Below are 110,069 nucleotides of genomic sequence, written 5' to 3'. Positions count from 1 at the left end.
AGCCTGCGCAATGCCATGGCTCGAAGACGACTGCTCCGCCATGTCGTTGTAGTACCCCAGGTCCTTCTTCGCATTCGCCATCGAGAACTTCAGCGAATCGGTGCTGCCCGTCAGCAGCTTGGGCTTGAGGCGCTCCAGCGCCACGCCGTTGCCGCCACCCTTGGCGAGCACGTCCACGAACACCTCGGGCTTCACGCCGGCGCGTTGCGCGCAGGCCGCGGCCTCGCACAGCAGTGCCACGGTGCCCAGCGACACGAAGTTGTGCAGCAGCTTCATCGCATGGCCCGCGCCCACATCGCCGACGTGCGTGACGTTCTCGGCAAAGCAGCGCAGCAGCGGCAGGCACGAGGCCAGCACGTCGGCGTCGCCACCCACCAGCAGGTTCAGGCGGCCTTCGGCGGCCTCCTTGGCGGTGCGGGTCATCGGCGTGTCGAGGAAGCGGCCGCCCTTGGCGAGCACCGCCTGCGCCACCTTGGCGGTGGAGGCGGGCACGGCGGTGGAGCAGTCGATCACCACGGTGCCGGGGCGCAGCGTGCTCAGCGCGCCGTTGTCGCCCAGCATCACTGCCTCGACCTGCGGCGTGCCGGTGACGCACAGGATCAGCACATCGACCTGCGCGGCCAGCGTGGCCACGTCTTTGACCGACGTGGCGCCGGCCTTCAGCAGGTCGTCGATCGGCTGGTTGCCCGCATGCTCCAGCACGGTGAGCTGGTGGCCGTGCTTGACGATGTTGCTGGCGATGCCGTGGCCCATGAGGCCGACGCCGACGAGGCCGACTTTGCGCGGGGTTTGTTGTTCAGTGGTGGTCATGGGTTGTCTTCATCCGTGCTTGATGGCGATGGTCTTGAGGGTCGTGAAGCCGAGCAGGGCCTCGAAGCCCTTCTCGCGGCCGAAGCCACTCGATTTCACGCCGCCGAAAGGCAGTTCTACACCACCCGCCGCCCCGTAATTGTTCACGAACACCTGGCCGCAATGCAGCTTGTGCGCCATGCGCAGTTGGCGCCCGCCGTCGCGCGTCCACACGCCGGCCACCAGGCCGAAGTCCGTGCCGTTGGCCAGGCGCACCGCCTCGGCCTCGTCGGCGAAGGGCATCACGGCCAGCACCGGGCCGAAGACCTCGCGCTGGGCCAGGTCGCTGCCCGGCGGCACGTCGCGGAACAGCACGGCCTCCTGGTAGTAGCCGGTGGACGGCGCCTGCGGCGACACGGTGCCGCGCGCCGCCACCTTCATGCCGCTCGCCTCGGCGGTCGCGACCATGTCGCGAACCTGGCGGAACTGCTTCTCGTTGATGAGCGGGCCCATGTCCAGGTCTTCGGCGGGCGTGCCCGCGCGCACGGCCGTGAAGCGCTTGGCGAGGCGCTGCACGACTTCTTCATAGATCGACTGCTCGACCAGCACGCGGCTGCCCGCCGAGCAGGTCTGGCCGGCGTTCTGGATGATGGCGTTGAGCAGCACGGGCTCGGCCGCGTCGAGGTCGGCATCGGCGAACACGATCTGCGGCGACTTGCCGCCCAGCTCCAGCGTCACCGGGCAGTGGCGCTCGGCCGCGGCCAGGCCCACGCTGCGGCCGGTCATGGTCGAGCCGGTGAACGAGATGTGGTCGATGCCCGGGTGCGCGCACAGCGCGGCGCCGGCTTCCTTGCCGTAGCCCGTGACCACGTTGAGCGCGCCGGCCGGAAAGCCGACCTCGGTCGCGATCTCGGCCAGGCGCAGCAGCGACAGGCTCGCGTCTTCCGCCGGCTTCACCACGCAGGCGTTGCCCGCGGCGAGCGAGGCGCCCACGCTGCGGCCCGCGATCTGCATCGGGTAGTTCCAGGGAATGATGTGGCCCGTCACGCCGTGCGGGATGCGCACGGTCAGCACGGTGTAGCCGCGCTCGTAGGGCAGGGTGTCGCCGTGCAGCTTGTCGCAGGCACCGGCGTAGTACTCGAAGTAGCGCGCCAGCGCGGTCGCGTCGTTGCGCGCCACGCGCAGCGCCTTGCCGGTGTCGCGTGCCTCGAGCTGGGCGAGTTCTTCGTGGTGCTGCATGACAGCGGCGCCGAGCTTGGCGAGCAGCCGGCCGCGTTCGAGCGCGGTGGTGGCGCCCCAGGAGCCGTCGAAATGCTCGCCCATGGCCTGGCGCGCGGCGCGCACGGCGGCGTCGATGTCGGCAGCGGTGCCGCGTGCGATCTCGCCGAATTTCTGGCCGTCGCTCGGGTCGATCACGTCGATGGTGGCGTCGGCTTCGGACGCCACGCGGCGGCCGTCGATGTAGTGGGTGGCGTTCATGGAAGGTGTGTCTCCGTGTGGCGGATCAGGTCGGGTCAGATGGGTTCCGGCCAGGGTTTCTGGGCGTCGCGAATCTGTTCGAAGGCGCGGCTGAACTGCAGCACGCCCAGGTCGTCGAAGCGGCGGCCGGCCACCTGCAGGCCGATGGGCAGGCCCTCGGCCGAGTAGCCGCAGTTGACCGACGCCGCCGGCTGCTCCGACATGTTGTAGGGCACCGTGAAGCCGATGTGCTCCAGCGGCCGCATCGGGTCGTTGGTGGGCGAGGCATGGTCCGCGGGCGCAGGCATGTTCGGCGACACCGGCGAGATCACGAAGTCATAGGCCTTGGTGGCGGCGACCGTGGCCGCGCGCGTGGCGACGAACTGGCTGTAGCCGTCGAAGACGTGCGCGCCCGAGAAACCGGCCGCGCTCTCGGCCCATTCGCGGATGTACGGCAGGATCCTCGCGCGCTGCTCGGCGCTCATGGCCTGCATGTCCAGGCACGAGCGCATGCGCCAGAAGTGGTCCATGCCCTGCAGCATCTGCGGCGTCATGAAGGCGGGGATTTCCTCGACGTGCGCGCCGGCGGCCTCGATGCGTTTGGCGGCATCGCGGATGGCCTGTGCGATCTGCGGATCGAGCGGCAGGCCGCAGCCGGCGTCCATGTGCAGCGCCACGCGCTTGCCCTTGAGGAACGACGGATCGACCTCGAAGGCGTTCCAGTCGATCACGGGCGGCGGCAGCTCGGAATAGTCGCGGTCGTCGGGCTGCGCGACCGAGGCCATCATCAGCGCCGCATCGGCCACGGTGCGCGTCATCGGGCCGGCGCAGCGGCCCATGTAGGGCGAGCTCAGCGGAATGCGGCCGAAGCTGGGCTTGAGCGTGAAGATGCCGCACCAGCTGGCCGGCAGGCGCAGCGAGCCACCGATGTCGGTGCCCACGTGCAGCGGGCCGTAGCCTGCGGCGGCGGCCGCACCGGCGCCCGCGCTGGAACCGCCCGGCGTGCGCGAGGTGTCCCATGGGTTGCGCGAGAGGTCGTGAAAGCTCGACAGGCCCGACGACAGCATGCCCAGGTCGGGCATCGTGGTCTTGGCCACCATCACCGTGCCGTCGGCCTTCAGGCGCGCGGCGGGGGGCGAGTCGTACGTCACCGGCACGAGCTCGTAGGCGGCGGTGCCCAGCGGCATCGGGTCGCCCTCGGTCGCGAGGTTTTCCTTGATGGTCACGGGCACGCCGTCGAGCGCGCCGCGCGGCGTGCCGGCGAGCCAGCGTTGTTCGGAAGCGCGCGCCTGCTCGAGCGCGGCTTCGGGGCGGAACAGCCAGGTGGCGCGCAGCTGCGGCTCGCAGGCCGCGATGCGTTCGTTGACCGCGCGCGTCACCTCGACCGGCGAGAGTTCCTTGGTGGCGTAGGCGGCGTGCAGTTCCTGCACGCCCAGGGCATACAAAGGCTTCGTCATGGCCGCATCAACCCCACGAGATGGCAGCCAGGTCGTTCGCGACGATCGGCATGTTCGGCCACAGGCCCTTCACTTCCTTGCGCGCGACCGTGGGGAACACGGCCTGGAACAGGAAGCCGTTGACGGCATCGTTGGCGAGCATCTTCTGCGCTTCGCCGAGCAGTGCGTTGCGCTTCTTCTCGTCGGGCTCGCTCTGCACCGAGGCGTACAGGTCGCGGAACTTCTTCGAGTCGTAGCCCCAGTAGTAGTCGGGCTCGGTGTACTTCACGAGGTCGAAGGGCTCCACGTGCGCAACGATGCTCAGGTCGAAGTCGTGCCCGCCGCCGAAGGTGCCGCTGAGCCACTGGGCCCACTCGACGTTCTGGATCTTCACGTTGATGCCGATGGCCGCGAGCTGGGCCGCGATCACCTCGCCGCCCTGGCGCGCGTACGAAGGCGGTGGCAGCGTCATGCGCAGTTCGAGCGGCGTCTTCACGCCCGCGTCGGCCAGCAGCTTCTTCGCCTTGGCGATGTCGAAGGGGTTGATGCCGGTGGTGTCGACATAGCCCGGCGCGCCGATCGGGTAGTGGCTGCCGATGGCCTTGCCGAAGCCGTCGGCCGCGCCCTGGATCACCACGTTGCGGTCCACCGCAGCCAGGATGGCGCGGCGCACGCGCACGTCGTCCAGCGGCTTGCGCTTGTTGTTGATCGCCAGGATCACCTTGCTGCGCGTGCCCACTTCGAGCACGCGGAAGCGCGGGTTGGCGCGGAACTGGCCCACGCTGCGCGTGCCGGCGCGCGGGAAGATGTCGATGTCGCCGGCCATCAGCGCCGCGGTCTGCGCGGCCGAGTCGGACATGAACTTGAAGACGAACTTGTTGACCTTGGCCAGCGCCGGGTTGCGGTACGTCGGCGACTTCACCAGCGAACAGGCCGAGCCGCGCTGCCAGCTGTCGAGCTTGTAGGGGCCGGTGCCCACGGGCTTGGTGGCGTTGGTGTCGGCGCTCTTGGGCTCGACGATGCAGGCGGTGGCCTGGCCGAGCATGAAGAGCAGGTCGGGGTTGGGCTGCGCGGTGGTGATGACCACCGTGTCGGCGTCGGGCGTCTTCAGGCTGATCTCGCTGAAGAAGCGCTTGTCCTTGTTGGTGCTCTTCTCGCCGGCCGCGCGCTCGAAGCTGAACTTGACGGCGGCGGCGTCGAAGGCCTCGCCGTTCTCGAACTTCACGCCCTTGCGCAGCTTGAAGGTGTGGGTCTTCAGGTCGGGCGACACGGTCCAGCTCTCGGCCAGCAGCGGCGTCACGCTGCCGTCGGCGTTGATCTTGGTCAGCGTCTCGAAGATGTTGTAGTGCGCGATCTCGGCAATGGCCGAAGCGGCGGCGGTGGTCGGGTCCAGGCCCGGCGGTTCCAGCGGCATGCCGATGGTCAGCATGTTCTTGCCGGTCTGGGCCTGCGCGAACAGCGGGAAGGCGCCGGGGATCGCGGCGGCGATGGCGGTGCCCATGAGGGTGCGTCGCTTCAACATTCGGGGGTTCTCCTGGAAGAAAAAAGAGGCTGCCGGTTCGACCCGTTCGGGTCTACCGCGATGGCGTGTGCAGCACGGCCGACAGCAAGGTGCGTGTGTATGGGTGTTGCGCGTGGGCAAAAAGTTCGGCGGGCTGGCCGCGTTCCACGATCTGGCCCTTGAACACCACGCACACCTCGTCGCACAGGTGGTTGACCACCGCGAGGTCGTGGCTGATGAGCAGGTAGCTGATGCCGAACTGCTGCTGCAGGTCCTGCATGAGGTTGAGCACCTGGGCCTGCACCGAGACATCGAGCGCGCTCACGGGCTCGTCGGCCACGATGAGCTTGGGGCGCGTGATGAGTGCGCGCGCGATGGCAATGCGCTGGCGCTGGCCGCCGGAGAACTCGTGCGGGTACTTGTCGAGGTCGGTGGTGCGCAGGCCCACGGCGGCGAGCGCTTCGGCGGCGCGTTCGCGCTGCTCGGCGCGGCGCGTTTCGGCCAGCGCTTCGAGCGGCTCGGCGACGATGCGCGCGACGGTCTGGCGCGGGTCGAGCGAGCCGTACGGGTCCTGGAACACCATCTGGAAGTCGCGCCGCGCGGTGCGCAGCTCGGCCTTCGAGAGCGTGTGCAGGTTGCGGCCTTCGAGCGCGACGCTGCCCGAGGTCGGCGTGTCCAGTGCCATCACGAGGCGCGCGATGGTCGACTTGCCCGAGCCCGACTCGCCGACGATGCCCACGCTCTTGCCGGCTTGCACCTCGAAGCTCACGCCGTTGAGCGCCTTCACGGTGGGGGGCGGGCCGAAGAGCTTTTCGCGTGGCAGGGCGTAGTGCCGCACGAGGTCGGTCACCTGCAGCAGCGGGGTCGAAGAGGAAGACGTCGAAGTCATCGGGGTGCTCATGCGGCGGCCAGCGTGGCGTGCGCGGCGACGGCGTCGAGGTGCAGGCAGCTCACCGCATGGCCGTTGGGTTGGCGGGCCACCGGCGGTTTCGTGGTGTGGCAGGCGTCGGTCGTGAAGTCGCAGCGGCCCGCGAAGCCGCAGCCGCGCGGAATGTCGACCAGCTCGGGCACGCTGCCGCGGATGGTGGGCAGCCGGCCCGCGCGCACGGCGCCGAGCGCGGGGCGCGCGGCGAACAGGCCGCGTGTGTAGGGGTGGGCGCGGTCGGCAAAGACCGTCTCGGTCGGGCCGCTTTCCACCGCGCTGCCGCCGTACATCACGAGCATGCGCTGCACGCTGCTGGCGATCACGCCGAGGTCGTGCGAGATGAGGATCAGCGCCATGCCCATTTCGGCGACCAGGCCCTGGATCAGGTCGAGCACCTGCTTCTGGATCGTCACGTCGAGCGCGGTGGTGGGCTCGTCGGCGATCAGCAGGTCGGGGCCGCAGGCCAGTGCCATCGCGATGCCGATGCGCTGGCGTTGGCCGCCGGAGAACTGGTGCGGGTAGGCGTCGAGGCGAGAGGCAGCATCGGGAATGCCGACGCGGTCGAGCAGGTCGAGGGCCTCTTTGCGTGCCTGCGCCTTGGTGAGGCCGCGGTGCAGCATCAGCGGTTCGCCGACCTGGCGCGCGATGGTGTGCACCGGGTTCAGCGCCGTCATCGGCTCCTGGAAGATCATGCCGATGCGGTTGCCGCGCAGCTGGCACATCTGCTTTTCGGGCAGGCCGACGAGTTCCTGGCCGTCGAGCTTGATGCTGCCCGTGACCTTCGCGGTCGCGGGCAGCAGGCCCATGAGCGACATGACGGTGATCGACTTGCCACAGCCCGACTCGCCGACGATGCCCAGCGTTTCGCCGCGCTCCAGCGAGAAGGAAATGCCGCGCACGGCTTCAGCCGGCCCGCGTTGCGTCTGCAAGCCGATGTGGAGGTCGTTGACTTCGAGAAGGGGCATGGCGGTCTACCTTGCGCGGGCCAGGCGCGGATCGAGCAGGTCGCGCAGACCGTCGCCCAGCAGGTTCAGGCCGAGCACCGCGAAGGCGATGGCCATGCCGGGGAAGACGGCCAGCAGCGGCTGCTGGAACATGAGGGTCTGGGCTTCGCTGAGCATGCGGCCCCATGAAGGCTGGGGCGGCTGCGTGCCGAGGCCGAGGTACGACAGCGCAGCTTCGGCCAGGATCGCGATGGCGAAGCGGATCGTGATCTGCACGATCAGCACGGCGGAGATGTTGGGCAGCACGTGCTGCATCGTGATCGCGAAGCTTCCCTTGCCGCAGGCGCGTGCCGCGGCTACGTATTCGCGCGACCAGACGGCGTTGGCCGAGGCGCGCGTGATGCGTGCGAAGGTCGGGATGTTGTATATACCGATGGCGATGATCGCGTTGACGATGCCGGCGCCGAACACGGCCGTCATCATGATGGCCGAGAGGATGGCGGGGAAGGCGAGCGTGAAGTCCGACAGGCGCATCACGGCCTCCTCGACCCAGCCGCGCCTCGCAGCAGCGAGCAGTCCCAGCGCCGTGCCGACCACGAGGCCGATGCCCACGGCGATCACGCCCACGAGGATGGACGCGCGTGCGCCCACGAGCAGCAGCGAAGCCACGTCGCGCCCGAAGGCATCCGTGCCGAGCCAGTGCGTGGCCGAGGGCCCCTGCATCTTGTTCGCCATGTCCATCGCGTAGGGCGACCAGGGCGTCCAGACGAAGGAGAGCAAGGCAGCCAGCAACAGCAGCAGCGCGAACACGCCGCCGATGACGAAGCTGCGGTGCTTGACCGCGCGGCGCCAGAAGCCGGGCGCGAGGGGCGCGGCGGAAGCGGGCACGGAAGGGGAGAGGATGGCGCTCATATGTCGCTCGCCTTGATGCGCGGGTCGATGACGGCGTAGAGCACGTCGACCACGAAGTTCACGATGACGACCATGGCCGCGAGCAGCATCACGCAGTTGCGCACCACGATCAGGTCGCGGTTGCTGATGGCCTGGAAGATCAGGCGGCCGAGGCCGGGCAGGTAGAACACGTTCTCCACCACGATGGTGCCGGCCAGCAGCTCGGAGAACTGCATGCCCATGACGGTGATGACCGGAATCATCGCGTTGCGCAGCACGTGGGTCCACAGCACCATGCGCTGCGACACGCCCTTGGCGCGCGCCGTGCGCACGAAGTCTTCACGCATCACCTCGAGCACGGCCGAGCGTGTGATGCGCGCGAGGATGGCTGCCTGCACCACGGCCAGCGAGAGCGCCGGCAGCAGCAGCGATTTCAATCCCGCGAAGATGCCTTCGCCCCAGCCCTCGAAGCCGCCGGCGGAGAACCACTGCAGCTGCACCGAGAACACGAGGATCAGCAGGATCGCGAACCAGAAGTTGGGAATGGCGATGCCGACCTGGGCCATGCCCATGAGGCCGACGTCGCCGAGCTTGTTGTGGCGCGCCGCGGCGGTCACGCCCACGAGCAATGCGATGACGACGGTCAGGGCCATCGCCATCACGGCCAGTGGCACGGTGAGGGCCAAACGTTCCAGGATCAGGTCGATCACGGGCGAGCTGTAGGCGTAGCTGTCACCGAGGTTGCCGGTGAGCAGACCACCGATCCAGTGCCAGTAGCGGGTCCACGCGGGCTGGTCGAGGCCGAGCTTGGTGGCCAGGGCCGCGACGGCGTCGGGCGAGGCGTCGGGGCCCATGAGCATCTGCGCGGCATTGCCGGGGAGAATTTCGAGCACCAGGAACACGATGACGGACGCGCCGATCAGCGTGCCGATGAGCGTCAAGGTGCGCTTGAGCAGGAACAGGCCCATGGTTCAGTGGCTCCGTTGTTTGTCGCTGTTCAGGGCGCGTGCACAGGACACCGGGTACTTCCCTCCGCGAATGTCCCCCGGCCTGCGGCCTCCTCCTTGATTTCGCTGCGGGAAGCACCCAGTGCCCTGAGCACGGGGGCACGCTGCGGGTGTGCGCCGCGCGTTTCGCTTCCTGCGAAAAAGAGGGTCGGGAGGCGTCATGCCGAAGCGATGCACTCGGCAATCGCGCGGCCCACGTCCACCGTGTTGGCGGTGCCGCCCATGTCGCGTGTGCGCGGGCCTTCGCTGAGCACGGTCTCGATCGCCGAGAGCACGGCCGCCGAGGCCTGTGCGTACACGGGGTCGTTGTCGCCCAGGTGGTCGAGCATGAGCGCGGCCGACCAGATCTGGCCGATGGGGTTGGCGATGCCCTTGCCCGCGATGTCGGGTGCCGAGCCGTGCACGGGCTCGAACAGCGAGGGGAACTTGCGCTCCGGGTTCAGGTTGGCGCTGGGCGCGATGCCGATGGTGCCGGTGCAGGCCGGGCCCAGGTCGGAGAGGATGTCGCCGAACAGGTTGGAGGCCACGACCACGTCGAACCAGTCGGGGTGCTGCACGAAGTGCGCGCACAGGATGTCGATGTGGTACTTGCTCGTGGCCACGTCGGGGTAGCGCGTGGCGATCTCGGCCAGGCGCTCGTCCCAGTAGGGCATGGTGATCGAGATGCCGTTCGACTTGGTGGCGGCCACCAGGTTCTTGCGCTTGCGGCGGTTGGCGAGCTGGAACGCGTAGTCGATGATGCGGTCGACACCCACGCGGGTGAACACGGCTTCCTGGATCGCCATCTCGCGCGGCGTGCCTTCGAACAGGCGTCCGCCCACCGAGGTGTATTCGCCTTCGGTGTTCTCGCGCACGACGAGGAAGTCGATGTCGCCGGGCTTGCGGTGCGCCAGCGGGCCGGGCACGCCGGGCATCAGGCGCACGGGACGCAGGTTGACGTACTGGTCGAAGTCGCGGCGGATCTTGATGAGCAGGCCCCACACGGCGATGTGGTCGGGCACCTTGGCCGGGTCGCCCACGGCACCGAAGTAGATCGCGTCGTGGCCCTGGATCTTGTCGGCCCAGTCGGCCGGCATCATCAGGCCGGTGCGCACGTAGTGGTCGGAGCCCCAGTCGAAATGGTCGTACGCGAAATCGATGCCGAAGCGCCGACTGACCGCGTCGAGCACGCGAAGGCCCTCGGGCATGACTTCGACGCCGATGCCGTCTCCGGGAATGACGGCAATCCTGTGCTTTTGCTTCTGCTGCATTGACTCAACCTGTTCCTGAACCGTTTCGATAAGAGCGCCGACGCTTGTGACATCAGGCCGTCAAAAAATTCTAGGAGCGGGTGGGGCGCGCGCGATGGGGGTTGGCACCCACCAGGCATTGACAAAAAGAGAAGGCCAAAACGCCAGAACACGGCGGAAGATAAGAAATTGATGGTCATCGAACTGACTTGCGCTTCGAAAAATTAGAAGGCGCCGGGGGCGGAAAACCCGCACCCGGGCACCCGCCCAAAGGGCCTGCGTACCATCGTGCCCATGCGAACACTTCCACTCCCCACCGGCGGCGAGATGCCGGTTCTTGGTCTCGGTACCTGGCGCATGGGCGAGGACGCCACCCGCCACGCGGCCGAGGTGGCCGCGGTGCGCGAGGCCATCGGGCTGGGCTACCGCCTGATCGACACGGCCGAGATGTACGGCGAGGGCGGCGCCGAGACCGTGGTCGGCCAGGCCGTGGCGGAGGCGCTGCGCGCGGGCGACGTGCAGCGCGAAGACCTCTTCATCGTCAGCAAGGTCTACCCGCACAACGCCAGCCGCCGTGGCACGGGCCAGGCCTGCGAACGCAGCCTGGCGCGGCTGGGGCTGGAGCACATCGACCTGTACCTGCTGCACTGGCGCGGCAACCACCCGCTGGCGCACACGGTCGAGGCGATGCACGAACTGGTCGCGGTCGGCCGTATCGCCCACTGGGGCGTGAGCAACTTCGACACCGACGACATGCAGGAGCTGGCGGAGCTCATCGGCCAAGGCCCGGCCTGCGCGGCCAACCAGGTGTACCTGTCGCTCGGCGAGCGCGGCCCCGAGTTCGACCTGCTGCCCTGGCAGCGCGAACGCGGCATGCCGCTGATGGCCTACAGCCCGATCGACCAGGGCGCGCTGGCGGGCGACGAGGCGTTGGGCCGGCTGGCGGCGGACCTCGGCGTGAGCGCCGCGCAACTGGCGCTGGCCGCGGTCATCGCGCGCCCGGGCGTGGCGGCGATCCCGAAGGCGGTGCGCAGCGCGCACCTGAAAGAAAACAGGGCCGCCGCCGAGCTGCAGCTCGATGCGACGACCCTGGCGGCGCTGGACCGGATCTATCCGGTGCCCAAGCGCAAGACGCCGTTGGCGATGATCTAGTTCATCAGTGCGCGTCGGCGTGCTTGGCCGCCGCGATCACCGCTTCTTCGTCGTGCTTCGCACCGTTCAGGAACAGGTTCAGCAGCACCGCCGTGATCGACGCCAGCAAAATGCCCGACTCGATCAGCGAGTGGATCGAGTGCGGCATCCACTGCTTGAAGTTGGGGGCGATGAGCGGAATCATGCCGACGCCGATGGCCACGGCGACGATCATCGCGTTGTGGCGGTTGGTCTTGAAGTCCACGCCCGACAGGATGCGGATGCCGGTGGCGGCCACCATGCCGAACATCACGAGGCCCGCGCCGCCGAGCACCACGGTGGGCAGCGACTCGACCAGCGCGGCCATCTTCGGCAGCAGGCCCAGCACGATCAGGATCACGCCGCCGGCCACGCAGACATAGCGGCTCTTGATGCCGGTAACGGCCACCAAGCCCACGTTCTGCGAGAAGCTGGTGTACGGGAAGGTGTTGAAGATGCCGCCGATGAGCGTGCCCAGGCCGTCGGTGCGCAGGCCCTTGGCCAGGTCTTGCTGGCTGATCTTGCGGTCGGTCATTTCGCCCAGCGCGAGGAACATGCCGGTCGATTCGATCATCACGACGATCATGATGAGCGTCATCGTGAGGATCAGGATGGGGTCGAACAGCGGCATGCCGAAGTGGAAGGGCAGCACGATGTCGACCCAGGCGGCCTTGCCGACTTTCTCGTAGGTCATGAGGCCGGTGAGCGAGGCCACCACCGCGCCGATCACGATGCCCAGCAGCACCGAGATGTTGGCGATGAAGCCCTTGGCGTACTTCACGATCAGGAGGATCGACACCAGCACCAGCGCGGCCACGCCGAAGCCCGACAGATCGGCGTACTTGGGGTTGGGCACGGTGGGCATGATCGCGAAGCCCTTGGGCACCGCGGGGATCGAGCTGCCCGGCGAGGTGACCTCGGCCAGCCACTTGGCGTACACCGGGTCGACCAGCGCGGGCGCCGTCGGGCCCACGGGGTTGCCGAAGATCCAGTTGATGCCCACGCGCATCAGGCTGATGCCGATGACCGCGATGATCGTGCCCGTCACCACCGGCGGAAAGAACCGCAGCATGCGGCTCACCAGCGGCGCGATCAGTATCGATATCACCCCCGCGCCGATGATGGCGCCGAACAGCAGCTGCGCCCCGTTCTGCCCGGGGTTGGCGTTGGCGATGGCGACCATGGGCGCCACCGAGGCGAAGGTCACGCCCATCATCACGGGCAGCTTGATGCCGAACCACTGCGTGGCGCCCAGCGCCTGGATCAGTGTGGCGATGCCGCAGCAGAACAGGTCGGCCGAGATCAGCAGCGCGACCTCGTCGGGCGAGAGCTTGAGCGCGCGGCCCACGATGAGCGGCACCGCGACGGCGCCTGCGTACATCACGAGCACGTGCTGCAGGCCGAGGGCCGCGAGCTTGCCCGAAGGCAGGCGCTGGTCCACGGGATGGACATTGCTGGAAAGGGAATCTGCCGTCATCGTTGTCTCCTGGCGCGGCGAGGGGAACGGGAGCAGTGATGCGCGTCGGAGGGCCGTCGCGCACACCAGTTGTGTACGCGAAACTGTATACAATTTATGCGGCAATCCAGATTCAGGTAAACCCGAACCCGGCGAAGAAGCGCTGTGGGAGGCGCGCGCCGAGGCATCCGGCGTTTCGGCCGGCGCTCAGGTGTTGGGAGTGGGGTGCGTCAGCGACGCAGGTTCAGGCCAGCAGCGCCTTCACCAGATCGAGCTGGCGGTCGGGCTTCTCGGTGCCCAGTTCGAGACTGGCCTCGATGCGTTCGAGGTGCTCGATCATGCAGGTCACGGCCGCTTCCACGTCGCCCTTGCGGCACAGGCGCAGGAAGTCGGAATGCTCGTCGGACGAGCAGTGCGGGTCGTTCGACGAGTGATAAAGCATCGCGATCAGCGAGCTGCGCGCCACGAGTTCGCGCACCATCTCGGCCAGCGTGTGGTTGCCGGTGGCCTCGGCCAGCGCCACATGGAAGTCGCCCAGCAGTTTCTCGCGCACCGTGCCCATGGTGCTCTGGCGCAGCGCGGTGCGTTCGAACTTGATGTGCTGCTCGAGCGTCTGGTAGTCGCGCGGCCGGGCGTTGGCGATGAACAGGCGCACCACCTCGCGCTCCAGGATGCGGCGCACCGCGAACACCTCGCGTGCCTCGTCCACCGTGGGTTGGCAGACGAAGGCGCCCTTGTCGGGAATCATCTCGATGAGCTTGTCCTTCGACAGCATCAGCAGCGCCGCGCGCACCTTGGTGCGGCTCACCGAGTAGACGCGGCCCAGCGCCTCTTCGCGCAGCCAGGTGCCGGGCGGCAGGCGCTTCTCGACGATCGCGGTGGCGATGTCGTTGGCGATGCTCTCGATGGAACTGCTCTTGTCGGCCGGCGCCGTGCCGTTCTCGGCCGTTTCGGCAACGGGGGCGGCGGAAGGGACGGAGGTTTTGGAACTGGCGCGGGGCATCCGTCGATTGTGGCTCAGCGCGTGAGGGTGAAGCCTTCGAGCGCGCCAATGATGGGCTTGGGCAAAGGCTTTGCGAGTTCGCCGCGCTTGCTGGTGCGCAGCTTCAGCGCCACCAGCGATTCGATGAGCTTGGTGCCGGCGGCCACGCCGTCGATCACCGGCACGCCGAGCACCTGCTCGATGTGCGCGCACAGGTCGGTCATGCCGGCGCAGCCGAGCACGATGCAGTCGGCGCCGTCTTCTTCGAGCGCGCGCCGGCATTCGTCGACGATGCGCTCGCGGGCGTTGGAGCCCGGTTCTTCCAGTTCCAGCACCGGCAGCTCGCAGGCGCGCACGTTGGCGCAAAAGCGCTCCATGCCGTAGATCTCGGCCAGGTGCCAGGCCTGGCCCATGGTGCGGCCCAGTGTGGTCACCACGCTGAAGCGGCTGCCGATCATGCTGGCCAGGTGCATCGCCGCCTCGGCGATGCCGACCACCGGGCCGCGCGCCAGCTCGCGTGCGGCCTTCAGGCCCGGGTCGCCGAAGCAGGCGATCACGTAGCCGTCGATGCCGTCGCGCTCGCCCGCGGCGATCTCCTGCAGCAACCCCGGCACGGCCAGCGCCTCGTCGTAGTGGCTCTCGATGGAGACCGGCCCCATGGCCGGGCTCACAGCCACGATCTCGGTGCCGGCGTGCGCCACCGCGCGGGCGCAGGCACCGATCTTCTCGGTCATGCTCCAGGTGGTGTTGGGGTTGATGATCTTGATGCGCACGGCGCGGTCCCTTTCTTACTCTCTACAGTTTCAGGTCTTGTTGTTGCGGTTCAGCAGCACGTACAGGATGAAGCCCAGGCCCATGCCGATGAACCACGCATAGTTGGCGGCACCGCGCAGCGTCGGCACCATCACGCACAGGATGGGCACGAGGGCCGAGGGCACCAGCGCCTGGATCGCCTTCGGGTTGTAGCCGCCGCTGTACCAGTACTGGCCCTTGGGGCTCATCGTGTAGAGCGCGTCGACGTCGATGCGCTGCTTGCGCACGATGTAGTAGTCGGCAATCAGGATGCCGAACAGCGGCCCGATGAACGAGCCCAGCACGTCCAGCGTGTAGTGGATGACCTCGGGGCTGTTGTAAAGGTTCCAGGGCGTGAGAAACACCGAGCCCACCGCGGCGATCATGCCGCCCGTGCGCCAGCTGATGTGCTGCGGCGCCACGTTCGAGAAGTCGAAGGCCGGCGACACGAAGTTGGCCACGATGTTGATGCCGATGGTGGCGATCATGAAGGTCAGCGCGCCCAGCACGACGGCCGTGGTGCTGTCGATCTTGCCCACGGTGTGCACCGGGTCGGTGATCAGTTCACCAAAAACGGGCAGCGTGGCGGCTGTGGTGATCACCGTGAGCAGCGAGAAGAACACGAAGTTGATCGGCAGGCCCCAGAAGTTGCCCTTCTTCACCGCGTCGAAGCTCTTGCCGTAGCGCGAGAAGTCGCCGAAGTTGAGCATCGGGCCGCTGAAGTAGCTCACCACCAGCGCGATGGCCGAGAGCATCACCGGCAGCGCGTCCCAGCCCTGGAACTTGATGCCGCCCAGGTTCAGGTCGATGTTGCTCCAGCCGGCCTTCCACACCAACCAGCCGCACAGCACCGCCATCACCACGTACACCGCCGGGCCGGCCCAGTCGATGAACTTGCGGATGGCTTCCATGCCGTGCCAGAACACGAAGGCCTGCAGCACCCACATGACCATGAACGCCACCCAGCCCAGGGCCGAGAGGCCGACGAAGCCGTACTGCGCCACGTCGGCATACGGCGCCAGGCCGGGGGCCATGTGCAGCGCCAGCACCATGAAGGCCGCCGACGCGAGGTAGGTCTGCACGCCGTACCAGGCCACCGCGATCAGCCCGCGGATGATGGCCGGAATGTTGGCGCCCAGCACCCCGAACGAGGCGCGGCACACCACGGGGTAGGGCACGCCGGTCACCTGGCTGGGCTTGGCCACCAGGTTGCAGAAGACCTGCACGATCACGATGCCCACCAGCAGCGCCACCAGCACCTGCCAGCTCGACAGGCCCAGCGCGAACAGGCTGCCGGCCGTGATGTAGCCGCCCACGCTGTGCACGTCGGACATCCAGAACGCAAAGATGTTGTATTGCCCCCAGGTCTGCTTCTTCAGCGGGGCGAGGTCCTCGTTGGTCAGGCGCGGGTCGTAGCCCGGCTTGATGAGGGCGTTCGATTCCGCGTGCGGCGCGATGCCGGCTTCGCTGGCCCCCGCGGGGGCATGGCTGGCGACTGTGCTCATGGTCTTTCCTCGTACTTGGTTGGGATGAGGGACTTTTTGACGCAAATTTCGCGCCGTCTTTATGGGTGCGTTATTTGTATACAAAAATTGAACCCAATCAAGAACGAAATAAGGAGTTGCGCTACGGGTTTTCCCGGGCGGACCATGTCGCGAAGTCATCGCGGCGTGCGCGATTACGATGCCGCAGCCGACGCTGGGCCACTAGACTCGGCGCGGGCGGGCACGTAAACCGGCCCTTGCATTGCCACCAACAGCAGTCAGGAGACCTCATGAATCGACGACATGCGTGCTGGGTGCTCGCACCCATCGCTCTCTCGCTCAGCCTGTGGAGCTGCGGCGGCGGCTCCGGCAACAGCGCGCAGGACAGTGCCGCGCTGATGGCCGCCGTGGCGGCCATCAACAATGCGAACCGGCCGCCCGCGCCGCCCACACCCGACAACGGCTGCCTGATCGAAGCCGGCGGCGCGCCGGTGGTGGTCGGTTCCAGTGAGCCCGGCGACCCGGCCGCGCCCGAGCCCTCGTCCGGCTATGTGCTGGGCCACAAGCTGGTCTATGCGAAGCAGTACATGGTGGTGGCCAACCACCCGCTGGCCACGCGCGCCGGCTGCGACGTGCTCAAGGCTGGCGGCAGCGCGGTCGATGCCGCGGTGGCGGTGCAGGCGGTGCTGGGCCTTGTGGAGCCGCAGTCCAGCGGCCTGGGTGGCGGCGCCTTCATGCTGCACTACGACGCGGCGACGAGGAGGGTGCAGGCCTACGACGGGCGCGAGACCGCGCCGGCCGCGGCGACCCAGAACTACCTGCGCTGGATCGACGACGCGAGCGACCAGACCGCGCCCAAGCCGACCGACGTGCTGCGCGCCAGTGGCCGGTCGATCGGCACGCCCGGCGTGATGCGCATGCTGGAGCTGGCCTACCAGGACCAAGGCAAGCTGCCATGGAAGGGCTTGTTCGACTACGGCATCCAGCTCGCCAGCGACGGCTTCCCCATCGGCGGGCGCATGGCCCAGGCGATTGTCGACAACACCAAGAACCTGCAGCGCGATGCCGAGGCCACGGCCTATTTCTTCAACGCGGACGGAACGCCCAAGGCCCTCGGCACCCGGTTGAAAAACCCGGCGTACGCCAAGACCCTGCAGGCGCTGGCGGCCGGCGGTGCGGATGCGCTCTACACCGGTGAAATCGGCCAGGCGATCGTCGCCAAGATTGCCGTTGCCGCGGCCGTCGACGGCTCAGCCATCACCCCCGGCAAGACCACCGTGGCCGACCTGGCCGGCTACCAGGCCAAGCGGCGTGATCCGATGTGTGCGAGCTACCGCGCCTACTGGATCTGCGGCATGCCGCCGCCATCGTCGGGCGGCATCACGGTGCTGTCGGCGCTGGGCGTCCTGGAGAACTTCGACCTCGCACCCTACAAGCCCACGGCGATCGACTTGGAGGGAGGCAAGCCGACGGTGATGGGCGTGCACCTGGTGAGCGAGGCCGAGCGCCTGGCCTATGCCGATCGCGACAAGTACATCGCCGACACCGACTTCGTGCCGCTGCCGGGCCCCAATTACTTGCCGCGGCCCGGCAGTCCGATCGCGCTGCTGGACAAGGCCTACCTGCGGAACCGCGCCGGCCTGATCAGCCTGAGCAAAAGCATGGGCACCGCGCAGGCGGGCAACTTCGGGCCTGTACCACAGGGCATCGACAAGACCGAGGAGCACGGCACTACCCACTTTACCGTGGTCGACAAGCAGGGCAACGTGGTGACGATGACCACCACGATCGAAAGCTCGATGGGCTCTTTCCACATGACCAAGGGCTTCCTGCTGAACAACCAACTGACCGACTTCTCGGCCCAGCCGGTTGACAGCAATAACCTCCAGATCGCCAACCGCGTCGCGCCCGGCAAGCGCCCGCGCAGCTCGATGGCGCCCACGCTGGTGTTCCACAATCACCCCGATGGTGGCATCGGCGAGTTCATGATGGGCACCGGCTCGCCGGGCGGCGGCGCGATCATCCAGTACGTCACCAAGACGTTGGTGGGCGTGCTCGACTGGGGACTGGATGCGCAGCAGGCCACCTCGCTGGTGGACTTCGGTGCATCGAACAGCAAGACCACCAGTGTCGGTGGTGAACATCCGGCGATCAATGCGGCGAACGACGGCGCCAACGATCCGCTGGTGCAGGGGCTGAAGGCGCTGGGCCACACGGTGTCCGTCACGCCGCAGTCCAGCGGCATCAGCACCATCATCCGCACGCGGGCCGGCGGCCAGCCCTGGCTCACCGGCGGCGTGGATCCGCGGCGCGAGGGCATCGTGCTGGGCGACGGCCTGAAGCCCTGAAGCCTGCGCGTGCCACGTCCTGGGGGCATGGCACGTGGCGCAATTGCTGTGGCCGCGGGCGCGGAAACGTGCACGCTGGCGCGACCGTTCGCAACAACCAGGGCCTGCAGCTTTGGCCGGGCGGCGGTGAAATGGGGGCTTTCTTCACCGGCGCCCATGCCCAACTGTCTGCGGCGTGCGCGTGCACGGCGGCGGCAGCCAGGATGGCCGACGGGAGAGCGCGCAGGAATGGAGGCATGGCGTACGGGGTGAAGGAGGGTGCCTTCCAGATGGGCAATCCGGCGCCAGCCCTTACGGGACAAGGCCTCGCGGAGTTGTTCCGCGAGTTTTCCATAAGCTTGTCCCCGGTTGCCGGGGACAAATCACGAGGGTCAGGCCAGCAGGTCGCTGAGCGTGCGCGCCACCACCTTGGTCGCGCGGCGCAGGTCTTCGAGCACCACGCGCTCGTCGCTGCGCTTGGCGTGCGACTCGAGCACGGTGCGCGGGCCGGCGCCGTAGATCACGCCGGGAATGCCGGCTTCGACGTACAGGCGCACGTCGGTGTACAGCGGCGTGCCCATGGCCTTGATGGGCTCGCCGAACAGCTCGCCGCCGTGCTTCTGGATCGCGTCGACCAGCGGTTGGTTGCCGGCCAGCGGCTTCATGGAGTTGGCGAGCAGCATGCGCTTGATCTCGACCGTGATGCCCGCGCTTTCGGCGGCGGCATCGGCGATCACCTGGCGGATGTTGGCCTCGACCTCGACCGGGTTCTCTTCGGGGATCATGCGGCGGTCGAGCTTGAACACGACCTTGCCGGGCACGACGTTGGTGTTGGTGCCGCCCTCGATGCGGCCCACGTTCAGGTACGGGTGCGTGATGCCCTCGACCTTCGACGTGACTTGCTGGTAGAGCGTGTTCTGCGCATACAGCGCGTTCAGGATCTTGGTGGCGCCCTGCAGCGCGTCGATGCCGGTGGTGGGCACGGCGGCGTGGGCCATCTTGCCGTGCACGGTGACTTCCATCTGCAGGCAGCCGTTGTGGGCGGTGACCACTTCGTAGCTGAAGCCGGCCGCGATCATGAGGTCGGGCTTGGTCAGGCCCTTCTCGAGCAGCCAGCCCGGGCCGAGGATGCCGCCGAACTCTTCGTCGTAGGTGAAGTGCAGCTCGATGCTGCCCTTTGTGGGCTTGGCCACGGCCTCGAGCGCGCGCAGCGCGAAGGTGAAGCTGGCGAAGTCGCTCTTGCTGACGGCGGCGGCGCGGCCGTACAGGCTGCCATCGACGATCTCGCCGCCGTAGGGGTCGTGCGTCCAGCCTTCACCGGGCGGCACCACGTCGCCGTGGGCGTTGAGCGCGACGGTACGGCCACCGTTGCCGTATTTGCGGCGCACGATCAGGTTGGTGATCGATTCGAGGCCGTAGTCCTTCACCTCTTGCGCGGGCACGGCGTGCTTCTCGGCGTCGAGGCCGAAGTCCTTCAGCAGCTCGGCGGTGCGCTCGGCGTGCGGCGCGTTGTTGCCGGGCGGCGTGTCGGTGGGCACCTGCACCAGTTGCTGCAGGAATTGCACTTCCTCGTCGAAGTGGGCGTCGATCCAGGCGTCGAGTTTGGCGTAGTCGGTCATGGTGGTTGTTCTTGTGGGGGCGGTCAGTGGGCTTGTTCGGCGGCGAGGTTGTCCAGCAGCAGTTGGAATGCTTGCACGGCCAATTGGATGTCGTCGTTGGTGCTCGACTCGAGCGGGTTGTGGCTGATGCCCGAGTTGATGCCGCGCACGAAGAGCATGGCCTGCGGCATCACCTCGTGCAGCTTCATCGCGTCGTGGCCGGCGCCGCTGGGCATGCGGAAGAGCGGAATGCCCAGCGCGTCGACGGCCTGTTCCCAGCGCTGCTGCCAGGCGGGTGCGCTCGGCGCGGCGGCGGCGCGCATGGTTTCCTCGAGCTCGTAGCGCACGCCGCGGCGTTCGCAGATGTCCTTCAGTGCAGCGACCACGTCGTTCGCCAGCGCGTCGCGCTGCGCGTTGTTGGGCGCGCGCAGGTCGAGGCTGAACTTGCAGCGGCCGGGCACGACGTTGATCGAGCCGCTGGGCACTTCGAGCATGCCCACGGTGCCGACCGAGTCGCCGTCTTTGGCGGCGCGCTGCTCGGTGTAGAGGATGAGTTCGGCCACGGCGGCGGCGGCGTCGCGGCGGCGGTCCATGGGCGTGGTGCCGGCGTGGCTGGCCATGCCGATGACTTCGCCCACGTAGCGCACGCTGCCGTTGATGGAGGTGACGATGCCCAGCGGCAGGTCGAGCTCGGTGAGCACGGGCCCCTGCTCGATGTGCACCTCGACGAAGCCGAGGTAGCGCGCGGGGTCGCGCTGGATCTTCGGAATGTCTTCTTCCTTCAGGCCGGCGTGCTGCATGGCCTCGCGCATGGTGATGCCGTCGGCGTCCTTCTGGTCGAGCCAGCGCTGGTCGAAGTGGCCGATGAGCGCGCCCGAGCCGAGGAAGGTGGCCTTGTAGCGCTGGCCTTCTTCTTCGGCGAAGCCGACGACTTCGAAGGCGAAGGGCAGGCGGCGGTTCTGGCGCTTGAGTTCGCGCACGCAGGCCATGGGCACGAAGATGCCCAGGCGGCCGTCGTACTTGCCGCCGTTGCGCACGGTGTCGTAGTGCGAGCCGGTGAGCAGGGTCTTGGCGTCAGGCTTGGCGCCTTCGTAGCGGCCGACCACGTTGCCCACGGCATCGATGTGCACGGAGTCGAAGCCGCAGTCACGCATCCAGCCCGAGATGTCCGCGGCGCAGGCGCGGTGCGCGTCGGTCAGGTAGGTGACGGTGAGCTGGCCCTTCTCGGCATAGCCGGGGTCGGTGTGCACCGACAGCTGCTCCTGCCAGTCCCACACGTCGTTGCCGAGCGTGATGTCGGCGCCGAACTTGTCGTTCAGGCGGATTTCGGCGATGCGGTGGATGTTGCGCAGCGCCTCGCCGAGCTCGAAGCTCGGGTGGTTGTGCAGCCGTCGCGCGAAGGTCTCGATGATCTCGCGCTTGGCCAGGCCCGTGCCGCGCGGGCCGCGCACGGCCAGGATGAACGGGAAGCCGAACTTCGCGTTGTAGTCGGCGTTGAGCTTCTGGATCTGCGCGAACTCTTCAGGCGTGCAGTCGGTCAGGCCGGCCTTGTTCTGCTCGTTGGTCGACTCGGCGGTGAGCGTCTTGCTGACCATGGCCTTGCCGGCGAGCTCGGGGTGGGCGCGGATCAGGCCGATCTGCTCATCGGCCGACGACGCGGCCAACGCCTGTACCAGCGCGTGCTTCAGATGCGCGAGCGAGCGGAAGGGGCGCTGCACCAGCGCGCGCTGCGCGATCCAGGGCGAGTGTTCGTACACGCCGTCGAGCATGGCGACGGCAGCGGCCGGCCCCGCGGCGTTGAGTTGGGCGAGGGTGAGGAGAGGGGTGCTCATGATGCGGCTCCGGCTTCGAAGGGGTGCGCCTGCTTCCAGTGGCGTGCGATGTCGACGCGGCGGCAGACCCAGACCTTGTCGTGCGTGGCGATGTGGTCGAGGAAGCGCTGCAGCGCCGTGATGCGGCCGGGGCGGCCGAGCAGGCGGCAGTGCATGCCGATGCTCATCATCTTGGGGCTGTCGTCGCCGTTCGGGTCGCCTTCGGCGTACAGCGCGTCGAAGGTGTCCTTCATGTACTGGAAGAACGGGTCGGCGTGCGAGTAGCCCTGCGGCAGCGCAAAGCGCATGTCGTTGCAGTCGAGCGTGTAGGGCACGATGAGCTGCGGCACGACGCTGCCGTCGGTCTTTTGCACCTTCATCCAGAAGGGCAGGTCGTCGCCGTAGTAGTCGCTGTCGTACTCGAAGCCGCCGTAGTCGGCCACGAGGCGGCGCGTGCGCGGGCTGTCGCGGCCGGTGTACCAGCCGAGCGCGCGCTCGCCGGTGAGCTTTTCGATGGCTTCCATGCCCAGGCGCATGTGCTCGCGCTCGGTGGCTTCATCGAGGTTCTGGTAGTGAATCCAGCGCCAGCCGTGGCAGGCGATCTCGTGGCCGAGTTCCTTGAAGGCGGCGGTGAGCTCGGGGTAGCGCTGCAGTGCCATGCCCACGCCGAAGACGGTGAGCGGCAGGCCGCGCTTTTCGAACTCGCGCAGGATGCGCCACACGCCGGCGCGCGAGCCGTACTCGTAGATGCCTTCCATGCTGATGTGCCGGTCGGGGAAGCTCGCCGGGTTGAACATCTCGGACAGGAACTGCTCGGAGCCCGCGTCGCCGTGCAACGTGGCGTTCTCGCCGCCTTCTTCGTAGTTGAGGACGAACTGCACCGCCACGCGCGCGCCGCCGGGCCAGCGGGCGTGGGGCGGGTTGCGGCCGTAGCCGATCAGGTCGCGCGGGTAGGGCAGGGTGGTGTCGTAGACGGTCATGGTGTGGATCAGGACAGCGCGAGGGAGATGTCGTTGGTCGGGACCTTGCGGTCGAAGGTGAGGTTGGCCTCGACGTGTTCCAGGTGCTCGGTCATGAGGCGCACAGCGAGTTCCTCGTCGCGCGCGGCCAGCGCCTTCACGATGTCGGCGTGCTCGTCGTTGGAGTGCTCGGCGGCGCTGGTGCTCTGGTACATGAGCGTGATGAGGGCGCAGCGCGAGATCAGCTCGCCCAGAATTTGCGCCAGCACCTGGTTGCCCATGAGCTCGGCCATGCGCACGTGGAAGTCGCCCAGCAGTTCGGTGCGGCCCGACACGTCTTCGCCGCCGACGGCCGATTTCTCGAGCGCCACGTGCTCCTTGAGCGCCTTGATCTTGGCGGGCGTGACGCTGCGCACGAAGGCGCGGGTCATTTCGGCCTCGAGCATGCGGCGCACGGCGAACACCTGCTTGGCCTCGTCGACGGCGGGCGCGGCCACGAAGGCGCCGCGCGCCGGCTCGAGCCGGATCAGCTTGTTCTGCGAGAGCTGGAACAGCGCCTGGCGCACCAAGGTGCGCGACACGCCGAAGTGATCGGCCAGCTTCTGCTCGGCGAGCTTGGTGCCGGGCTGAAGGCGGTGCTCGACGATGGCCTTCGTGAGGGCATCGACGATCGAACGGGTGGTGGAGGACTCCATGTTTTTCATGATAGACCCAAAGCCGGTAACTGTATACACTTTTGTCCACCGGAATTTCCCGCACCCCGATCTCACCGATTCGACACCCCTTTGAAGGAGGCCCCATGGGCTTGAGCACTCACGTACTGGACACGATGCACGGCGGCCCCGCGGCCGGCATGGAGGTGGCGCTGTACACCACCGACGGCGACGCCGCGACGCTGGTGAAGCGCTTCACGCTGAATTCGGACGGCCGCAGCGACGGCCCGCTCTACGACAACAACTCGATCAAGGTCGGCACCTATCGGCTGGTGTTCGACGTGGCGGGTTATTTCAAGGCCCGCGGCGTGACGCTGCCGGAGCCGAATTTCCTGAACAAGGTGGCGCTGGACTTCGGCGTGGCGCACACCGACCAGCACTACCACGTGCCCTTGCTCGTGAGCCCGTGGAGCTACTCCACCTATCGGGGCTCCTGAGGTCAGTCCCCTTGTTGCTGTCCTTCGGTCAGGGTGTCGAGCTGGAAGCGCCCGCTCTTGTCCCACAGCCAGGTGTCGGTCCACGTGACTGCGCCCAGGCGCTGGGCGGGCGGGAAGGGCGCGGCCTGCAGCACGGCGCGCTCGATCTCGGCGATCACCTCGGGCGCGTGCTTGGGCGCGCGCAGCCAGTGCATCGAGACCACCTTGCCGCCGGTGTCCAGGTTCACCTGCAGCGTGCCGACCGCGTACAGCAGCGGCGGCATCTGGCCCTTGTAGATGCGCGAGGGGTTGGCGTTGTAGATGTGGCGTGCGGCGTCGCGGCGGTAGTCGCGCGCGGTGGCCGCACTGGAGGCGCGCGGCGCGGGCCCGCTGCCCTGTGCGTTGCTGGCGCCGCTCAGCTGGCCGGGCACCGAGCCCGTCGAGCCGCAGCCGGCGAGCCACAAGGCGGAAAGAACAGTGGCGGCCCAGGCGAGGCGGCGCGGCGTAAGCTGGCGGTTCGTCATCATCGCCGGGGTTATACCGTGAGTCGTTGCGGGCCAGGCAACCGAAGGTTTCGGGCATGAATGGTGCGGTTGATCAATTGCTGGCGCGTCTTCGCACCGAAGACGCGGTTCTGGTGCGCGTCGAATCGACGCAGGGCTCGGCCCCGCGCGAGGCCGGCACCTGGATGGCCGTGTGGGCCGACGGGCTCACGGCCACCATCGGCGGCGGCCAGCTCGAGTTCCAGGCCACGCAGGAAGCGCGCGAGATCCTGGCCGGCACGCGCAGCCTCGACGGCGTGCAGCGCTACCCGCTGGGCCCGAGCCTGGGCCAGTGCTGCGGCGGCGTGATGTTCCTGACCTACCGTCGCATCGGCGCGGCCGACGCGCCCGCGCTGCAAAAAGAACTGGTCGCGCAGCTCGAACCCGTGGCGCTGTTCGGCGGCGGCCATGTGGGCGCCGCGCTGGCGCGCCTGCTGGCCGTGCTGCCGTTCTCGGTGCGCTGGATCGACAGCCGCGACGGCGTGTTCCCCGACGCACTGCCCGCGCAGATCGACACCGAGCACTCCGAGCCCGTGCAGGACGCGGTGGCCGCGCTCGCGCCCGGCAGCCGCGTGCTGATCGTGAGCTTCAGCCATGCCGAAGACCTGGACATCGTCATCGCCTGCCTGAAGCGCCTGCGCGCGCGCAACGACCTGCCCTACATCGGCCTCATCGGCAGCAAGACCAAATGGGCCACCTTCCGCCACCGGCTGGAGGCGCGCGGCTTCACGGCTGACGAGCTGGCGCGCGTCACCTGCCCGATCGGCGTGCCCGGCATCACGGGCAAGGAACCCGAGGTGATCGCGGTGGCCGTGGCGGCACAGTTGTTGCAATCGCTGGGCTGAACAGGGTTTTCCCTTGGCGACGACGCCGCAAATAGCATCCCGCCTCGTGCCAAAACTGTATACACTTTCGGTCCACAACAAGCCGCAGCGGAGCGAGGTCCATTTCAACGGACCTGCGTTCGCGGCACTTTCTCTGCTTACAGCGCCCGCGGTGGTGAGCAGGCTGAAACCCCTCCTTGGCGCCCCCACGCGCCGACAGGGTTGAGAGAGAGCACATGGAAAGCTATTACCTCGACTGGGCCAACCTGCTGCTGCGCTGGGTCCACGTCATCACCGCCATCGCATGGATCGGCGCCTCCTTCTACTTCGTGATGCTGGACAACAGCCTCGAGAAGCCGCAGGACCAGGAGTCGCTCGACAAGGGCGTGGGCGGCGAGCAATGGGCCGTGCACGGCGGCGGCTTCTACAACAGCCAGAAGTACGCGCTGGCGCCCAAGAAGCTGCCCGACCACCTGCACTGGTCGTACTGGGAAAGCTACTCGACCTGGCTCACGGGCTTTGCGCTGTTCACGATGTCGTACCTGTGGAACGCGAGCACGTACCTCATCGACAAGAGCAAGATGGACTGGCAGCCCGGCGCCGCCATTGCCGTGGCGCTGGCCTTCTTCGTCGTGTTCTGGATGGTCTACGACGGCATCTGCCAGATCTTCGGGCGCCGCAAGCACGGCGACACCATCGTGGGCGTGCTGATCGCGATCTTCATCGCCTTCGCGACCTGGCTGGCCTGCCAGTGGTTCGCGGGCCGCGCGGCCTTCCTGCTGGTGGGCGCCATGATGGCCACCACCATGAGCGGCAACGTGTTCTTCTGGATCATCCCCGGCCAGCGCAAGAACGTGAAGGCGCTGCGCGAAGGCCGCCCGGTCGACCCGGTGCACGGCCAGCGCGGCAAGCAGCGCAGCGTGCACAACACCTACTTCACGCTGCCGGTGCTGTTCGCGATGCTGAGCAACCACTACAGCTTCACCTACACGCACAAGTACAACTGGATCGTGCTGCTGCTGATCATGCTCGGCGGCGCGGCCATCCGGCAGTTCTTCGTGGTGCGCCACCGCTTCAAGCTGGGCAACGCGGGCAACCCGCTGCCCTACGCCATGGTCGGCATCGCGGTGCTGGGCCTGACCATCGTGTGGATGAAGCCCGAGCCGGCCGCGCCCGTGGCTGCCACCACCCAGGCCGCGCCCGCCGTGGCTTTCCAGGACGTGCAGAAGGTGCTCGAGCAGCGCTGCTTCATGTGCCACGGCGCGGCCGTGCAGATGAAGAACGTGCGCGTCGACACGCCCGACCAGGTGGCGGCGCACGCCCAGGCGATCTACCAGCAGGTCGTGGTGACCAAGATCATGCCGATGAACAACGCGACCCACATCACCGACGAAGAGCGGGCGTTGATCAGCCGCTGGTTCCAGGCCGGCGCCAAGACGAACTAGAGGCGCAGCGGCCTGCCAGGGCGGGCCGCCGGTCGTCGCACAATCGCCAACCGAGACAACACGCAAGCCATGACCGCATCGACCTCGCCCTCCGCAACCGCCGTTTCCGACCCGCGCGAAGCCCCGCGGGCCTTCCTCGAACACCTGTACCGCGTGGCGGTGGACCGCGCGCTGCCGCTGTCCACGCTGGGCGCGCACCTGCCCCAGCCGCCCAAGGGCCGCACCGTGGTGCTGGGCGCCGGCAAGGCCGGCGGCTCGATGGTGCAGGCGCTCGAAGCGCTGTGGCCGGCCGACGCGCCGCTGTCGGGCCTGGTCGTCACGCGCTATGACCACATTCCGCCGCGCCCCGCAGGCGTGCCGCAGCGCATCGAGCTCGTCGAGGCCGCGCACCCCGTGCCCGACGCGGCCGGCCAGCAGGCGGCCGAGCGTATCCTGGCGCTCACGCAGGGCCTCACGGCCGACGACCTCGTGCTGTGCCTCATCTCCGGCGGCGGCTCGTCGCTGCTGGTGCTGCCGGCCGAGGGCCTCACGCTGGCCGACAAGCAGCGCATCAACAAGCAGTTGCTCGACAGCGGCGCCCACATCGGCGAGATGAACTGCGTGCGCAAGCACCTGTCGCGCATCAAGGGCGGCCGGCTCGCGGCGGCCTGCGCGCCGGCGCGCGTGGTCACGCTCACCATCAGCGACGTGCCCGGCGACGACCCGGCCGTGATCGCCAGCGGCCCCACCGTGCCCGACGCCACCACCTGCGCCGACGCGCTGGCCATCCTCGACCGCTACGGCATCGAGGTGCCGGCGCCCGTGCGCGCGCAGCTCGCCAGCGGCGCGCTCGAAACCCCCAAGCCCGACGACGCCGCGTTCGCCGGCCACAGCACCCACCTCATCGCCACGCCGCAGCAGTCGCTCGAAGCCGCCGCCGCGGCCGCGCGCGCCGCCGGCATCGGCGTGCACGTGCTGAGCGACGAAATGGAAGGCGAATCGCGCGAAGTGGGCAAGGTGCATGCGGCGCTCGCCCGCGCCGTGGCCCTGCGCGGCGAGCCCTTCGCCCGGCCCTGCGTCATCCTGTCGGGCGGCGAGACCACGGTCACCATCCGTCCGCGCCAGCCCGGCCAGGCCAAGGGCCGCGGCGGGCGGGCCGGCGAGTTCTGCATGGGCCTGGCCGGCGCGCTCATGGGCCAGCCGCAGGTGTGGGCGCTGGCCGCCGACACCGACGGCATCGACGGCGTGGAAGACAACGCCGGCGCCTTCGTCACGCCCGACACCCTGGCGCGCGCCACGGCGCAGGGCAAGAAGCTGTCCGACCACCTCGACCGCAACGACGCCTACGGCTATTTCGACGCCATCGGCGACCTGTTCGTGACCGGTCCGACGAACACCAACGTCAACGACTTCCGCGCGATCCTCGTGCTGTAGGCGCGCCCCGGCCCCTGGCGGGGGCCGCCGGCAAGCTTTGTGAACTCAGGTTAATCTACGGCCCCGGCGGCGCTTGGCCGCCGTTGTCGCATGCGCACCCCCACGGGGTGCCGCGCCGCGCGCCCGATTTCCCGTTTCGTTTTCACCATCCAGTCCTCGAAGGAAAGAGTTCGCCATGACCGCCACCTACACCGACACCCGCCTGCTGATCGACGGCCAATGGGTCGACGCCGCCGACGGCAAGACGCTCGACGTGCTGAACCCCGCCACCGGCAAGGCCATCGGCAAGGTGGCGCACGCCAGCATCGTCGACCTCGACCGTGCCCTGGCCGCTGCCCAGCGCGGCTTCGAAGCCTGGCGCGACACGCCCGCCAACGAGCGCGCCGCCGTGATGCGCCGCGCCGCCGGCCTGATCCGCGAACGCGCCCTGGACATCGCCAAGCTGCTGACGCAGGAACAAGGCAAGCCGCTGGGCGAGGCCAAGGTCGAAATGATGGCCGCCGCCGACATCATCGAATGGTTCGCCGACGAAGGCCGCCGCGTGTACGGCCGCATCGTGCCCTCGCGCAACCTGGCCGCGCAGCAGCTGGTCATCAAGGAGCCGGTCGGCCCGGTCGCGGCCTTCACGCCGTGGAACTTCCCCGTCAACCAGATCGTGCGCAAGCTCGGCGCCGCACTGGCCACCGGCTGCTCCTTCCTGGTGAAGGCGCCCGAGGAAACCCCGGCCTCGCCGGCCGCGCTGCTCAAGGCCTTCGTCGACGCCGGCATTCCGGGCGGCGTGGTGGGCCTGGTGTTCGGCAACCCGGGCGAGATCTCGAGCTACCTCATCGCGCACCCGATCATCCGCAAGGTCACCTTCACCGGCTCGACCCCGGTGGGCAAGCAACTGGCCGCGCTGGCCGGCTCGCACATGAAGCGCGTCACGATGGAACTGGGCGGCCACGCCCCGGTGATCGTGGCCGAAGACGCCGACGTGGCGCTGGCCGTCAAGGCCGCCGGTGCCGCCAAGTTCCGCAACGCGGGCCAGGTCTGCATCTCGCCGACCCGCTTCCTGGTGCACAACAGCCTGCGCCATGAGTTCGCGAGCCTGCTGGTCAAGCATGCCGAAGGCCTGAAGATGGGCGACGGCCTGGTCGAAGGCACCAACCTCGGCCCGCTGGCCAACGCTCGCCGCCTCACGGCCATGGCCCATGTGCTGGAAGACGCGCGCAAGAAGGGCGCCACGGTCGCCACCGGCGGCGAACGCGTCGGCGACACCGGCAACTTCTTCGCGCCCACCGTCATCACCGACGTGCCGCTGGACGCCGACGTGTTCAACAACGAGCCCTTCGGCCCCATCGCCGCCATCCGCGGTTTCGACACGCTCGAAGAAGCCATCACCGAAGCCAACCGCCTGCCCTTCGGCCTGGCCGGTTATGCCTTCACCAAGTCGATCAAGAGCGCGCACCTGCTGAGCCAGAAGCTCGAGCTGGGCATGCTGTGGATCAACCAGCCCGCCACGCCCTCGCCGGAAATGCCGTTCGGCGGCGTGAAGGATTCGGGCTACGGTTCGGAAGGCGGCCCCGAGGCAATCGAGGCGTACCTGAACACCAAGGCGGTGTCGATCCTCGGCGTCTGAGCACGCCGACTCTCGCTTCGCCTCACCGACAGGGGCGGCTTCGCTGAAAGGCGAAGCCGCCCTTTTTCTTGGGCCGACGCAGGAGATGATTCAGCGAAACATGACGTCGGAGCGCAAGGCGTACTTGATGCCTTGCGTGACTTCCGCGCCTTCGTGCAACAGGCCGTGCTTGAAGACCAACGCCATGCCCGCCTGTCCGCTCACTTTGATGCTTTCGAAACGGGTTGCGCCGCCGAGGTAGCCATCGTTGAGGTAGATCATGTACGTGAGCAGACTGATCTCCCCGGTGTCACGGCGAAAGGGGGTATCCGCGTGCCAGCGAAAGCGTTGCCCGGGACGGTAGCGATACAAGCGGAATCGCTCGTTCAAACCGACCGCGCGTCGCTCGCCCAACGCGGAGGGCAGCGAGTGCCGTGAACGTTCAAAGAGATCCGAGGCCAGTGAAAGATCGTCGAAGACATGGCGGTCATTGTTTCGAGTCTCTTCCGATACCCGTGGGCCGCCGGGCGCCTGAATGGGCGCGGCTTCAAACCCCCCATTCTCGGCGCCTCGGATCAGTGTGTTGCACTCGGCGTGGGTCAACAGCGATTCGATGACGAAGATGCCTGGCGCGAGCTCGGTGGACTTCGCCGCGGGCATTCGCGCGGCAGGAGATTCAGGCGCTTCCACTGTGCGGTGCTCCTTGATGAGGTGAATCCGGTGTCGGCAGCGCGCCATGGGTGGCATCGGACGCGAGACCTTCCCTCCATCTGCGTTTCTCGACCGACCGTACGTTGGGGACGTCTGCGAGAGTCGCCAGATACCGAGCGAGCAACGGCAGCTCTGCGTCGTCGCGTTCGCCGAGAAATTCGCGCACCGTCACGAGGTTGCCGTAGCTGCGCGCGTACTTCGCAGGCGTGTCGTCCACTGCGATGATCGATGCCAGCGAATAGCCCCGCGACTTGAGCTTTTGCAGATTCTTGACGGTCTGGTAGCCACCCGTGACCCAATCGCGTGTCGTGGTGCACCGTGCACTCGACCAGACGAAGGCGAGCTTGTCTTGCGGAAAGATCCTGCTGACGATTTCTCCGGCGTAGGTCTCGCCGGAGGCTGTCCACACGCCGACTTCAAAGTGCGCGAAGACCTGCTGGAGAAAGTCGGCCAGATGAGGACGCAGATAGACGTGATAGGGGCCGACCCGGAAATCTTCCGGGTGCGCCAATGGCGTCTCCGTCGCGTGAACCAAGGTTTCATCCAGGTCCAGTACCAGGAGCTTGGGTGTTTTCGGCGTCACGGATGCGCGCGTGTCGGTGCGTTGAATGGTCTTGTCCGGCCTACCGTTTGAGCAGACCGTGCGCTGCGAGGCGCGGGAACGACACGAGAGGCGGCGAGGCTGTCCATGGCGGTTCGAAAAAGAGGTGGCTCGAACGCGAAGGATAGTCTGTCGGCTTCGGCGGGCGCCTAATCCTCCGCGCTGGCGTTCCAGAAGGCTTGCTGGACGCCTTCCAGCGTCTCCAGCTCCGCGATCACCTGGTCGAGTTCTTCGGGCTCGACCGCGGTGGCATACAGCGTTGCCGCAATCTCCGTGTCGGCCTGCCCGAAGGCGTGCTGGTCGATGTCGCGCACCGGGTAGTTCGCGGCTTCCAGCTGCACCAGCAGCTGGTCCATCACCTCGGGCCGCGCCGCGCGCGAACAGATCACGCGCACCGTGTAGGTCGCCTCGCTCGATTCCTCGTGCACCGGGCGGCGGTTGATGCGGTTCACCACCGGCCGCAGCAGCGTGTTGCTCGCCAGCACGAAGAGCGCGGCGATCAGTGCTTCGCCCAGCAGGTCGGCGCCTGCGCAGGCGCCCACCGCGGCCGACCCCCACAGCGTGGCGGCCGTGTTCAGGCCCGTGATGTTGGCGCCTTCCTTCATGATCGCGCCGGCGCCCAGAAAACCGATGCCCGAGACCACGTAGGCGACCACGCGCACCGCGCCGTCGGGGCCGCCCAGGCGGGCCGCCATGTCGACGAACACGGCGGCGCCCACGGCCACCAGCGTGTTGGTGCGCAGCCCCGCGGTGCGCTGGCGCACCTGGCGCTCGAAGCCGATCAGCGAGCCCAGCAGAAAGGCCGCGCCCACGCTGACCAGGGTGTCCAGCAGCGAGGGCAGGTTGATGTGGCGAATGGCTTCCATGCGTGATCCTCCTGATCCTCTGTGTGCGAAGCAGGGTAGCGGCCTTGTGTGACAGCCGCGACCCTGCGTCCGCCGGGTGGTTCTTGTCTTACTGCCAGCCGTACTTGCGCGCGTACCAGCCCTTCACGGCCTGCGTCAGCGTCGCGTAGCCGACCAGCATCAGCACCAGCCACGGGAAGTACGCGAGCGGCAGCGCCTGCAGCTTGAAGTAGTGCGCCAGTGGCCCCATCGGCAGCCAGATGCCCACGGCCGCAATGGCCGCGCCCATGGCCAGCAGCGGCCAGGCCGCGCGGCTTTGCAGGAACGGGATCTTGCGGGTGCGGATCAGGTGCACGATCAGCGTCTGCGACAGCAGGCCCTCGATGAACCAGCCCGACTGGAACAGCGTCTGGTGCTCCACCGAGTTGGCCGCGAACACGAACCACATCACGGTGTAGGTCAGGATGTCGAACACCGAGCTCAGCGGCCCGAAGAACACCATGAAGCGGCCCAGGTCGGCCGGGTTCCAGCGCTGCGGCGTCTTCAGGAATTCCTCGTCCACGTTGTCGAACGGGATCGCGATCTGCGACACGTCGTACAGCAGGTTCTGCACCAGCAGGTGCAGCGGCAGCATCGGCAAAAAGGGCAGGAAGGCACTGGCCACCAGCACCGAGAACACGTTGCCGAAGTTCGAGCTGGCCGTGATCTTGATGTACTTGAGCATGTTGGCGAAGGTGCGGCGGCCTTCGACCACGCCTTGCTCCAGCACCATGAGGCTCTTCTCGAGCAGGATGATGTCGGCCGATTCCTTGGCCACGTCCACCGCGCCGTCCACCGAGATGCCGATGTCGGCGGCGCGCAGCGCGGGCGCGTCGTTGATGCCGTCGCCCATGAAGCCGACCACGTGGCCGTTGGCATGCAGCGCCTGCACGATGCGTTCCTTGTGCGCGGGCGTGAGCTTGGCGAACACATGGCGCATTTCCACCACCTGCCGCAGCTCGGCCTCGTTCATGCGCTCGACCTCGTGGCCCAGCACCATGCGCCCGGCGTCGATGCCGACGTCGCCGCAGACCTTGCGCGTGACCAGTTCGTTGTCGCCGGTCAGCACCTTCACCGCCACGCCGTGTGCGGCCAGCGCCTGCAGCGCGGGCGCGGTCGATTCCTTCGGCGGATCGAGAAAGGCCACGTAGCCCAGCAGCGTGAGCCCCGCCTCGTCGGCCACGCTGTAGGCCGGCTTGCGTGCGTCGGCGTGCAGCGTGCGGCTGGCCACGGCCACCACGCGCAGGCCCTGGGCATTGAGCTCCGAGGCCACGCGGTGGATGCGCGCCATCACGTCGGCGTCGAGCGCGAGCACTTCGGCGCCGCGTTCGACCGAGGTGCACACCGACAGGATCTCTTCGAGCGCGCCCTTGCAGATCAGCAGGTGCTCGTCCTCGCCGTGCGCCACCACCACCGACATGCGGCGGCGCGAGAAGTCGAAGGGCACTTCGTCGACCTTGCGCCAGCCGGTCTGCAGCTGCGTGTCGAGCTGCACTTCGGCGTGGCTGAGCACGGCCTTGTCGAGCAGGTTCTTCAGCCCGGTCTGGTGAAAGCTGTTGAGGTAGGCCTGCTGCAGCACGTGGTCGGAGTCTTCGCCCCAGGCATTGGTGTGGCGTTCGAGCACGATGCGGTCCTGCGTGAGCGTGCCGGTCTTGTCGGTGCACAGCACGTCCATCGCGCCGAAGTTGTGGATGGCCTCGAGCCGCTTCACGATCACCTTCTGGCGCGACATCACGACCGCGCCCTTGGCCAGCGTGGCGGTCACGATCATCGGCAGCATCTCGGGCGTGAGGCCGACCGCGATCGACAGCGCGAACAGCGCGGCCTCCCACCAGTCGCCCTTGGTCACGCCGTTGATCACCAGCACCAGCGGCGCCATCACCAGCATGAAGCGGATCAGCAGCCAGCTCACGCGGTTGATGCCGGCCTGGAAGGCGGTGGTGCCGCGGTCGGTCGCGCTCACGCGCTGGGCCAGCGCGCCGAAGAAGGTGCGCTCGCCGGTGTGCACGATCACCGCGGTGGCGGTGCCGCTGATCACGTTGGTGCCCATGAACAGCAGGTTGTCGCGCTCCAGCACGCCGGCCTGGTGGTCGGCGGCGATGGCTGCGAACTTCTCCACCGGCATCGATTCGCCGGTGAGCGCCGACTGGCTGATGAACAGGTCTTTCGCCGAGAGCAGGCGCGCGTCGGCCGGGATCATGTCGCCCGCCGACAGCGCGATCACGTCGCCGGGCACGAGGTCGCGCATCGGCACTTCGATGCGTTGCGTGCCGGCGTGCGCGAGGTCGAAGCCCTCGTCACCGGCGCGGCCGGCCTTCTCGCCGGGCGCGGGGCGCAGCACCGTCGAGGTGTTGCTGACCATCGCCTTGAGCCGGTCGGCGGCCTTGTTGGAGCGCGACTCCTGCAGGAAGCGCAGCACGGTCGACAGCAGCACCATGCTGCCGATCACCACCGTGGCCTTCGTGTCCTCGGTGACGTAGGAGACCAGCGCCAGCACCGTCAGCAGCAGGTTGAAGGGGTTGCGGTAGCACTGCCACAGGTGGTTCCACCACGGCAGGGGCTGCTCGTGGCGCACCTCGTTGCTGCCCAGCCGCTTGCGCAGCGCCAGTGCGTGGGCTTCGGTGAGGCCCTGCGACGAGCTGTTCAGGCGCACCAGCACCTCGCCCGCGTCGGTGTGCGAGGCGGCGGCCAGCGCCTTGGCGATCTCGGGCGGCATCGCGGCCGAGCCGCGGTTGCTGGGCTTGGCGCTCAGCAGCGTCTGCCAGCGCTCGAAGTGATGCCGCATGTGGCGGCTGTGCAGGAAGCTCTCGAAAAAGGACTTCAGGACGTTCTTCATTGTTCTTCTCCTGTGTGGGGGCGCTCAGCGAGCGAACGCCCAGGTGAGGCCCAGCGTCCAGCCGCGCGGGCCGTCGTGGCGCAGGTCGCGGGCGTGGCTGAGATCGACGTTCAGGGCCGGCGTGGCCGCCCAGCGCAGGCCGGCGCGCCAGGCGTTGCGCCCGCCTTCGCGGAAGCGCTCGGCCACGAACGACAGCGCGGGCAGGGCGGCCCATTCGAGCGCCGCACCCGAGTGGCTGGTGCTCGGCTGCGCGCGATGGAAGTCGCGGCCCAGGTTCAGGTGGGCGCGCCAGGCGTCGTCGAACTGCCAGGTGACGGGGATCACCACGCTGCTGTCGGTAAAGCGCAGTGAGGCGTGGCCGGCATCGCTGCGTTGCCAGGTGGCCGAGGCCAGCACGCCGGTGCTCAGCGTGTCGGTGAGCGCGAAGGCCCATTTGATCTGCGGGCCGGCGCGCAGCGTGCGGCTGTCGGCGCCGCGCTCGCGTTCGAGGTTCAGGCCCAGCTCGACGGGGCCGACACGGCAGGCCGGACCGAGGTGCACGAGGCGCTGGCCACCCCAGGCCTCGATCTGGCACTGGCCCGGATCGAGGATGGCGGCGTCGTCCACCGAATGGTGTCCGCCGGCGGCGTGGGTCTGCGTGGCGGCCAGGCCGCACAAGGTGGCGAGCCACGCGCGGCTTGGCGCGGGGCGGCGGGAGGCAAAGGGGCGGGCGGTGGCGCGGGCGGCCGTGGCCGTCCATACGACACGCCGCAGGCGTTCGCGGGTCATGGGAGTTTCTCCTTCGGGTGCGGCGCGCCGCGAAGGAAGGAAACGCCCGTGGAGACTGCTTACTTACTCAGCAGCAGTCAGCCGGCGGGGCTCCTCCGCAGCGCGGCAGGCTGCGAGGTGAATGGGGGATCGATCGGGCAAGGAAGGCGGCGCGCAGCGGCGCAAGCAAGGGTCCGGGTCCATGAGGGCCTCCTGTTCTGTGGTGTGGCAGGGGCGGGCTTCAGCGGCGCGTGGTGCCGTGGCCGGGTGGGTCGAGCAGCAGGAAGAAGCTGCGGATGCGGCGCGTGGTCCACAGCGCGGCGGCGCGGTCCAGGGCCTGCTCGTCGTCGACGTGCGGCGCCGGGTTCACGCGCGCGGGCGCACCGGCGTGCGCCGACGGGCGACCGTGCGACGGTCGCACCTGCGGATGCAACGGACGAATCTGAAACTGGCGCATGACAAGGCTCCTTCACGCTGAAGGGCCTCGCGCACGGACGCACGCAAGCTGACTGACAAAGTCAGCGACGAAGAACAACGGGAATCGGTAGGGGGAGCCGCTTGCCCGAGGGGCAAGGGGTTCGCGCTGCGGACACGGCGGCCGCCAGCGCGGGAGCTGCCTGCGCTAGAGGGCCGGGGGTGTCACGCCTGCCGAGGCACGCGTCTTGTCACTGATCCAACTGGCACTGTCCACGCACGGGGCTCCGAAATGATGATTTCCGGATTGTTGCACCGCATCATTGTCAGCGTCAACCCTTGGCATGAAGCAACAGGCTGCGCCGGGGTGGCGCGAGGTGGAGGCGGGCGTCGTTCGCGCTGCGCTCGATGGGGCTCGGAAACCAGCGAAAGACGTTCGAGTCGCCGCGCCAGCCGTCGCTGAAGCGCACGAACAGAAAGCCCGACATCGCATTGCCCAGGTCGTCCACCGGAATGCCCGCGGCGCGCAGGGCCTCGACCTCTTGCGCGGCGCTCATGTCGAAGGGAAGTTTCAGTGTGATGCTCGCGCTGTGAAGACTGGGTCGGGGCATGGTGACCTCCTTTGCACTGACCAAGGGCCGTAGTGAAGCGCAAGGAGTTGTGTCAGGCGATACCGAAGATATGGGAGCTGTCCATTGGACAGAGAGGGTGCGATTCGCCCTCGCTCCCTCGTGGCATCCCCCGACCGGGGGATGCGGTGGGTAGGGTGGCCTATGCCGAATGCCTGCCCTCGTGCCTATAGTCGACGCGCATGAAACCAAGCACCCCCGCCATCCTGTTCGTGTGCACAGGGAACATCTGCCGCTCGCCGACCGCGCACGCGTTGCTGCTCCACAAGGCGCAGCGCGCAGGCTTCGCGGTGGAGGTCGACAGCGCCGCCATCTCCGACGAGGAGCGCGGCAATCCGCCCGATCCGCGCTCGGTGGCCGAGACCCTGCGGCGCGGCATCGAGATGCCCGCGCACCGTGCGCGCCAAGTGCATGCGGCCGACTTCGAGCGTTTCGACTGGCTCATCGGCATGACGCAGCAGCACTGCGCCGCGCTGCGCAGGCGTGCGCCCGCGGATGCGGCGCGCAAGGTGCGCCTGCTCTCGGAGTTCGCCGATGCCATCGGCGGTGACGTGCCCGACCCGTGGTACGGCGGCCACCAGGCCTTCATCGAGGCCTTCGACCTGATCGACCTCGGCGTGGAAGGCCTGCTCGCGCAGCTGCGTCGCGACGCGGCCTGAGCGGGCAGGCCGCGTGGTTCAACCCGTGCAGAGCGCCCGGATCGTCGGCGGAATCGGTACCGCGCGGATGCCGCCGCCTTCGCGCTTCGCCGCAAAGATCCGCACCTCTTCGCATTCGAGGATCAGGTCGTCGCCGCGCGTCACGCGGTAGGTCTGCACGAAGCTCTTGTCGCGCCATTCGGTGATGCGCACCGCGATCTGCAGCGTGTCGCCGTAGCTGGCCGCCTTGACGAAGCGCGTGTGCGTGTCGACCAGCGGCGTGCCGATCACGCCCAGGGTCTGGGCCGTTTCCTCCCAGCGCGGCACGCCGCACTCGGCGAAGAAGTGGCGCGAGGCCGCGTCGATCCAGCGGAAGAAATTGGGAAACCAGACGATGCCGGCCGGGTCGCAATCGCCGAACTCGACGCGTGCGGTGTAGGCGACTTCCTTGCCGGAAGCGTCGTGGAGAGAGGGAGTGCTGCTCATCCGTCGATTGTCCCGGCTGCTCAGTCCGCCTTGATGCCGCGCTCGCGGATCAGCGCGCCGAAGCGTTGCGAGTCTGCGGCGGCGCGGCGCTGGAAGTCGGCCGGCGTGCCCGGTGCCGGCTCGCCGCCGATGGCCGCGATGCGCTCCTTCACCGCCGGCAGCGCGAGCGCGCGGTTGATCTGCGTGTTGAGCTGCGCCACCACCTCGGGCGGCGTGCCGGCCGGCGCGTAGAAGCCGAACACCGTGTCGGCGTCGAAGCCGCGCAGGCCGGCCTCATCGAGCGTGGGCACGTCGGGGAACTGCGACGAGCGGTGCGGGCTGCCCACGGCCAGCAGCTTGAGCTTGCCGGCGCGCACCTGGTTCAGGGCAATGCCGGGGTCGAAGGCGTAGTCGATCTGGCCGGCCAGCAGGTCCTGCAATGCGGGCGCCGCGCCGCGGTAGGGCACGTGCAACGCGAACAGGCCGGCCTGGCTCTTGAACATCTCGCCCGCCAGGTGCGGCGAACTGCCGTTGCCCGGCGAGCCGTACGAGAGCTTGCCGGGGTTGGCCTTGAGGTAGGCCATGAACGACTTCACGTCGGTCGGCGGCAGCGAAGGCCGCGTGACCAGGAACACCAGCACGCGCGCGGCGGCGGCCACGGGCACCAGGTCCTTGGCGGGGTCGAAGCTCATGCGCGCATACAGGTGCGGGTTCACCGACACCATGCCGCCCGAGCTCATGAGCAGCGTGTAGCCGTCGGCCGCCGCACGCGCCACGGCCTCGCCGCCGACGTTGCCGTTGGCACCGCCGCGGTTCTCGATCACCACGGGCTGCTTCAGCGCTTCCTGCAGCGGCTGCGAGACGGCGCGCGCGAGCTGGTCGGCCGCGCCGCCGGCCGGGAAGTTGACGATCACCTTGATGGGCTTGGAAGGCCAGGTGTCGGCGTGCACGGCAGGCGCGCACAGGGCGGTGCTGGCCAACGCGAGCGCCAGCAGCAGGCGGCGCGATGAAGCGGGGGCGGAACGTGGGGTCATGGTTCTTTGTCTCCTCAGATCGTGGTCGTTGTCTTGGGCCGCTTCATCCAGCGGATGGGTTGCGCCTGCACCGGGCGCGGGGCGGCGCCGTGGCGCGTGAGCGCGGCGTCCAGCGCCTTGCCGCCTTCGTCGGCGAGCGCGGCCTCGCGTGCCGCGGCGATCGCCTCGGCACGCGCGGCGGGCTGCAGCGTGGCGCGGCCCGCGAGCTCGTCGATCACGTGCAGCAGGTTGTGCTTGCCGCGTTCGTTGGTGCTGCCGTAGCCCTTGATGAGCCGGCCGCACAGCGCCAGCTCGCGGCCCAGCGCCCAGTGCGTGCGCGTGCCGGTCTCGACGGCAGCGAGCCAGCGCTCGATCAGCGCTTGCTCTTCGGCAAAGCGGCTGCCGCGCCGGCGCAGCCAGGTGAGCGAGGCCAGCAGCCGCAGCGAGGCCATGCCCAGCACCGAGTGGCTGCCCACCTGCAGCGGCAGCGCCCAGGGCGCAAGCCCGCGCGACTGGCGGGCGCGGTCCCAAGCGGTGACGCGGCGCGCGAGCGACGGCGGCAGCAGCGCCGCGAACTCGGGCGCGCCGGGCTTGAAGTGGTCGAAGACCTTCACGAGGTCGTCGTCGCCCGCGCGCACTTCCTGGCGCACGCGCTGCGCGCGGCTGGCGCGGCCCTTCAGCGCGGCCACGCGCACGATGTCGTCGAAGGCCATCCACAGCGCCAGCCAGCGCGCCGTTTCGCGCGTGACCGCGAAGCCCTGCGCGCCCGACGGGTCGGCGGCGCGCTCGGCCTCGAGCACCCGCGCGAGGCGATCGGCGTACAGCGCGGCGTAGGCGCCGTCCTGGTAGTCGCGCACCCGTGCATGGCCCAGCGTGAGCATGTCGTGCACGGCCGGCGGAAAGCGGCGCGCCACGTCGTCGGGCAGGGGCTGCGGCGGCGGGGGCGCGTCGCGCGTGTCGTCGCCGGCCAGAACGCCCTGCACGAACGCGGCCTGGGCGCGCGGCGCGCGCACGGCCTCGAAGGCGGCGGCAAAGCCGCGCAGGCTGGCGGCGGCCATCTTGCCGAGCTTGTCGGGCGCGGCCTCGTCGCCGCCGCGCACCGCGCGCTCGTAGGCCTCGCGCGGAAACGGGAACAGGCCGCTGCCCGCGATCGCGCCCAGCATCACGGCACTGACCACCGTGCCGGCCTCGCGCGCCATGGCGCCCATGTCGAGCACGTGGTGCTCGCGGCTGAAGGCCTTGACCACGTCCAGCAGGCGCTGCGCGTCGGCGCGACCGTCGCCGGGCACCATGCGTTCGGCCGTGGTGAGCACGCGCGCCGACGAGCTGATGACCAGCGTGCGCAGCGGCGCGCTCATGCCGTTGCCGATCTGGCGCGTGGTCTCCAGCAGCTCCGACGAGACGATCGCGTCAAGCACGCCCGGCACCGGGCCCAGGCTGAACACCGGGCGCCGGCCGCCCAGCTGCACCATCGGCACCGGGAACACTTCGAGGTAGTAGGTGGTGGCGCCGGTGCGCTGCGCCACGCCGGGGATCGACGTGCTCTGCGCCGCGTAGCCCGCATGCCGCGCGGCGTCGACCAGCCATTCGGTGAGCACGCCGCCGCCTTCGCCGCCGAGGGCGCACACGAGCAGGGTGGTGGGACGGTTCTGTTCCATGTCTCTGTTCTTTCTTCTCAGGCCGGGCGCAGGGCGCCGACGATCGCGCTGCGCAGGCCGTGCAGCAGGCGTTCGTGCCACTTCGGGTTCTGCACCACCTCGGCGCGGTAAAAGCTCGGGCACAGCGTGGCCGCGTGCGCGTTGGCGCCGCACAGGCCGCAGCCCACGCAGCCGTCGATGACCACGGCCACCGGGTCGACCTTCAGCGGATCGGGGTTGTCCTTGAGCGTGAGCGTGGGGCAGCCCGACAGGCGGATGCAGGCGTGGTCGCCGTTGCACACGTCCTCGTCGACGCCGTACTTCACGCGCACCACCCGTTTGCCCTTCTTGAGCAGGCCGGCGATCCAGGGCTTGATGCGGCGCTGCCGCTCGAGCTGGCACTCGCCCTCGGCGATCACCACCTTCAGGCCGTTGAAGTCGCTCGTGAGCGCCTCGGTGAGCGTCTTGCGCATGCGCTCCACGTCGTAGGTGGTGACGGTGCGCATCCATTGCACGCCCAGGCCCTTCAGCGTGGCCTCGATGGTCTGGTTCTTGTCGACCAGGCTCTGCTGCTTGTCGACGGCGCGTTCCTTGATCTCGTCGTCGGGCGTGGAAATGATGTCCTGCGTGCCAGTGGCCGAGGTGTAGCCGTTCTTGAAGATCAGCAGCACCGCGTCGTCGTCGTTGAACAGCGCGCTCTGCACGCCCGTGAGCAGGCCGTTGTGCCAGAAGCCGCCGTCGCCCATGATCGACAGCGTGCGCCGGTTCATCATCGGTGCCACGCCCGCGCGGCTGGCCAGGCTCATGCCGTAGCCGAGGATCGAGTGGCCCATCGAAAACGGCTCGAAGGTGCCGAAGGCATGGCAACCGATGTCGGCCGCGATGTGCACCGGCCCGGTCTCCTGCTGCGCGAGCTTGAGCGCCGAGAACACCGGCCGCTCGGGGCAGCCGACGCAGAAGCTTGGCGGACGGTTGGGCAGCGGCGCATCGAGCCGGCGCGCCACCGCCTCACGGCGTTCGCGGTTGCCGGCCAGCCAGGCCTGCGCCGAGGCTGCCGCCTCGCTCGCGCCGAGGTAGCGTTCGGCAAAGGCCGCGAGGCCGCCCGACAGCACCTCCACGCCGTACTCGCCGGCCTGCGGCAGCAGGTCCTTGCCGTGCAGCGGCGTCTGGATGTCGCGCCGGCGCAGCAGGGTGGCGATGTCCTGCTCGATGTACTCGGGCTGGCCTTCTTCCACCACCAGCACCGCGCGCTTGCCCACGCAGAAGTCGGCCACCTGCTCGGGCACCAGCGGGTAGGTCACGTTGAGCACCAGGATCGGGATGTCGGTGTCGCCGAAGGCATCGGCCAGGCCCTGCTGCTGCAGGCTGCGGATCAGCGCGTTGTACAGCCCGCCCTGCACCACGATGCCCAGGTCGGGGTGGCGCCGGCCGGGCATCAGCTCGTTGAGGCCGTTGGCCACGATGTGGCGGCGCGCGGCCGGCATGCGCTCGTCGCCCTTGAGTTTTTCGTGGCGGAAGGTGACGGGCGGGTGCGCCAGGCGCATGTAGTCGAAGCCCGCGGGCTCGTCCATCAGCGCGCGCGTGGACACGGCGGGCGCGATGTTGTCCTTGCAGTCGAAGCTGCCGCGCACGTGGCAGGTGCGGATGCGCAGCTCCATCAGGCAGGGCATGTTCGAGGCCTCCGACAGCTGGAAGCCCTGCTCGACCATGCGCACCATCACGCCCAGGTCGGGCCGCGGATCGAGCAGGCACATGCTCGACTTGAGCGCGTAGGCGTGCGTGCGCTCCTGGATCACGCTGGCGCCTTCGCCGTAGTCTTCGCCCACCACGATCAGCACGCCACCGGTCACGCCGGGCGACGACAGGTTGGACAGCGCATCGGCCGCCACGTTGGTGCCGACGATCGACTTCCAGGTCACGGCGCCGCGCAGCGGGTAGTGGATGGACGCGCCGAGCATCGCCGCCGCCGAGGCCTCGTTGGAGCAGGCCTCGACGTGCACGCCCAGCTCGTCCATGTAGGCCTTGCCCTGCACCATGACGTCCAGCAGGTGCGACACCGGCGCGCCCTGGTAGCCGCCGACGTAGGCCACGCCCGACTGCAGCAGGCCCTTGGTGATCGCGAGGATGCCCTCGCCGTGGAAGGTGTCGCCCGCGCCCAGGCGCAGCATTTCCACTTCCTTGCTGAATGAAACTTCCATCGTGTCTCGTGCTTCTTGTCGTGGGGAGAACGCGGGAGTGTGGGCGGACCTGCGTCATACTTCAATGCAATGAGCCAGCTATCGAATATGAATGGTGTGCATATCGACGCGGTCGATCTCAACCTGCTGCGGTTGTTCGACGCCGTCTACCGCACCCGCAACGTGAGCCGCGCCGCCGAGGCCCTGGGCCTCACGCAACCGGCGGCCAGCCACGGCCTCACGCGGCTGCGCCTGCTGCTGGGCGACGCGCTGTTCACGCGCAGCCTGGGCGGCGTGGCGCCCACGCCGCGCGCCGAGCGGCTGGCGGTGCCCGTGCAGTCGGCGCTGGCCATGCTGCAGCAGGCGCTGGCCGAGCCCGAGCGCTTCGACCCGGCCGCGTCGCGCAAGCTCTTTCGCATCCACATGAGCGACATCGGCGAGGGGCGCTTTTTGCCCGCGCTGATGGCGCGGCTGCGCGAGCTGGCGCCGGGCGTGCGCGTGGAGACCATGCCGCTCGCGCCGGGCGAGATCGCCACCGCGCTGGACAGCGGCAGGGTCGACTTCGCCTTCGGCTTCCTGCCGCACGTGGAGGACACCCAGCGCACCCAGCTGCTGAAAGACCGCTACATCGTGCTGCTGCGCCACGACCACCCCTTCGTGAAGCGCCGGCGCAGCGGCCAGGCGCTGCTCGCGGCGCTGCACGAGCTCGACTACGTGGCCGTGCGCACCCACGCCGACACGCTGCGCATCCTGCAGCTGCTGAACCTCGAAGACCGCCTGCGCCTGACGACCGAGCACTTCATGGTGCTGCCGGCCATCGTGCGCGCCACCGACCTGGCGGTGGTGATGCCGCGCAACATCGCGCGCGGCTTCGCGGCCGAGGGCGGCTACGCCATCGTCGAGCCGCCGTTTCCGCTGCGCGACTTCACCGTGTCACTGCACTGGAGCAAGCGCTTCGAGGCCGACCCGGGCAATCGCTGGTTGCGGCAGGTGATCGTGGCGTTGTTCTCGGAAAAGGCCTGAAGCGGCGGCGTCCGATTCATGTGGTGGTCAGGTTGGGCGTGCAACCATCGACGGGCTCATTGCCAGAGCGTTGGTTGACTGGCAGCGTGCCCCGGTGTCCTGTGCATGCGCCCCGAGCCGCAGCGCCCCCAAAGCCAGCAGAACCACATGAAGAAACGCATCCCCTCCTTCCTGCGCCACGTCGGCCCCGGCGTCGTCACCGGCGCGGCCGACGACGACCCGTCGGGCATCGCGACCTACACCCAGGCCGGGGCGCAGTTCGGCACCGGCCTGCTGTGGACCGTGTTCCTGTCGCTGCCGTTCATGGTGGCCATCCAGCTCGTGTCGGCCCGCATCGGCCGCGTCACCGGCAAGGGCGTCGCGGCCAACCTGCGCGAGCACATGCCGCGCGGCTTCCTCGTCACCCTGGTGGCGCTGCTCGTGGTGGCCAACACCATCAACATCGCGGCCGACATCGCCGCCATGGGCGAGGCCCTGCAGCTGGTGGTGGGCGGTGGCGCGCACTTCCATTCGCTGATCTTCGGCGTGGTCACCGTGCTGCTGCAGGTGTTCGTGCCGTACCGCAAGCTGGCCCACATCCTCAAGTGGCTCACGCTCACCCTGTTCGCCTACGTGGCGGCCGTGTTCGTGGTGCAGGTGGAGTGGGGGCGCGTGCTGCACGACCTCGTCGTGCCGAAACTGCAGTGGCGCGGCGACTACTGGATGATGCTCGTGGCGCTGCTGGGCACCACCATCTCGCCCTACCTGTTCTTCTGGCAGGCCTCGCAGGAAGTCGAGGAACGGCGCCTGAAGGGCGGGCGGCGCGGCACCGACAAGCAGGTGCGCCACGACCTGCGGCGCGTGCGCATCGACACCTGGATGGGCATGACCTTCTCCAACCTCATCGCGTTCTTCGTGATGGTGGTCGGCGCCGCCGTGCTGTACGCGGGCGGCGTGCACGACGTGACCTCCGCCGCGCAGGCCGCCGAGGCGCTGCGCCCGCTGGCCGGCGACTTCGCGTTCTGGCTGTTCGCCGGCGGCATCATCGCCACCGGGCTGCTGGCCGTGCCCGTGCTGGCCTCGTCGGCGGCCTACGCCGTGGCCGAGGCCTTCGGCTGGGAAGAGGGCCTGGAGCGGCACTGGCGCGAGGCCAAGGAGTTCTACGCCATCATCGCCGTGGCCACGCTGGTGGGCACGGGGCTCGACTTCACGCCCGTCGACCCCATGAAGGCGCTCTACTGGAGCGCGGTCATCAACGGCGTGGTGGCGGTGCCGATCATGGCGGCCATGATGGTCCTGGTGACCCGCGAGAAGGTGATGGGGGCGTTCACCTCCGGGCGGCGAATCCGCTGGCTCGGCTGGGGCGGCACCGCGCTGATGGGCTTCGCCGCGCTGATGATGGGCTGGGACATGGTGCACTGAGAAGGCGTGAACGCGCTCGCGGCGGGCGCGGTATTCTCGGGTGGCCGCCCCGCGGCGTTTCCGTTGCCCTGATTTCCCCCGCATGTCCGTTTCTTCCTTCCCCTCCCACGCCTTTTTCCACCGCCTCGCGCGCCGTCGCGCGTGCTGACGGCGTCCGCGGTGCAGGCGGTGCTTTCCGGCGCCGTCCCGGTCCTGATCTTCATGGCCTGCGTCGGGCTGGCCACCTACGCGCAGAACCTCACGGGCTTTGCGTTCAGCCTCATCCTGCTGGGCCTCGTGTCGGTGCTCGACATCGCCAGCGTGAACGACGCGGCCAATGCCGCGACCGTGCTGAGCCTCATCAACGCCTGGACCTACTTCCGCGCGCGCCCCGGCCCCGTGCCCTGGCAGCTGATGAAGCCCGCGCTCAACGGCAGCACCGTCGGCGTCATCGTCGGGCTCATGCTGCTCGTGTGGCTCAGCGGCAGCGCCGTGTCGTGGCTGCGGGGGCTGCTGGGCGTGTCGATCCTGGTCTGCGCCGTGCTGCTGTTGCTGCAGGGCAAACCGCTGCCGGCCGTGTCGGGCCGCACCAGCTTCGCCCTCATCGGCGGGCTCTCGGGCGTGCTGGGCGGGCTGTTCTCGGCCTCGGGCCCGCCCATCGTCTTCCACATGTACCGCCAGCCGCTGGACCGCGAACTGGTGCGCCGCGCGCTGCTGCTGATGTTCGCCTTCAACTCGCTCGTGCGGCTCGTCATCGTGGTGCCGACGGGCCACTTCTCGTGGCACTCGGCGCTGCTGGCCGGTTGCGCCATGCCCGTGGTCTACGCCGCGACGCGGCTGCACCATCGCCTGCCCAACAAGCTGCAGCCGCGCACCTTGCAATGGCTGGTCGCCGGGCTGCTGTTCGTGGCCGGCGTGACGCTGCTGGCCACCGCCTGGACCGCGATCGCACACGCCTGAAAGAAGGCCGGAAACCCCCGGTTTCCGGCGTGGCCCGGGAATTGCAGCGTCAATCCAAGGGTTTCCCCGGACGTGGCATACCGACCCTCACATACGCGTTATGGGCGTGCCCGTATGCAAGACCCCACGCAAGCCGCTAACGTCCATGACTGGCCCATGACGGGCCGCCCACGAGCCAGAAAAAGCATGAGCACCGAGAGCAGCAGTACACCGATTCAACCGATCCGCTTCTTCCATCGCGGAAAGATCGTCGACGTCAGCGGGGTCCATCCGACCCGCTCCGTGCTCGATTGGCTGCGCGAAGACGCGCGCTGCACCGGCACCAAGGAAGGCTGCAACGAAGGCGACTGCGGCGCCTGCACCGTCGTCATCGGCGAGCTGGCCACCGACGCCCACGCGCCCGGTGCGGTCGACGGCCTGCAGCTGCAGACCGTCAACGCCTGCATCCAGTTCCTGCCCACGCTGCACGGCAAGGCGCTGTTCACGGTCGAAGACCTCAAGGGCCAGTGCGCGTCGCAGTGCAAGCCCAAGGCCGATGCGCCGGCCAAGCACGCCGTTCACCCGCTGCACCCTGTGCAGCAGGCCATGGTCGACTGCCACGGCTCGCAGTGCGGTTTCTGCACGCCGGGCTTCGTGATGTCGCTGTGGGCCACCTACGAACACCACCAGGCCGAGGGCACGCAGCCCACGCGTCAGCAGCTGGCCGACGACCTGTCGGGCAACCTGTGCCGCTGCACCGGCTACCGCCCCATCCTCGACGCCGGCCAGCGCATGTTCGACCTGCCGGCCGTGCGCCTGGACACCGCCCCCGTGGTGGCCGCGCTCACCGCGCTGAAGAACGACGGCCTGGACTACGCGGCCCCGCTCGGCGCCCGCATCGACCACTTCCACGCCCCCAAGACCATCGCCCAGCTCGCCGCGCTGCGCGTGCAGAAGCCGCGCGCCCAGCTGCTGGCCGGCTCGACCGACGTCGGCCTGTGGGTCAACAAGCAGTTCCGCGACCTCGGCGACATCATCTATGTCGGCGACGTGGCCGAGATGAAGACCGTGGAAGAGCGCGCCGACGAGCTCTACATCGGCGCCGGCGCCTCGCTCGAAGCCGCTTTCGGCGCGCTGGTCGAGCGCGTGCCCAGCCTGGCCGACGTGTGGCTGCGCTTTGCCTCGCCGCCGATCCGCCACGCCGGCACCATGGGCGGCAACGTCGCCAACGGCTCGCCCATCGGCGACTCGCCGCCGGTGCTGATGTCGCTCGACGCACAGATCGAACTGCGTCGCGGTGATGTGGTTCGCCGCATGCCGCTGCCCGCGTTCTACCTCGACTACATGAAGAACGAGCTGCAGCCCGGCGAGTTCGTGCAGGGCCTGGCCGTGCCGCTGGCCGCCATGCGTCGTCAGGTGCGCGCCTACAAGATCAGCAAGCGCTTCGACTGCGACATCTCCGCGCTGTGCGCGGGCTTCGCCATCGAACTGGAAGCCGGCAGCGACACGGTGAAGGCTGTGCGCCTGGCCTTCGGCGGCATGGCCGCCACCGTCAAGCGCGCCGCCAACGCCGAAGCCGCGCTCGTGGGCAAGCCCTGGACGCAGGCCAGCGTGGCGACCGCCAAGCTGGCGCTGGCGCAGGATTTCAAGCCGCTCTCCGACATGCGGGCCTCGGCCGATTACCGCCTGCAGGTGGCGCAGAACCTGATCCAGCGCCTGTGGCTCGAAACCCGCACGCAGGACGCGCTGTCCCTCGAGGAAACCAGCGTCTGGAGCGTGATGCCTCATGTCGTTGCCAAGGTGGCGGCGGAAGGACTCTGACCATGAACAAACCCATCGACGCCCGCCTGCTGCAGCCCGCCGAGGCCTTTGCCGACTACCTGAAGAACACCGCCGCCCGCATTGACGTGGGCGCCGAAGCGCTGGCGCACGACCGCGGCATGCGCGTGGGCATCAGCCGCCCGCACGAGTCGGCGCACCTGCACGTGGCCGGCGAAGCCACCTACATCGACGACATTCCCGAACTCGCCGGCACGCTGCACTGCGCGCTGGGCCTGTCGCCGGTGGCCAACGGCCGCGTGACGGCGCTGTCGCTCGACGCCATCCGCGCCATGCCCGGCGTGGTCGCGGTGCTCACCGCCGACGACATCCCCGGCACCAACGACTGCGGTTCGATCATTCACGATGACCCGATCCTGCTGCCCGTGAACGATGGCGGCCAGATCCGCTACCTCGGCCAGCCCGTGTTCGCCGTGATCGCCGAAACCCGCGATGCCGCGCGCCGCGCCGCCGCCAAGGCCAAGGACGCGATCACCCTTGAGGCGCAGCCGCCCGTCATCACGCCGCAGGACGCGCATGCGCGCGGCCAGTACGTGGTGCCGCCGATGCACATCGTGCGCAGCGGCGGGGCCGCCAACGGAGGCGACGAAGCCGCCGTGCGCGCCGCCATCGCGAAGGCGCCGCACCGCCACCAGGCCACGCTCGACGTGGGCGGGCAGGAGCAGTTCTACCTCGAAGGCCAGATCAGCTACGCCATCCCGAAGGAGGGCGGCACGCTGCACATCCACTGCTCGACGCAGCACCCGAGCGAGATGCAGCACCTGGTGGCGCATGCGCTGCACCTGTCCTCGAACGAAGTGCATGTCGAATGCCGGCGCATGGGCGGTGGTTTCGGCGGCAAGGAATCGCAGTCGGCGATCTTTGCCTGCGTGGCGGCCATTGCGGCGCGCCAGCTGCAGCGCCCCGTGAAGCTGCGCCTGGACCGCGACGACGACTTCATGATCACCGGTCGTCGCCACTGCTTCTGGTACGAGTACGACGTGGGCTACGACGACGAGGGCCGCATCCTCGGCGCCGAGATCACCATGGTCTCGCGCGCCGGCCACTCGGCCGACCTGTCGGGCCCGGTGATGACGCGCGCGCTGTGCCACTTCGACAACGCCTACTGGCTGCCCAACGTGAGCATGCACGGCTTCTCGGGCAAGACCAACACGCAGAGCAACACGGCCTTCCGCGGCTTCGGCGGCCCGCAAGGCGCCATCGCCATCGAGAACATCATGGACTCGGTGGCGCGCGAACTGAAGCGCGACCCGCTCGACGTGCGGCGCGTCAACTTCTACGGCAAGGGCGAGAACAACGTCACGCCGTACCGCCAGACCGTGACCGACAACATCGTCCACGAACTCGTGGCCGAGCTCGAAGAAACCAGCGACTACCGCCTGCGCCGCGAAGAGATCGCCGCCTTCAACGCCAAGAGCCCGGTGCTCAAGCGCGGGCTGGCGCTGGCGCCGCTGAAGTTCGGCATCTCGTTCAACGTGAAGCACTTCAACCAGGCCGGCGCGCTGGTGCACGTGTACACCGACGGCTCGATCCTCGTGAACCACGGCGGCACCGAGATGGGCCAGGGCCTGAACACCAAGGTGGCGCAGGTGGTGGCGCACGAGCTGGGCGTGAGCTTCGAGCGCGTGCGCGTCACCGCGACCGACACGACCAAGGTGGCCAACACCTCGGCCACGGCCGCCTCGACCGGCGCCGACCTGAACGGCAAGGCCGCACAGGACGCCGCCCGCCAGATCCGCGAACGCCTGGCCGCCTGTGCCGCCGAGCGCCATGGCGGCAACGCCGCCGACGTGCGCTTTGCCAACGACCAGGTCGAGGTGAACGGCCGCACGCTGGCCTTCAGCACCGTGGTGGGCGAGGCCTACCTCGACCGCAAGCAGCTGTGGTCCGACGGCTTCTACGCCACGCCCGGCCTGAGCTGGGACAAGGACAAGATGCAGGGCCGCCCGTTCTACTACTACGCCTACGGCGCGGCGGTGAGCGAGGTGGTGGTGGACACGCTCACCGGCGAATGGAAGTTGCTGCGTGCCGACATCCTGCACGACGCGGGCAAGTCGCTGAACCCGGCCGTGGACATCGGCCAGGTCGAGGGCGCCTTCATCCAGGGCATGGGCTGGCTCACGACCGAAGAACTCGTGTGGCACCCGGCGAGCGGCAAGCTCACCACGCACGCGCCGAGCACCTACAAGATCCCGACGGCCAACGACTGCCCGCCGGTGTTCAACGTGCGCCTGTTCGAGGGCCAGAACTTCGAAGACTCCATTCACCGCAGCAAGGCCGTGGGCGAACCGCCGCTGTTGCTGCCGTTCTCTGTGTTCTTCGCGATCCGCGATGCCGTGTCGGCCGCGGGCGGGCACCGGGTCGATCCGCCGCTGAAGGCGCCGGCCACGAGCGAATCCATCCTCCGCGCCCTGACCGCGGTGCAGGCAGCCTCTGGCGAATGAGCACCGGCCGTGCTCGCACGGTCCGAGCGTCCTTCCGTTCTCCAAATGTTGCGCTGTATAACTGTTCGCACAGACAAGAAAGGTGTGAACAGCCATGAGAGACCAGGCGCTTTTCGACAAGATCGACCTTCATCTGATTCGGGTGCTTCACACCGTGTTGACCGACCGCAGCGTCTCGCGCGCCGCCATCCGCCTGGGCATGTACCAGCCGGCCGTCTCGGCCGCGCTGAAGCGCCTGCGCGAGCTGTCGGGCGACCCGCTCCTGGTGCGCTCGGGCTCGGGCATGGTGCCCACCGACGCGGGGCTGCGCATGATCGAGCCCGCGGCCAGCATTCTTCGGGCGGCCGAGATGCTGTTCTCGGATGCGCGCGGTTTCGAGCCGCAGTCGGCGGCCACCACCTTCCGCATCGCGGCCAGCGACTACATGGACCCGCTGTTCCTGCCGCTGCTGGTGGCGCAGGTCAAGCGCGAGGCGCCGCTGTGCCAGATCGAGATCCATGCGCTCTCGCCCGATTCGGACTACCACGGGCACCTGGCGCTCGGGCAGGTCGACCTGGTGATCGGCAACTGGCTCAAGCCGCCGGAAGACCTGCACATGGCGCGCCTGTTCGGCGACGAGGTGGTGTCGCTGGTCAACCAGGACCATCCGGCCGTGCGGCGCGGGTGGGACCTGGAAACCTGGCTGGCGGCCGAGCACATCGCGCCTACGCCCATGCACCCGGGCGGGCGCGGCATCATCGACCAGATGCTCGACGAGCTGGGCCGGCAGCGCAACATCACGGCGCGCTGCGCGCACTTCAGCCTCATCCCGGACATGGTGGCCTCGAGCCTGCTGGTGCTGACCACCGGGCGCCAGTACTGCGAGCGTTTTGCCGCACGGCTGCCCGTGAAGATCCTCGAGTGCCCGGCTGCCTTGCCGCGCCTCATGTACTACCAGCTCTGGCACGAACGCACGCATTCGTCGAGCTCCGCGCGCTGGCTGCGGGAATGCATCAAGGGCGTGGCGGCGTCGCTGCGGCCCGGCTTCGACGCCGCACCTGCCGCCACCGCCCGAGCCCTGCCGGCTGAGCCGCTTTCCGATCCTCCCTGAGCCCTCCGTCGCGCCGGCGTCGCGACCGAGGCAACGATGAACGAACCGCCACATACAACAGCTGGAGACAAGCGAAATGAACAGGTATGAAGAGGTGCCCAAGGCCACCACTCCCCGGGCCGCCGGGGCCACCGAGGCGGCGCCGTTGCGTGCGGCCACCGCACCGGCCAACGCCGGTCTGCTGGAACGCTTTTTCAAGCTGACCGAGCACAACACCACCGTGCGCACCGAAGTCATCGCAGGGCTGACGACCTTCCTGACGATGGCCTACATCATCTTCGTGAACCCGTCGATCCTCGGGGACGCGGGCATGCCCAAGGGCGCTGTCTTCGTCGCCACCTGCCTGATCGCAGCCATCGGCACGCTGATCATGGGCCTGTACGCCAACTACCCGATCGCCATGGCGCCGGGCATGGGCCTGAACGCCTACTTCGCCTACGTGGTCGTGCTCGGCATGGGCTACACGTGGCAGGTCGCGCTGGGCGCGGTGTTCATCTCCGGGTGCCTCTTCCTGATCGTGACGGTCACCGGGTTGCGGGAGCTGTTCATCGCGGGCATACCGCAGTCCTTGCGAACGGCGATCACCGTGGGCATCGGCATGTTCCTGGCGCTCATCGCGCTGAAGAGCGCGGGCATCGTCGCCGCCTCGCCGGCCACCTTCGTCACGCTGGGCGACCTGCACTCGGCGCCGGTGGTGCTGGCCACGCTGGGCTTTCTCGTCATCGTGGCGCTCGACCGATTGAAGGTGCGCGGGGCGATCCTGATCGGGATCATGCTGGTGACGGTGCTGTCGTTCTTCTTCGGCGGCAACAAGTTCCACGGCGTGTTCGACGCACCGCCGTCCATCGCACCGACCTTCATGCAACTGGACATCCTCGGGGCGCTCAAGGGCGGCATCCTGAACGTGGTGCTGGTGTTCTTCCTGGTCGAGATGTTCGACGCCACCGGCACGCTGATGGGCGTGGCCAAGCGCGCGGGCCTGCTGGTGCCGGGCAAGATGGAGCGCATGAACAAGGCGCTGCTGGCCGACAGCGGCGCGATCTTCGCGGGCTCGCTGCTGGGCACCTCGAGCACCACGGCCTACGTGGAAAGCGCGGCCGGCGTGCAAGCCGGTGGTCGCACCGGCCTCACGGCCGTGGTCGTGGCGCTGCTGTTCCTGGCCTGCCTGATGATCTCGCCGCTGGCGGGCTCGGTGCCGGCCTACGCCACCGCACCGGCGCTGCTCTTCGTGGGCTGCCTGATGCTGCGCGACCTGGTCGAGCTCGACTGGGAAGACACCACCGAGGTGATCCCGGCCGCCGTCACGGCGCTGGCCATGCCCTTCACCTACTCGATCGCCAACGGCCTGGCCTTCGGCTTCATCACCTATGCGGTGCTCAAGCTGTGCACCGGCCGGGCACGGGAAGTGCATGCGATGGTCTGGGTGATCGCGGCAATCTTCCTGTTCAAGTTCGCCTACATCGGCGGGCACTGAGAGGCTGAGTAGAGCGCCGTCGGGCGCCGATGGTCGCGGGGACGCCCGGGCCTGTAAACACTGTGTTTTGGTGCCGCGTTGGCCGGCAAAGGGGCTGGATGCAAGGCGCCCGCGCGCAGCAAGGCTTCTGCCTTGCAAGCGCGGGCAACGCCGCAGGCAGCCCCTTTGCCGGCCAACCCGGAGGGAAGGCCTGCCAGGGCGGGCCACTCGGCGTTGCGCTCCTTGCGTGTGCGCATGCACACGCGGCGTCGCGCGCCTTGATTGGCCCGCCCTGGCAGGCCTTCGCGGCACCAAAACACAGTGTTTACAGGCCCTAAACTTATAGCTGTCCCCGCTTGTTGATGTTGAACGAGACAAACCCACGAAACCCGGCATGACAACCCCCAGACTCCAGCTGGCGCACATCACCAAGCGGTACCCCGCGGTGGTGGCCAACAGCGACATCTCCCTGGCCGTGCAGCCCGGCGAAATCCATGCCGTGCTCGGAGAGAACGGCGCGGGCAAATCGACCCTGATGAAGATCATCTACGGCTCGGTCAAGCCCGACGAAGGCACCGTCACCTTCGACGGCCAGGCGGTGAACCTGCGCAATCCGCAGCAGGCGCGCGCGCTGGGCATCAGCATGGTGTTCCAGCACTTCAGCCTGTTCGACACGCTCACCGTGGCCGAGAACGTCTGGCTGGGCCTGGACAAGTCGCTCGCGCTGGCCGAAGTGGCCCGCAGCATCACGGCCAAGGCCAGCGAGTACGGCCTGGACATCGACCCCGCGCGCCCCGTGCACACGCTGTCGGTGGGCGAGATGCAGCGGGTGGAGATCATCCGCGCGCTGCTCACCAACCCCAAGCTGCTGATCCTGGACGAGCCGACCTCGGTGCTCACGCCGCAGGCCGTCATCCGCCTGTTCGGCGTGCTGAACAAGCTGGCCTCGGAAGGCTGCAGCATCCTGTACATCAGCCACAAGCTGCACGAGATCCAGGAGCTGTGCACCGCCTGCACCGTGCTGCGCGGCGGCAAGGTCACAGGTGTGTGCAACCCGCGCAACGAGAGCACCGAATCGCTCTCGCGCCTGATGATCGGCAGCGAGCCGCCGCCGCTGCAGCACCGCCCGCTGCATGCCGGCGCGGTGGCGCTGCGCGTGCAGGGCCTGAAGCTGGCGCGCGAGGACCAGTTCGGCGTCGACCTGGACGGCATCTCGTTCGACGTGCGTGCGGGCGAGGTCGTCGGCATCGCCGGCGTCTCGGGCAACGGCCAGAAGGAACTGCTGTACACGCTCTCGGGCGAGGACGTGCGCGCCGAGCCCGCCATGGTGCGCGTGTTCGACCAGCCGGCCGGCCGGCTGCGCCCGCGTGCGCGGCGCGCGCTGGGCCTGCATTTCGTGCCCGAGGAACGGCTGGGGCGCGGCGCCGTGCCCACGCTGGGCCTGGCGCACAACCTGCTGCTCACGCGCAGCAACGCGGTGGGCAAGGGCGGCTGGATCCGCACCGCCGAGCTCGACAAGCAGGCGCGTTCCATCATCGATCGCTTCAAGGTGAAGGCCGGCGGCCCGGGCGCGGCGGCGCGCTCGCTCTCGGGCGGCAACCTGCAGAAATTCATCGTCGGCCGCGAGATCGACGCCAACCCCAAGCTCTTCATCGTCTCGCAGCCGACCTGGGGCGTGGACGTGGGCGCAGCGGCGCTCATCCATGCCGAGATCCTCGCGCTGCGCGATGCCGGCTGCGCCGTGCTCGTGATCAGCGAGGAGCTGGACGAGCTGTTCAACATCTGCGACCGGCTGCACGTGATCGCCAAGGGGCGGCTGTCGCCCTCGATCGACCGCGCGGCGGCCACGCTGCCGCAGATCGGCGAGTGGATGAGCGGCCTGTGGCCGCAGGCGCAGCCCCACCAGAACAACAAGAAGGAGGGCGCGCATGCTCAAGCTTGAACCCCGCCCGGAGCTGTCGCGCTTCTGGAGCTATGGCTCGCCGATCCTGGCGCTGCTGATCACCGTGCTCATCGGCGTGGCGCTGTTCGCCGCGCTGGGCAAGGACCCGGTCAAGGGCCTGCAGGTGTTCTTCTACGAGCCGATCAAGAGCGGCTACGCCATCGGCGAGCTGATGGTGAAGGCCACGCCGCTGCTCATCATTGCGCTCGGCCTGGCCGTGTGCTTTCGCTCCAACGTCTGGAACATCGGCGCCGAAGGGCAGTTCGTCTGCGGCGCCATCGCCGCGGGCGGCGTGGCGCTGCTGGCCGACAAGAGCACCGGCAGCTGGATCGTCGTGGCCATTTTGCTGGCGGGCATCCTGGGCGGCATGGTGTGGGCGGGCATCGTCGCGTTCCTGCGCGACAAGTTCAACGCCAACGAAATCCTCGTGAGCCTGATGCTGGTCTACGTGGCCACGCTGATGCTGAGCTACCTGGTCTTCGGCCCCTGGAAAGACCCGCAGGGCTACAACTTCCCGCAGACCAAGACCTTCGAGGCGGTGACGCAGATCCCGCGGCTCATGAAGGGTTCGCGCGTGTCGATCGGGCTGATCATCGCGCTGGTCGGCGCGGGCGCGCTGTGGGTGTTCCTGTTCCGCACGCGCGCGGGCTTCGCGCAGCAGGTCGGCGGGCTGGCGCCCGCGGCGGCGCGCTATGCGGGTTTTTCGGCACGCCGCGCCGTGTGGATTGCGCTGCTCACCTCGGGTGGCGCGGCCGGCCTGGCGGGCGCGCTCGAAGTGGCGGGCCCCATCGGCCAGCTCACGCCGTACGTGCCCGCGGGCTACGGCTTCGCGGCCATCATCGTGGCCTTCGTCGGGCGGCTGCATCCGGTGGGCATGATCTTCTCGGCGATCCTGATGAGCATGTTCTACATCGGCGGCGAACTCGCGCAGTCGCGCCTGGGCCTGCCCAAGTCGCTCACCGGCGTGTTCCAGGGCCTGCTGCTGTTCACGCTCCTGGCCTGCGACACGCTCATCGCCTACCGCATCCGCCGCAAGGCCGGCGCCAAGGCCGCGACGCTGACCACGACTTCGCTGCAGGTCAGCACGCCGATCACCGCGCCGACCGCGCCCGTTGCGCCGACCGCGCGTGCCACCGAAGGGGGTCTCTGAACCATGGAAAGCTACGCACTCCTGCTGGGCTCGACCCTGAGCGCGGGCACCGTGCTCGCCATCGCGGCGCTGGGCCTGTTGATCAACGAGAAGGCCGGCATCGTCAACCTCGGCGCCGAGGGCATGATGCTGTGCGCCGCCATCGCGGGCTTCGCGACGGTGGTCATCACGCACAACCCCTGGCTCGGCTTCCTGGCCGGCATGGCGGCGGGTGCGCTGCTCGCGGCGTTCTTCGGCGTGCTCGTGATCTGGCTCAACACCAACCAGTACGCGACGGGGCTGGCGCTGAGCCTGTTCGGCGTCGGCTTCTCGGCCTTCGCGGGCATCAGCTTCGTGCAGGCCAAGCTGCCCGAGAGCACGCCCTTCGCCATTCCCGTGCTGGCCGACATTCCGCTGGCCGGCCCGGCGCTGTTCCGTCACCACCCGATGGTGTACGTGGCCGTGCTGCTGACCATCGGGCTCATCTGGTTTTTGTACCGCACCCGCGCCGGCCTCGTGCTGCGCTCGGTGGGCGAGTCGCCCGAGTCGGCGCATGCGCTGGGCTACCCCGTGCGGCGCATCCGCTTCCTGGCGGTGATCGCGGGCGGTGCGCTGTGCGGCCTGGCGGGCGCGTACCTGTCGACCGTGTACACGCCGCTGTGGGTCGAGGGCATGGTCGCCGGCCGCGGCTGGATCGCGCTGGCGCTGACCACCTTCGCCACCTGGCGCCCGATCCGCGTGCTGCTCGGCGCCTACCTGTTCGGCGGCGTCTCGATGCTCGGTTTCCACCTGCAAAGCAGCGGCGTCGACGTGCCCTCGCAGTTCCTCAGCATGGCCCAGTACATCGCGCCGATCGTGGTGCTGGCGCTGATCTCGCGCAACCCCGCCTTCATCCGCATCAACATGCCGGCCTCGATGGGGAAACCGTTCTACCCCGGCTCATAATCGCGTTCTCGTTTTTTTGCCAACCCGTCCTTTTCTTCTGAGGATTTCGACAATGAATGATCTGAACAAGCGTTCCCTGCTCAAGCTCGCGGCACTCACCGCAGTGGCTTCGGCGGCCCTCATCGGCTGCGGCAAGAAGGAAGAGGCGGCCGCCCCCGCTGCACCGCCGGCACCGGCCCCCGCCGCTGCTCCGGCCCCCGCGCCAGCAGCCCCGCTGAACATCGCATTCGCCTATGTCGGTCCCGTGGGCGACGGCGGCTGGTCCTTCGCGCACGACAACGCCCGCAAGGCGCTCGAGAAGGAATTCGGCGACAAGATCAAGACCACTTTTGTCGAAAGCGTGCCCGAGTCGGCCGACGCCGAGCGCGTGTTCCGCGACTTCGTGGGCCAGGGCAACAAGCTGATCTTCGGCACCACCTTCGGCTACATGGAACCCATGCTCAAGGTCGCCAACGACAGCAAGGACGTGAAGTTCGAGCATGCCACCGGCTACAAGACCGCCGAGAACATGCGCACCTATGACAGCCGCACCTACGAAGGCGCGTACATGGCCGGCGTGATCGCCGGCTCCATGACCAAGAGCAACACGCTGGGCGTGGTCGGCTCGGTGCCGATTCCTGAAGTGCTGCGCAACATCAACAGCTTCACGCTGGGCGCGCAGTCGGTCAACCCGAAGATCACCACCAAGGTCGTGTGGGTGAACGAGTGGTTCAGCCCGCCCAAGGAAACCGAAGCCGCCACCGCGCTGATCAACGGCGGCGCCGACGTGCTGTTCCAGAACACCGACTCGCCGGCCGTGCTGAAGACCGCGCAAGAAAAGGGCAAGCGCGCCTTCGGCTGGGACTCCGACATGACCGCCTACGGCCCGAAGGCCCACCTGGGCTCGGCCATCATCAACTGGGCGCCGTACTACATCAAGACCACGCAGGACGCGCTGGACGGCAAGTGGACCACCGGCCAGACCTGGTGGGGCGTGAAGGAAGGCGCGATCGACATCGTCTCGATCGCCGAAGACGTGCCGGCCGAAGCCAAGGCCAAGGTCGAGGAAGTGAAGAAGGGCCTGAAGGACGGCAGCTTCTCGATCTGGAAGGGCCCGATCGTCGGCCAGGACGGCAAGGAGCTGATCGCCAAGGACGCGGTCGCCGACGACAAGTTCCTGTCGGGCGTGAACTTCTACGTCAAGGGCGTCGAAGGCAAGGTGCCGGGCGGCGACAAGAAGTAATCATTGATCGATCGCTTCGGCGATTGCCACGAGAAGGGTCGTCTGCGGACGGCCCTTTTTTCATTCAGGAAAGGGATTCACACCATGAAGCTGCAGAGGGTCATGGCGGCAGGTGCGGCACTGTTGGCCGTGTCGATGTCGTTCGCCGCACCGCTGACGTTCTCGAAAGAAGAGCAGCGCCTGCGCCAGGCCGTGGACGACGCGGAAATGTGCTTTCACTTCGCCGGCGAATTCAACGGCGACGGCTCGGCGCACGACAAGGACGTGGCGCGCCAGCAGCGCCGGCACTGCGGCAAGGAAAGCCAGCAACTGGTGCTGCGCGCCTACCGCAAGAACCCGCAGGACACGCGCCTCTACCCGGCGGTGCTGCGGCTGGACGGGCTGATGCCGGGGCTCACGTTGCCTGCGGCCGAGAAGGCCCGGCTGTGCGCCGTGGCCAGGACGGAACTGGCCTGCCCCTGAGTCCGCTTACTGCGTCGCCGCCTGCAGCTGCGCCGCCATCTTCTGATGGATCAGGTTCACCGCCTTCAACGGCCGCAGCATCACCTTGAACTCGGTGATCCGGCCTTCGGCGTTCCACTTCATCATGTCCACGCCGTTGATGGCGATGCCGTCCAGCTCGAGTTCGAACTCGAGCACGGCGTCGGTCGGGCCCTGGAGTTCGCGCACGTAGCGGAAGCTCTCGTTGAAGAAGACCTGGAAGGCCGCGGCGAGGTACTGCTTCGTGATGGCCTTGCCGACCTGCGGCCGGTGCACCACGGGCGAGAGGAAGACGGCGTCGTCGGCCAGCAGGGCATCGAGGCCCGCCACGTCGCGTGTCTTGACGAGCCGGTGCCAGGTGGAAAGGGTGTCGATCGCCATGGGTCTCCTCGCGCGGTGGATGGGGAAACCCAGTCTAGCGAAGCGCCCGCAGGCCCATCGTCGCGGGCGCGACGGGGCCGGCAGGCGTTCTTACGCGCCTTGCCAGCGCTTGAGCACCAGCGTGGCGTTGGTGCCGCCGAAGCCGAAGCTGTTGCTCATCACGGTGTCGACGGTGACGTTCTCGCGCGTCGCGGTGAGGATGGGCATGTCGGCCACTTCCGGGTCGAGCGCCTCGATGTTGGCCGAGCCGGCCATGAAGCTGCCTTCCATCATCAGCAGGCAGTAGATCGCCTCGTGCACGCCGGCGGCGCCCAGCGAGTGGCCTGACAGGCTCTTGGTGGAGCTGATGGCCGGCGCCTTGTCGCCGAAGACTTCGCGCACGCCCTTCATTTCCATGACGTCGCCGACGGGCGTCGAGGTGCCGTGGGTGTTCAGGTAGTCGATGGGCGTGTCGACGGTGGACATGGCCATCTGCATGCAGCGCACGGCGCCTTCGCCGCTGGGCGCGACCATGTCGTAGCCGTCGGAGGTGGCGCCGTAGCCGACGATCTCGGCGTAGATCTTGGCGCCGCGTGCCAGTGCGTGATCGAGCGACTCGACCACGACCATGCCGCCGCCGCCGGCGATGACGAAGCCGTCGCGCTGGGCGTCGTACGCACGCGAGGCCTTTTCAGGCGTGTCGTTGTACTTGGTGGACAGCGCGCCCATGGCGTCGAACAGGAACGACTGGGTCCAGTGCTCTTCTTCACCGCCGCCGGCGAACACGATGTCCTGCTTGCCCATCTGGATCTGCTCCATGGCGTTGCCGATGCAGTGCGCGCTGGTGGCGCAGGCCGAGGCGATGGAGTAGTTCAGGCCCTTGATCTTGAAGGGCGTGGCCAGGCAGGCGGACACGGTGCTGCTCATGGTCCGCGTCACGCGGTAGGGGCCCACGCGCTTGACGCCCTTTTCGCGCAGCAGGTCGAGCGCTTCCATCTGGTTCAGCGTGGAGGCGCCGCCCGAGCCGGCGATGAGGCCGGTGCGCGGGTTGGACACCTGCTCCTCGGTCAGGCCGGCATCGGCGATGGCGTCCTTCATGGCCAGGTAGGCATAGGCCGCCGCGTGGCCGACAAAGCGATAGAGCTTGCGGTCGATGAGGTCTTCGAGGGGAAGGTCAATGGAGCCGGCCACCTGGCTGCGCAGGCCCATTTCGGCGTAGGCCGGCTGGAACCGGATGCCGGGGCGGCTGGCGCGCAGGTTGGCGGAGACGGTCTCCTTGTCGTTGCCCAGGCACGAAACGATGCCCAGACCGGTGATGACGACGCGTCGCATGGCGAAACCCTCAGAAGTTGTCGGTGGAAGTGAACACGCCGACCCGCAGGCCTTCGGCGGTGTAGATCTGGCGGCCGTCGACGCTCACCGAGCCGTCGGCGATGGCCAGGTTCAGCTTGCCCTTGAGCACGCGCTTGATCTGGATGCTGTAGGTGACGAGCTTGGCGGTCGGCAGGACCTGGCCCGTGAACTTCACTTCGCCCGAGCCCAGGGCCCGGCCGCGGCCCGGCAGGCCCTGCCAGCCGAGGAAGAAGCCCACCAGCTGCCACATGGCGTCCAGGCCCAGGCAGCCCGGCATCACCGGGTCGCCTTCGAAGTGGCAGGCGAAAAACCACAGGTCGGGCGTGATGTCGAGCTCGGCCGTGAGTTCGCCCTTGCCGTAGGTACCGCCCTCGGCGCTGATGTGGGTGATGCGGTCCACCATCAGCATGTTCGGGGCGGGCAGCTGTGCGTTGCCGGGGCCGAACAGTTCGCCGCGGCTGCAGCGCAGCAGGTCTTCGCGGGTGAAGGCGTTTTGTAGGGTCATGCGAGTCGATCAAGGACGGCGCCAGGGCACGAATGCACGCTGGGCGCGGATTGGAGGGAACACACCCGATGCCGGGCCTGCCGGGGTCCAAGCCTAGCGCATCCGCCGTGGCCCGATTTGACCCAGATCAGTTTGGGGGAAAAGCGGGTGGCAGCGTATACGTTTTCGGGGATGCCGCGCAGGGTGTCTGCCCTTATGCTGTGCGCGATCACAACGTCGATTTTCCACGCCCCATGACCGATTCCAGCCGCCCCCTGTTCGACCCGAGCTTCGCGCAGCGCATTCCCGCCGAACGCCTGCCCGAGCTGCTGCGCGCCATGCCCAAGGCCGAGCTGCACATGCACATCGAAGGCTCGCTCGAGCCCGAGCTGATCTTCGCGCTCGCGCAGCGAAACGGTGTCTCGATTCCGTATGCCAGCGTCGAAGAGCTGCGCAAGGCCTACGCCTTCACCAACCTGCAGACTTTTCTCGACATCTACTACGCCGGCGCCAGTGTGCTGCTGAAAGAGCAGGACTTCTACGACATGGCCTGGGCCTACCTGGAGCGTGCCGCGGCCGACCACGTGGTGCACACCGAGATGTTCTTCGACCCGCAGACGCACACGGCGCGCGGCGTGTCGATGGAGACGGTGGTCAACGGCCTGCACCGCGCCTGCGTCGATGCGCTGCCCAAGCTGGGCGTGAGCGCCTCGCTCATCCTGTGCTTCCTGCGCCACCTGAGCGAGGAAGAAGCCTTCGAGACGCTGGAGCAGGCGCTGCCGTACCGCGACAAATTCATCGGCGTGGGGCTCGACTCGAGCGAGGTCGGCCACCCGCCCGAGAAGTTCGCGCGCGTGTTCGCGCGCTGCCGCGCGCTGGGCTTCCACCTCGTCGCGCACGCGGGCGAAGAGGGCCCGCCGGCCTACGTGTGGAGCGCGCTCGACGTGCTGAAGGTCGAGCGCGTCGACCACGGCGTGCAGAGCGCCAAGGACCCGGCGCTGATGAAGCGGCTGGCGCAGGACCGCATTCCGCTCACCGTGTGCCCGCTGTCGAACCTCAAGCTGTGCGTGTTCCCCGACCTGTCGCAGCACAACCTGGGCGCGCTGCTCGAGGCGGGGCTGGTCGCCACCGTCAACTCGGACGACCCGGCCTACTTCGGCGGCTACATGAACCAGAACTTCACGCAGACCTTTGGAGCGACCGGGCTCGGCGTGCAGCAGGCCTGGCAGCTCGCGGCGAACAGCTTCGAGGGCAGCTTCATCGACGCGGCGGCCAAGCGCGCCTACGTCGACCGGCTCAACGCCGTCTTCGCGACCTTCTGAGCGAGCTCGGCCGTGCAGGCGCCGGGATCGGCCTTGCGCGGCACGAGCAGCGGAACGGCCACCAGCGCACACGCACTGGCCGCCAGCCACACGACCGGCCAGCCCTGCAGTGCCAGCAGGTGCGGAATCGAGAAGGGCGTGACGAAGCACACGAGGAACACGCTGGTGTTCGCCATGCCCAGCGCGGTGCCGGCGCGCGCCGCGCCGGCCAGCGTGGCCAGCTCGGTGTACGCCACGCCGTGCCAGGCCGACACGCACACGCCGCTCACGGCCAGCAGCGCGATCAGCGCCCCGCGCAGCCCGGGTGAAGGCGCCTCGGTGCCCGCCGCGATCACCAGCGCGGCCAGGCCCGCGAACAGCACCACGCTGAGCGTGCTGCAGGCCCGCAGGTAGGCCGGGCGGTTGCGGCGGCGGTCGGTCCAGCGCCCGCTCCACACGCGCATCACCATCGCGCCGACCTGCACGAAGACCATGGCGGCCGTGATCGTGCCCAGGCCCACATGACCGAAGTCGTGCAGGAACACCGTGCCGAAGGACAGCACCGCGAACTGCGGCGCGCACAGGATGCCGATGCCGGCCACGATGCGCCACACGCGCACGTCGCGCAGCGGGCCGGTCTTCGGTGCTGACGCTTCCACGTTCGTGTGACGAGGCGCAATCGGCGGCTCGTGCACCCAGGCCCAGCTCATCGCCGCGCTCAGCGCGCACAGCAGCGCGAGCAGGCCGTACAGCGCGGCAAAGCCGAAGTGCAGCGCCACGAAGGGCAGCACCAGCGCGCCGATGCCGCCGCCCATCGGCACGGCGGTCTGGCGGATGCTCATGGCCAGGCCGCGCTCGCCGGCGTCGAACCAGGTCATCACCGCGCGCCCGCTGGCGCCGTTCACGCTGCCGCCGAGCAGGCCGACCAGCAGCAGCCCCGCGCCGAGCACGCCGAGGCCCGGCACATGGCCGGCGCCCGGCGCGGCCCACAGTGCCATCGCGACCAGCGCGATCGCCGTGCTGCCCAGGCCGGCCAGCAGCACGGGGCGGTCGCCCCAGCGGTCGGTCAGCAGGCCCCAGGGCAGCTCGCTCACGGCGATGCCCAGGCCCATGAGGCCGAGCACCAGGCCGAGCGCGGCGTTGTCCAGCTGGTAGCCGGTGCGCATGAGCACGGCGGTCATGGGGATGCCGCTGAAGGCGACCGAGAAGGCCGCGTTGGCGGCCACGCCGGCGGCGAGCACCTTCCAGCGGTGGCGGGGCGACAGCGGGGTGGGGGAGGGCGAATGGGTCATGTTGCAGCGCAGTGTCCGCCGCTGCAAAGGTTTTGAAAATCAGAAAATAATGAGCGGATCGTCCTGAAATTCAGGATGATCCAGAAGCTCATGCAAGGACCCGCGATGACCCAGGTGATGTTCGATCTCGACGTGCTGCGCACCTTCTCCACCGGCATGGCCCTCGGCAGCTACGCGCGCGCGGCCGACAAGCTGGGCCGCTCGACCTCGGCCGTGAGCGCGCAGCTCAAGAAGCTGGAGGCGCAGGCCGGCACCGTGCTGTTCCGCAAGGAGGGCCGCGGCCTGGCGCTCACCGATGCCGGCGAGACGCTGCTGGCCTATGCGCACCGCATGCTCGAACTCAACGACGAGGCCAGCGCCGCGCTGCGCGGCGTCGACCTGCAAGGATGGGTGCGGCTGGGCCTGCAGGAAGACTTCGGCGAGACGCTGCTGCCGGCCGTGCTCGGCCGCTTCGCGCGCGCGCACCCCAAGGTGCGCATCGAGGCCTGCGTGGCGCGCAGCGGCGAGCTGCGCGAGCGGCTCGAGCTGGGCCAGCTCGACCTGGCGTTGGCATGGGACGCGGGCGACCAGCCGCTGTCGCCGTATGCCGAGCGCGTGGCGCGGCTGCCGCTGCTGTGGATCGGCCCCACGGCGCCCGAGCGCGTCGATGCGCCCTGGTGGACCGAGCGCGAGCACCGCGCGGGCGTTCGCGCCGTGAAGAGCAAGGAGCCGCTGCCGCTCATCATGCTCGACGCCCCGTGCCCGCTGCGCGAGATCGTCATCACCGCGCTCGACCGCGCCGGCCTGCCGTGGCGCCGCGCCTTCGGCAGCGCCAGCCTGGCGGCGCTGTGGGCCGCGACCTCGGCCGGCCTGGGCCTCACGGTGCGCACGCCGTTTGGGCTGCCCCCGCATGTGCGCACGCTCGATCGCTCGGTGCTCTCGCTGCCGGCGCTGCCGCAGATCTCGCTCGTGCTGTACCGCGCGCAGGCCCGCGCCGAGGCGCCGGCGAGCCGGCTGGCCACGCTGCTGCTGGAGGCGGTGCGCCAGCACGCGCAGCTGCAGGCCGTGCCACCGCGCTGACCCCGCCGAGCGCAGGCCCTTGCCGGGGCCGGGGGCGCAATGCGTGAGAATCCGCCGCTGGAGACAAGACAAGACAAGACAAGCGCAAGAGACAAGACCCAAGCGAGGCGGCATGACCATTACGCGGCACAACTCCCTGCATCTGTGGGACGACAGGTTCCTCTACATCACACCGGCGATCCAGTCGGGGCTCACGGCGCGTTCGTCGGCCACGCTGCTGGCCTCGGTGAGCGGCCATCCCTTCACGCTGGAGGCGGTCGACGGCACGCGCGTGCGTTGCACCGCCGCGCTGGTGGGGCCGCATGTGCCGCGCCGCCTGGACGTTGACGGCTGCGGGCTGCTGTCGCTCAACCTCGACCCGGCCTCCAGCGCCTACCGCATGCTCGCGCGGCACATGGGCGGCCACGGCATCCAGCCGATCGACGCGCGCCGCTTCGGCCGCACGCGCGACGACTTCGAACCGGCGCAGCACGGCGCGCTGTCCGACCGGCGCCTGCAGATGCTGAGTGCGAAGCTGGTCACGTCGATCACCGAGAGCCCCGAGCTGCAGGCCGCCATCGACCCGCGCGTCGACCGCGTGCTGCAGGCCATCCGCACGCATGCGGGGCAGATCCCGCTGCGCGAGCTGTCGGCACTGGCCTTTCTCTCGCCCGACCGGCTCACGCATTTGTTCGCGCAGCAGGTGGGCGTGTCGATCAAGCGCTATGCGCTGTGGACCAAGGTGCGCCGCACGGTGCAGCAGTTCACCGCGCGCCGCCCGCTGACCGACGTGGCGCTGGTCAGCGGCTTCACCGACGCGGCGCACATGAGCCGCACCTTCCAGCGCTACTTCGGCCTGTCGCCGTCCTTCCTGTCGAACCAGGTGCGCGTGACGGCCGACGAGCAGGCCTCGCACGCGTGGGGGCGCGGGATGGCGCACTGAGGCGTCTTCGAAGGTCTCTAGGCGCGGTGCAGGACAGCAACGCCGATTGCGCCAGGGCCTGAAGCGCGGTCGTCAGCGCGCGGCAGTCGACGACGCGGCTCGCTGCGCGAGCCAGTTCCACCCGGCGCCTGCGGCCATGAGCACGCAGGTGCCGAGGAACACGGCGCGCATGCCGATGTGCCCGCCCGCGAAGCCGCCCAGCAGCGGGCCCGCCACCTGGCCCGCGTACTGCGCCGAGGTCGAGTAGCCCAGCATGTTGCCGGCCACGCGCTCGGGTACGTTGTGGCGGATCACGCTCGCAATGCACGGCAGCAGCCCGCCGAGCGACAGCCCCATGAGAAAGCGCAGCACCACCAACTGCCAGCCCGACGTGACGAAGGCCTGCGGAATCAGCAGCAGCGCCGACACCGCCAGGCAGCCGACGATCACGTTCCAGTGCCCCACGCGGTCGGCCAGCTTGCCCAGCCGCGAGGCCGAGAGGATGCTGCCGAGCGCGGCGGCCGACATCACGAGGCCGGCCATCATCGTCACGCGCTGCGGGTCGTCGAGCAGCGTGGCGACGTAGACCGTGATGATCGGCTCGATCGACATGTTCGCGAGCATCAGCAGCATGCCGGTGAAGAGCATCGCGACCAGCGGGCGCTTGTCGGGCACGGCGGCCCAGCCAGTGTCGGGCGTGTCGCTTTGCCTTGCGGCCGAGGGTGCTTTCTTCTCTTCGCGAATCAGGAAGGCCGTGGCGAGAAAGGCCACGAAGATCATCGCGCCCGCCGCGAAGAAGGTCGTGCGGATGCCGACCAGCGGCGGCAGCACCCCGCCCACCAGCGGCCCCACGAGGTTGCCCGCCATGATGGCCGACGACATCGTGCCCAGCGCCCAGCCCGTGCGGTCCTTGGGCGTCTGCGTGGCGACCAGCACCATCGAGCCCGAGGCGTACCCACCGAGCAGCCCCGCCAGCAGCCGCAGGCCCACGAGCTGCCACACGTTGGCCGCCAGGCCGATCAGCGCCATCGCCACCGCCATGCCGAGGCTTGCGCGGATCAGCATCGGCTTGCGCCCGTAGCGGTCGGCCAGCCGGCCCCACAGCGGCGCGACCAGCGCCGCGCTCAGGAAGGTGGCGCCGTAGGCCGCGCCCGACCACTGCACGATGGCCGCGTGGTCCTTCACGCCGAGCTGCTCGACGTACAGCGGCAGGAAGGGCAGCAGCAGCGTCATCGCGATGATGGTCGTGAAGGAGCCGAACATGCAGACGGCGAGGTTGCGCTGCCAGTGCGCGTGGCTGGCGTGGGTGATCGGGTTCGTCATGGGGGAATCGATTGTGTGGCGTGGGGAGCGAAAGCCGCACTGCCGATTCGCGGCGGGTCCCATCGCCGCACCCGACGGATCGCCGCGCACTAAAATCTTCCCCCCGCAGCCGGGCGTCCCGGCCGGCTGCGGGTTTCTTGTTCGACCGGGGCCATGTAGAGGACCACCATGTACAAAAACCTCGCGGGCCGCGCCGTTCTGGCGTGGGTGACCGCCTGTTTTTTATCCCCCGCCTTTTCACAGACCGCGCCGCCGAAGCCGCCCCTGGCGAAGGACGCGCTGAAGATCGGCTTTGTCTATGTCACGCCGGTCACCGATGCCGGCTGGGTGCGCCAGCATGAAGAAGGCCGCAAGGCCGTCGAGGCCGCGCTGGGCCCCCGCGTGAACACCGTCTTCGTCGAGAACGTGCCCGAGGGCGCCGATGCCGAGCGCGTGATCCGCGACCTCGCGCAGCAGGGCAGCCAGCTGATCTTCACGCCCAGCTTCGGCTACATGGAGCCCACGCTGAAGGTCGCGAAGGACTTCCCCGGCGTGAAGTTCGAATCGATCACCGGCTACAAGACCGCGCCCAATGTGGCGACTGCCAACGCCCGCTACTACGAAGGCCGCTACCTCGCGGGCATCGCGGCCGGGCGCATGACGAAGACCGGCATCGCGGGCTACGTCGCGGGCTTCCCGATTCCCGAGGTGCTGCAGGGCATCAACGCCTTCACGCTCGGCATGCGCTCGGTGAACCCGAAGGCCAAGGTGATCGTGGTGTGGCTCAACGAGTGGTTCGATCCGCCGAAGGAGCGCGACGCGGCGATGGCGCTGTTCAACCAGAACGCCGACGTGCTCGCCTTCCACACCGGCTCCACCGCCGTGATGGCCGCCGCGCAGGAGCGCGGCAAGATGGCCGTGGCCTACCACTCCGACATGCGCAAGATCGCGCCCGACGCGCAGATCGTCGCGGTCACGCACCAGTGGGGCGGCTACTACACGCAACGCGCGAAGGCCGTGCTCGACGGCACCTGGAAGAGCGGCAACCTCTGGGGCGGCGTGAAGGAAGGAATGATCCGCGTCGGCGACTTCGGCACCAAGGTGCCCAAGGCCGTGCAGGACGAGGTGCAGGCGCGGCAGCAGGACATCGCGGCGGGCAAGCTGCAGCCGTTCCGCGCGGTGGCGGCCGACGTGCGCGACAACGAAGGCCGCGTCGCGATCGCCAAGGGCGCGCAGCTGAGCGACGAGCAGATCCTGCAGATGAACTGGCTGGCCGAGGGCGTGCAGGGGCGGGTGACGCGCTGAGCGCGGCCTTTTGCCCCGCCTGAAGAGAGCGTTGCGCGTATAGCACTCATACGCGCAGGGCAATTCCCGCCGTCCGGGGCTGGATTACCCTCCGAATCCACGATGAAAAAAGCCTACCGCGCCTCCCTCCTGCGATTCGACGCCGCCGGCCTGCCTGTCTTCGACGAGGACGGCCTGCTGGTCGTCGCCCCCGACAGCACCGGCTGCCAGCGCGTGCTCGACGCCGGCAGCCATGCCGACGTGTCGCAGCGCCATGCCGGCGCCCACACCACCCACCTGCCGGGCCGCATCCTGGCGCCGGGCTTCGTGGACATGCACGTGCATTACCCGCAGACCGACATCATCGGCGCGCCCGCCGCTGGCCTGCTGCCCTGGCTCGAGAACTACACCTTCCCGGCCGAAAGCAAGTTCGCGGACCCCGCCCATTCGCGCGTGGTGGCCGACGTGTTCTTCGACGAGCTGCTGCGCAACGGCGTGACCACCTCGCTGACCTTCGCGACCTCGCACGTGGCCTCGGTCGACGCCTTCTTCGAGAGCGCGCAGCGCCGCCAGCTGCGCATGATCACCGGCAAGGTGCTGCAGGACCGCAACTCGCCCGACGGCGTGCGCGACGACACCGAGCAGAGCCTGGTCGACACCGAGGCGCTGATCCGCAAGTGGCACAACGTCGACCGCCTGGGCTACGCCATCACGCCGCGCTTCGCGCCCACCAGCACCGACGTGCAGATGCGCGGCGCCGGCGAGCTGGCCGCGAAGTACGGCGACACCTGGATCCAGTCGCACGTGGCCGAGAACCGCGACGAGGTGAAGTGGGCGCGCGAGCTGTACCCGAAGTCGCGCTCCTACCTGGACGTGTACGCCGACTTCGGCCTGCTGCGTGAGCGCGCCGTGTACGCCCACTGCATCTACCTGGACGACACCGACCGCGCGCTCATGCACGAGACCAAGACGGCCGCCGCCGTGAGCCCCACGAGCAACCTGTTCCTGGGCAGCGGCTTCTTCGACTTCGGCGCGGCCGACCGCCTCGAGCAACCCTACGGCCTGGCCAGCGACGTGGGCGGCGGCACCAGCTTCAGCCCCTTCCACACCATGCTGGCCGCGTACTACGTGGGCCGTGAGGGCCAGACCAAGACCGGCCTGAGCATCGCGCCCTCGCGGCTGTGGTGGCACCACACCGGCGGCGCGGCGCGTTCGCTGGGGCTCGACGGTGTGGTCGGCAACCTGCAGCCGGGCTGCGAGGCCGACTTCCTGGTACTGAACCCGTCCGCCACGTCGCTCCTGGCGCGCAAGACATCGCTGGCCAACAACCTCGAAGAGCTGCTGTTCGCGATGATCGTGCTGGGCGACGACCGGCTGGTCGAGCGCACGGTGATTTCGCAGGCGGGCTGAGCGGCGCCTGCGAGGGGAGGGCGCGCAGGGCGCCCGTGCCACAATTCGGCCCCGATTTCCCCCGCAGCAGCATCAGCGAGCGCATATGAGCATCAAGAGCGACAAATGGATCCGGCGCATGGCCGAGAACGAAGGAATGATCGATCCCTTCGAACCGGGCCAGGTGCGCGAGAACAACGGCCACAAGATCATCAGCTACGGCACCTCCAGCTACGGCTACGACATCCGGTGCGCGCCCGAGTTCAAGGTCTTCACCAACATCCACAGCACGGTGGTCGACCCGAAGAACTTCGACGAGAAGAGCTTCGTCGACATGCACGGCGACTACTGCATCATTCCGCCGAACAGCTTCGCGCTGGCGCGCACGGTGGAGTACTTCCGCATCCCGCGCAACGTGCTGACCATCTGCCTGGGCAAGAGCACCTACGCGCGCTGCGGCATCATCGTCAACGTGACCCCGTTCGAGCCCGAGTGGGAAGGCTACGTGACGCTGGAGTTCAGCAACACCACGCCGCTGCCCGCCAAGATCTACGCGGGCGAAGGCTGCGCGCAGGTGCTGTTCTTCGAGAGCGACGAGGTCTGCGAGACCAGCTACAAGGACCGCGGCGGCAAGTACCAGGGCCAGCGCGGCGTCACGCTGCCCAAGACCTGACAGCCTGATACAGGCATCCTGACCGCCGGTTACGTTCCGGGCGGCCGGGCCAAGTACCATCCTGCGACGTTCCGGCAAATACGCCGTTCAGCAAGCCGGCAAGGAGACTGCGATGAGATGGGAAGGCAACGAACAATCCGACAACGTCGAAGACCGCCGTGACGGCGGGGGTGGTGGCGGAGGCGGCGGTTTCATCGGTGGGCGCGGCATTGGCATCGGCACCATCGCGGTCGCGCTCATCGCGGGCTGGATCTTCGGCATCAATCCGCTCACCGTGCTGGGCCTGCTCAGCGGTGGCGGCGATCCGGTCCAGGTGCAGCAACAGCAGGGGCCGGCCCCCAAGCCGCCGTCGAACGACCGCGAAGCGGCCTTCGTTTCCACGGTGCTGAAGAACACCGAGGTGGTCTGGACCGACCTCTTCCGCAAGAGCGGCGGCAACTACCAGGCGCCTCGGCTCGTGCTGTTCCGCGGCGCCACGCCCACGGCCTGCGGCACCGGGCAATCGGCCATGGGGCCGTTCTACTGCCCGGGCGACAAGAAGGTCTACATCGACCTGGCGTTCTACGACACCCTCAAGAACCAGCTCGGCGCGCCGGGCGAGTTTGCGCAGGCCTACGTCATCGCGCACGAGGTGGGCCATCACGTGCAGGACGAACTCGGCATCACCGCCAAGGTCGACGGCATGCGCGGGCGCCTGAGCGAGTCGCAGAACAACGCGATGAGCGTGCGTGTCGAGCTGCAGGCCGACTGCTTCGCGGGCGTGTGGGCGCACCACTCGCAGGAGTCGAAGAAGTGGCTCGACCCGGGTGACATCGAGGCCGCCATGAACGCCGCCCAGAAGATCGGCGACGACGCTTTGCAGCGTTCCGCAGGCCGCGCCGTGGTGCCCGACAGCTTCACCCACGGCTCCAGTGCACAGCGCCAACGCTGGTTCGGCACGGGCTACCAGACGGGTGAAATGAAGTCCTGCGACACCTTCAACACGCGCAATCTGTAAAGATTGTCCCCGGAGAGCCTCGGATTCATTGGGGCTTTTGCTATTGAATAAATAGCAATTCGGCCTGCGCGGATGTTGTCGTTTCGTTGTCACTGCCGTTTTTTGCGGCAGTGCGACAATAGAAGGCTCAATGACAATGTCCTTCTCCAATCTTTCGCTGGCAGAACCGCTGGCCCGCGCCGTGGCCGAAATGGGCTACGAGACCATGACGCCCATCCAGGCAGAGGCCATTCCGGTCGTGCTTTCAGGCCAGGACGTGATGGGCGCCGCGCAGACCGGCACCGGCAAGACGGCGGCGTTTTCGCTGCCCTTGCTGCAGCGCATGCTCAAGCACGAAAACGCCTCCACCTCGCCCGCGCGGCATCCGGTGCGTGCGCTGGTGCTGCTGCCCACGCGCGAACTGGCCGACCAGGTCGCGCAGCAGGTCAAGCTGTACGCCAAGTACACCAACCTGCGCAGCACGGTCGTGTTCGGCGGCATCGACATGAAGCCCCAGACGCTGGAGCTGAAGAAGGGCGTCGAAGTGCTCGTGGCCACGCCGGGCCGGCTGCTCGACCACATCGAAGCCAAGAACGCGGTGCTCAACCAGGTCGAATACGTCGTGCTCGACGAGGCCGACCGCATGCTCGACATCGGCTTCCTGCCCGACCTGCAGCGCATCCTGAGCTACCTGCCCAAGCAGCGCACCACGCTGCTGTTCTCGGCCACCTTCTCGCCCGAGATCAAGCGGCTGGCCAGCAGCTACCTGCAGAACCCGGTCACCATCGAAGTGGCGCGGCCGAACGAAACGGCCTCCACCGTCGAACAGCATTTCTACAGCGTCTCTGACGACGACAAGCGCCGTGCGCTCAAGCAGATCGTCAAGCAGCGCGGCATTACGCAGGCCTTCGTGTTCGTCAACAGCAAGCTCGGCTGCGCGCGCCTCGCACGCTCGCTGGAGCGCGACGGTCTGCGTACCACCGCACTGCACGGCGACAAGAGCCAGGACGAACGCCTGAAGGCGCTCGCCTCGTTCAAGGCCGGCGAAGTCGACCTGCTCGTGTGCACCGACGTCGCGGCCCGCGGCCTGGACATCAAGGACGTGCCCGCCGTCTTCAACTTCGACATCCCGTTCAACGCCGAAGACTACGTGCACCGCATCGGCCGCACGGGCCGTGCCGGCGCCTCGGGCCTGGCCGTGAGCTTCGCCAGCGGCGGCAACGATGCGCGCCTCGTGGCGGACATCGAGAAGCTGATCAAGAAGAAGATCGAGCTCGAGCCTGTCGAGTTCGAAGAAGACCGCCCGCGCGGTCGCATCAACGACGGACGCCGCCATTGGCGTGAAGAAGGCGAAGCCGGCGACGCACGCGACGTGCTCGACCAGCCGCGCGAACGCCGCGAAGCCGACACCCGCCGCAGCATGAGCGGTGGCGGACGCCCGCACCGCGCACCGTCCGCGCCGCGCGATCCGTTCTTCGACAAGCCCTACGAATCCGGCGAGCGCGAAGCCGCCCCGGCCTGGGAAGCATCGGCGAAGGCCGCGCCCGCGCGCGGCATCTCGAGCAACATCAAGAGCAAGCGCAAGGTCGCGGCACTGTTCAAGGCGGCCGAACCGGGTTGAGCCGGGGGGCTCGCACAGTGAAAGAAGAAGCCGGGCAATGCCCGGCTTTTTGCTTTCTGGTCACCCCCTGCGGATGACCCGGCTTACTTGTTTTCGGGGATTGCGAGATGCGGGGGGCTCCCTATCCTTGCCACTGATTTCCGGGGGTGTTCGTCGGCCACGAACCCGGATCGGTGAGATGCATGCGCTTCCTTGCCAGTGCCAGCGCACGCCCGTTTCGCCGCCATCGCACCGGCCGATTGCACGCAGGAGGAGGGGCATCCCATGACAGGCATCAGTTCGGCGCACCACGCGATTCCCGACATCGTTTCGAGTGCGCAATTGCTACCCAGGGCCGTGGCTGTCGACAGCGGCGAGATCAAGATCACCTTCATCAACTACTCGAAGTACGAGTTCAGACGCGACGTCACCGGCTACACCAAGGACTTCGCACTGGGGAGCATCACGTCCTCGCCGGGGACGATTCTCAAGGCGCACTCGGGCATGGAGTCGCTCGACATCTGCCAGATTGCGTTCTCGTGGATCGCGGAGGGCGCAAACAACGCCTACGTGACCTGGTACAGCCCGGAGATTCCGGTGCGATTCGGCGCCCGAATCGTCGCGCCGGTGCAGGTCTTCGGCATGGGGCCACGCCCGCACTGGGAAGTGTGCTGGGACAACAACCCCGGGGCCGATCCGCACTGGGCCAAGTCCGGGTCCGAGCCGTCGGACCCGCGGGTGTTCTTCGCCGACGGCCATATCGCAGGCCTGACCGCGACCGGCCGCGCGCGATCGTGGCACACCGCACTCGACCTGACCGTCACCATCAGCAACTACACGCCAGGCAAGCCATGAACGATCTGCTGATGGTCTACACCAGCGAGGGGCGATGGGTGGCCAGGGTGGCGAACGCCGGCATCGAGTATGCGTTCCGCTACCTTGCAGAAGAGCCTGACTTCAGCGGACTCTGCGTGCGGTCGCTGGCGCTCGCCATGCGGGTGAGCCGTGAACAGGTGATCCAGAGCATCGCAGGCAACGGCATTTTCGACCTCCCCGATGGCATCCCGGCCGAAAGGGTGGTCGGCGAGCTGTTTGACGCGACCCAGGTCTTGCGCGTCGGGGGGGTCCCCGTCTTCACCACCGAAGCTGCTCTGGCCCAGGATCTGGACGGTGCCGGGGAGGCCCTGCTGGTGGCGCTTGGCTGAACTCAGACCACGCGGAAGTGATGCGTGCCGTCGCGCCCCAGCTGCTCCACCAACCCGTACTCCCAGTCCAGGTAGCCCTGCATGGCCTCGGCGGGCGCGTCGGTGCCTTCGTAAGGCCGGCGGTAGCGGTCGGTGCGGGCGGTGGCCAGGCGGGTCTCGCCGGTCTCGGCCTGCAGCCCGGCGGCGAACCAGGCAGTGTTGCCGCCCGTGAGCACCTGCACTTCCACGTCGCGCTGGCCGCGTGCGTCGAGCAGGGCGCGCAGGTCCGCGGCGGCGTAGCGTGCGAGCAGGCTGCTGCCGCAGGTGAGCACGTAGCGCGGCGCGGACGGGATGGCTTTAGTGTCGATCGCCTGCGCCAGCTGCGCGCGGATCGCGTACCAGGCGCCGGGAATGTGGCGCTTCACGTAGTTGGCGCTCGTGGTCACGTCGATCACGGCGGTGGCGGGCTGCTGCTTCAGCAACTCGGCCAAGGCTTGGGGCGCGATCTCGGCGACCGTGGCCGCGACGGGCGGGTAGGCCGACGTCGGCGTGCCGGTTTCGCTGAGCGCGGCGGCTGGCGGCACCGCATCGGGCACGTACACCTCCCAGCCCATCTGCGCGAGCCATGAGGCGCTCATCGATGCGCGCACGCCGTCGTCGTCGGCCAGCACGATGCGAGCACCGCGCACCGGCACTTGGTGATCGGTTTCCTGCACGAGCTGCCCGCCGGGCGCGCTCGCGAAGCCGGGCAGGTGGCCGGCGGTGTATTCCTCGGGCGTGCGCACGTCGAAGCGGTACACGGTGCGGCCCGGGGCTTCGAGCGTGTGGAGCGCGTCGAGGGTGATGCGGCGCACGCCCGCGGCGTCGGCCACGCGGTGCGCGTCGGCCTGCGCCTGTGCGCGGTTCGCCTCAGACACTGCAGCCGGTGCCTGCCGGCCCGCGCCGTGGTCGAGCACCTGGCCTGCGAGCTTCCAGCCGATGGTGCCGTTGCGCAGCGCGGAGACTGGGTTCGGGATGCCCGCGTTCACGAGCGACTGCGTGCCGATGATGCTGCGCGTGCGGCCCGCGCAGTTCACGATCACGCGCGTGGCCGGGTCGGGTGCGAGCTCGCGCACGCGCAGCACCAGCTCCGCGCCGGGCACGCTGGTGGCCGAGGGGATGCTCATGGTCTGGTATTCGTCGAAGCGGCGCGCGTCGAGCACGACCACGTCGGCGCGGCTGTCGATGAGCGCCTTCACCTCGGGCGCCGACAGCGACGGCGTGTGGCGCTCGTGCTCGACCAGCTCGCCGAAGGACTTGCTCGGCACGTTCACGTCGCGGAACAGCTCGCCGCCCGCCGCGCGCCAGCCTTCGAGGCCGCCGTCGAGCAGGTGCACGTTGGTGTAGCCCAGCGCGGCGAAGGTGCGTGCCGCCAGCGGCGCGAGGTCGACACCGTCATGGGCGCCGTACAGCACGATGAAGGTGTCGCGCCGCGGAATGCGCCGCCACGCTTCGATCTCGATGCGCGACAGCGGCAGGTTGGCAGCCCACAGCGGGTGTTCTTGTGCAAACGGGTCTTCCTCGCGCAGGTCGAGCAGCGCGGTCTCCTCGCGCGCGATCAGCCGTTCGCGCAGCGCAGCGAAGGGCAGCAGGGGAAAGGAGGCGGTCGTTGTCGTCGTCATGCGGCAGTGTTTCGGAGTTCGGCGGAGCGGTCCCACAGGTTGGGCCGCAGCGTGTTGGAGTAGCCGGAGACGAAGGGCTTGCGCCCGCCTTCGACCGGATAGGTGTGGCGGCGTACGGCGCCGATGTTGGCGCCGTACACGTGGATGCTGATCGACACGCGGTCGGCGTGCGCGTTGTGCACGCGGTGCAGGTCGCCCACGGTGGGCGACACGGCCTCGACATGGCCCGCGTCGAGCCGCACCGGCTCGCCCTGGGGCCGCGCGGTGCCGTCGGCATCGAGCGCGTAGGGCTGGCTGTACTCGGCGCCGCGCAGCATGCCGATGAGGCCCCACACCGTGTGGTCGTGGATCGGCGTGGCCTGGCCCGGTCCCCAGACGAAGCTCACGACCGAGAAGCGCTCGGTGCTGTCGGCGTGCAGCAAGAACTGCTGGTAGTAGGTCGGGTCGGCCACGGCGAAGGCGTCGGGCAGCCAGTCGTCGCGCGCCACCAGCGTGCGCAGCAGCGCACCGCCTTCGGACAGGATGCGCGGCTCGTCGGGCCGGCTGTCGAGCAGCCGGCCGAAGGCGCCGACGAAATCGCGCAGCGGAGCAATCATGCGGGGCGTTTCCAGAGTTGGGTGTCGGTGATCGCGCGCACATCCACGCGTGTGGGAAGGATACCGTCACGCGCCGAGCGGTCGGCCACAGTTTGTAGCGCGACGATGTCGGCCTCGCTCACGGGCCGCCCCGCCACCGAGGCGCGCGCCGTGATGAGGCGCGCCGACGCGATCGGCAGCCGCGTGAGCTGGCTGTAGGCCTGCGCATAGGCCTCGGGGTTGGCCAGCGCCCAGTCGCCCGCGCGGGCGAGCCGCTCGAGGAACTGCACGATGGCCGCGCGCCGGGCCGGGTCGGCCAGCGAATGCTCGCTCGCGGTGATGAAGCCCAGCGCCGTGTTGATGCCGCGCCCGTCGCGCAGGATGCGCCCGCCCTGCTGCAGCGCGATGGCGTAGTAGGGGTCGAAGATGGCCCAGGCGTCGATCTGCTTCGACGCGAACGCGGCGGCCGCATCGGTGGGCAGCACGAACTTCACCGTGACCTCGTCGCGCCGCACGCCGGCCTCTTCGAGCGCGCCGTAGAGCTGGTATTGCGAGATGCTGCCGCGCGCCGACGAGACGACCACCGTCTGGCCGCGCAGGTCGGCCACGCGGCGCAGCGGCGAGTCGGGCTGCACCACGATGCCCAGCGACTCGGCCTTGCCCACGCGCGTGGCGACGATCTTCAGCGGCGTCTTGCCGACGGCCGCGCTGCGCTGCGCCTCGAACAGCGGCGCGGCGCCCTGGAAGTTGGCCCAGCGGTAGGCAAAGGGCGCGTCGTCGAGGGCCTTGGAGGCCTCGAACAGCGAGCGCAGGCCGCCGGCCTGGTCGCCGAGCACCAGCGTGGCCTGGGGTTGCGCCACCGCGCGCAGCGGGCCGGCCACGGCCAGCGACAGCGCAGCGCCTTGCGCGAGCCAGGTGCGGCGAGAAATTGGCAGCGCGCTCATGCCGCACCTCCCGATGCCTGCAGCGCACGCTGGCCCGCTGCGACCAGGATCGCGTCGTTCTGCGGCGTGTGGATGCGACTGCACAGCACGTCGCGGTAGTGGCGCTCGAGCGGGTTCTGGCGCGTGAGGCCGTGGTTGCCGCTCAGCTGCAGCGCCAGCTCGACCACGCGAATGGCGTGCGTGGTCACGGTGTGCTTGAGCAGGCCGCTGTCGGCGGCGGGCGGCGTGTGGCCGCTGTCGACCGCGGCGGCCGCGTCGTCGAGCAGCACGCGGTTGGTGCGCAGCAACGCCTCGATTTCGCCCACCTGCTCCTGCACGCGCGGCAGGCTGGCCAGCGGTGCGCCCAGGCTGCCGGGCGCGCGCCGGTTCAAAAAGTCGACCAGCCAGTCGCGCGCGGCGCGCGCCACGGCGTCGTAGAGGCTGCCCAACAGCACGACCATCCAGGCCTGCTGCGCCGCATGGGCGTCGATGTCGGTCTGGCTGCCGGCGCCGGGCGCCCAGTCGGCGGGCGCGCGCAGGTCGACGGCGTGGTCGGCGGCGATGGCGACGTCCTCGAACACCACCTCGTGGCTGCCCGAGGCGCGCAGGCCCAGGTGGTCCCAGCTCGCGATCACGCGGATGCCGGGCGCGTCGCGCGGCACCAGGAACACGCCGGTGCGCGGGGCGGGCTCGTCGGTGCGCGCCCAGACCGCGAGCCACGACAGGCCCTCGATGCCGGTCGTGTAGAGCTTGTGGCCGTCGATGCGCCAGCCTTCGGGCGTGCGCCGCGCCACGGTGCCGGGCAGGCCGCCGCGCGCCGGCGAGCCCAGCGCGGGCTCCACGCGCAGTGCGTTGATGAGCGCGCCGTGCGCCACCGCGTCGCGTGCCACGCGCTCGCGCAGGTGCGCGGGCCAGCGGCTCTCGCGGCGTGCGAGCGCCTGGTGCTGCAGGTAGGTCATGGTGAGGATCAGCGCCGTGGCGGGCTCGCCACGCGCCACCGCGGCGATCACGCGGCGCGCCGTGGCCAGCGCGGCGCCACCGCCACCGTACGCGGCGGGCGCGACGAGGCCGATCAGGCCGTGCGCCTGCAGCGCCTCGAAGTTCTGGCGCGGAAAGGCGCCGCTGCGGTCGTGGTCGGCCGCCGTGGACGCGAACTGGTCCGACAGGCGGGCCAGCACGGCGGGATCGACGGAGGGCGGGGTGTCTGTGTCGGGAACGGCCGGCGCGCGGCGCAAGGGGAGTGCACTCATGGTGCCCGCACGGTAAAGGCCCGCTGCCAGCGCGCGAAGGATGCATCGCGCATATCCAAATTCGTTTTTCTGCGTTCGTTTTCGAGGCCCGTCTCGGTACGGTCTCGCTTCTCCTCGAGCGTGAGTGAAGAAGAAAGAACACAAGCCATGACACCCGATTTCCCGCTGGACCGACGCCGCCTGCTGCAGGCTGCCGCCGCATGGGGCGTGGCGGCTTCAGGTGTGGCGCAGGCCGCCGCGCCCTCGCGCGACCTGTCGGGCGTGACGCTGCGCGTGGGCACCTACAAGGGCCTGTGGCGCCCGCTGCTCACGGCCTCGGGCCAGGCCGACACGCCCTACAAGATCGACTGGCGCGAGCTCAACAACGGTGTGCTGCACATCGAGGCCATCAACGGCGACGCGCTCGACCTGGGCTCGGGCAGCGAGATCCCGCCGGTGTTCGCGGCGCGGCAGAAGTCGAGCGTGCGGCTCGTCGCCGTGACGCACGAAGACCTCAACAACCAGGCCACGCTGGCGCGCAAGGACTCGGCCATCCGCAGCATCGCCGACCTCAAGGGCAAGCGCGTGGGCTACGTGCGCGCCACCACCTCGCACTACTACCTGGCCAAGCAGCTGGCCGAGGCGGGCCTGTCGTTCGCCGACATCCAGCCCGTGAGCCTCACGCCGGCCGACGGCCTCTCGGCCTTTGCGCGCGGCGACCTCGATGCCTGGGCCATCTACGGCTACAACGGCCAGCTCGCGCGCACCCAGTACGGCGCGCGCACGCTCAAGACCGGCGTGGGGTACCTGTCGGGCAACTTCCCCATCTACGCCAACCCGCGCGCGCTCGACGACACGCTGCGGCGCGCGGCGCTGGGCGACCTGCTGCAGCGCCTGCAGCGCGCGTTCGCCTGGATCAACGGCAACTTCCTGGCCTATGCCCGCGCGCAGTCGGCCGAGACGCGCGTGCCCGTGGGCGACCTGGTCGAGTTGTTCAACGGCCGCAGCGGCGACTACAGCCTGGGCCCCGTCACCGACGCCGTGGTGCGCAGCCACCAGGACGTGGCCGACACCTTCCAGAAGATCGGCGTGCTCGACGGCCCCGCCGATGTGAAGCCGCTGTGGGACCGCCGCTTCGAGAACCTGCTGCGGCTTCCGGCCGCCTGACCCCTTCATTCCATCCGCATCCACGAGGACACCATGAGCCAGAACGACGTTGAATTCATCGGCATGATCCAGGGCCAGAAGGTCTCGGAGATCCACGCCGCCAAGGGCCCGGCCATCGACCGCGACTACGTGCGCGCCTTCGCGCAGGCGCACGAGAACGCCGGCTTCGACCGCGTGCTGGTGCCGCACCATTCCACCAGCCCCGACGCCACGCTCACCGTGGCCTACGCGGCCTCGGTGACCGAGCGCATCCACTTCATGCTCGCGCACCGCCCCGGCTTCGTAGCGCCCACTCTCGCGGCGCGCCAGTTCGCCTCGCTCGACCAGTTCAGCGGCGGCCGGCTCGGCGTGCACTACATCTCGGGCGGCTCCGACGAAGAGCAGAAGCGCGACGGCGACTGGCTCGACCACGACCAGCGCTACGCCCGCACCGACGAGTACCTTGAAGTGCTGCACAAGGTGTGGACGGCCGAGAAGCCCTTCGACCACGAAGGCGCGCACTACCGCTTCCAGAACGCGTTCTCCGAAGTGAAGCCGATGCAGACGCGCCACGGCAAGCCGCACGTGCCCGTGTACTTCGGCGGCGCGTCGGAGGCGGCGATTCCGGTCGCGGGCAAGTACGCCGATGTGTACGCGCTGTGGGGCGAATCGCTCGACCAGGCGCGCGAACTCACGACGCGCGTGCGCGCCGAAGCCGCGAAGCACGGGCGCAGCGTGCGCTTCTCGGTGTCGTTCCGGCCGATCCTGGCGGACACCGAAGAGGCCGCCTGGGCGCGCGCCGAGAACATCCTGGCGGAGACGAAACGCCTGCGCGTGGTGCAGGGCTACAACCGCGGCGGGCCGCAGCAGAGCGAAGGCGCCAAGCGCCTGCTGGCCGCAGCCGAGAAGGGCTCGCGCCTGGACAAGCGTTTGTGGACCGCGGTCGCGCAAGAGATCGGCGGGCGCTCCAACAGCACCGCGCTGGTCGGCACGCCCGAGCAGGTGGCCGATGCGCTGCTCGATTACTACGACCTGGGCGTGACGACCTTCCTGATCCGCGGCTTCGATCCGCTCGAAGACGCGACGGACTATGGGCGTGAGTTGATTCCGCGCACGCGCGAGCTCGTGGCACAGCGCCTGCAGTCGCAGCGCAAGGCGGCCTGAGCCATGAGCGCCGTTCTGTCGATCGACCGCAGCGCGGCCCAGCCGCTGAAGCTGCACGCGAACCCGCAGCAGAAGCACTGGTTCGACCCCATCCCGCCGCGCCCCACCGTGCAGGCCGAGCGCCGCCACCGGCAGGAGCGCCTGGCGGGCGCCTTCCGCCTGTTCGCGCGCTTCGGCTTCGCGCAGGGCCTGGCCGGCCACATCACGGCGCGCGACCCAGAGCTGACCGACCACTTCTGGGTCAACCCGCTGGGCGTGCACTTCTCGCGCATCAAGGTGTCCGACCTGCTGCTGGTCAATTCGAAGGGTGAAACGGTCGTCGGCGACCGGCCGCTCAACAAGGCCGCCTTCGCCATCCACGCCGCGATCCACGAGCACAACCCGAACATCGTGGCGGCCGCCCACACGCACTCGACCTACGGCAAGGCCTGGTCCACGCTGGGCCGCAAGCTCGACACGCTCACGCAGGACGCCTGCGTGTTCCACGACGACGTGGCGCTGTTCGACGACTTCACCGGCATGGTGGTCGACACCAGCGAGGGCGATCGCATCGCCCGCGCGCTGGGCGACAAAAAGGGCGCCATCCTCAAGAACCACGGCATCCTGACGGCCGGCCCCACCGTGGAGGCCGCCGCGTGGTGGTACATCGCGCTGGACAACGCCTGCCACACGCAACTGCTGGCCGAGGCGGCAGGCACGCCGCAGCCGATCGACGAGGCCACCGCACGCCACACGCACGGCCAGATCGGCGGGCCCGAAGGCGCCATCCATTCCTTCGACAGCCTGTACGAAGGCCTGGTCGAGGCCGAACCCGAACTCCTGCTTTGACGATGACGACGAACCCCCGGAGCCTTTCCCCGATGAACGCATCCCTTTCCCGCCGCAGCGTGCTGCGCACCGGCGCCGCCGCCGCCGTGGTCGCCTCGGGCGGCCTCATTGCCTCGCAGGCCTTTTCGCAGCAGGCGCGCAAACTCACCTTCGCCTGGAACGCCGCCGCGTTCTGCCTCTCGCCCGTGGTGGTGGCGCAGGAGCGCGGCTACTTCGAGCGCAACGGCCTGCAGGTGGACCTCATCAACTACACGGGCTCGACCGACCAGCTGCTCGAATCGCTCGCCACCGCCAAGGCCGACGCGGCCGTGGGCATGATCCACCGCTGGCTCAAGCCGCTCGAATCGGGCTTCGACGTGAAGATCGTCGGCAGCTCGCACGGCGGCTGCGTGCGCCTCGTGGGCGCCAAGGACGCGGGTGCCACCAGCCTGGCCAGCCTCAAGGGCAAGATCATCGGCGTGTCGGACATCGCGAGCCCGGGCAAGAACTTCTTCTCGATCCTGCTGGCCAAGAACGGCATCGACGCCGACCGCGACGTGACCTGGCGCCAGTACCCGGCCGACCTGCTCGACGTCGCGGTGAAGAAGGGCGAGATCCACGCCATTGCCGATGGCGACCCGAACGTGTACCTCATCGAGAAGCGCAACCAGGGCACCTTCGTCGAGCTCGCGAGCAACCTCTCGGGCGAGTACAAGGACAAGGTCTGCTGCATCGTCGGCGCGCGCGGCGAGCTGGTGCGCAAGGACAAGGCCACCGTCGCCTCGCTGGTGCGCGCCATTGCGCAGGCCTCCGACTACGTGGCCGAGAACCCGAACGAGTCGGCCAAGCTCTTCGCCAAGTACTCGCCCAAGGTGCCGGTCGAAGACCTGCGTGCGCTGCTGGGCACGCTCACGCACAACCACCACCCGCTGGGCCGCAAGCTGCGCGACGAGGTGGAGTTCTACGCGCGCGACTTCCGCGGCGTCGGCGTGCTCAAGAAGACCACCGACCCGGTGCGCTTCGCGGAGCACGTGTCCTTCGATCCGCTGGCATGAGCGCCGTGCCGGGCCGCCCCAAACAAGCTCGCACCGCAGTGCGAAGCACGGAGGTTATCTAATGAGCGCCGTCATCGACCGGGTGCTGGAAGCACCGCCGGCGCCGGGCAGTTGGCGTCGCCCTGGCATCGAGAAGGCCGCGCCGGCCGCCGTGTTCGCGCGCCCCGCCGAAGGCTTCTGGCGCACCGGCGCGCTCGCGAGCGCGGGCTGGATCGCGCTGGGCCTGCTCACCGTCTACTGGCCCAACAAGGCCGTGGGCTTCAGCGACTGGGCCTACACCGACGAATTCGGCATCGCCGCCATCGCCATCGGCGCGGTGCTGCTGCTCGTGGCGCTGCTCGGCACGCGCGCCGGCCGCGTCGCGCGCACGTTGCGGCCGGCTGGGCCGTGGCTGGTGGCGCTGCCGGTGCTGTTCGCGATCTGGGAGATCGCGACGGCCAAGCTCGCGCTGCTGCCCACGCCGTTCTTCGCGCCGCCGCAGAGCCTCATCGAAACCTACATCGACGACTGGCGCCGCCTCGGCGAAAGCCTGGCGCATTCGGCGCGGCTGCTCGCCCACGGCTTCGTGCTGGGCGCGCTGGCGGGCTTTCTCACGGGCGTGACCATCGGCTGGTCGCGCATCGCGGGCTACTGGGTGCATCCGGTGCTGCGCTTCGTGGGGCCGGTGCCGGCCTCGGCGCTGCTGCCGCTGGCGTTCTTCTTCTTTCCGTCGAGCTATGCGGCGGCCGTGTTCCTCATCGCGCTGGCCACGGGCTTTCCGGTGGCGGTGCTCACGTGGTCGGGCGTGGCGGGCGTCAACCGCAACTACTACGACGTGGCGCGCACCATGGGCGCGAGCGAGCGCTTTTTGGTGCTTCGCGTGGCGATTCCCGCCGCGCTGCCGCAGGTGTTCGTGGGCCTGTTCATGGGGCTGGGCGCGGCCTTCTCGGTGCTGGTGACGGCCGAGATGATGGGCGTGAAGGCCGGGTTGGGCTTCTACCTGTCGTGGGCGCAGGGCTGGGCGTCGTACTCGAACATGTACGCCGCGTTGATCGTCATGGCGCTGCTGTGCTCGGGGCTGATCACGCTGCTGTTCAAGGTGCGCGACCGCGTGCTGTCGTGGCAGAAGGGGACCGTGAAATGGTAGCCACCGTTGAAGCCAACGTGCGCCAGGCTGGCGCGCAGATCGACATCCAGGGCGTGAGCCACTGGTTCGATGTGCCGGCGGGTCCGCTGCAGGTGCTCGACGACATCGACCTGACGGTGAAGCCCGGCGAGTTCGTCGCGCTGCTCGGGCCGAGCGGCTGCGGCAAGTCGACGTTGCTGCGCCTCGTGGCCGGGCTGGAGCCCGCCACCGCCGGTCGCATCACGCAAGACGGCGCACCCATCACGCGGCCCGACCCGTCGCGCATCGTCGTCTTCCAGGACCCGACGCTCTACCCCTGGCGCAGCGTGTGGGACAACGTGGCGCTCGGCCTGCAGGCGCGCGGCGTGCTCAAGGCGCAGCGCGGGCGCGTCGACGAAGCGCTGAAGCTCGTCGGCCTCACCGACTTCGCCAAGGCCTTTCCGCACCAGCTCTCGGGCGGCATGGCGCAGCGCGTGGCGCTGGCGCGTGCGCTGGTCAACGACCCGCAGCTGCTGGTGCTCGACGAGCCGCTGGGCAAGCTCGACTCGCTCACGCGCATCGCGATGCAGAGCGAGCTGGTCAACCTGTGGCAGCGCGCGGGCTTCTCGGCGCTGCTGGTGACGCACGACGTGGAAGAGGCGCTCTTCCTCGCCAACCGGGTGATCGTGCTGAGCGATCGGCCGGCGCGCATCGCGGCGGAACTCGTGGTCGACCTGCCGTACCCGCGCCATCGCGGCCATGCGCGTTTGGCAGAACTCCGTCACGAAGCGCTGCGCCACCTGGGGCTCGACGCCACCTGGTAGATGTAGCTCGCCCCCAGGCTGCGCGCACTTCGTGTCGCTTCGCCAACCCCCTACCGGGGGCGGGCCGGCCGCTTCGGGCGGCCGTGCGCGGCGGCCCCTTGAACAGATATGAACGCTCTGCCGGAAGCCGACTGGCTCAATTTCCTGATCGACCTGCTTCAGGGCGCTCAACTGCAGCTGCTGCGTGTGCTCGATGCGCTCGGCCTCGTGCAAAAGGTGCACGGCCAGCCGGCGTGGCCGTGGGCGCACCGGTTGTCGGGCGAGAACCTGCTGATCGACCTGGGGCAGGCGCGCAGCCTCGCGTGGACGCTGGTGTGCGTCGGCATTGCTTTGCTGCTGCTGTTGATCGCGTTGCTCTGGCGGCGCCCGCGCTGGTACCTGCTCGCGCTGGTGCCGATGCTGCTGATCGCCGCGCCCTGGCCCCATGCGAACGTCGTGCTCGTGCCTGCGACGCCGGCGAGCTTCCATACGTCGCCGACGGGCTTCACGGCCACGTCCATCGCGCAAGGCCGCGTGCTCTACGCGCAGCACTGCGTGAGCTGCCACGGTGCGGACGGCAAGGGCGAAGGGCCGCTGGCCGCCTCGCTGGCCGTGTGGCCGCCGAACCTCACGGGGCCGCTGCTGTGGCGCCGCGCCGATGGCGACCTGCTCTGGCGTGTGCTTCACGGCACCGCCGCCATGCCCGGCTTCGCCGGCCCGCTTGACGCGGCCGATGCCTGGGCGCTCATCGACTACATGAAGGCGCAGGGCGCGGGCCAGAGCCTGCGCGCGCAGGGCCACTGGCCGCAGCCCGTCGGCCTGCCCGACATGGCGGTGCGCTGCGGCGCGCAGGCGCACCGGTCGCTCGCGCAGTGGCGTGGGCAGCGCGTGCGCGTCGTGGCGGGCGCGGTCGCGCCCGGCGAAGACCCGCGCCTGGTGACGGTGCAGCTGCTGCCGTCCGGGGCGAAGGCGGCGGGCGTCACCGCCGATTGCGTGGCCGATTCACCGGCCGCGTGGGAGGCGCTGGCGCTCATCGCGGGCACCGAGCAACTCGCGGGCATGCAGCTCATCGCGGACCGCGACGGCTGGCTGCGCGTGCGCGGCCTGCCGGGGCAGGCCGGCTGGTCCGACGACGACCTGCTGTGCCGCAGCGACAGCCCATCGGCCGCCTTGGCGAAAGGCGCCGTGCTGCCGCCCGATGGCCTGGGCGCGCTCATCGCCCGCATGGACGCCGAGCCGGTGCGCTTCGTCAAGGGCGGCTTCATCCACTGATTTCCTTTTCACTGCTTCTACGGAGAACGAACCCATGACCTCACACCTCGACCGATCGCGCCGCCAGCTGCTTGCCGGCGGCCTTGCCGCTGCCACGACCGCCACCTTGCCCGCCTTCGTGCGTGCGCAAGGCCGCCCGGTGCTCAAGGCCGGCGACCAGAAGGGCGGGCTGCGCGCGCTGCTCGAAGCGGCGGGCGGGCTTGAAGGTCTGGGCTACGACATCCAGTGGTCGGAGTTCCCGGCCGCCGCGCCGCTGGCCGAGGCGCTCAACGCGGGCGCGGTCGATTCGGGTCCGATCGGCGATGCGCCGCTGATCTTCGCGCTCGCGGCCGGCACGCGCGTCAAGGCCATCGGCGCCAACCGCTCGGACGCCTACGGCACGGCGGTGCTGGTGCGGCCCGATTCGCCGCTGAAGACTGCTGCCGAACTCAAGGGCAAGAGCATCGCCACCAACCGCGGCTCCATCGGCCACTACGTCACGCTCAAGGCGATCACGGCGGCGGGCCTGAAGCCCGAGGACGTGAACCTGCGCTTCCTGGCGCCGGCCGACGCCAAGCTCGCACTCACGCAGGGCTCGGTCGATGCCTGGGCCACCTGGGAGCCCTACACCGCGCTGGCCGAAATCAGCCGCCATGCGCGCGTGCTGGTCAGCGGACGCGGCCTGCTGCCGGGGCTGAGCTACCTCGCCGCGACCGACGCCGCCATTGCCGCCAAGCGGCCGGTGCTGCAGGACTTTCTGCAGCGCGTGGTGAGGGCGCAGCGCTGGTCGTACCGCAACGTCGATGCGTTCTCGGCCACGCTCGCACGCATCATCGGCATTCCGCCCGAGGCGGCGAAGCTGCAGTTCGAGCGCCGCCAGCAGCAGTGGGTCGCCATCGACGCGCAGGTCATCGCCGACCAGCAGGGCACGGCCGATTTCTACCGGCAGGTGGGGCTCATCAAGCAGCCGCTCGACGTGAAGGGCACGTTCGACACCGGCTTCGGTGCCACGGCCTAGGGCTGTCGCTCGAGGGCCTGCACGCGGAAGTCCTGCGGTGCGATGCCGTAGGCGCGGCGGAAGGCGCGGCTGAAATCCGAGGCGCTGCGAAAGCCCGCGCTGTAGGCGATGTCGGTCACCATCACATGCGGGTAGCGCGCCAGGTCGCTTGCCGCCTGGCGCAGCCGCAGGCTGCGGATGTAGCTGCCCAGCCCGCCCTCGTGCTGGAACATGCGGTACAGCGTGGGGCGCGGCAGCTGCAGCGCGGCCAGCACGCTCTCGGGCGTGAGGTCGGCGCGGTGCAGGTGGGTCTGCACGTGGCGGCGCACCTGGTCGAACATGGCGGCGCGTGTCGCCGCGCGCGCGTTGCCGTCGAAGCCGGCCTGCTTGCCGAAGGCCGACACCACGAGCTGCGCGCCCGTGCGCACCGCGCTCTGGGCGGCCGCCGGCGTCATGCCGCCGATGTCGCGCGCCAGCGAGATCGCGTGCCCCGCCGCCAGCCGTGCCAGCGGCGTGGTGCAGGTGAGCATGCGACCGTGGATGGCCTCGGGGTCGGGGAAGCTTTCCTGCACCAGCGTGCCGGGCACGAAGAAGGTGTGGACCCGGCAGTCGTGGCGCCGCATGCGCACCGGCTGGTTCATGTCCAGCGCGAGGATGGTGGGCGTGCCGGCGGGGGCGGGCGGTGGTTCGCCCTTGCGGCGTGCACCGGGTGTGGCACGCACCCGCAGGTCGTCCACGCCGCCTTCCTCGAACACATGGAACACGAAGTCGCGCACGCTGTCGGTCGACACGCGGGCCAGCGAGCGCTCCAGCACCAGCGTGTCGGAGCGGCACTCGGTGAAGACCAGGCCGCCCACGTCGTAGCGGTCGATCGCGGCGTTGAAGGGGCGCTCGAGCGCGTCGCGCGAGGGCAGGGCGTCCATCACATGGCCGACGCGTGCGCGCCAGGCCAGGAACTGCCGGTCGGGCGGCTCCGCGCGCACGTCGAAATGGCTATGCGCCACGCCCGGGGGAGAGAGGGGGCGTTCGGGGGCCGCGGCGGCGCTGGATGTCATGGGCGAGGTCGGAACAGCGCCAAGGCGTGTGGCGGGCTGTCCCGCCAAATAGTACTAACTAAGCGTTAAAAAATCACAGATTTCGCGGAATTCTCCCAAGAACTGAGACGGATGGTCAAGGCTGTTTACAAAGCGCCCTCAGGCTCGCAGCAGGCGTCCCGCATGGCAATTTCATTGCACAGGGACACCGGGTTTACTTTTTCCCCCCAGCGTTGATCGACCGAGCGAGCATTGACATGTCCAAAGGAAGCGCCGAGCTGCGTGCCATTTCGGAACTGGACGACGCACCGCCCTTGAGCCCCGCCGTGGCCGCGAACGCCGCGGCGCGGCTCTTTGCCCAGGCCAACCAGCTGGAGCTGGCCAACCTGATGACGGCGGTCGAGCGCGGCGACGTGTGGGCCGCTGCGCGCACGGCGCGGCAGATCCTGTGCGACATCGAGGAGGCGGCCCTGGCGGCGCACGGGCTCGACCGGGCGCAGGAAGACGCCGGCGACGAGGGCCTGCTCTCGCCGCGTGAACTCAAGGTGCTCGAACTCGTGGCCCAGGGCTGGAGCAACCGGCGCGTGGCCGAGGCGCTGCACCGCTCCGACAGCACGGTCGCCAGCCAGATCAAGAGCATCTACCGCAAGCTGTCGGTCCATTCGCGCACGCAGGCCGTGCACGAGGCCATGCGGCGCGGGCTGCTGCACCCCTCGGGCGCGACGCAGCGGCGGGTGATCAGGTTCCCCGGGGCCGGACCCGCGCGCGGCTGAGTTCAGGCGGCCTTGCGCGTGCGTGGCCTGGGCGTGCCGCCGGGCGCCGGCAGCTGTTCGCGCAGGTAGGCCAGGAAGGTGCGCACCACCTCCGGCAGCGTGCGATCGGCCAGCGTCTGCAACTCGACCGAACGCCCGCGCATGCCGGGCTCGCGGATCTCGGCCGCCACCAGTTCGCCGCGCTGCACGCGGTCGCGCACCGTGATCTCGCCCGTGATGCCCAGGCCGCCGCCCTGCAGCACGAAATTGGCGATGGCCTCGAAACGGTTGCTCACCAGCACGGGTTCGAACACGAGGCCGCGGTTGCTGCAGGCCACGTCGAACAGCTGGCGCACCGTGTTCTCGGGGCTGCTGAGTGCGATGGGGAAGGGATGCATCTGCGCCAGCGTCACGCTGCGCGAGGTGGCCAGCACATGGTCGGGCCGCATCACCACGAACACCGACGCCGGCTGGCGGTGCTCGACCCGGATGCCGCGCACCGCCGCGCGGCTGTAGGTCAGGCCGATGTCCGCCTCGCCGAGCAGCACGGCATCGCTCACCTGCGTCGGCCCGGTGGCATCGAGCCGGAAGCGCACGCCCGGGTACTGTTCGCGGAACGCCGCGATGGTGCGCGGCAGGAACTCGTTGGCGAAGCCCGAGGAGCAGGCGATGCGCACCCGTCCGCTCAGCGGCCCCTGCAGCGCCTGGATGTCCGACAGCACGCGCTCGGCCTCCAGCGCGCCGCGCAGGGCGTGCGCCGCCAGCAGTTCGCCCGCGGCGCTGGGCACCATGCCGCGCGGGCGGCGCTCGAACAGCGGCGCGCCCACCAGCGTTTCGAGCGCGGCCACCTGGCGGCTGACGGCCGAGATGCTGACGTTCAGCCGCGCGGCGGCCTCGGTGAGCGAGCCCGTGCGGGCCACTTCGAGGAAGTAGCGCAGCGAGGTTTCCTGCAGGCGGCGGCTGGGCATGGGGTGAGGTGAGGTGAGGTTTGCAAGGAATGCAAAGGTAGCTCAAGAAAATAGCAATTGTTGAAAAGGTGCCCGCTTTTTATGCTGCGCAGACACCCCGTTCCTCGTTCTGCTCCCTTCTGCGCTGCCATCCATGCCCACTCGTTCCCCCCGCTTTCCCCGCCGCCTGATGGCACTGGTGCCCACGGCCTTCCTGCTCATGGGCCACGGCCTCGCGCAGTCCGCCGAACTCTCGCCGGCCCAGGCCGAGCGCCATGCGCAGGGCACCTACCGCGAGTACTTCGAGCTGCTGGCCCTGCCCAACGACGCCACCGTGCCGGAAGACATCCGCAAGAACGTCGACTGGCTCGAGCAGGCCTTCCGCAAACGTGGCTTCACGACGAAGCAGTTGCCCAACAACGGCAAGCCGATGCTGTTCGCCGAGTTCCCGGGCAGCGACCCGGCGCGCAAGACGGTGCTGTTCTACATGCACCTCGACGGCCAGCCGGTGATCCCCGCGCAGTGGGCGCAAAAGAGCCCGTGGACGCCTGTGCTCAAGCGCAAGACGGACAAGGGCGAGTGGGAAGAGATCGATTCGGCCCCGCTCTTCAGCGGCCCGCTCGACCCCGAGTGGCGTGTGTTCGGCCGGGCCTCGGCCGACGACAAGGGCCCGATCATGATGTTGCTGGCGGCCATCGACGCGCTGAAGGCCGGCGGCGGCCAGCCGGCGGTCAACGTGAAGGTGATCCTCGACAGCGAGGAAGAAAAAGGCTCGCCGTCCATCAGCCAGGTCATGCAGGCGCACCGCGAGCTGCTGCGCAGTGACGCCATCGTGATCCACGACGGCCCCATGCACGCGACCAACCGGCCCACGCTGGTGTTCGGCAACCGCGGCGCGGCCGATGCGCGGCTCACCGTGTACGGCGCCAAGGTGCCGCTGCACAGCGGGCACTACGGCAACTACGCGCCCAACCCGGCCCAGCGCCTGGCCAGCCTGCTGGCCACGATGAAGGACGACACGGGGCGGGTCACCGTGCCCGGCTACTACGACCGCGTGAAGATCGGCGAGGCCGAGCGCAAGATCATGGCCGCCGTGCCCGACGACGAGGCCGCGCTCAAGCGCCGCCTGGGCATCGCGCGCACCGACCGGGTCGGCGCCAACTACCAGGAGGCGATGCAGTACCCCTCGCTGAACGTGCGCGGCATGGCCGCGGCGGCCGTGGGCGACAAGGTGGCGAACATCGTCCCCGACAAGGCCGAGGCCGAGATGGACCTGCGCACCACGCCCGACTCCGACGCGCCCTACCTGGGCAAGCTGATCGAGGCGCACATCGTCAAGCAGGGCTACCACCTCGTGAAGGGCGCGCCGACCGACGAGGAGCGCGCCCGCTACGACAAGATCGCCAGCTTCAGCTACCGCAGCGAGGGCGCCGACGCGGCAGGCTCGCCGATCAACTCACCCATCGGCCAGTGGGCCTACAAGGCGCTGACCGACACCTTCGGCACCACGCCCGAGCCGGTGCGCATCCGCATGATGGGCGGCACCGTGCCGACGGCGGAAATCGTGCGCGTGCTGCAGGTGCCGTTCGCGATCATTCCGCTGGTGAACGCCGACAACAACCAGCACGCGGCGAACGAGAACCTGCGCATGGGCAACTACGTGACCGGTGTGCAGACGGTCTACGCGCTGATGACGCACGGGTTCTGAGCCCCCGAACGGGGCGGGTGCTCGTCAGGCCCCCTTGCCGGGCTTCTGCGCCTGCTCGCAATTCACCTGGACCAGCTCGCGCTGGTCCAGCGTCGCGCCGAAGCGCACCGCGCTGAGGCAGCCGCCCCACACGCAACCCGTGTCGGTCGACAGCAGGTCGGGCCGCGAGAGCCAGCCCAGCGTCGACCAGTGGCCGAAGGCGACGGTGGCCGCGGCCGTCTTGCGGCCCGGCACGTCGAACCACGGCAGGAAGCCCTCGGGGCCGGGAATGGCGCCGTCCTTGCTTTCGAACTCCATCACGCCCTCGGGCGTGCAGTAGCGCAGGCGCGTGAGCGCGTTCACGATCACGCGCAGCCGTGCGTGGCCCGTGAGCGCGTCGTCCCAGTGGTCGGGCGTGTTGCCGTACATCTCGTGCAGGAAGTCGCCCAGCGCGGGGCCGCGCAGCACCGACTCGACCTCCGACGCCAGCGCCAGCGTGTCGCCCACGGTCCACTGCGGCAGCACGCCGGCGTGGACCATCAGCAGGTCGCCGCCGCCGATCTGCAGGTGCAGCGCCATGTGCTGCTGGCGCAGCCAGTCGAGCATCGCCTCGCTGTCGGGCGCGGCCAGCAGGCCGGCCACCGTGTCCTTGCGGCCGCCCTTGCGCACGCCGTGCGCCACGCCCAGCAAGTGCAGGTCGTGGTTGCCCAACAGGCTGCGCGCCGAGGCGCCGTAGCCCTGCAGGCGGCGCAGCACCGCGGCCGAATCGGGGCCCCGGTTGACCAGGTCGCCGAGCACCACGAGGGTGTCGCGGCTGGGGGAGAAATCGATCTTGTCGAGCAGCCGGCCCAGGGGGGCATCGCAGCCCTGGACGTCGCCGATACAGTAAAGTGACATTCCCTCATTCTCTCCCCCTGTTCATGGATGTCTTCCTGCTGGCCTTGCTGACCACCCTCAATGCGGTGTTCGCAATGTCCGAAATGGCCCTTTCCACCAGCCGCCGCGCACGCCTCGCGGCCTTGGCCGAAACGGGGGACACCGGGGCGGAGGCCGCGCTGAAGCTGATGGAATCGCCCACGCAATTCCTCTCGACCGTGCAGATCGGCATCACGTCCATCGGCATGCTCAGCGGCATCGTGGGCGAAGCTGCTTTTGCGGCGCCGCTCGCGGTGTGGATGGAAAGCGTCGGCATGGGCGCCGGCACCGCCAGCGTCGTGTCGACCGCGGTGGTGGTGACCTGCATCACCTTCTTCACCATCATCTTCGGCGAGCTGGTGCCCAAGCGCATCGGCCAGCTGTACCCCGAGCCGGTGGCACGTTTCGTGTCGCGCCCCATGCGCAGCCTGGCCAAGGGCGCCAAGCCTTTCGTGTGGCTGCTGGCCGGTGCCACCGCCACCACGCTGAAGCTGCTGCGCATCGACGCCAACGCCGCGCGCTCGGTGACCGAAGAAGAAATTTCGGCCAGCCTCGAAGAAGGCGTGGACGCCGGCGTGATCGAGCAGCACGAGCACCAGATGGTGCGCAACGTGTTCCACCTGGACGACCGCCGCCTGTCGTCGCTCATGATCCCGCGCGCCGACATCGAATGGCTCGACGCCTCCAACACCGTGGCGCAGGCCCTGCAGAAGGTGGCCGACGCCGCGGCGCTCAACCTCGTGCACTCGTGGTACCCCGTGTGCCGCAACTCGCTGGACGACGTGGTCGGCGTGATCAGCGTGGCGCACCTGTTGCGCCTGGGCTCGGCCCACACCGGCGTGCTGGGCCAGGAGGCCACGCCGGCCGTGTTCGTGCCCGAGACGCTCACCGGCATGGAGCTGCTCGAGCAGTTCCGCACGCGCGCCGGCCGGCTGGTGTTCGTGGTCGACGAGTACGGCGTGGTGCAGGGCCTCATGACCCCGCGCGACCTGCTCGAGGCCATCACCGGCGAGCTGCAACCCGGCATGCAGGCCGATGCCTGGGCCCACCAGCGCACCGACGGCGTGTGGGAGCTCGACGGCCTCATGCCCGTGTCGGAGCTGCGCGCCCGCCTGGGCATCCGCGAGCTGCCCGATGAAGAGCGCGGGCGCTACAACACCGTGGCCGGCTTGCTGATGTCCGTGTCGGGCCACCTGCCGGCCGTGGGCGAGCACATCGACTGCGCCGGCTGGTGCTTCGAGATCGTGGCGCTCGAAGGGCGCCGCATCGACCGCGTGCTGGCCTCGCCGGACCCGGCCGCGCCGCAAGAAGACTGAAGAGGAGGGCGCGGCCATGCTGTCGCTGCTTGCACTGAGTTGCCCCCAATGCTCGGCCCCGCTGCCGCGCGCGGCGCGCTGGCGCACCGTCACCTGCGGCTACTGCGGCGCCACCATCACGCGCGGCACCGAAACCGTCGAGCGCGAGAGCTTTCGCGCCGCCTGGCGACGTGCCAACGCGGCGCAGCTGTCGGACACCGGTCGCCTCTTGCAATGGCGCGGGGCGCACTACCGCGTGCTTGCGCCGCTGGGTCAGGGCGAGCACAGCGAGGTGCTGCTGGCCGAACGGCTGGGCGCCGTGCCCGAGCGCGTGACGATCAAGCTTGCGCGTGACGCGGCCGGCGATGCCGTGCTGGCGCGCGAGGCCGCCGTGCTGCAGTCGCTGCAAGCCCTGTCGGTGGCCGGTGCGGCCTACTTCACGCGGCGGCTGCCGCAGCCGCTGGGCCTGGGCGTGGCGCTGGGCCTGGGCGACGGCGAGCGGCAGGCGCTCGTGCTGCGCCACCCGACCGGTTTCTGGGGCAGCCTGCAGGAAGTGCAGCAGGCCAATCCGCAAGGCATCGATGCGCGCCATGCCGTCTGGCTCTGGCGGCGCATGCTCGAGGTGCTGGCCTTCGTGCACGGCGCCGGCTGGACGCACCGCGCGCTCACGCCCGCGCATGCGCTCGTGCATCCGCGCGACCACGGCGTGCTGCTCATCGGCTGGTCGCAGGCGAAGCAAGATGTGTCGGGTGGCGCCATCGGGCGGGACCTGATGGCGTCGGCGCGCAGCGTGCGCGCGTTGCTGTCCGATGGTGCTGTGCCCGCACCGCTGGCCGCTTTGCTGCGCGAGTGCAGCGACGACGCCATCGCCTGCGAACGCCTGGGCGCGCAGGGCATCGAGCAGGCACTGTCGGCCGCTTCGCGCGAGGCCTTCGGGCCGCCGCGCTTCGTTCACTTCGACCCCGCGCCGGCCGGCTAGCAGTCAGCCTTTCACTTTTTCCCGCACGAAGGAGCATCTCCATGGGTTACGGAAATTATTCGCACGCCGCCCACGCGGCCATCGTGGCCGATCGCGCAGCCAAGTCCGGCAGCGAAGTCTTCACGCAGACCGCCACGCACGCGCTCATGAACCCGCAGGGGCTCAAGGTGCGCGAGTCGCGCGACAACGCCGACCATCCGAACTCGCTGGGCATCGTGTTCGCGCTCGACGTCACCGGCTCGATGGGCGACATCCCGCAGACCCTCGCGCGCCGCGAGCTGCCCACCTTCATGAAGCTGCTGACCGACTGCGGCGTGGCCGACCCCCAGCTGCTGTTCATGGCCATCGGCGACGCCACCTCCGACCAGGCACCGCTGCAGGTGGGGCAGTTCGAATCGACCGCCAACCTCATGGACCAGTGGCTCACCTGGAGCTACCTCGAAGGCGGCGGCGGGGGCAGCGGCGAAGAAAGCTACGAGCTGGCCTTCTACGTCATGGCGCAGCACACCGACATGGACTGCTGGGTCAAGCGCAAGAAGCGCGGCTACCTGTTCGTCACCGGCGACGAGCTGCCGTACCCGGCCGTGTCGCGCCACCAGGTCGAAGGGCTGATCGGCGAGAAGCTCGACGAGGACATTCCCATCGAAGAGGTCATCGCCGCCGCGGCCGAGACCACCCACCTGTTCTTTTTGATTCCCGACGCACAACGCCGTCGCCGCTGCGAGCCGCGCTGGCGTGAGCTGCTGGGCGACCACGTGATCTGCATGGACTCGCCCGACGACGCCTGCGCCGTGGCCGCCGGCATCGTCGCGCTCACCGAGAAGGCCGTGCCCAACCTCGACGCGCTGGCCCGCGTGATGGGCGCCACCGGCATGGCCAAGGAACGCGTGGGCGGCGTGCTGCACGCGCTGGACGGCTACGCCGCGCTGCTCGACCCGACCGCACCGCGCCGCGCCACGCCGGCCGCCGGCCATGGGGCACGCAGCTCGTGGTGGAAGCGGCTCTTCGGCTGACGGCCTGCCGTTGACTTCGACGCGCTACGTCTCGCTGCTCGGCCTCGGCTTCGGTGACTGCGGCAAGGGCCGCTTCACCGATTTTTTGTGCGGCGCTTGGGGCGCGCACACCGTGGTGCGCTTCAACGGCGGCGCGCAGGCCGGCCACAACGTGGTGCTGGCCGACGGCCGCCACCACACCTTCTCGCAGTTCGGCGCCGGCAGCTTCCACGCCGGCGTGGCGACCGTGCTCGCCAGCCCGGTGGTGGTGCACCCGACCGCGTTGCGCGTCGAGGCCGAGGTGTTGCAACGCGCCGGCGTGCCCGACGCCTTCGCGCGCCTGTTCGTCGATGCGCGCTGCCGCGTGACGACGCCGTTCCACCAGGCCGCCGGCCGATTGCGCGAGTGGGCGCGGGGCGCGGCCGCGCACGGCAGTTGCGGCGTCGGCGTGGGCGAGACCGTGCGGCAGGCACTGGCCGCGCCTGAAATGACGCTGCACTACGGCGACCTTGTTCACCCCGCGCGCACGCTCGACAAGCTCGAGGCCTTGCGCCTCGCGCTGCACCGCGAGTTCGCGAACATGCCGCCTTCGTCGGCCGAGGCCGCGCAAGAACTGGCCGTGCTCGCCGATGCCTCGCTCGCACGACGCTGGCTCGACGCCGTGCAGCCCTGCCTGCGCCAGTCGCCGCCCGCGAGCGCCGACGCCATCGGCGAGCGGCTCGCGCGCCCCGGCACCGTGCTGTTCGAAGGCGCGCAGGGCGTGCTGCTCGACGAGTGGCGCGGCTTTCATCCGCATACGACCTGGAGCACCGTCTCCACCGCCGCCGTCGAGGCGGTGCTGCGCGACGCGGGCATCGCCGCACCCGTGCAGCACCTGGGCGTGCTGCGCAGTCACCTCACGCGGCACGGCGCCGGTCCGCTGCCCACGCACGACCGCGCGCTCGATGCGCGGCTGGCCGAGCCGCACAATGCCGACGACGGCTGGCAGGGCGCGTTTCGCCGTGGCCACCCCGACGCGGTGCTGCTGCGCTACGCGCTCGCCGCTGCCGGGCCGCTCGACGGGCTGCTCGCCAGTCACCTCGATGCGGTCGCGCGCGCCGATCTGCGCTGGTGCACCGGCTACCGCAGCGCCGACGGCCTCGCGCGGTCATCGCTGCCGCTCGGCGATGCGACCGACCTGGACCACCAGCACGCGCTGACCCGCCTGCTGGAAGGTGCGCAACCCCTGTACGACCCGCACCCCGTCGCCAACGCCCCCGAGTGGGTGCAGCGCGTGGAGGCCTTCAGCAGCCTGCCCGTGCGCTTCGGCGCGTTCGGCCCGGTGCGCGAGGCCGTTCGCGCGCGCGACCTGCTGCGTTGACCTGATGAGAAAGCCTGCGTGACCCCCAACGTCTTCCTGATCGCCGGCGCCGTGCTGAGCGCCATCGCCGCGCTTTTGCATGTGTGCGTCATCTTCGGCGGCCCGTCCTGGTACCGCTTCTTCGGTGCGGGCGAGCGCATGGCTGCGAGCGCCGAGGCCGGCCACCTGTACCCCGTGGCCGTCACGCTGGTCATCGCCGGCATGCTGGGCGTGTGGGCCGCCTATGCGCTCGCGGGCGCCGGCGTGTTGCAGCCGTTGCCTCTGCAGGCGTTGGTGCTGCCTGCGATCACCGCCGTGTACCTGCTGCGCGGCCTTGTCGCCGTCGCGATGTGGCTGTTCGACCGGCGCCGCCTCAGCGCTTTCTGGGTGTGGAGCTCGCTCGTGTGCTTCGTGTACGGCGTGGTGCACCTCGTCGGGCTCGTGCAGGTTTGGGGCACGCTCTGACGACCTGGCCGCCGCGGCACTCAAGCAGAATCAGAACTGAAAAGCTTCTCTCCGTTTTCTTTCTCCCACGACACACACCATGACCACACCCGAAGACATCTACACCGAACCCCCGGCCGATCCCGACACGCTCGCCAACCTCGGTCCGCTGCGGCCGATGGCGGGCATCTGGGAGGGCACAAAGGGCGTCGACGTCAAGCCGAAGAAAGACGGCCCGAAGACGCAGGTGTACGTCGAACACTACGAGCTGCAGCCCATCGACGCGCAGACCAACGGCCCGCAGCTGCTGTACGGCCTGCGCTACCACACCTACATCCACAAGCCCGGCCTCACCAAGATGTACCACGACCAGGTCGGCTACTGGCTGTGGGAGCCGGCCACCAGCACCGTGTTCCTCACGCTGGCCATTCCGCGCGGACAGGTGGCCATGGCCAGCGGCCACGTGAAGCCCGGCGACACCGAGTTCACGCTCAGCGCCGAGCACGGCAGCCTGGTGAACGGCATCGTGTCGAACCCGTTCCTCGAGCGCGCCTTCACCACGCTGGCGTGGAACATCACGGTGAAGATCAACGCCGACGGCACCTGGTCGTATGACCAGGACACCGTGATGCAGATCCTGGGCCAGGCCGAGCCTTTCCATCACACCGATCGCAACACGCTCACGCGCGTTGGCGAGCCGGGGCTCAATCCGCTGGCGAAGACGGCGGCGGCCTGAGGCCGTTCAGTCGGCGGGCGGCTTCGGCGTGCGCAGGCGCCGCAGCCGCACGGTGAGTTCCTTCACCAGCTGAAGCTCCCCGCGCCGCTGCGCCACCTCCAGCGCCTGCGCGAACGAGGCCTCGGCCTTCGCAGAATCGCCGAGCGCCAGCGCGAGCAGGCCCTGCAGCCGCCACGCGGCCGTGAATTCGGGGTCGAAGGCGAGCGCCTTCTCCACATGCATCAGCGCCGTGGGCGCGCCGTCGCGCCGGTGGTGCGCCAGTGCGAGGCTCATGCGCAGCAGGGCGCCGTCGCGGCCGGCGGCCAGCAGGCGTTCGAGCGCTTCCGGTGAGGGGCCGGGTGGGGTGGGGGCGGCGGTGTTCATGGCGTTCGTTCGACCTTCCTTGAGGGACTTTGAGCGCAGACCGGCGGGCGCGTCAATATCAAAGAATAGTCTTTGATATTTAGAAGCGCAGGCGCCCCGATGAATCTCCCTACCTCCGTCTGGCTGTTCCAGTCCCTTCACGCGCTGGGCATGGCGCTGTGGCTTTCGATTGCGGTGCGCAACAACTGGCGCGGCTTTGCGGGCTCGGCGTTCGCGGTCGGCGGCACGATGTCGATGGCGCCGTTGCGCGTTGATCCCGCCATCGACTCGCCCCTGCTCACGCGCGCCATCCGCTCGGTGGCGTTGCACCGCGTGGCGCTGGGCGTGGTGCTGGCACTGCAGTTGGCGGCGGCGCTGGCGTTCTGGGCCGGCAGCGCGATGCTGGTGGCCGGCGGCGACCTGTCGGCCGCACGGCCATGGCTCAACCTGGGGCTCGCCGGCTTTGCCGCCTTCCTCTTCGCGATGCACCTGGGCGGCCTGTGGTTCGCCTACTGGATTCGGCAGGACGGCTTGCAGCTCACGCACCTCGTGCTGTTGCTGTGGGTGCTCGCGGCGTTCTTCCTGTTCAACCTGTCATGGCATTGATGCCGCCTTCGTCCTACGCGCGCCGTGAGGCCACGCCCACAGCCCGCGCGACGGTCAGCACCCACCATCGGTCCCCATGAACAGAGTGATTCTTGCGTTCCTGGGTATGGCTGCTTGCACAGCGGCCGTCGTGGCCATTGCGGAGCCCGTCAAAGTGCCCATCGACAGCGACGACAAGGGCACGGCCTACATCGCCCCCAACGTGAACTCCACCGAAACCTCGGCCCGCACGAACGGCGCCACGGTCGGCGTGCAGCGCCCCGACGGCAGCGCCCTGGAGGCCGGCACCGACACCTCGGGCAAGCGGCCCACCTATTCGGTCGGTGCCAAGACCGGCGGCGACGTCTCCTTCTCGGGCGGCGCGCATTCGGACGGCAAGGCCAACACCGGCGTGAAGGCCGGCATCACCATCAAGTACTGATCGATCAGACCATCGTCGCGTAGACGATGAAGCCCTCGTGCTTCGCGACCTTGTCGTAGAGCGTGCGCCCCGCCGCATTGGTCGTGTGCGTCTGCCAGTACACGCGGTGCGCGCCCGCGAGCCGCACCTGTTCGTACACGCCCTCGATCAACTGCCGGCCCACGCCCTGGCCGCGTTCGGACGATTGCGTGAACAGATCCTGCAGGTAGCAGTTGGGTTCGATGCGGTTCGTGCTGCGGTGGAACAGGTAATGCACCAGCCCCACCAGTTGCCCCTCGCGCTCGGCCACCAGCGCATGCACCGGCTCGTACGGATCGAAGAAGCGCTGCCACGTGGCCTGCGTGATCGCGTCGGGCAGGGCCGTGGGGCCCTCGCGGCCGTAGAAGGCGTTGTAGCCGTCCCAGAGCGGCTTCCATGCGGCGAAGTCGTCGGGCGTGGGCGGGCGGATCAGGAGCGCGGGCGTGGTCATGGGGTCAGGAGGCCTTTCCGTTGGGAGCGAGCGTGTCGCGCGCCGCGACGGCAGCGGCAGCAGCGGCGTTGACAGGGCAGGCCGGCAGTGCCACCGGCACTGCCGCGGGCATGGGCTCGGGCACCGGCCCCATCGATTTTTCGAGAAAGTCGAGCATCGCGCGCATTGCCGCGCTGTTGTGGCGGCGCTGCGAGTACGCGGCATACAGCCAGTGCTCGTGCGGCATGTGGTCGCGCAGCACCGGCACCAGCGCGCCGCGCTCCAGGTGCGACTGCGCCAGCGGCTCGGGCACGTAGGCCACGCCCACGCCGCGCAGCGCCAGCTCGATCAGCGCCACTGCATCGTTGGCCTCCATGCGGCTGTGCACCGCCACATCGTGCGGCTGGCCGTCGGTTTCAAACGGCAGGTGCGTGGTGGGCATCGGCGAATAGCTCAGCACGTCGTGCCGCGCCATGTCCTCGGGCACCTGCGGAATGCCGCGCTGCGCCCAGTAGGCGGGCGAGGCGCACACCACCATGTCGAAGCGCACCAGCCGGCGCACGATCAGGTTCATGTCGTCGATGCGCCCGCCCGTCAGGTGGATGTCGATGCCTTCCTCGATCAGGTCGATGTCGTGGTTGGTGAAATTCAGGCTCACGTACACGTCGGGGTAGAGCTTGATGAACTCCGCGATCACGTCCGAAAGCCAGCCCGCGATGAGCCCGTGCGGCGCGCTCATGCGCAGGCGCCCGCGCGGGTGCGAGCCGTGCGCCTGCAGGTCGTTGAGCGTGTTCTCGGCCATCGTCACCAGCTCGGTGCTGCGCTCCAGCAGGACCTCGCCCGCGTCGGTGAGGCTCAGGGAGCGGGTCGAGCGGTTGAGCAGGCGCACGCCGCTGCGCGCTTCCAGCTCGGCCACATAGCGGCTGACCGTGGCCTTGGACATGCCCAGCGAGAGGGCCGCGCGGGAGAAGCTGCGCCGGAACGCGACTTCGCGGAACGTTTTGATGAGATCGAGACCATCCATAGATCGGCGCATTGTTCCAGCATCGGGGGAGGGGGCACGGGTCGTAGGGGCATCCCGGTTTTGCGCTGAGAAGGGGGTGGGGGTGCGTGGCTATACTGCCGCCCGTTGCGCCTGAGGAGGCGCGGCCGGGCTTGGTCTCCCGAAACACCTCTGCGCCCACCTCCCGGAGGCCATGCATGGCGCTCGCTCCCTCGTTACCCGAATCCTCGGCGACTCTCAGCGCCGAATCGCTCGCCCTTCAGGCCTGCGACGACCTCGACAGCTTCCACACGGTGCGCCGCGCGTATGCGTGCATCGAGAAACTCATCGTGCCGCAACACGTGAACGACACCGACGACGTGTACCCGACGCGCACCGAACTCGGCGCGCTTGTGCGGCTGGTCAACGAAGAGCTGCAGCGGCGCATCGAAACCGCCGAGGCCACGCTGCAGTCGCTGCGTGCTGCCGTGGGCGATGCCCAGCGGGGCTGACGGCTCAGGCGGGGCGCTCGCCGTTCTCCGCCGGTGGTTGCTGCTGTCGCTGCTGCAACGTCGTCGAGATGCCGTAGAGCGCCAGCATGCCGAGCACGTGCCCGATGGCAACGCCCGGCTCCCCCGATTCGATCCGCGCGATCGTCTGGACATGAACGCCCAGGCGCGCGGCAGCAGCGGCCTGGCCCTCGCCAGCCGTTGTGCGCGCCAGCTTGGCGGCAGCACCGAACGCCTTGATCGCTTGGATCGCGTCGTCTCCAATGTCGGAAGAAATTCGTTTTCCTTGGGCCATGGGGTGATTGTCACTGCTTGCCGGTGTCGGTCCGGTGCGGGTAGGTACGATCGGCACAACCGGACATTGAGCTCGCATGACCTTCGACCCTTTGAGCCTCGTCTCAGACGAACCGCTTCTCGTGACAACAGAAGTGCTTGCTGCGCTACAAGAATTTCGTCGGCGAGAGAAGGTGCCGTTGTTGCCAGGCGCAAATGCCTACCTCGAGCGGAACCGGCTATCCGAGCTCCTCAATAGGCTCGCCGACCGGTTGCTCCTTGGTGCGGCTTCACATCCCAGCAAGCGGTGGGTGTTGGCGCAATTTGTGCCGGTGCTCGAAAAGATGGTCGAGGAAGACACTGAAATCAGAGAGCACGTCGGCATAGAGTTGGAAGCCATCATGGACGTGCTATCGATCGAGAGTTCTGATGGCTTGCTGAGCTTCTATCTTTAGAACCGGCTGCCATGAGCAGACATTGAACCCCCGCACGAGCACCAAGGCCACCGATGCAATCAAGAGCGATCTCTTTCGGTTTTGCATGCACGCTACTGACCTTCGGCGCCTCGTCCGTCGCGTGCTCGCCCCCCAGGGACCCGACTCTTCGAGCCGAATTCTTCGAGAGTCTCAAGGGCCATTACAGATTCTGGGCAATCGTTCTTGGAGAAGAGTCCGTCGCGACAAAGGCTGAGCCCTTGCGATCTGCGGCGGCGATGACCGGTCTGCGCGTTCGGATCTTGGAAAGCGCGTACGCAGCGCTTCCCGTGACGAAAGAGTTCACCTTCGTCGAAGCGGCAATTGGATCGAATTGTGAGCCGGACTACCGCTCTCTTTCGATCCTCAAATACCCCGTCGGAACAGAGGTGCAGCTGGGCTCTGAGGACCTCGTTGGCATCCGTGTGTTGGGCTTCTCGCGTGCAGCAGCTCAGCAGTGCCCTGAGGCTGCTCCGACCATGAACACAAAGACTCGCATCGACGGTGAGATTGAATGGGTCGCGATGCCAAAAGCCATACCAACTGGTTACAGCGGCTGTCGGTATTCGTGGTCTCGCTTCACCGGCAGCCGGGCTCCCATGACATCTGACTCCACCAGTCATTTCCTGAATGGACGTCTGCAATGGCTTCGAACGCCGGAGATGTTGTGTACCTACGAAGCCGGCGCCCTTGTCGCAGGGAAGTCATTCAGCGCGCATATCTGTCCAACGTCTGAAGCCATTGCGTCAGAACGTTGGCGGCTTAATGGAGCCGCAGCAAGCCTGAACAGCCCATGATCCTGGACGTCATCTCCCTCAGTCGATCGCTTGTCGACGACGCATGGAACAACCCCGACAAGTGGGAGGCAAACCTTGCCTCTGCGCAAGCGTTGCTCTCGAAAGCGCTCGTTGAATCCCCTGGCAATGTCCTTGCCCTGACGTGCTTGGGCGCCGTGCTTTCCGATCAAGGCAAGCACAAGGAGGCCGCATCCGCCCTGAAGCGTGCAGTCGAACTCGGCTCCACCGATCGGAACACGTTCTTCAATCTCGGCGTGGCAACGATGAACTTCGGCTCACGCGCGAAAGCCATGTCTGCATTCCGTGGGGCCGAAGGGCTCCAGGCTTCGCCGCTGTCGTGGCCGGCATACTTTGATGCACAGGCCCATTGAGAACCCTCCCACCCCAAGCAAGGAGACCCGCATGAGAACGTTGAAAATCATGGAGCACATCTCGCTGGACGGCGTGATCCAGACCTCGGGCGAAGACGGTTTTCCCTACGCGGACTGGACCGCGCCGTACCGCAGCCCCGCCGGCCGGGATGAAGTGCTCGCCGCGCATGGCGGGCGTTTCGACCTGCTGCTCGGGCGTCGCACCTACGACCTGTGGTCGGACTACTGGCCCAAGGCACCGAGCGGTGCGATGGCAGACGGCCTGAATGCAGCGACCAAGCATGTCGTGACCCACCACCCCGAAAGCCTTTCGTGGGGCCCGTTCGAAAGCATGGGGCCGGACGTCGTCGAGGGCGTTCGCCGCATCAAGTCGCAGGCGGGCCCGAACCTGATCCTCTGGGGCAGCTCCACGCTGACATCGACACTGCTCGAACACGGCCTTGCCGATGAAGTGCTGTTGATCGCTTATCCGGTTCTGGTGGGCGCTGGAAAGCGCTTCTTCGCGCAGGGAACCCCACCGCGCTCCCTCGAGCTCGTCAGCACGAAAGCCATGCCGTCCGGCCTCCTCGTCAGTGCCTACAAGGTCACCGGCGCTTTGAAAGCCGGGTAGTCGAACAGCCCGGCAGCGCGAGTGAAATCCGGCGTCACGCCAGACCCATCTGCCCCGTTCGAACGCCTCATGAATACCTCCAGCCTTTCCGCCGCCCGCGCCTATGCACTGCGCATGCTCCGCGCAGCAGCCACCGTGATCGCTCTGCTGGTGGGATGGGCCGCCGCGCCTGCCGCCGCGCAGTCGCCGGCGGTCACCGCCGGACCGACCACCGTGAAGGTCCCGCCCACCGGCGCGCGCACGTGCCTGGGCTTGCAGCAAGACGGCAGATCCGCCCCTCAGTCGTGCACGGACGCGGGACCGCTGGCCTTGATCCCCAAGCAGGACGGCATGTTGCGCGCGGGCCCACCCGACTACGAGGCGGTGGCCGGCCAACCCTTGACTTCGTGCGTGCGCGACCGGGTGTCCGGGCTGGTCTGGGAGGGCAAGCCCGACAGCGGCAAGCTGGCGTGGATGAGGACACAGGCCGGTCCGCCGGGCACCGGCAAGCTGATCGACAGCTACGGTCCGCACAACGAGCCAGCGCCCGGCAGCCGGGCCAACACCGACGCCTATTCCTATTACGGCGACGGGCGGCCGGGCGATGCCATGGCCTATGTGGCGCAGGTGAACGCGATGCGCCTGTGCGGCTTCACCGATTGGCGCCTGCCCACGGTGGCCGAGTTGTACGGCCTGATCGATCTGGGGGAGCTGATCAACGAACGGGCGGGGCGATGGCCCGCCGAGCAGGCCGCCGTCGATGCGCGATGGCTGCCCAACACCATGCCGGGCCACTACCTGAGCTCCGAGCCCGACGACCAGACCCGCATCTGGTGCGTGAGCTTCAAGCTCGGGTTCGTCTACAGCTGCAACCGCAGGATGGAGAGAAAACCGCAGCCGTTGTTCATTCGCCTGGTGCGCGGCCCCGAAGTGCCGGAGACGGGACGCTGGCGCGAAGTGCCCGACGAGCGCGGCGTGCCCGGCGGCGTGGTCGAAGACCGCCACACCGGCCTGGCATGGCGCCGCTGCGACGAGCCGCAGGTATGGAACGGCCAGCGCTGCACCGGAACGGCCGGACGCTACCGCTATGTGCAAGCCCTGCAGCACGCCGCCACACAACCGGGTTGGCGCCTGCCCACCATCAAGGAGGTGAACAGCCTCGCAGAGCGCTGGTTCAAGAAGCTCGACATCCCCGCCGCCGATTTCCCGGCGTCCGGCACGCAGCCGCTGCGCGAAGGGTATCGGTCCTCCACCGTCTGCACCGCCGGCCCCGCGACGCGGGAGGCCCGTGCATGGATCGGCGGATGGGTGCTGGGGGGTGGGGGCGATATCTCTTGCGAGGCGCAGCCCATGCCCCTCGGGGTCCGGCTCGTGCGCGAGTGATGTGCAGTGAGCGTCGGCCTCGAAGCAGCGTCGTGAACCTGCTTCCGGGGAAAGGGCGGCCGGGAACAGGCGAGACTCGCTTCACTCATTCACAAGGAACATCTTGATCCACCGCATCCGCACGGCCCTCGTGGCCTGCACCTTGGGCGCCGCGGCATGGGCCGTTTCCGCGCAGGTCAACATCGGCTTCATCGGCACGCTCTCCGGCCCCAGGGCCGCGCTCGGGCAGGAACAGTACGACGGCTTCATGCTGGCGGTCGAGCAACGCCAAGGCATGCTCGGCGGTGTTCCCGTGACGGTCCTCAAGGAAGACGACCAGCACAACCCCGAGCGCGGGGCGCAGCTGGTGCAGAACCTGATCGAGAAGGACAAGGTCAGCTTCATCACCGGTGTGACCTTCTCCGACGTGATGATGGCCATGGCCAAGCCGATGGCCCGAGCGGGCATGCTGTTCGTCGGCTCGAACGCCGGCCCCGCGCCGATCGCCGGCAAGCAGTGCAACACCCGGTTCGTCTTCGCCTCGTACCAGGACGAGTACCAGGCAGGGATCGTGGGACGCTACGCGGTCGACAAGGGCTACTGGAAGACGCTGTTCATTGCGCCCGACAACGCAGCGGGCAAGGACCAGCTGCGCGGCTTCAAGCGCTACTACTCGGGCGAGGTGGTGAGCGAAATCAACGTCAAGCCCGACCAGACCGACTACGCGGCGGCGCTGGCGCAGATCCAGCGCGTGGCGCCCGATGCGGTGGTGGCCTTCCTGCCGGGCGACATGGGCGTGAACTTCATCCAGCAGATGAACCGCGCGGGCCTGCTGAACAAGGTGCCCTTGCTGACGGTCGGCACGGTCGACGGCACAACACTGCCGCTGCTCCAGGAGGCCGCGCTTGGTGTGCTGGCCGGCGCGGTCTGGGGCCCCGACCTGCCGAGCCCGACGAGCAAGGCTTTCGTTGCGGCCTTCGAAAAGAAGCACGGGCGCATTCCCTCTCAGTACGCGGCGCAAGGCTTCGATGCGGCGCTCCTGATCGACAGCGCATTGAGGGAGACCAAGGGCTCCGTCGCCGATCGCGGTGCCTTGCGCAACGCGCTCAATGCCGCCAACTTTGCGTCGGTGCGCAGCGGCTTCAAGTTCCTGCGCAACGGGTTCCCGGTGCAGGACGGGCACATCTTCGTGGTCGCGAAGGATGCACAGGGCCGCACGTCGCTCAAGCGGATCACCACGCCGCTGGAGGCGAACCCGGACGGGTACTGGAACGAGTGTCGGTAGGGGAGGCGGCCGGGACATGTCGCTCGCCGGGTCTTCGGCCCGCGCGGTGCGAGCCGGAAGACCCGGCGGCTCCTCTGAGACTCAGGGCGCCAGCGTGAGCTTGAAGATCTGGTTGCCGTTGGAGGCACCCACGTAGACGCTGCCGTCATTGGCCACCGCCACGCCGATCGGGAAATTGAACGCGATCGCCGCGCCGGTGCTGTCGCGCAGCGTGCTGATCTCTCCCGCGGGCGTGACCACGCGCGCCACGCCGTCCCAGGCGTGCGTCAGGAACACGTTGTCGTGCGCATCCACCGTCACGCCGTAGGAGAAGCCGAGCTTGGCCGGCGTGGCGGCCGTTCCGTCGACCACGCCGCCGTTGGCGCAATCGCCCAGCAGCGTGCTCACCGTGGCGCTGGCCACGTCGATCTTGCGCAGGCACAGGCTGTCGGTGTCCGTGTCGTACAGCGTGCGGCCGTCGCGGCTGATCGCCAGGCCCTGCGGGCGCGCAAACTGGGCGGCGGTGCCGACCCCGTCCAGGTTGGCCTGCGTGCCGTCGCCCGCGAGCGTGCTCGTGGTGCCATCGGCCGCGACCTTGCGCACGCGCTTGTTTCCCAGGTCCGCCACGAACAGGTTGCCCGCACCGTCGAGCGCGATGCTGGCGGGGTTGTTGAACATCGCAGCGGCCGGGCTGTCGGCATACCCGCTGGTGCTGTCGCCGACCCAGGTGCTGTAGGTGGTGGCGTTGGGAGCGATCTTGTTGATGCGGTGCTGGTCGCTCACGTACAGGGTGCCGTCGGCGGCCAGTGCCAGGCCATACGGCGTATTCATGGTCGACCCCGGCGTGACTTCGGCGCCGCTGCCGCTGGCCGTGTCGATGCGATAGACCGAGCCGTTGCCGCCCATGGCCACGTAGAGGTTCGCGCCGCTGGCGTCCAGGACGAGCTGGTAGGGGTGGTTGTAGGTCACGCCGGTGGTCGCCAGCACGGTGGCGACCCAGGGTTTGACCGTGAGCGTGGCGGCATGGCTGGTCACGCTGCCGCTGGCGCCCGTCACCTGCACGCGCAGCTGCTGGCCGCTGTCGGCCAGCTGGTTGGCTGGCGTGGTGAAGCTGTCGCTGGTGGCGCCGGAAACATCGGTCCAGCTGGCACCGCCATCCGCGCTGCGCTGCCACTGGTAGGCCGTGGCGCGCGTGGCCTGGACCTTCAGCGTGGCGGCCACGCCCTGGCCCACGGTGGTGTCGGAGGGCTGCGTCGTGATGGCGGGCGTGGTGTCTTCCGGTGTGGGCGGCGGTGTGTCCTGGGCTGCAGGCGCAGGGGCCGGTGCTGGCGCGACAGCGAAGCCGGGGAAGCCGCCGCCTCCGCCTCCCCCACCACCGCAAGCCACCAGCGCGAGGTTCATCATCAGCAGCGCGGCGGGTGTGCGCCATGCACGGAAAACGGGGCGAGGGGAGTTCATGAGAGGCCTTCCTTTTTTCAGATGGAGTGGATGAGAAGGCCTCCACGGTAGGGTCGGTGCTACCTGCAATCCAGTGTCGAAGGTCATCGACCTGGCGAGAAAAAAAGTGCTCAGGAGCGCATGCGTGCGTGCGCCGTGTCGTGCGGGGTCAGCGAGGCCAGGGCCTGCAGCAGCCTGTCGGCGGCCACGGGTTTGAGCAGCACCTGCAGCCCGGATTCGAGCATCTGCTGCTGTCGCCGCGGCGCGGTTTCCCCGGTGATCAACAGCACCTGCAAGCCGGGGCCGAAGCGTGCGCGCAGCCGCAGCGCAGCGGCCAGTCCGTCGGCACCGTCGGCCAGGCGCACGTCGCACAACAGCACGTCGACCGGGGCGCTTTCATGGGGGGCCTGCACCAGCACGGCCTCGGCTTCGGCCTCGCTGGCCACGGCGTCGACGGCCACGCCGTGGGCCTGCAGCAGCCCGGTGACGGCCTGGCGGATCGCGGCTTCGTCGTCGATGAGCAGCACGCGCTGCGGCAACGGCAAGGCAGCGTCCGGGCGCACGGCGAGCGGCGCGACGCCCGAGGCCGACACCGCCGGCAGCACCAGGCGAAAGCGGCTGCCACGCTGCGGGCGCGAGCGCACCTGCAGCGGGTGCGCCATCAGGCGCGAGAGCCGGTGCACGATGGACAGGCCGATGCCCAGCCCCTGCGCGCGGTCGCGCCCCGGATTCCCGACCTGGTAGAACTCGTCGAAGATGCGGCCCAGGTGCTCGTGCGGAATGCCGATGCCGGTGTCGCAGACGTCGATCCACACCAGCGGCCCGCGTGCCCGCGCGGCCACCACCACGCCGCCGCGCACCGTGTACTTGAGCGCGTTGTCCACGAGGTTGGACAGCAGCCGCTGCAACAGCTGCGGGTCGCTCAGCACCCAGCACGGCGTGGCGCGCAGCCGCAGTTGCAGGTCCCGGTCGGTCGCCTGGGCCGCGAACACGTTGTTGAGCGCAAGGAACAGCGGGTTGAGTTCCACGGGGCGGATCTGCGGCGACACCTCGCCGGCGTCCAGCCGCGAAATGTCGAGCAGGGTGTCCAGCGAATCGCCGAGCGTGCCGACCGCATCCATCAGCCGCGCCGCGTGGTTCCATTCGTCGCTGCCCTGGAGCTTCTTCTCGATGACGGCGCCGAACAGCGCGATGGCGTGCAGGGGCTGGCGCAGGTCGTGGCTGGCGGCGGCAAGAAAGCGCGTTTTTTCCTCGCTGGCGCGCTGGGTCGCGGCAATCTGGTGGCTCAGCTGCTCGGCCAGCGCCTCCTTCTCGAAACGCATGGTCAGCGCGGCGGTCAGCAGCCGGTGGTGCTGCAGCGCGAAGATGATCATGACGCCCATGTACAGCAGGCAGCCGGTGGCCAGGAACAGGTGCACGGTGTCGCCGCGCCAGGCCAGCGCCAGGGTCAGGCTCGCCATGCTGGGCACGATGAAGCGGGGGATGTTGCGCTTGAGAACGGCCAGCGAGAGCGCACCGCCGGCGCAGCCGCCCATCATCATGACGATCACCATCACCCACAGCCCGAGGTTGCGGCCCGGCGGCACGCACAGCCAGGGCGCCAGGCCCCAGACGCAGGAGCGCATGAGCACGTTGCGCGCATTGAAGCGGGCCCAGTACTCGGGATGGGCGGCCGCATCGGGGCTGCGCTGGTAGCGCCGGTACGCGCGCCGCAGGGTCAGTGCCAGGTGCAGCGCCATCCACAGCAGCACCTGCCAGCGCCGCGTGGCCACGAACAGGCCGATGCCCAGTGTCTGTGCCGTGAGGAAGTCCGCGAGGTAGGCGGCCGGCGCGTTGGCATGCACCGTGGCCACCTGCTCGCGCAGCACCCGCTGGGCCAGCGCGGGCGGATGCAGGTCGTCATTCATCGCAGGCATGCGGGCATCGCCATGTCGAAGGCCGCACCGCGCGCGGGGATCACCTCAGGCTGCTGATGAGCTGGGCCCGCGAGCGCATGCCGAACAGCAGCAACAGGGTGGACACATGGTTCTTGACCGTGCCCTCGGTCAGGCGCGAGAGCTGCGCGATCTCCTTGTTCGACTTGCCGGCCAGCAGCCAGTCGAGGATCTCGACCTGGCGCGCATTGAGCTGCGGCTGCGGCTGCAATTCGGCCGTCGCCGGTTGTGTGTGCGCAGTGACGGGAGCCGCAGGCAGCCGGGCCGGCATGCCGACCAGGTCGTTGTCCCGCACGTAGCGCAACACCTCGCCCAGGTGACCGGTCTTGGGCAGGAAGGCCTGCGCCCCGAGCGCCATCGCCCCTTGCAGCAGCGCGTGGCTGTCCTTGCCCGAGAGCACGACCACGCGCGATGCGGGAAAGGCGCGCTTGAAGCGCACGAGGGTGTCCAGCCCCTGCGAGTCGGGCAGGTCGAGATCGAGCAGCACCAGGAAGTGCGAGGCGACATGGAGTTCGTACAGGTGCAATGCGTCGGCGAGGCAGCGTGCCTCGTACACCGGCACGCTGCCGGTCTCTGCCAGCAGCAGTGCCCGCAGGCCCAGTCGCACCAGCTCGTGGTCGTCGACCACCAGGATGCCTCGCGCGGGGATGGCAATGCCGGCCTCGCTGCGCAACGGTGCGGCATGTGACGGCAATGGTGTGGCAGTGGCCATGGTCCGGGCATGTTAGTGCGGACGATCTCGAACCTGAAATGACCAAAGTCATGAGGACGCTGGTCATGGCAAGTCGAACGGCATACGCATGAAGGCATATGCCGGGGGGCATTCCGTTGCAGGGCATGGCGCGTTCCCCGGTGCGATGCGCGTTCCTCTGTTCTTGAGCAAGACGAACGAGCAAGAACCTCGCGCTGGATCGAGGCCAGGTGTTCGCCGAACGAGATTC

103 protein-coding genes (1 of these 103 only partly in view) are annotated in these 110,069 nt (G+C 68.9%); 55 read left to right on the top strand and 48 right to left on the bottom strand.

The window, feature by feature from the left end; genetic code table 11:
• The 9 genes from AC07Q9_RS03420 to AC07Q9_RS03380 form a co-directional block, all read right to left on the bottom strand.
• On the bottom strand, positions 1 to 810 hold the 5' portion of the coding sequence (locus AC07Q9_RS03420) for an NAD(P)-dependent oxidoreductase (RefSeq protein ID WP_495307374.1). It extends 81 nt beyond the left edge of the window; the window shows 810 of its 891 coding nt (coding positions 1–810); it begins with the start codon at positions 808 to 810; the stop codon falls past the left edge of the window.
• A gap of 9 nt (positions 811 to 819) precedes the next feature.
• Positions 820 to 2,268 (bottom strand): aldehyde dehydrogenase family protein, encoded by a 1,449-nt coding sequence (locus AC07Q9_RS03415; protein WP_495307372.1) that lies wholly within the window; start codon positions 2,266 to 2,268, stop codon positions 820 to 822.
• A gap of 35 nt (positions 2,269 to 2,303) precedes the next feature.
• Entirely contained in the window at positions 2,304 to 3,704 is a 1,401-nt protein-coding gene (locus AC07Q9_RS03410; protein ID WP_495307370.1) for an amidase, read from the bottom strand.
• A gap of 7 nt (positions 3,705 to 3,711) precedes the next feature.
• Positions 3,712 to 5,205 (bottom strand): ABC transporter substrate-binding protein, encoded by a 1,494-nt coding sequence (locus AC07Q9_RS03405; RefSeq protein ID WP_062479362.1) that lies wholly within the window; start codon positions 5,203 to 5,205, stop codon positions 3,712 to 3,714.
• Between the two features lie 52 nt (positions 5,206 to 5,257).
• Positions 5,258 to 6,073 (bottom strand): ATP-binding cassette domain-containing protein, encoded by an 816-nt coding sequence (locus tag AC07Q9_RS03400; protein ID WP_095946733.1) that lies wholly within the window; start codon positions 6,071 to 6,073, stop codon positions 5,258 to 5,260.
• Positions 6,074 to 6,081: 8 nt separating this feature from the next.
• A complete protein-coding gene (locus AC07Q9_RS03395) occupies positions 6,082 to 7,074 on the bottom strand; it encodes an ABC transporter ATP-binding protein (RefSeq protein ID WP_095744173.1) in 993 nt (330 codons plus the stop codon).
• Between the two features lie 6 nt (positions 7,075 to 7,080).
• Positions 7,081 to 7,965: an ABC transporter permease gene (locus AC07Q9_RS03390; RefSeq protein ID WP_495307368.1), complete on the bottom strand. Its 885-nt coding sequence runs from the start codon at positions 7,963 to 7,965 to the stop codon at positions 7,081 to 7,083.
• Positions 7,962 to 8,912, bottom strand: a complete 951-nt coding sequence (locus tag AC07Q9_RS03385; protein ID WP_070061679.1) for an ABC transporter permease — start codon at positions 8,910 to 8,912, stop codon at positions 7,962 to 7,964. The genes AC07Q9_RS03390 and AC07Q9_RS03385 overlap by 4 nt, the downstream gene beginning before the upstream one ends.
• A 197-nt stretch (positions 8,913 to 9,109) precedes the next feature.
• Positions 9,110 to 10,201: a tartrate dehydrogenase gene (locus AC07Q9_RS03380; protein WP_070061680.1), complete on the bottom strand. Its 1,092-nt coding sequence runs from the start codon at positions 10,199 to 10,201 to the stop codon at positions 9,110 to 9,112.
• Between the two features lie 273 nt (positions 10,202 to 10,474).
• On the opposite strand from AC07Q9_RS03380, the gene AC07Q9_RS03375 reads away from it, so the two are divergent.
• Complete coding sequence (locus AC07Q9_RS03375; RefSeq protein WP_495307367.1) at positions 10,475 to 11,332, top strand: aldo/keto reductase; 858 nt, start codon at positions 10,475 to 10,477, stop codon at positions 11,330 to 11,332.
• 4 nt (positions 11,333 to 11,336) lie between these two features.
• Here the strand turns inward: AC07Q9_RS03375 and AC07Q9_RS03370 are convergent, their stop codons facing one another.
• The 4 genes from AC07Q9_RS03370 to AC07Q9_RS03355 form a co-directional block, all read right to left on the bottom strand.
• Positions 11,337 to 12,827 carry a nucleobase:cation symporter-2 family protein gene (locus tag AC07Q9_RS03370; protein WP_495271009.1) on the bottom strand — a complete coding sequence of 497 codons (1,491 nt, stop codon included), beginning with the start codon at positions 12,825 to 12,827 and terminating at the stop codon, positions 11,337 to 11,339.
• A 223-nt stretch (positions 12,828 to 13,050) separates the two neighbouring features.
• Positions 13,051 to 13,809: a GntR family transcriptional regulator gene (locus AC07Q9_RS03365; protein ID WP_495307365.1), complete on the bottom strand. Its 759-nt coding sequence runs from the start codon at positions 13,807 to 13,809 to the stop codon at positions 13,051 to 13,053.
• Between the two features lie 14 nt (positions 13,810 to 13,823).
• Positions 13,824 to 14,561, bottom strand: coding sequence for an aspartate/glutamate racemase family protein (locus AC07Q9_RS03360; protein ID WP_101492710.1), 738 nt, complete (start codon positions 14,559 to 14,561; stop codon positions 13,824 to 13,826).
• Positions 14,562 to 14,591: 30 nt separating this feature from the next.
• The gene (locus AC07Q9_RS03355) at positions 14,592 to 16,085 is read right to left on the bottom strand and encodes an NCS1 family nucleobase:cation symporter-1 (RefSeq protein ID WP_495307363.1); all 1,494 of its coding nucleotides are present in this window, start codon (positions 16,083 to 16,085) and stop codon (positions 14,592 to 14,594) included.
• 269 nt (positions 16,086 to 16,354) lie between these two features.
• Here AC07Q9_RS03355 and AC07Q9_RS03350 point away from each other — a divergent pair, with 269 nt between their 5' ends.
• A complete protein-coding gene (locus AC07Q9_RS03350; protein ID WP_495307362.1) occupies positions 16,355 to 18,412 on the top strand; it encodes a gamma-glutamyltransferase family protein in 2,058 nt (685 codons plus the stop codon).
• 371 nt (positions 18,413 to 18,783) lie between these two features.
• Here AC07Q9_RS03350 and AC07Q9_RS03345 read toward each other — a convergent pair whose 3' ends face one another.
• From AC07Q9_RS03345 to AC07Q9_RS03330, 4 genes are read right to left on the bottom strand one after another with little or no spacing between them, the layout of a single operon-like run.
• Positions 18,784 to 20,010, bottom strand: coding sequence for a M20 family metallopeptidase (locus AC07Q9_RS03345; RefSeq protein WP_495307361.1), 1,227 nt, complete (start codon positions 20,008 to 20,010; stop codon positions 18,784 to 18,786).
• 23 nt (positions 20,011 to 20,033) lie between these two features.
• Positions 20,034 to 21,821 (bottom strand): 2-oxo-4-hydroxy-4-carboxy-5-ureidoimidazoline decarboxylase, encoded by a 1,788-nt coding sequence (gene uraD / locus AC07Q9_RS03340; protein ID WP_492677604.1) that lies wholly within the window; start codon positions 21,819 to 21,821, stop codon positions 20,034 to 20,036.
• Complete coding sequence (puuE, locus tag AC07Q9_RS03335) at positions 21,818 to 22,780, bottom strand: allantoinase PuuE (protein ID WP_062480836.1); 963 nt, start codon at positions 22,778 to 22,780, stop codon at positions 21,818 to 21,820. Before puuE ends, uraD begins: the two co-directional genes overlap by 4 nt.
• Positions 22,781 to 22,788: 8 nt before the next feature.
• The gene (locus AC07Q9_RS03330; RefSeq protein ID WP_056574067.1) at positions 22,789 to 23,463 is read right to left on the bottom strand and encodes a GntR family transcriptional regulator; all 675 of its coding nucleotides are present in this window, start codon (positions 23,461 to 23,463) and stop codon (positions 22,789 to 22,791) included.
• A 95-nt stretch (positions 23,464 to 23,558) separates the two neighbouring features.
• Between AC07Q9_RS03330 and uraH the strand changes: the two genes are divergently transcribed.
• The gene (uraH, locus tag AC07Q9_RS03325; protein WP_070061690.1) at positions 23,559 to 23,909 is read left to right on the top strand and encodes a hydroxyisourate hydrolase; all 351 of its coding nucleotides are present in this window, start codon (positions 23,559 to 23,561) and stop codon (positions 23,907 to 23,909) included.
• Positions 23,910 to 23,911: 2 nt separating this feature from the next.
• Here the strand turns inward: uraH and AC07Q9_RS03320 are convergent, their stop codons facing one another.
• Positions 23,912 to 24,415, bottom strand: coding sequence for a hypothetical protein (locus tag AC07Q9_RS03320; protein WP_495307359.1), 504 nt, complete (start codon positions 24,413 to 24,415; stop codon positions 23,912 to 23,914).
• Between the two features lie 53 nt (positions 24,416 to 24,468).
• Between AC07Q9_RS03320 and xdhC the strand changes: the two genes are divergently transcribed.
• The 4 genes from xdhC (at position 24,469) to AC07Q9_RS03300 (ending at position 29,730) form a co-directional block, all read left to right on the top strand.
• Complete coding sequence (gene xdhC / locus AC07Q9_RS03315) at positions 24,469 to 25,275, top strand: xanthine dehydrogenase accessory protein XdhC (RefSeq protein WP_495307357.1); 807 nt, start codon at positions 24,469 to 24,471, stop codon at positions 25,273 to 25,275.
• 215 nt (positions 25,276 to 25,490) lie between these two features.
• Positions 25,491 to 26,699 carry a urate hydroxylase PuuD gene (locus AC07Q9_RS03310; RefSeq protein WP_495307355.1) on the top strand — a complete coding sequence of 403 codons (1,209 nt, stop codon included), beginning with the start codon at positions 25,491 to 25,493 and terminating at the stop codon, positions 26,697 to 26,699.
• A gap of 69 nt (positions 26,700 to 26,768) precedes the next feature.
• Positions 26,769 to 28,112 carry a glycerate kinase type-2 family protein gene (locus AC07Q9_RS03305; RefSeq protein WP_495307353.1) on the top strand — a complete coding sequence of 448 codons (1,344 nt, stop codon included), beginning with the start codon at positions 26,769 to 26,771 and terminating at the stop codon, positions 28,110 to 28,112.
• Between the two features lie 175 nt (positions 28,113 to 28,287).
• Positions 28,288 to 29,730: an NAD-dependent succinate-semialdehyde dehydrogenase gene (locus tag AC07Q9_RS03300; protein WP_062480847.1), complete on the top strand. Its 1,443-nt coding sequence runs from the start codon at positions 28,288 to 28,290 to the stop codon at positions 29,728 to 29,730.
• Between the two features lie 90 nt (positions 29,731 to 29,820).
• On the opposite strand, the gene AC07Q9_RS03295 is transcribed toward AC07Q9_RS03300, so the two are convergent.
• The 7 genes from AC07Q9_RS03295 to AC07Q9_RS03265 form a co-directional block, all read right to left on the bottom strand.
• Positions 29,821 to 30,399, bottom strand: a complete 579-nt coding sequence (locus AC07Q9_RS03295) for a 2OG-Fe(II) oxygenase (protein ID WP_495307351.1) — start codon at positions 30,397 to 30,399, stop codon at positions 29,821 to 29,823.
• The gene (locus tag AC07Q9_RS03290) at positions 30,386 to 31,003 is read right to left on the bottom strand and encodes an NIF family HAD-type phosphatase (RefSeq protein WP_495307350.1); all 618 of its coding nucleotides are present in this window, start codon (positions 31,001 to 31,003) and stop codon (positions 30,386 to 30,388) included. The genes AC07Q9_RS03295 and AC07Q9_RS03290 overlap by 14 nt, the downstream gene beginning before the upstream one ends.
• A gap of 167 nt (positions 31,004 to 31,170) precedes the next feature.
• Positions 31,171 to 31,887, bottom strand: a complete 717-nt coding sequence (locus tag AC07Q9_RS03285; RefSeq protein ID WP_062480849.1) for an MgtC/SapB family protein — start codon at positions 31,885 to 31,887, stop codon at positions 31,171 to 31,173.
• A gap of 88 nt (positions 31,888 to 31,975) precedes the next feature.
• Positions 31,976 to 34,741, bottom strand: coding sequence for a magnesium-translocating P-type ATPase (gene mgtA, locus AC07Q9_RS03280; RefSeq protein ID WP_495307348.1), 2,766 nt, complete (start codon positions 34,739 to 34,741; stop codon positions 31,976 to 31,978).
• Between the two features lie 24 nt (positions 34,742 to 34,765).
• Complete coding sequence (locus AC07Q9_RS03275; RefSeq protein ID WP_495307346.1) at positions 34,766 to 35,509, bottom strand: PA4824 family protein; 744 nt, start codon at positions 35,507 to 35,509, stop codon at positions 34,766 to 34,768.
• Positions 35,510 to 35,729: 220 nt separating this feature from the next.
• Positions 35,730 to 35,945: a hypothetical protein gene (locus tag AC07Q9_RS03270; protein WP_493194254.1), complete on the bottom strand. Its 216-nt coding sequence runs from the start codon at positions 35,943 to 35,945 to the stop codon at positions 35,730 to 35,732.
• Positions 35,946 to 36,234: 289 nt separating this feature from the next.
• Positions 36,235 to 36,459, bottom strand: coding sequence for a hypothetical protein (locus AC07Q9_RS03265; protein WP_495307345.1), 225 nt, complete (start codon positions 36,457 to 36,459; stop codon positions 36,235 to 36,237).
• Between the two features lie 254 nt (positions 36,460 to 36,713).
• Between AC07Q9_RS03265 and AC07Q9_RS03260 the strand changes: the two genes are divergently transcribed.
• Positions 36,714 to 37,190, top strand: coding sequence for a low molecular weight protein-tyrosine-phosphatase (locus tag AC07Q9_RS03260; protein ID WP_495307344.1), 477 nt, complete (start codon positions 36,714 to 36,716; stop codon positions 37,188 to 37,190).
• Between the two features lie 18 nt (positions 37,191 to 37,208).
• On the opposite strand, the gene AC07Q9_RS03255 is transcribed toward AC07Q9_RS03260, so the two are convergent.
• The 4 genes from AC07Q9_RS03255 to AC07Q9_RS03240 are packed head-to-tail and all read right to left on the bottom strand — an operon-like array spanning position 37,209 to position 42,482.
• Positions 37,209 to 37,655: an acyl-CoA thioesterase gene (locus AC07Q9_RS03255; protein ID WP_495307343.1), complete on the bottom strand. Its 447-nt coding sequence runs from the start codon at positions 37,653 to 37,655 to the stop codon at positions 37,209 to 37,211.
• 20 nt (positions 37,656 to 37,675) lie between these two features.
• Positions 37,676 to 38,668: a Bug family tripartite tricarboxylate transporter substrate binding protein gene (locus AC07Q9_RS03250; RefSeq protein WP_495307341.1), complete on the bottom strand. Its 993-nt coding sequence runs from the start codon at positions 38,666 to 38,668 to the stop codon at positions 37,676 to 37,678.
• A 14-nt stretch (positions 38,669 to 38,682) separates the two neighbouring features.
• Positions 38,683 to 40,305, bottom strand: a complete 1,623-nt coding sequence (locus AC07Q9_RS03245) for an indolepyruvate oxidoreductase subunit beta family protein (protein ID WP_495307340.1) — start codon at positions 40,303 to 40,305, stop codon at positions 38,683 to 38,685.
• A 17-nt stretch (positions 40,306 to 40,322) separates the two neighbouring features.
• Positions 40,323 to 42,482: a thiamine pyrophosphate-dependent enzyme gene (locus tag AC07Q9_RS03240; protein WP_095946756.1), complete on the bottom strand. Its 2,160-nt coding sequence runs from the start codon at positions 42,480 to 42,482 to the stop codon at positions 40,323 to 40,325.
• An 87-nt stretch (positions 42,483 to 42,569) separates the two neighbouring features.
• Between AC07Q9_RS03240 and AC07Q9_RS03235 the strand changes: the two genes are divergently transcribed.
• The 12 genes from AC07Q9_RS03235 (at position 42,570) to AC07Q9_RS03180 (ending at position 58,329) form a co-directional block, all read left to right on the top strand.
• Positions 42,570 to 43,484, top strand: coding sequence for a LysR family transcriptional regulator (locus tag AC07Q9_RS03235; RefSeq protein ID WP_495301277.1), 915 nt, complete (start codon positions 42,570 to 42,572; stop codon positions 43,482 to 43,484).
• A 147-nt stretch (positions 43,485 to 43,631) separates the two neighbouring features.
• On the top strand, positions 43,632 to 44,885 hold the full coding sequence (locus AC07Q9_RS03230; protein ID WP_495307338.1) for an NRAMP family divalent metal transporter: 1,254 nt from the start codon (positions 43,632 to 43,634) through the stop codon (positions 44,883 to 44,885).
• Between the two features lie 141 nt (positions 44,886 to 45,026).
• Positions 45,027 to 45,824 carry a TSUP family transporter gene (locus AC07Q9_RS03225; RefSeq protein ID WP_495307337.1) on the top strand — a complete coding sequence of 266 codons (798 nt, stop codon included), beginning with the start codon at positions 45,027 to 45,029 and terminating at the stop codon, positions 45,822 to 45,824.
• Between the two features lie 186 nt (positions 45,825 to 46,010).
• Positions 46,011 to 47,624, top strand: a complete 1,614-nt coding sequence (xdhA, locus tag AC07Q9_RS03220) for a xanthine dehydrogenase small subunit (RefSeq protein WP_495307336.1) — start codon at positions 46,011 to 46,013, stop codon at positions 47,622 to 47,624.
• Between the two features lie 2 nt (positions 47,625 to 47,626).
• Positions 47,627 to 50,086, top strand: a complete 2,460-nt coding sequence (xdhB, locus tag AC07Q9_RS03215; RefSeq protein WP_495307335.1) for a xanthine dehydrogenase molybdopterin binding subunit — start codon at positions 47,627 to 47,629, stop codon at positions 50,084 to 50,086.
• Positions 50,087 to 50,180: 94 nt separating this feature from the next.
• Positions 50,181 to 51,176, top strand: coding sequence for a LysR family transcriptional regulator (locus AC07Q9_RS03210; RefSeq protein WP_495301281.1), 996 nt, complete (start codon positions 50,181 to 50,183; stop codon positions 51,174 to 51,176).
• Positions 51,177 to 51,252: 76 nt separating this feature from the next.
• Entirely contained in the window at positions 51,253 to 52,650 is a 1,398-nt protein-coding gene (locus tag AC07Q9_RS03205) for an NCS2 family permease (RefSeq protein WP_099795716.1), read from the top strand.
• Between the two features lie 373 nt (positions 52,651 to 53,023).
• Positions 53,024 to 54,571, top strand: a complete 1,548-nt coding sequence (locus tag AC07Q9_RS03200; protein ID WP_489061928.1) for an ABC transporter ATP-binding protein — start codon at positions 53,024 to 53,026, stop codon at positions 54,569 to 54,571.
• Entirely contained in the window at positions 54,558 to 55,721 is a 1,164-nt protein-coding gene (locus tag AC07Q9_RS03195) for an ABC transporter permease (protein ID WP_495307334.1), read from the top strand. The genes AC07Q9_RS03200 and AC07Q9_RS03195 overlap by 14 nt, the downstream gene beginning before the upstream one ends.
• Before the next feature lie 3 nt (positions 55,722 to 55,724).
• Complete coding sequence (locus tag AC07Q9_RS03190; RefSeq protein ID WP_056574139.1) at positions 55,725 to 56,645, top strand: ABC transporter permease; 921 nt, start codon at positions 55,725 to 55,727, stop codon at positions 56,643 to 56,645.
• A gap of 52 nt (positions 56,646 to 56,697) precedes the next feature.
• Complete coding sequence (locus AC07Q9_RS03185) at positions 56,698 to 57,867, top strand: BMP family ABC transporter substrate-binding protein (protein ID WP_489061924.1); 1,170 nt, start codon at positions 56,698 to 56,700, stop codon at positions 57,865 to 57,867.
• Positions 57,868 to 57,951: 84 nt separating this feature from the next.
• Entirely contained in the window at positions 57,952 to 58,329 is a 378-nt protein-coding gene (locus tag AC07Q9_RS03180; RefSeq protein WP_495307333.1) for a hypothetical protein, read from the top strand.
• 6 nt (positions 58,330 to 58,335) lie between these two features.
• Here AC07Q9_RS03180 and AC07Q9_RS03175 read toward each other — a convergent pair whose 3' ends face one another.
• The 3 genes from AC07Q9_RS03175 to fabA form a co-directional block, all read right to left on the bottom strand.
• On the bottom strand, positions 58,336 to 58,728 hold the full coding sequence (locus AC07Q9_RS03175; protein WP_369631874.1) for a nuclear transport factor 2 family protein: 393 nt from the start codon (positions 58,726 to 58,728) through the stop codon (positions 58,336 to 58,338).
• 90 nt (positions 58,729 to 58,818) lie between these two features.
• A complete protein-coding gene (gene fabB, locus AC07Q9_RS03170) occupies positions 58,819 to 60,039 on the bottom strand; it encodes a beta-ketoacyl-ACP synthase I (RefSeq protein ID WP_495307332.1) in 1,221 nt (406 codons plus the stop codon).
• A 10-nt stretch (positions 60,040 to 60,049) separates the two neighbouring features.
• Complete coding sequence (gene fabA, locus AC07Q9_RS03165) at positions 60,050 to 60,565, bottom strand: 3-hydroxyacyl-[acyl-carrier-protein] dehydratase FabA (protein ID WP_056574156.1); 516 nt, start codon at positions 60,563 to 60,565, stop codon at positions 60,050 to 60,052.
• Positions 60,566 to 60,798: 233 nt separating this feature from the next.
• Here fabA and AC07Q9_RS03160 point away from each other — a divergent pair, with 233 nt between their 5' ends.
• On the top strand, positions 60,799 to 61,866 hold the full coding sequence (locus AC07Q9_RS03160; protein ID WP_495307331.1) for an adenosine deaminase: 1,068 nt from the start codon (positions 60,799 to 60,801) through the stop codon (positions 61,864 to 61,866).
• Here the strand turns inward: AC07Q9_RS03160 and AC07Q9_RS03155 are convergent.
• Entirely contained in the window at positions 61,827 to 63,137 is a 1,311-nt protein-coding gene (locus AC07Q9_RS03155) for an MFS transporter (RefSeq protein WP_495307329.1), read from the bottom strand. The genes AC07Q9_RS03160 and AC07Q9_RS03155 overlap by 40 nt on opposite strands.
• Before the next feature lie 105 nt (positions 63,138 to 63,242).
• Here AC07Q9_RS03155 and AC07Q9_RS03150 point away from each other — a divergent pair, with 105 nt between their 5' ends.
• Both AC07Q9_RS03150 and AC07Q9_RS03145 read left to right on the top strand, forming a co-directional pair.
• Entirely contained in the window at positions 63,243 to 64,196 is a 954-nt protein-coding gene (locus tag AC07Q9_RS03150) for a LysR substrate-binding domain-containing protein (RefSeq protein WP_495308214.1), read from the top strand.
• Positions 64,197 to 64,308: 112 nt separating this feature from the next.
• On the top strand, positions 64,309 to 65,118 hold the full coding sequence (locus AC07Q9_RS03145; protein WP_495307327.1) for a helix-turn-helix domain-containing protein: 810 nt from the start codon (positions 64,309 to 64,311) through the stop codon (positions 65,116 to 65,118).
• 72 nt (positions 65,119 to 65,190) lie between these two features.
• Here the strand turns inward: AC07Q9_RS03145 and AC07Q9_RS03140 are convergent, their stop codons facing one another.
• On the bottom strand, positions 65,191 to 66,420 hold the full coding sequence (locus AC07Q9_RS03140; protein ID WP_495307325.1) for an MFS transporter: 1,230 nt from the start codon (positions 66,418 to 66,420) through the stop codon (positions 65,191 to 65,193).
• 168 nt (positions 66,421 to 66,588) lie between these two features.
• Between AC07Q9_RS03140 and AC07Q9_RS03135 the strand changes: the two genes are divergently transcribed.
• The 7 genes from AC07Q9_RS03135 to AC07Q9_RS03105 all read left to right on the top strand — a co-directional run bounded on the left by AC07Q9_RS03135 (position 66,589) and on the right by AC07Q9_RS03105 (position 73,526).
• Positions 66,589 to 67,704 carry a BMP family ABC transporter substrate-binding protein gene (locus tag AC07Q9_RS03135; RefSeq protein ID WP_495307322.1) on the top strand — a complete coding sequence of 372 codons (1,116 nt, stop codon included), beginning with the start codon at positions 66,589 to 66,591 and terminating at the stop codon, positions 67,702 to 67,704.
• Positions 67,705 to 67,806: 102 nt separating this feature from the next.
• The gene (gene guaD / locus AC07Q9_RS03130; RefSeq protein WP_495307320.1) at positions 67,807 to 69,093 is read left to right on the top strand and encodes a guanine deaminase; all 1,287 of its coding nucleotides are present in this window, start codon (positions 67,807 to 67,809) and stop codon (positions 69,091 to 69,093) included.
• 85 nt (positions 69,094 to 69,178) lie between these two features.
• Entirely contained in the window at positions 69,179 to 69,745 is a 567-nt protein-coding gene (gene dcd / locus AC07Q9_RS03125; RefSeq protein WP_099795730.1) for a dCTP deaminase, read from the top strand.
• A 112-nt stretch (positions 69,746 to 69,857) separates the two neighbouring features.
• Positions 69,858 to 70,742: a KPN_02809 family neutral zinc metallopeptidase gene (gene ypfJ / locus AC07Q9_RS03120; protein ID WP_492677662.1), complete on the top strand. Its 885-nt coding sequence runs from the start codon at positions 69,858 to 69,860 to the stop codon at positions 70,740 to 70,742.
• 130 nt (positions 70,743 to 70,872) lie between these two features.
• A complete protein-coding gene (locus AC07Q9_RS03115; protein ID WP_139701960.1) occupies positions 70,873 to 72,342 on the top strand; it encodes a DEAD/DEAH box helicase in 1,470 nt (489 codons plus the stop codon).
• A gap of 264 nt (positions 72,343 to 72,606) precedes the next feature.
• Positions 72,607 to 73,176: a hypothetical protein gene (locus tag AC07Q9_RS03110; RefSeq protein WP_495307317.1), complete on the top strand. Its 570-nt coding sequence runs from the start codon at positions 72,607 to 72,609 to the stop codon at positions 73,174 to 73,176.
• Complete coding sequence (locus AC07Q9_RS03105) at positions 73,173 to 73,526, top strand: hypothetical protein (protein ID WP_489061903.1); 354 nt, start codon at positions 73,173 to 73,175, stop codon at positions 73,524 to 73,526. Before AC07Q9_RS03110 ends, AC07Q9_RS03105 begins: the two co-directional genes overlap by 4 nt.
• A 2-nt stretch (positions 73,527 to 73,528) precedes the next feature.
• Here AC07Q9_RS03105 and AC07Q9_RS03100 read toward each other — a convergent pair whose 3' ends face one another.
• The 4 genes from AC07Q9_RS03100 to AC07Q9_RS03085 are packed head-to-tail and all read right to left on the bottom strand — an operon-like array spanning position 73,529 to position 77,914.
• Positions 73,529 to 75,166 carry a rhodanese-related sulfurtransferase gene (locus AC07Q9_RS03100; protein ID WP_495307314.1) on the bottom strand — a complete coding sequence of 546 codons (1,638 nt, stop codon included), beginning with the start codon at positions 75,164 to 75,166 and terminating at the stop codon, positions 73,529 to 73,531.
• Positions 75,163 to 75,762: a cysteine dioxygenase family protein gene (locus AC07Q9_RS03095; protein ID WP_495307313.1), complete on the bottom strand. Its 600-nt coding sequence runs from the start codon at positions 75,760 to 75,762 to the stop codon at positions 75,163 to 75,165. Before AC07Q9_RS03095 ends, AC07Q9_RS03100 begins: the two co-directional genes overlap by 4 nt.
• On the bottom strand, positions 75,759 to 76,685 hold the full coding sequence (locus tag AC07Q9_RS03090; RefSeq protein ID WP_495307312.1) for an ABC transporter substrate-binding protein: 927 nt from the start codon (positions 76,683 to 76,685) through the stop codon (positions 75,759 to 75,761). Before AC07Q9_RS03090 ends, AC07Q9_RS03095 begins: the two co-directional genes overlap by 4 nt.
• Complete coding sequence (locus AC07Q9_RS03085) at positions 76,682 to 77,914, bottom strand: acyl-CoA dehydrogenase family protein (RefSeq protein WP_495307311.1); 1,233 nt, start codon at positions 77,912 to 77,914, stop codon at positions 76,682 to 76,684. The genes AC07Q9_RS03090 and AC07Q9_RS03085 overlap by 4 nt, the downstream gene beginning before the upstream one ends.
• 147 nt (positions 77,915 to 78,061) lie before the next feature.
• On the opposite strand from AC07Q9_RS03085, the gene AC07Q9_RS03080 reads away from it, so the two are divergent.
• From AC07Q9_RS03080 to AC07Q9_RS03045, 8 genes are all read left to right on the top strand, one after another.
• Complete coding sequence (locus AC07Q9_RS03080) at positions 78,062 to 79,060, top strand: ABC transporter substrate-binding protein (RefSeq protein ID WP_062482537.1); 999 nt, start codon at positions 78,062 to 78,064, stop codon at positions 79,058 to 79,060.
• A gap of 33 nt (positions 79,061 to 79,093) precedes the next feature.
• Positions 79,094 to 80,203, top strand: coding sequence for an LLM class flavin-dependent oxidoreductase (locus tag AC07Q9_RS03075; RefSeq protein ID WP_495307309.1), 1,110 nt, complete (start codon positions 79,094 to 79,096; stop codon positions 80,201 to 80,203).
• A 3-nt stretch (positions 80,204 to 80,206) separates the two neighbouring features.
• On the top strand, positions 80,207 to 81,031 hold the full coding sequence (locus tag AC07Q9_RS03070; protein WP_139701955.1) for a class II aldolase/adducin family protein: 825 nt from the start codon (positions 80,207 to 80,209) through the stop codon (positions 81,029 to 81,031).
• A gap of 32 nt (positions 81,032 to 81,063) precedes the next feature.
• On the top strand, positions 81,064 to 82,065 hold the full coding sequence (locus AC07Q9_RS03065; RefSeq protein WP_495307307.1) for an ABC transporter substrate-binding protein: 1,002 nt from the start codon (positions 81,064 to 81,066) through the stop codon (positions 82,063 to 82,065).
• Between the two features lie 61 nt (positions 82,066 to 82,126).
• Entirely contained in the window at positions 82,127 to 83,191 is a 1,065-nt protein-coding gene (locus AC07Q9_RS03060; RefSeq protein ID WP_495307305.1) for an ABC transporter permease, read from the top strand.
• Complete coding sequence (locus AC07Q9_RS03055; protein WP_159274519.1) at positions 83,185 to 83,973, top strand: ABC transporter ATP-binding protein; 789 nt, start codon at positions 83,185 to 83,187, stop codon at positions 83,971 to 83,973. Before AC07Q9_RS03060 ends, AC07Q9_RS03055 begins: the two co-directional genes overlap by 7 nt.
• A 108-nt stretch (positions 83,974 to 84,081) precedes the next feature.
• Positions 84,082 to 85,224, top strand: a complete 1,143-nt coding sequence (locus AC07Q9_RS03050) for a c-type cytochrome (RefSeq protein ID WP_495307303.1) — start codon at positions 84,082 to 84,084, stop codon at positions 85,222 to 85,224.
• A 34-nt stretch (positions 85,225 to 85,258) separates the two neighbouring features.
• A complete protein-coding gene (locus AC07Q9_RS03045; RefSeq protein ID WP_495307301.1) occupies positions 85,259 to 86,221 on the top strand; it encodes an ABC transporter substrate-binding protein in 963 nt (320 codons plus the stop codon).
• Here AC07Q9_RS03045 and AC07Q9_RS03040 read toward each other — a convergent pair.
• Positions 86,218 to 87,255, bottom strand: a complete 1,038-nt coding sequence (locus tag AC07Q9_RS03040) for an AraC family transcriptional regulator (protein WP_495307300.1) — start codon at positions 87,253 to 87,255, stop codon at positions 86,218 to 86,220. The genes AC07Q9_RS03045 and AC07Q9_RS03040 overlap by 4 nt on opposite strands.
• 236 nt (positions 87,256 to 87,491) lie before the next feature.
• Between AC07Q9_RS03040 and AC07Q9_RS03035 the strand changes: the two genes are divergently transcribed.
• Positions 87,492 to 88,007, top strand: a complete 516-nt coding sequence (locus AC07Q9_RS03035; RefSeq protein ID WP_495307298.1) for a response regulator transcription factor — start codon at positions 87,492 to 87,494, stop codon at positions 88,005 to 88,007.
• 2 nt (positions 88,008 to 88,009) lie between these two features.
• Here AC07Q9_RS03035 and AC07Q9_RS03030 read toward each other — a convergent pair whose 3' ends face one another.
• Positions 88,010 to 88,954, bottom strand: a complete 945-nt coding sequence (locus tag AC07Q9_RS03030; protein WP_495307297.1) for a LysR family transcriptional regulator — start codon at positions 88,952 to 88,954, stop codon at positions 88,010 to 88,012.
• Positions 88,955 to 89,087: 133 nt separating this feature from the next.
• On the opposite strand from AC07Q9_RS03030, the gene AC07Q9_RS03025 reads away from it, so the two are divergent.
• Positions 89,088 to 90,641 (top strand): M20/M25/M40 family metallo-hydrolase, encoded by a 1,554-nt coding sequence (locus AC07Q9_RS03025; protein ID WP_495307296.1) that lies wholly within the window; start codon positions 89,088 to 89,090, stop codon positions 90,639 to 90,641.
• Positions 90,642 to 90,665: 24 nt separating this feature from the next.
• Here the strand turns inward: AC07Q9_RS03025 and AC07Q9_RS03020 are convergent, their stop codons facing one another.
• Positions 90,666 to 91,517 carry a symmetrical bis(5'-nucleosyl)-tetraphosphatase gene (locus tag AC07Q9_RS03020; RefSeq protein WP_489061874.1) on the bottom strand — a complete coding sequence of 284 codons (852 nt, stop codon included), beginning with the start codon at positions 91,515 to 91,517 and terminating at the stop codon, positions 90,666 to 90,668.
• A 23-nt stretch (positions 91,518 to 91,540) separates the two neighbouring features.
• On the opposite strand from AC07Q9_RS03020, the gene AC07Q9_RS03015 reads away from it, so the two are divergent.
• The 6 genes from AC07Q9_RS03015 to AC07Q9_RS02990 all read left to right on the top strand — a co-directional run bounded on the left by AC07Q9_RS03015 (position 91,541) and on the right by AC07Q9_RS02990 (position 97,320).
• Positions 91,541 to 92,851, top strand: coding sequence for a hemolysin family protein (locus tag AC07Q9_RS03015; RefSeq protein WP_489061873.1), 1,311 nt, complete (start codon positions 91,541 to 91,543; stop codon positions 92,849 to 92,851).
• Between the two features lie 16 nt (positions 92,852 to 92,867).
• Complete coding sequence (locus AC07Q9_RS03010; RefSeq protein WP_495307295.1) at positions 92,868 to 93,809, top strand: BUD32 family EKC/KEOPS complex subunit; 942 nt, start codon at positions 92,868 to 92,870, stop codon at positions 93,807 to 93,809.
• 41 nt (positions 93,810 to 93,850) lie between these two features.
• Entirely contained in the window at positions 93,851 to 94,822 is a 972-nt protein-coding gene (locus AC07Q9_RS03005; RefSeq protein WP_495307293.1) for a VWA domain-containing protein, read from the top strand.
• Between the two features lie 10 nt (positions 94,823 to 94,832).
• Positions 94,833 to 96,161 (top strand): adenylosuccinate synthetase, encoded by a 1,329-nt coding sequence (locus AC07Q9_RS03000; RefSeq protein WP_495307292.1) that lies wholly within the window; start codon positions 94,833 to 94,835, stop codon positions 96,159 to 96,161.
• An 18-nt stretch (positions 96,162 to 96,179) separates the two neighbouring features.
• Positions 96,180 to 96,605 (top strand): hypothetical protein, encoded by a 426-nt coding sequence (locus AC07Q9_RS02995; RefSeq protein ID WP_495307290.1) that lies wholly within the window; start codon positions 96,180 to 96,182, stop codon positions 96,603 to 96,605.
• A 79-nt stretch (positions 96,606 to 96,684) separates the two neighbouring features.
• Positions 96,685 to 97,320, top strand: coding sequence for an FABP family protein (locus AC07Q9_RS02990; RefSeq protein WP_495301313.1), 636 nt, complete (start codon positions 96,685 to 96,687; stop codon positions 97,318 to 97,320).
• A 6-nt stretch (positions 97,321 to 97,326) separates the two neighbouring features.
• On the opposite strand, the gene AC07Q9_RS02985 is transcribed toward AC07Q9_RS02990, so the two are convergent.
• Positions 97,327 to 97,683 (bottom strand): hypothetical protein, encoded by a 357-nt coding sequence (locus AC07Q9_RS02985; protein ID WP_495307289.1) that lies wholly within the window; start codon positions 97,681 to 97,683, stop codon positions 97,327 to 97,329.
• 99 nt (positions 97,684 to 97,782) lie between these two features.
• On the opposite strand from AC07Q9_RS02985, the gene AC07Q9_RS02980 reads away from it, so the two are divergent.
• Together AC07Q9_RS02980 and AC07Q9_RS02975 are read left to right on the top strand one after the other, a co-directional pair.
• Positions 97,783 to 98,268: a DUF2165 family protein gene (locus AC07Q9_RS02980; RefSeq protein WP_495307287.1), complete on the top strand. Its 486-nt coding sequence runs from the start codon at positions 97,783 to 97,785 to the stop codon at positions 98,266 to 98,268.
• Positions 98,269 to 98,374: 106 nt separating this feature from the next.
• A complete protein-coding gene (locus AC07Q9_RS02975; RefSeq protein WP_495307286.1) occupies positions 98,375 to 98,689 on the top strand; it encodes a hypothetical protein in 315 nt (104 codons plus the stop codon).
• A gap of 4 nt (positions 98,690 to 98,693) precedes the next feature.
• On the opposite strand, the gene AC07Q9_RS02970 is transcribed toward AC07Q9_RS02975, so the two are convergent.
• Positions 98,694 to 99,158, bottom strand: coding sequence for a GNAT family N-acetyltransferase (locus tag AC07Q9_RS02970; protein WP_495307284.1), 465 nt, complete (start codon positions 99,156 to 99,158; stop codon positions 98,694 to 98,696).
• A 4-nt stretch (positions 99,159 to 99,162) separates the two neighbouring features.
• Entirely contained in the window at positions 99,163 to 100,161 is a 999-nt protein-coding gene (locus AC07Q9_RS02965) for a LysR family transcriptional regulator (RefSeq protein WP_495307282.1), read from the bottom strand.
• Positions 100,162 to 100,337: 176 nt separating this feature from the next.
• On the opposite strand from AC07Q9_RS02965, the gene AC07Q9_RS02960 reads away from it, so the two are divergent.
• A complete protein-coding gene (locus AC07Q9_RS02960; protein WP_495307280.1) occupies positions 100,338 to 100,631 on the top strand; it encodes a hypothetical protein in 294 nt (97 codons plus the stop codon).
• 4 nt (positions 100,632 to 100,635) lie between these two features.
• On the opposite strand, the gene AC07Q9_RS02955 is transcribed toward AC07Q9_RS02960, so the two are convergent.
• Positions 100,636 to 100,923, bottom strand: a complete 288-nt coding sequence (locus AC07Q9_RS02955; RefSeq protein WP_495307279.1) for a helix-turn-helix domain-containing protein — start codon at positions 100,921 to 100,923, stop codon at positions 100,636 to 100,638.
• A 76-nt stretch (positions 100,924 to 100,999) separates the two neighbouring features.
• Between AC07Q9_RS02955 and AC07Q9_RS02950 the strand changes: the two genes are divergently transcribed.
• The 6 genes from AC07Q9_RS02950 to AC07Q9_RS02925 all read left to right on the top strand — a co-directional run bounded on the left by AC07Q9_RS02950 (position 101,000) and on the right by AC07Q9_RS02925 (position 105,778).
• A complete protein-coding gene (locus AC07Q9_RS02950; RefSeq protein WP_495307277.1) occupies positions 101,000 to 101,356 on the top strand; it encodes a DUF4844 domain-containing protein in 357 nt (118 codons plus the stop codon).
• A 308-nt stretch (positions 101,357 to 101,664) separates the two neighbouring features.
• Positions 101,665 to 102,171 carry a hypothetical protein gene (locus AC07Q9_RS02945; protein ID WP_495307275.1) on the top strand — a complete coding sequence of 169 codons (507 nt, stop codon included), beginning with the start codon at positions 101,665 to 101,667 and terminating at the stop codon, positions 102,169 to 102,171.
• The gene (locus tag AC07Q9_RS02940) at positions 102,168 to 102,542 is read left to right on the top strand and encodes a tetratricopeptide repeat protein (protein ID WP_495307273.1); all 375 of its coding nucleotides are present in this window, start codon (positions 102,168 to 102,170) and stop codon (positions 102,540 to 102,542) included. The genes AC07Q9_RS02945 and AC07Q9_RS02940 overlap by 4 nt, the downstream gene beginning before the upstream one ends.
• A gap of 31 nt (positions 102,543 to 102,573) precedes the next feature.
• Complete coding sequence (locus tag AC07Q9_RS02935; protein WP_495307271.1) at positions 102,574 to 103,152, top strand: dihydrofolate reductase family protein; 579 nt, start codon at positions 102,574 to 102,576, stop codon at positions 103,150 to 103,152.
• Positions 103,153 to 103,221: 69 nt separating this feature from the next.
• Positions 103,222 to 104,514 (top strand): Lcl C-terminal domain-containing protein, encoded by a 1,293-nt coding sequence (locus AC07Q9_RS02930; protein ID WP_495307269.1) that lies wholly within the window; start codon positions 103,222 to 103,224, stop codon positions 104,512 to 104,514.
• Between the two features lie 103 nt (positions 104,515 to 104,617).
• On the top strand, positions 104,618 to 105,778 hold the full coding sequence (locus AC07Q9_RS02925; protein ID WP_495307267.1) for an ABC transporter substrate-binding protein: 1,161 nt from the start codon (positions 104,618 to 104,620) through the stop codon (positions 105,776 to 105,778).
• Between the two features lie 81 nt (positions 105,779 to 105,859).
• On the opposite strand, the gene AC07Q9_RS02920 is transcribed toward AC07Q9_RS02925, so the two are convergent.
• The 3 genes from AC07Q9_RS02920 to AC07Q9_RS02910 all read right to left on the bottom strand — a co-directional run bounded on the left by AC07Q9_RS02920 (position 105,860) and on the right by AC07Q9_RS02910 (position 109,840).
• Positions 105,860 to 107,215, bottom strand: coding sequence for a DUF8696 domain-containing protein (locus AC07Q9_RS02920; RefSeq protein WP_495307265.1), 1,356 nt, complete (start codon positions 107,213 to 107,215; stop codon positions 105,860 to 105,862).
• 110 nt (positions 107,216 to 107,325) lie between these two features.
• Positions 107,326 to 109,110 carry an ATP-binding response regulator gene (locus AC07Q9_RS02915; RefSeq protein WP_495307263.1) on the bottom strand — a complete coding sequence of 595 codons (1,785 nt, stop codon included), beginning with the start codon at positions 109,108 to 109,110 and terminating at the stop codon, positions 107,326 to 107,328.
• A 40-nt stretch (positions 109,111 to 109,150) separates the two neighbouring features.
• Positions 109,151 to 109,840: a response regulator transcription factor gene (locus tag AC07Q9_RS02910; RefSeq protein WP_489061846.1), complete on the bottom strand. Its 690-nt coding sequence runs from the start codon at positions 109,838 to 109,840 to the stop codon at positions 109,151 to 109,153.
• Positions 109,841 to 110,069 lie beyond the last annotated feature (229 nt).

The sequence above is a fragment of the Variovorax sp. GW821-FHT09A10 genome, assembly GCF_059418385.1.
This window is presented reverse-complemented; position numbering and strand designations above follow the sequence as displayed.

What these genes read in the sequence shown, in the direction of transcription:
- AC07Q9_RS03415 (WP_495307372.1), bottom strand. Translation starts at nt 2,268, where the DNA reads ATGAACGCCACCCACTACATCGACGGCCGCCGCGTGGCGTCCGAAGCC.
- AC07Q9_RS03410 (WP_495307370.1), bottom strand. Translation starts at nt 3,704, where the DNA reads ATGACGAAGCCTTTGTATGCCCTGGGCGTGCAGGAACTGCACGCCGCC.
- AC07Q9_RS03405 (WP_062479362.1), bottom strand. Translation starts at nt 5,205, where the DNA reads ATGTTGAAGCGACGCACCCTCATGGGCACCGCCATCGCCGCCGCGATC.
- AC07Q9_RS03400 (WP_095946733.1), bottom strand. Translation starts at nt 6,073, where the DNA reads ATGACTTCGACGTCTTCCTCTTCGACCCCGCTGCTGCAGGTGACCGAC.
- AC07Q9_RS03395 (WP_095744173.1), bottom strand. Translation starts at nt 7,074, where the DNA reads ATGCCCCTTCTCGAAGTCAACGACCTCCACATCGGCTTGCAGACGCAA.
- AC07Q9_RS03390 (WP_495307368.1), bottom strand. Translation starts at nt 7,965, where the DNA reads ATGAGCGCCATCCTCTCCCCTTCCGTGCCCGCTTCCGCCGCGCCCCTC.
- AC07Q9_RS03385 (WP_070061679.1), bottom strand. Translation starts at nt 8,912, where the DNA reads ATGGGCCTGTTCCTGCTCAAGCGCACCTTGACGCTCATCGGCACGCTG.
- AC07Q9_RS03380 (WP_070061680.1), bottom strand. Translation starts at nt 10,201, where the DNA reads ATGCAGCAGAAGCAAAAGCACAGGATTGCCGTCATTCCCGGAGACGGC.
- AC07Q9_RS03375 (WP_495307367.1), top strand. Translation starts at nt 10,475, where the DNA reads ATGCGAACACTTCCACTCCCCACCGGCGGCGAGATGCCGGTTCTTGGT.
- AC07Q9_RS03370 (WP_495271009.1), bottom strand. Translation starts at nt 12,827, where the DNA reads ATGACGGCAGATTCCCTTTCCAGCAATGTCCATCCCGTGGACCAGCGC.
- AC07Q9_RS03365 (WP_495307365.1), bottom strand. Translation starts at nt 13,809, where the DNA reads ATGCCCCGCGCCAGTTCCAAAACCTCCGTCCCTTCCGCCGCCCCCGTT.
- AC07Q9_RS03355 (WP_495307363.1), bottom strand. Translation starts at nt 16,085, where the DNA reads ATGAGCACAGTCGCCAGCCATGCCCCCGCGGGGGCCAGCGAAGCCGGC.
- AC07Q9_RS03350 (WP_495307362.1), top strand. Translation starts at nt 16,355, where the DNA reads ATGAATCGACGACATGCGTGCTGGGTGCTCGCACCCATCGCTCTCTCG.
- AC07Q9_RS03345 (WP_495307361.1), bottom strand. Translation starts at nt 20,010, where the DNA reads ATGACCGACTACGCCAAACTCGACGCCTGGATCGACGCCCACTTCGAC.
- uraD (WP_492677604.1), bottom strand. Translation starts at nt 21,821, where the DNA reads ATGAGCACCCCTCTCCTCACCCTCGCCCAACTCAACGCCGCGGGGCCG.
- puuE (WP_062480836.1), bottom strand. Translation starts at nt 22,780, where the DNA reads ATGACCGTCTACGACACCACCCTGCCCTACCCGCGCGACCTGATCGGC.
- AC07Q9_RS03330 (WP_056574067.1), bottom strand. Translation starts at nt 23,463, where the DNA reads ATGAAAAACATGGAGTCCTCCACCACCCGTTCGATCGTCGATGCCCTC.
- uraH (WP_070061690.1), top strand. Translation starts at nt 23,559, where the DNA reads ATGGGCTTGAGCACTCACGTACTGGACACGATGCACGGCGGCCCCGCG.
- AC07Q9_RS03320 (WP_495307359.1), bottom strand. Translation starts at nt 24,415, where the DNA reads ATGATGACGAACCGCCAGCTTACGCCGCGCCGCCTCGCCTGGGCCGCC.
- xdhC (WP_495307357.1), top strand. Translation starts at nt 24,469, where the DNA reads ATGAATGGTGCGGTTGATCAATTGCTGGCGCGTCTTCGCACCGAAGAC.
- AC07Q9_RS03310 (WP_495307355.1), top strand. Translation starts at nt 25,491, where the DNA reads ATGGAAAGCTATTACCTCGACTGGGCCAACCTGCTGCTGCGCTGGGTC.
- AC07Q9_RS03305 (WP_495307353.1), top strand. Translation starts at nt 26,769, where the DNA reads ATGACCGCATCGACCTCGCCCTCCGCAACCGCCGTTTCCGACCCGCGC.
- AC07Q9_RS03300 (WP_062480847.1), top strand. Translation starts at nt 28,288, where the DNA reads ATGACCGCCACCTACACCGACACCCGCCTGCTGATCGACGGCCAATGG.
- AC07Q9_RS03285 (WP_062480849.1), bottom strand. Translation starts at nt 31,887, where the DNA reads ATGGAAGCCATTCGCCACATCAACCTGCCCTCGCTGCTGGACACCCTG.
- mgtA (WP_495307348.1), bottom strand. Translation starts at nt 34,741, where the DNA reads ATGAAGAACGTCCTGAAGTCCTTTTTCGAGAGCTTCCTGCACAGCCGC.
- AC07Q9_RS03275 (WP_495307346.1), bottom strand. Translation starts at nt 35,509, where the DNA reads ATGACCCGCGAACGCCTGCGGCGTGTCGTATGGACGGCCACGGCCGCC.
- AC07Q9_RS03270 (WP_493194254.1), bottom strand. Translation starts at nt 35,945, where the DNA reads ATGCGCCAGTTTCAGATTCGTCCGTTGCATCCGCAGGTGCGACCGTCG.
- AC07Q9_RS03265 (WP_495307345.1), bottom strand. Translation starts at nt 36,459, where the DNA reads ATGAGCGCCGCGCAAGAGGTCGAGGCCCTGCGCGCCGCGGGCATTCCG.
- AC07Q9_RS03260 (WP_495307344.1), top strand. Translation starts at nt 36,714, where the DNA reads ATGAAACCAAGCACCCCCGCCATCCTGTTCGTGTGCACAGGGAACATC.
- AC07Q9_RS03255 (WP_495307343.1), bottom strand. Translation starts at nt 37,655, where the DNA reads ATGAGCAGCACTCCCTCTCTCCACGACGCTTCCGGCAAGGAAGTCGCC.
- AC07Q9_RS03250 (WP_495307341.1), bottom strand. Translation starts at nt 38,668, where the DNA reads ATGACCCCACGTTCCGCCCCCGCTTCATCGCGCCGCCTGCTGCTGGCG.
- AC07Q9_RS03245 (WP_495307340.1), bottom strand. Translation starts at nt 40,305, where the DNA reads ATGGAACAGAACCGTCCCACCACCCTGCTCGTGTGCGCCCTCGGCGGC.
- AC07Q9_RS03240 (WP_095946756.1), bottom strand. Translation starts at nt 42,482, where the DNA reads ATGGAAGTTTCATTCAGCAAGGAAGTGGAAATGCTGCGCCTGGGCGCG.
- AC07Q9_RS03235 (WP_495301277.1), top strand. Translation starts at nt 42,570, where the DNA reads ATGAATGGTGTGCATATCGACGCGGTCGATCTCAACCTGCTGCGGTTG.
- AC07Q9_RS03230 (WP_495307338.1), top strand. Translation starts at nt 43,632, where the DNA reads ATGAAGAAACGCATCCCCTCCTTCCTGCGCCACGTCGGCCCCGGCGTC.
- xdhA (WP_495307336.1), top strand. Translation starts at nt 46,011, where the DNA reads ATGAGCACCGAGAGCAGCAGTACACCGATTCAACCGATCCGCTTCTTC.
- xdhB (WP_495307335.1), top strand. Translation starts at nt 47,627, where the DNA reads ATGAACAAACCCATCGACGCCCGCCTGCTGCAGCCCGCCGAGGCCTTT.
- AC07Q9_RS03210 (WP_495301281.1), top strand. Translation starts at nt 50,181, where the DNA reads ATGAGAGACCAGGCGCTTTTCGACAAGATCGACCTTCATCTGATTCGG.
- AC07Q9_RS03205 (WP_099795716.1), top strand. Translation starts at nt 51,253, where the DNA reads ATGAACAGGTATGAAGAGGTGCCCAAGGCCACCACTCCCCGGGCCGCC.
- AC07Q9_RS03200 (WP_489061928.1), top strand. Translation starts at nt 53,024, where the DNA reads ATGACAACCCCCAGACTCCAGCTGGCGCACATCACCAAGCGGTACCCC.
- AC07Q9_RS03195 (WP_495307334.1), top strand. Translation starts at nt 54,558, where the DNA reads ATGCTCAAGCTTGAACCCCGCCCGGAGCTGTCGCGCTTCTGGAGCTAT.
- AC07Q9_RS03190 (WP_056574139.1), top strand. Translation starts at nt 55,725, where the DNA reads ATGGAAAGCTACGCACTCCTGCTGGGCTCGACCCTGAGCGCGGGCACC.
- AC07Q9_RS03185 (WP_489061924.1), top strand. Translation starts at nt 56,698, where the DNA reads ATGAATGATCTGAACAAGCGTTCCCTGCTCAAGCTCGCGGCACTCACC.
- AC07Q9_RS03180 (WP_495307333.1), top strand. Translation starts at nt 57,952, where the DNA reads ATGAAGCTGCAGAGGGTCATGGCGGCAGGTGCGGCACTGTTGGCCGTG.
- AC07Q9_RS03175 (WP_369631874.1), bottom strand. Translation starts at nt 58,728, where the DNA reads ATGGCGATCGACACCCTTTCCACCTGGCACCGGCTCGTCAAGACACGC.
- fabB (WP_495307332.1), bottom strand. Translation starts at nt 60,039, where the DNA reads ATGCGACGCGTCGTCATCACCGGTCTGGGCATCGTTTCGTGCCTGGGC.
- fabA (WP_056574156.1), bottom strand. Translation starts at nt 60,565, where the DNA reads ATGACCCTACAAAACGCCTTCACCCGCGAAGACCTGCTGCGCTGCAGC.
- AC07Q9_RS03160 (WP_495307331.1), top strand. Translation starts at nt 60,799, where the DNA reads ATGACCGATTCCAGCCGCCCCCTGTTCGACCCGAGCTTCGCGCAGCGC.
- AC07Q9_RS03155 (WP_495307329.1), bottom strand. Translation starts at nt 63,137, where the DNA reads ATGACCCATTCGCCCTCCCCCACCCCGCTGTCGCCCCGCCACCGCTGG.
- AC07Q9_RS03150 (WP_495308214.1), top strand. Translation starts at nt 63,243, where the DNA reads ATGACCCAGGTGATGTTCGATCTCGACGTGCTGCGCACCTTCTCCACC.
- AC07Q9_RS03145 (WP_495307327.1), top strand. Translation starts at nt 64,309, where the DNA reads ATGACCATTACGCGGCACAACTCCCTGCATCTGTGGGACGACAGGTTC.
- AC07Q9_RS03140 (WP_495307325.1), bottom strand. Translation starts at nt 66,420, where the DNA reads ATGACGAACCCGATCACCCACGCCAGCCACGCGCACTGGCAGCGCAAC.
- AC07Q9_RS03135 (WP_495307322.1), top strand. Translation starts at nt 66,589, where the DNA reads ATGTACAAAAACCTCGCGGGCCGCGCCGTTCTGGCGTGGGTGACCGCC.
- guaD (WP_495307320.1), top strand. Translation starts at nt 67,807, where the DNA reads ATGAAAAAAGCCTACCGCGCCTCCCTCCTGCGATTCGACGCCGCCGGC.
- dcd (WP_099795730.1), top strand. Translation starts at nt 69,179, where the DNA reads ATGAGCATCAAGAGCGACAAATGGATCCGGCGCATGGCCGAGAACGAA.
- ypfJ (WP_492677662.1), top strand. Translation starts at nt 69,858, where the DNA reads ATGAGATGGGAAGGCAACGAACAATCCGACAACGTCGAAGACCGCCGT.
- AC07Q9_RS03115 (WP_139701960.1), top strand. Translation starts at nt 70,873, where the DNA reads ATGACAATGTCCTTCTCCAATCTTTCGCTGGCAGAACCGCTGGCCCGC.
- AC07Q9_RS03110 (WP_495307317.1), top strand. Translation starts at nt 72,607, where the DNA reads ATGACAGGCATCAGTTCGGCGCACCACGCGATTCCCGACATCGTTTCG.
- AC07Q9_RS03105 (WP_489061903.1), top strand. Translation starts at nt 73,173, where the DNA reads ATGAACGATCTGCTGATGGTCTACACCAGCGAGGGGCGATGGGTGGCC.
- AC07Q9_RS03100 (WP_495307314.1), bottom strand. Translation starts at nt 75,166, where the DNA reads ATGACGACGACAACGACCGCCTCCTTTCCCCTGCTGCCCTTCGCTGCG.
- AC07Q9_RS03095 (WP_495307313.1), bottom strand. Translation starts at nt 75,762, where the DNA reads ATGATTGCTCCGCTGCGCGATTTCGTCGGCGCCTTCGGCCGGCTGCTC.
- AC07Q9_RS03090 (WP_495307312.1), bottom strand. Translation starts at nt 76,685, where the DNA reads ATGAGCGCGCTGCCAATTTCTCGCCGCACCTGGCTCGCGCAAGGCGCT.
- AC07Q9_RS03085 (WP_495307311.1), bottom strand. Translation starts at nt 77,914, where the DNA reads ATGAGTGCACTCCCCTTGCGCCGCGCGCCGGCCGTTCCCGACACAGAC.
- AC07Q9_RS03080 (WP_062482537.1), top strand. Translation starts at nt 78,062, where the DNA reads ATGACACCCGATTTCCCGCTGGACCGACGCCGCCTGCTGCAGGCTGCC.
- AC07Q9_RS03075 (WP_495307309.1), top strand. Translation starts at nt 79,094, where the DNA reads ATGAGCCAGAACGACGTTGAATTCATCGGCATGATCCAGGGCCAGAAG.
- AC07Q9_RS03070 (WP_139701955.1), top strand. Translation starts at nt 80,207, where the DNA reads ATGAGCGCCGTTCTGTCGATCGACCGCAGCGCGGCCCAGCCGCTGAAG.
- AC07Q9_RS03065 (WP_495307307.1), top strand. Translation starts at nt 81,064, where the DNA reads ATGAACGCATCCCTTTCCCGCCGCAGCGTGCTGCGCACCGGCGCCGCC.
- AC07Q9_RS03060 (WP_495307305.1), top strand. Translation starts at nt 82,127, where the DNA reads ATGAGCGCCGTCATCGACCGGGTGCTGGAAGCACCGCCGGCGCCGGGC.
- AC07Q9_RS03055 (WP_159274519.1), top strand. Translation starts at nt 83,185, where the DNA reads ATGGTAGCCACCGTTGAAGCCAACGTGCGCCAGGCTGGCGCGCAGATC.
- AC07Q9_RS03050 (WP_495307303.1), top strand. Translation starts at nt 84,082, where the DNA reads ATGAACGCTCTGCCGGAAGCCGACTGGCTCAATTTCCTGATCGACCTG.
- AC07Q9_RS03045 (WP_495307301.1), top strand. Translation starts at nt 85,259, where the DNA reads ATGACCTCACACCTCGACCGATCGCGCCGCCAGCTGCTTGCCGGCGGC.
- AC07Q9_RS03040 (WP_495307300.1), bottom strand. Translation starts at nt 87,255, where the DNA reads ATGACATCCAGCGCCGCCGCGGCCCCCGAACGCCCCCTCTCTCCCCCG.
- AC07Q9_RS03035 (WP_495307298.1), top strand. Translation starts at nt 87,492, where the DNA reads ATGTCCAAAGGAAGCGCCGAGCTGCGTGCCATTTCGGAACTGGACGAC.
- AC07Q9_RS03030 (WP_495307297.1), bottom strand. Translation starts at nt 88,954, where the DNA reads ATGCCCAGCCGCCGCCTGCAGGAAACCTCGCTGCGCTACTTCCTCGAA.
- AC07Q9_RS03025 (WP_495307296.1), top strand. Translation starts at nt 89,088, where the DNA reads ATGCCCACTCGTTCCCCCCGCTTTCCCCGCCGCCTGATGGCACTGGTG.
- AC07Q9_RS03020 (WP_489061874.1), bottom strand. Translation starts at nt 91,517, where the DNA reads ATGTCACTTTACTGTATCGGCGACGTCCAGGGCTGCGATGCCCCCCTG.
- AC07Q9_RS03015 (WP_489061873.1), top strand. Translation starts at nt 91,541, where the DNA reads ATGGATGTCTTCCTGCTGGCCTTGCTGACCACCCTCAATGCGGTGTTC.
- AC07Q9_RS03010 (WP_495307295.1), top strand. Translation starts at nt 92,868, where the DNA reads ATGCTGTCGCTGCTTGCACTGAGTTGCCCCCAATGCTCGGCCCCGCTG.
- AC07Q9_RS03005 (WP_495307293.1), top strand. Translation starts at nt 93,851, where the DNA reads ATGGGTTACGGAAATTATTCGCACGCCGCCCACGCGGCCATCGTGGCC.
- AC07Q9_RS02990 (WP_495301313.1), top strand. Translation starts at nt 96,685, where the DNA reads ATGACCACACCCGAAGACATCTACACCGAACCCCCGGCCGATCCCGAC.
- AC07Q9_RS02985 (WP_495307289.1), bottom strand. Translation starts at nt 97,683, where the DNA reads ATGAACACCGCCGCCCCCACCCCACCCGGCCCCTCACCGGAAGCGCTC.
- AC07Q9_RS02980 (WP_495307287.1), top strand. Translation starts at nt 97,783, where the DNA reads ATGAATCTCCCTACCTCCGTCTGGCTGTTCCAGTCCCTTCACGCGCTG.
- AC07Q9_RS02975 (WP_495307286.1), top strand. Translation starts at nt 98,375, where the DNA reads ATGGCTGCTTGCACAGCGGCCGTCGTGGCCATTGCGGAGCCCGTCAAA.
- AC07Q9_RS02970 (WP_495307284.1), bottom strand. Translation starts at nt 99,158, where the DNA reads ATGACCACGCCCGCGCTCCTGATCCGCCCGCCCACGCCCGACGACTTC.
- AC07Q9_RS02965 (WP_495307282.1), bottom strand. Translation starts at nt 100,161, where the DNA reads ATGGATGGTCTCGATCTCATCAAAACGTTCCGCGAAGTCGCGTTCCGG.
- AC07Q9_RS02960 (WP_495307280.1), top strand. Translation starts at nt 100,338, where the DNA reads ATGGCGCTCGCTCCCTCGTTACCCGAATCCTCGGCGACTCTCAGCGCC.
- AC07Q9_RS02955 (WP_495307279.1), bottom strand. Translation starts at nt 100,923, where the DNA reads ATGGCCCAAGGAAAACGAATTTCTTCCGACATTGGAGACGACGCGATC.
- AC07Q9_RS02950 (WP_495307277.1), top strand. Translation starts at nt 101,000, where the DNA reads ATGACCTTCGACCCTTTGAGCCTCGTCTCAGACGAACCGCTTCTCGTG.
- AC07Q9_RS02940 (WP_495307273.1), top strand. Translation starts at nt 102,168, where the DNA reads ATGATCCTGGACGTCATCTCCCTCAGTCGATCGCTTGTCGACGACGCA.
- AC07Q9_RS02935 (WP_495307271.1), top strand. Translation starts at nt 102,574, where the DNA reads ATGAGAACGTTGAAAATCATGGAGCACATCTCGCTGGACGGCGTGATC.
- AC07Q9_RS02930 (WP_495307269.1), top strand. Translation starts at nt 103,222, where the DNA reads ATGAATACCTCCAGCCTTTCCGCCGCCCGCGCCTATGCACTGCGCATG.
- AC07Q9_RS02920 (WP_495307265.1), bottom strand. Translation starts at nt 107,215, where the DNA reads ATGAACTCCCCTCGCCCCGTTTTCCGTGCATGGCGCACACCCGCCGCG.
- AC07Q9_RS02915 (WP_495307263.1), bottom strand. Translation starts at nt 109,110, where the DNA reads ATGCCTGCGATGAATGACGACCTGCATCCGCCCGCGCTGGCCCAGCGG.
- AC07Q9_RS02910 (WP_489061846.1), bottom strand. Translation starts at nt 109,840, where the DNA reads ATGGCCACTGCCACACCATTGCCGTCACATGCCGCACCGTTGCGCAGC.